Source organism: Zhongshania marina (assembly GCF_002915595.1).
Lineage (GTDB): Bacteria > Pseudomonadota > Gammaproteobacteria > Pseudomonadales > Spongiibacteraceae > Spongiibacter > Spongiibacter marinus_B.
On sequence record NZ_PQGG01000009.1, the window covers coordinates 1 to 115,343 of the forward strand.

99 protein-coding genes and 1 tRNA gene (1 of these 100 running past the window's edge) are annotated in these 115,343 nt (G+C 47.0%); 38 read left to right on the top strand and 62 right to left on the bottom strand.

Features of this window, described 5'->3' with window-relative positions:
* The first annotated feature begins 77 nt into the window (after positions 1–77).
* From tnpA to tnpC, 3 genes are read left to right on the top strand one after another with little or no spacing between them, the layout of a single operon-like run.
* Positions 78–377, top strand: a complete 300-nt coding sequence (gene tnpA, locus C0068_RS03690) for an IS66 family insertion sequence element accessory protein TnpA (protein WP_103682445.1) — start codon at positions 78–80, stop codon at positions 375–377.
* Positions 377–733 (top strand): IS66 family insertion sequence element accessory protein TnpB, encoded by a 357-nt coding sequence (tnpB, locus tag C0068_RS03695; RefSeq protein ID WP_103682444.1) that lies wholly within the window; start codon positions 377–379, stop codon positions 731–733. Before tnpA ends, tnpB begins: the two co-directional genes overlap by 1 nt.
* Before the next feature lie 24 nt (positions 734–757).
* Entirely contained in the window at positions 758–2,305 is a 1,548-nt protein-coding gene (tnpC, locus tag C0068_RS03700) for an IS66 family transposase (protein ID WP_103682443.1), read from the top strand.
* Positions 2,306–2,719: 414 nt separating this feature from the next.
* On the opposite strand, the gene C0068_RS03705 is transcribed toward tnpC, so the two are convergent.
* The 5 genes from C0068_RS03705 to C0068_RS03725 all read right to left on the bottom strand — a co-directional run bounded on the left by C0068_RS03705 (position 2,720) and on the right by C0068_RS03725 (position 10,605).
* On the bottom strand, positions 2,720–3,316 hold the full coding sequence (locus C0068_RS03705; RefSeq protein ID WP_103683155.1) for a TetR/AcrR family transcriptional regulator: 597 nt from the start codon (positions 3,314–3,316) through the stop codon (positions 2,720–2,722).
* 459 nt (positions 3,317–3,775) lie between these two features.
* Positions 3,776–6,097 (bottom strand): TonB-dependent receptor, encoded by a 2,322-nt coding sequence (locus C0068_RS03710; RefSeq protein WP_158249905.1) that lies wholly within the window; start codon positions 6,095–6,097, stop codon positions 3,776–3,778.
* Positions 6,098–6,258: 161 nt separating this feature from the next.
* Positions 6,259–7,035 (bottom strand): hypothetical protein, encoded by a 777-nt coding sequence (locus C0068_RS03715; protein WP_199176102.1) that lies wholly within the window; start codon positions 7,033–7,035, stop codon positions 6,259–6,261.
* A 10-nt stretch (positions 7,036–7,045) separates the two neighbouring features.
* Complete coding sequence (locus C0068_RS03720) at positions 7,046–8,092, bottom strand: phosphotransferase (protein ID WP_103683157.1); 1,047 nt, start codon at positions 8,090–8,092, stop codon at positions 7,046–7,048.
* Positions 8,093–8,367: 275 nt separating this feature from the next.
* Complete coding sequence (locus C0068_RS03725) at positions 8,368–10,605, bottom strand: TonB-dependent receptor (protein ID WP_103683158.1); 2,238 nt, start codon at positions 10,603–10,605, stop codon at positions 8,368–8,370.
* A gap of 551 nt (positions 10,606–11,156) precedes the next feature.
* Here C0068_RS03725 and C0068_RS03730 point away from each other — a divergent pair.
* Positions 11,157–13,475, top strand: a complete 2,319-nt coding sequence (locus C0068_RS03730; protein ID WP_103683159.1) for a TonB-dependent receptor — start codon at positions 11,157–11,159, stop codon at positions 13,473–13,475.
* 265 nt (positions 13,476–13,740) lie between these two features.
* On the opposite strand, the gene C0068_RS03735 is transcribed toward C0068_RS03730, so the two are convergent.
* The 6 genes from C0068_RS03735 to C0068_RS03760 all read right to left on the bottom strand — a co-directional run bounded on the left by C0068_RS03735 (position 13,741) and on the right by C0068_RS03760 (position 19,999).
* Positions 13,741–14,445 carry a hypothetical protein gene (locus C0068_RS03735; RefSeq protein WP_103683160.1) on the bottom strand — a complete coding sequence of 235 codons (705 nt, stop codon included), beginning with the start codon at positions 14,443–14,445 and terminating at the stop codon, positions 13,741–13,743.
* A gap of 43 nt (positions 14,446–14,488) precedes the next feature.
* Positions 14,489–14,821 carry a cytochrome C oxidase subunit IV family protein gene (locus tag C0068_RS19845; RefSeq protein ID WP_103683161.1) on the bottom strand — a complete coding sequence of 111 codons (333 nt, stop codon included), beginning with the start codon at positions 14,819–14,821 and terminating at the stop codon, positions 14,489–14,491.
* Complete coding sequence (locus tag C0068_RS03745; protein WP_103683162.1) at positions 14,776–15,369, bottom strand: cytochrome c oxidase subunit 3; 594 nt, start codon at positions 15,367–15,369, stop codon at positions 14,776–14,778. The genes C0068_RS19845 and C0068_RS03745 overlap by 46 nt, the downstream gene beginning before the upstream one ends.
* Before the next feature lie 113 nt (positions 15,370–15,482).
* Positions 15,483–17,774: a TonB-dependent receptor gene (locus C0068_RS03750; protein ID WP_103683163.1), complete on the bottom strand. Its 2,292-nt coding sequence runs from the start codon at positions 17,772–17,774 to the stop codon at positions 15,483–15,485.
* A 22-nt stretch (positions 17,775–17,796) separates the two neighbouring features.
* Positions 17,797–18,909, bottom strand: a complete 1,113-nt coding sequence (locus C0068_RS03755; RefSeq protein WP_103683164.1) for a phosphotransferase family protein — start codon at positions 18,907–18,909, stop codon at positions 17,797–17,799.
* A 49-nt stretch (positions 18,910–18,958) separates the two neighbouring features.
* Positions 18,959–19,999 carry a DUF7064 domain-containing protein gene (locus C0068_RS03760; protein WP_199176103.1) on the bottom strand — a complete coding sequence of 347 codons (1,041 nt, stop codon included), beginning with the start codon at positions 19,997–19,999 and terminating at the stop codon, positions 18,959–18,961.
* A 122-nt stretch (positions 20,000–20,121) separates the two neighbouring features.
* Between C0068_RS03760 and C0068_RS03765 the strand changes: the two genes are divergently transcribed.
* The gene (locus C0068_RS03765) at positions 20,122–20,727 is read left to right on the top strand and encodes a TetR/AcrR family transcriptional regulator (protein ID WP_103683165.1); all 606 of its coding nucleotides are present in this window, start codon (positions 20,122–20,124) and stop codon (positions 20,725–20,727) included.
* Between the two features lie 115 nt (positions 20,728–20,842).
* On the opposite strand, the gene C0068_RS03770 is transcribed toward C0068_RS03765, so the two are convergent.
* Together C0068_RS03770 and C0068_RS03775 are read right to left on the bottom strand one after the other, a co-directional pair.
* Positions 20,843–22,219 (bottom strand): DEAD/DEAH box helicase, encoded by a 1,377-nt coding sequence (locus C0068_RS03770; RefSeq protein WP_103683166.1) that lies wholly within the window; start codon positions 22,217–22,219, stop codon positions 20,843–20,845.
* A 2-nt stretch (positions 22,220–22,221) separates the two neighbouring features.
* Positions 22,222–22,797, bottom strand: coding sequence for a VspR family transcription factor (locus tag C0068_RS03775; RefSeq protein WP_103683167.1), 576 nt, complete (start codon positions 22,795–22,797; stop codon positions 22,222–22,224).
* A gap of 92 nt (positions 22,798–22,889) precedes the next feature.
* Here C0068_RS03775 and C0068_RS03780 point away from each other — a divergent pair, with 92 nt between their 5' ends.
* The 5 genes from C0068_RS03780 (at position 22,890) to minE (ending at position 26,682) form a co-directional block, all read left to right on the top strand.
* Positions 22,890–23,129 carry a helix-turn-helix domain-containing protein gene (locus C0068_RS03780; RefSeq protein WP_103683168.1) on the top strand — a complete coding sequence of 80 codons (240 nt, stop codon included), beginning with the start codon at positions 22,890–22,892 and terminating at the stop codon, positions 23,127–23,129.
* Positions 23,130–23,871: 742 nt separating this feature from the next.
* The gene (locus tag C0068_RS03785) at positions 23,872–24,603 is read left to right on the top strand and encodes a 4'-phosphopantetheinyl transferase family protein (protein WP_103683169.1); all 732 of its coding nucleotides are present in this window, start codon (positions 23,872–23,874) and stop codon (positions 24,601–24,603) included.
* A 179-nt stretch (positions 24,604–24,782) separates the two neighbouring features.
* Positions 24,783–25,562, top strand: coding sequence for a septum site-determining protein MinC (gene minC / locus C0068_RS03790; RefSeq protein ID WP_103683170.1), 780 nt, complete (start codon positions 24,783–24,785; stop codon positions 25,560–25,562).
* A 53-nt stretch (positions 25,563–25,615) separates the two neighbouring features.
* Entirely contained in the window at positions 25,616–26,431 is an 816-nt protein-coding gene (gene minD, locus C0068_RS03795; RefSeq protein ID WP_103683171.1) for a septum site-determining protein MinD, read from the top strand.
* Complete coding sequence (gene minE / locus C0068_RS03800; protein ID WP_103683172.1) at positions 26,428–26,682, top strand: cell division topological specificity factor MinE; 255 nt, start codon at positions 26,428–26,430, stop codon at positions 26,680–26,682. Before minD ends, minE begins: the two co-directional genes overlap by 4 nt.
* Before the next feature lie 60 nt (positions 26,683–26,742).
* On the opposite strand, the gene C0068_RS03805 is transcribed toward minE, so the two are convergent.
* Positions 26,743–28,761, bottom strand: coding sequence for an alpha/beta hydrolase family protein (locus C0068_RS03805; protein WP_103683173.1), 2,019 nt, complete (start codon positions 28,759–28,761; stop codon positions 26,743–26,745).
* Between the two features lie 210 nt (positions 28,762–28,971).
* Between C0068_RS03805 and C0068_RS03810 the strand changes: the two genes are divergently transcribed.
* A complete protein-coding gene (locus C0068_RS03810) occupies positions 28,972–29,556 on the top strand; it encodes a hypothetical protein (protein ID WP_103683246.1) in 585 nt (194 codons plus the stop codon).
* 74 nt (positions 29,557–29,630) lie between these two features.
* The gene (locus tag C0068_RS03815) at positions 29,631–30,254 is read left to right on the top strand and encodes a hypothetical protein (RefSeq protein ID WP_103683174.1); all 624 of its coding nucleotides are present in this window, start codon (positions 29,631–29,633) and stop codon (positions 30,252–30,254) included.
* A gap of 4 nt (positions 30,255–30,258) precedes the next feature.
* Here the strand turns inward: C0068_RS03815 and C0068_RS03820 are convergent, their stop codons facing one another.
* The gene (locus C0068_RS03820) at positions 30,259–30,705 is read right to left on the bottom strand and encodes a YaiI/YqxD family protein (protein WP_103683175.1); all 447 of its coding nucleotides are present in this window, start codon (positions 30,703–30,705) and stop codon (positions 30,259–30,261) included.
* A 192-nt stretch (positions 30,706–30,897) separates the two neighbouring features.
* On the opposite strand from C0068_RS03820, the gene C0068_RS03825 reads away from it, so the two are divergent.
* The 3 genes from C0068_RS03825 (at position 30,898) to C0068_RS03835 (ending at position 37,267) form a co-directional block, all read left to right on the top strand.
* On the top strand, positions 30,898–34,659 hold the full coding sequence (locus C0068_RS03825; RefSeq protein ID WP_103683176.1) for a response regulator: 3,762 nt from the start codon (positions 30,898–30,900) through the stop codon (positions 34,657–34,659).
* Between the two features lie 82 nt (positions 34,660–34,741).
* Positions 34,742–35,965, top strand: a complete 1,224-nt coding sequence (locus C0068_RS03830; protein WP_103683177.1) for a methyltransferase — start codon at positions 34,742–34,744, stop codon at positions 35,963–35,965.
* Between the two features lie 111 nt (positions 35,966–36,076).
* A complete protein-coding gene (locus C0068_RS03835) occupies positions 36,077–37,267 on the top strand; it encodes a class I SAM-dependent rRNA methyltransferase (protein ID WP_103683178.1) in 1,191 nt (396 codons plus the stop codon).
* A gap of 40 nt (positions 37,268–37,307) precedes the next feature.
* Here the strand turns inward: C0068_RS03835 and C0068_RS03840 are convergent, their stop codons facing one another.
* The 10 genes from C0068_RS03840 to C0068_RS03885 all read right to left on the bottom strand — a co-directional run bounded on the left by C0068_RS03840 (position 37,308) and on the right by C0068_RS03885 (position 47,504).
* Positions 37,308–38,435 (bottom strand): diguanylate cyclase, encoded by a 1,128-nt coding sequence (locus C0068_RS03840; RefSeq protein WP_103683179.1) that lies wholly within the window; start codon positions 38,433–38,435, stop codon positions 37,308–37,310.
* Between the two features lie 212 nt (positions 38,436–38,647).
* Positions 38,648–39,490, bottom strand: coding sequence for a glutathione-dependent disulfide-bond oxidoreductase (gene yghU / locus C0068_RS03845; protein WP_103683180.1), 843 nt, complete (start codon positions 39,488–39,490; stop codon positions 38,648–38,650).
* 143 nt (positions 39,491–39,633) lie between these two features.
* Positions 39,634–40,545: a DMT family transporter gene (locus C0068_RS03850; RefSeq protein WP_103683181.1), complete on the bottom strand. Its 912-nt coding sequence runs from the start codon at positions 40,543–40,545 to the stop codon at positions 39,634–39,636.
* A gap of 355 nt (positions 40,546–40,900) precedes the next feature.
* Positions 40,901–41,359 (bottom strand): hypothetical protein, encoded by a 459-nt coding sequence (locus tag C0068_RS03855; protein WP_103683182.1) that lies wholly within the window; start codon positions 41,357–41,359, stop codon positions 40,901–40,903.
* Between the two features lie 130 nt (positions 41,360–41,489).
* Positions 41,490–42,092: a tRNA-uridine aminocarboxypropyltransferase gene (locus tag C0068_RS03860; RefSeq protein WP_103683183.1), complete on the bottom strand. Its 603-nt coding sequence runs from the start codon at positions 42,090–42,092 to the stop codon at positions 41,490–41,492.
* A 180-nt stretch (positions 42,093–42,272) separates the two neighbouring features.
* Entirely contained in the window at positions 42,273–42,968 is a 696-nt protein-coding gene (locus C0068_RS03865; protein WP_103683184.1) for a DUF2894 domain-containing protein, read from the bottom strand.
* Between the two features lie 3 nt (positions 42,969–42,971).
* Positions 42,972–43,619, bottom strand: a complete 648-nt coding sequence (locus tag C0068_RS03870) for an OmpA family protein (RefSeq protein WP_233208727.1) — start codon at positions 43,617–43,619, stop codon at positions 42,972–42,974.
* Positions 43,616–45,721, bottom strand: a complete 2,106-nt coding sequence (locus C0068_RS03875; protein ID WP_103683185.1) for a DUF802 domain-containing protein — start codon at positions 45,719–45,721, stop codon at positions 43,616–43,618. The genes C0068_RS03870 and C0068_RS03875 overlap by 4 nt, the downstream gene beginning before the upstream one ends.
* On the bottom strand, positions 45,718–46,494 hold the full coding sequence (locus tag C0068_RS03880; RefSeq protein ID WP_103683186.1) for a DUF3348 family protein: 777 nt from the start codon (positions 46,492–46,494) through the stop codon (positions 45,718–45,720). The genes C0068_RS03875 and C0068_RS03880 overlap by 4 nt, the downstream gene beginning before the upstream one ends.
* A 233-nt stretch (positions 46,495–46,727) precedes the next feature.
* Positions 46,728–47,504 carry a glutathione S-transferase N-terminal domain-containing protein gene (locus tag C0068_RS03885; protein WP_199176105.1) on the bottom strand — a complete coding sequence of 259 codons (777 nt, stop codon included), beginning with the start codon at positions 47,502–47,504 and terminating at the stop codon, positions 46,728–46,730.
* 157 nt (positions 47,505–47,661) lie between these two features.
* On the opposite strand from C0068_RS03885, the gene C0068_RS03890 reads away from it, so the two are divergent.
* Complete coding sequence (locus tag C0068_RS03890; RefSeq protein WP_103683187.1) at positions 47,662–48,936, top strand: NADH:flavin oxidoreductase/NADH oxidase family protein; 1,275 nt, start codon at positions 47,662–47,664, stop codon at positions 48,934–48,936.
* Positions 48,937–49,106: 170 nt separating this feature from the next.
* Positions 49,107–49,910, top strand: a complete 804-nt coding sequence (locus tag C0068_RS03895) for a TonB family protein (RefSeq protein ID WP_103683188.1) — start codon at positions 49,107–49,109, stop codon at positions 49,908–49,910.
* Here the strand turns inward: C0068_RS03895 and C0068_RS03900 are convergent, their stop codons facing one another.
* From C0068_RS03900 to C0068_RS03910, 3 genes are all read right to left on the bottom strand, one after another.
* Positions 49,911–50,309: a TonB family protein gene (locus C0068_RS03900; RefSeq protein WP_103683189.1), complete on the bottom strand. Its 399-nt coding sequence runs from the start codon at positions 50,307–50,309 to the stop codon at positions 49,911–49,913.
* 35 nt (positions 50,310–50,344) lie between these two features.
* Complete coding sequence (locus C0068_RS03905; RefSeq protein WP_103683190.1) at positions 50,345–50,923, bottom strand: hypothetical protein; 579 nt, start codon at positions 50,921–50,923, stop codon at positions 50,345–50,347.
* A gap of 87 nt (positions 50,924–51,010) precedes the next feature.
* Entirely contained in the window at positions 51,011–52,042 is a 1,032-nt protein-coding gene (locus C0068_RS03910; RefSeq protein WP_158249907.1) for a helix-turn-helix transcriptional regulator, read from the bottom strand.
* A 123-nt stretch (positions 52,043–52,165) separates the two neighbouring features.
* Between C0068_RS03910 and C0068_RS03915 the strand changes: the two genes are divergently transcribed.
* Genes C0068_RS03915 through C0068_RS03930 form a run of 4 tightly spaced genes read left to right on the top strand, consistent with a single transcriptional unit; the run spans position 52,166 to position 55,402 of the window.
* Entirely contained in the window at positions 52,166–52,672 is a 507-nt protein-coding gene (locus C0068_RS03915) for a 2,4'-dihydroxyacetophenone dioxygenase family protein (RefSeq protein ID WP_103683192.1), read from the top strand.
* 57 nt (positions 52,673–52,729) lie between these two features.
* Positions 52,730–53,662, top strand: coding sequence for an alpha/beta hydrolase (locus C0068_RS03920; RefSeq protein ID WP_103683193.1), 933 nt, complete (start codon positions 52,730–52,732; stop codon positions 53,660–53,662).
* Positions 53,659–54,501: an SDR family NAD(P)-dependent oxidoreductase gene (locus C0068_RS03925; RefSeq protein ID WP_103683194.1), complete on the top strand. Its 843-nt coding sequence runs from the start codon at positions 53,659–53,661 to the stop codon at positions 54,499–54,501. Before C0068_RS03920 ends, C0068_RS03925 begins: the two co-directional genes overlap by 4 nt.
* Before the next feature lie 43 nt (positions 54,502–54,544).
* On the top strand, positions 54,545–55,402 hold the full coding sequence (locus C0068_RS03930; protein WP_103683195.1) for an SDR family NAD(P)-dependent oxidoreductase: 858 nt from the start codon (positions 54,545–54,547) through the stop codon (positions 55,400–55,402).
* A gap of 9 nt (positions 55,403–55,411) precedes the next feature.
* On the opposite strand, the gene C0068_RS03935 is transcribed toward C0068_RS03930, so the two are convergent.
* The 3 genes from C0068_RS03935 to C0068_RS03945 all read right to left on the bottom strand — a co-directional run bounded on the left by C0068_RS03935 (position 55,412) and on the right by C0068_RS03945 (position 58,375).
* Positions 55,412–56,917, bottom strand: a complete 1,506-nt coding sequence (locus C0068_RS03935) for a DUF7133 domain-containing protein (protein ID WP_103683196.1) — start codon at positions 56,915–56,917, stop codon at positions 55,412–55,414.
* A 213-nt stretch (positions 56,918–57,130) separates the two neighbouring features.
* A complete protein-coding gene (locus C0068_RS03940) occupies positions 57,131–57,622 on the bottom strand; it encodes an AP2 domain-containing protein (protein ID WP_103683197.1) in 492 nt (163 codons plus the stop codon).
* A gap of 156 nt (positions 57,623–57,778) precedes the next feature.
* On the bottom strand, positions 57,779–58,375 hold the full coding sequence (locus C0068_RS03945; RefSeq protein WP_103683198.1) for a TetR/AcrR family transcriptional regulator: 597 nt from the start codon (positions 58,373–58,375) through the stop codon (positions 57,779–57,781).
* A 128-nt stretch (positions 58,376–58,503) separates the two neighbouring features.
* On the opposite strand from C0068_RS03945, the gene C0068_RS03950 reads away from it, so the two are divergent.
* Positions 58,504–59,796: an OmpP1/FadL family transporter gene (locus tag C0068_RS03950; RefSeq protein ID WP_103683199.1), complete on the top strand. Its 1,293-nt coding sequence runs from the start codon at positions 58,504–58,506 to the stop codon at positions 59,794–59,796.
* Positions 59,797–59,923: 127 nt separating this feature from the next.
* Here C0068_RS03950 and C0068_RS03955 read toward each other — a convergent pair whose 3' ends face one another.
* Genes C0068_RS03955 through C0068_RS03965 form a run of 3 tightly spaced genes read right to left on the bottom strand, consistent with a single transcriptional unit; the run spans position 59,924 to position 64,394 of the window.
* A complete protein-coding gene (locus C0068_RS03955; protein WP_103683200.1) occupies positions 59,924–60,931 on the bottom strand; it encodes a TIGR03617 family F420-dependent LLM class oxidoreductase in 1,008 nt (335 codons plus the stop codon).
* Positions 60,932–60,970: 39 nt separating this feature from the next.
* Positions 60,971–61,969, bottom strand: a complete 999-nt coding sequence (locus C0068_RS03960) for a DUF7064 domain-containing protein (RefSeq protein ID WP_103683201.1) — start codon at positions 61,967–61,969, stop codon at positions 60,971–60,973.
* Positions 61,970–62,021: 52 nt separating this feature from the next.
* Positions 62,022–64,394 carry a PEP/pyruvate-binding domain-containing protein gene (locus tag C0068_RS03965; RefSeq protein ID WP_233208728.1) on the bottom strand — a complete coding sequence of 791 codons (2,373 nt, stop codon included), beginning with the start codon at positions 64,392–64,394 and terminating at the stop codon, positions 62,022–62,024.
* A gap of 169 nt (positions 64,395–64,563) precedes the next feature.
* Here C0068_RS03965 and C0068_RS03970 point away from each other — a divergent pair, with 169 nt between their 5' ends.
* A complete protein-coding gene (locus C0068_RS03970; protein ID WP_103683203.1) occupies positions 64,564–65,232 on the top strand; it encodes a TetR/AcrR family transcriptional regulator in 669 nt (222 codons plus the stop codon).
* Positions 65,233–65,439: 207 nt separating this feature from the next.
* Entirely contained in the window at positions 65,440–66,438 is a 999-nt protein-coding gene (locus C0068_RS03975) for a formylglycine-generating enzyme family protein (protein WP_199176106.1), read from the top strand.
* Between the two features lie 89 nt (positions 66,439–66,527).
* Here C0068_RS03975 and C0068_RS03980 read toward each other — a convergent pair whose 3' ends face one another.
* Complete coding sequence (locus tag C0068_RS03980; protein WP_158249908.1) at positions 66,528–67,361, bottom strand: FkbM family methyltransferase; 834 nt, start codon at positions 67,359–67,361, stop codon at positions 66,528–66,530.
* A 10-nt stretch (positions 67,362–67,371) separates the two neighbouring features.
* Complete coding sequence (locus C0068_RS03985; protein WP_233208729.1) at positions 67,372–68,241, bottom strand: phytanoyl-CoA dioxygenase family protein; 870 nt, start codon at positions 68,239–68,241, stop codon at positions 67,372–67,374.
* Between the two features lie 215 nt (positions 68,242–68,456).
* Between C0068_RS03985 and pip the strand changes: the two genes are divergently transcribed.
* Positions 68,457–69,419 (top strand): prolyl aminopeptidase, encoded by a 963-nt coding sequence (pip, locus tag C0068_RS03990; RefSeq protein WP_103683206.1) that lies wholly within the window; start codon positions 68,457–68,459, stop codon positions 69,417–69,419.
* A gap of 84 nt (positions 69,420–69,503) precedes the next feature.
* Positions 69,504–70,814 carry an NAD(P)/FAD-dependent oxidoreductase gene (locus tag C0068_RS03995; RefSeq protein WP_103683207.1) on the top strand — a complete coding sequence of 437 codons (1,311 nt, stop codon included), beginning with the start codon at positions 69,504–69,506 and terminating at the stop codon, positions 70,812–70,814.
* A gap of 120 nt (positions 70,815–70,934) precedes the next feature.
* Here the strand turns inward: C0068_RS03995 and C0068_RS04000 are convergent, their stop codons facing one another.
* The 4 genes from C0068_RS04000 to pedF all read right to left on the bottom strand — a co-directional run bounded on the left by C0068_RS04000 (position 70,935) and on the right by pedF (position 75,040).
* A complete protein-coding gene (locus C0068_RS04000) occupies positions 70,935–71,474 on the bottom strand; it encodes a HEPN domain-containing protein (protein ID WP_103683208.1) in 540 nt (179 codons plus the stop codon).
* 173 nt (positions 71,475–71,647) lie between these two features.
* Complete coding sequence (locus tag C0068_RS04005; RefSeq protein ID WP_103683209.1) at positions 71,648–73,408, bottom strand: methanol/ethanol family PQQ-dependent dehydrogenase; 1,761 nt, start codon at positions 73,406–73,408, stop codon at positions 71,648–71,650.
* Between the two features lie 275 nt (positions 73,409–73,683).
* The gene (locus C0068_RS04010; protein ID WP_103683210.1) at positions 73,684–74,577 is read right to left on the bottom strand and encodes a substrate-binding periplasmic protein; all 894 of its coding nucleotides are present in this window, start codon (positions 74,575–74,577) and stop codon (positions 73,684–73,686) included.
* Between the two features lie 10 nt (positions 74,578–74,587).
* Complete coding sequence (pedF, locus tag C0068_RS04015) at positions 74,588–75,040, bottom strand: cytochrome c-550 PedF (protein ID WP_103683211.1); 453 nt, start codon at positions 75,038–75,040, stop codon at positions 74,588–74,590.
* A gap of 425 nt (positions 75,041–75,465) precedes the next feature.
* On the opposite strand from pedF, the gene C0068_RS04020 reads away from it, so the two are divergent.
* The 5 genes from C0068_RS04020 (at position 75,466) to C0068_RS04040 (ending at position 80,017) form a co-directional block, all read left to right on the top strand.
* Complete coding sequence (locus C0068_RS04020) at positions 75,466–76,674, top strand: ABC transporter substrate-binding protein (RefSeq protein WP_103683212.1); 1,209 nt, start codon at positions 75,466–75,468, stop codon at positions 76,672–76,674.
* 7 nt (positions 76,675–76,681) lie between these two features.
* Entirely contained in the window at positions 76,682–77,665 is a 984-nt protein-coding gene (locus C0068_RS04025) for a YVTN family beta-propeller repeat protein (protein ID WP_103683213.1), read from the top strand.
* Positions 77,666–77,675: 10 nt separating this feature from the next.
* Positions 77,676–78,410, top strand: a complete 735-nt coding sequence (locus tag C0068_RS04030; RefSeq protein ID WP_103683214.1) for an ATP-binding cassette domain-containing protein — start codon at positions 77,676–77,678, stop codon at positions 78,408–78,410.
* On the top strand, positions 78,407–79,210 hold the full coding sequence (locus C0068_RS04035; protein WP_103683215.1) for an ABC transporter permease: 804 nt from the start codon (positions 78,407–78,409) through the stop codon (positions 79,208–79,210). Before C0068_RS04030 ends, C0068_RS04035 begins: the two co-directional genes overlap by 4 nt.
* A gap of 135 nt (positions 79,211–79,345) precedes the next feature.
* Positions 79,346–80,017, top strand: a complete 672-nt coding sequence (locus C0068_RS04040; RefSeq protein WP_103683216.1) for a response regulator transcription factor — start codon at positions 79,346–79,348, stop codon at positions 80,015–80,017.
* 38 nt (positions 80,018–80,055) lie between these two features.
* Here C0068_RS04040 and C0068_RS04045 read toward each other — a convergent pair whose 3' ends face one another.
* From C0068_RS04045 to C0068_RS04105, 13 genes are all read right to left on the bottom strand, one after another.
* Complete coding sequence (locus tag C0068_RS04045; protein ID WP_103683217.1) at positions 80,056–82,317, bottom strand: hybrid sensor histidine kinase/response regulator; 2,262 nt, start codon at positions 82,315–82,317, stop codon at positions 80,056–80,058.
* Between the two features lie 34 nt (positions 82,318–82,351).
* Positions 82,352–83,533 carry a nitric oxide-sensing protein NosP gene (nosP, locus tag C0068_RS04050; RefSeq protein WP_103683218.1) on the bottom strand — a complete coding sequence of 394 codons (1,182 nt, stop codon included), beginning with the start codon at positions 83,531–83,533 and terminating at the stop codon, positions 82,352–82,354.
* A 66-nt stretch (positions 83,534–83,599) separates the two neighbouring features.
* On the bottom strand, positions 83,600–84,337 hold the full coding sequence (locus tag C0068_RS04055) for an ABC transporter ATP-binding protein (protein WP_103683219.1): 738 nt from the start codon (positions 84,335–84,337) through the stop codon (positions 83,600–83,602).
* Entirely contained in the window at positions 84,334–85,074 is a 741-nt protein-coding gene (locus C0068_RS04060; RefSeq protein ID WP_103683220.1) for an ABC transporter permease, read from the bottom strand. Before C0068_RS04060 ends, C0068_RS04055 begins: the two co-directional genes overlap by 4 nt.
* 10 nt (positions 85,075–85,084) lie before the next feature.
* Positions 85,085–86,173 (bottom strand): ABC transporter substrate-binding protein, encoded by a 1,089-nt coding sequence (locus C0068_RS04065; RefSeq protein WP_103683221.1) that lies wholly within the window; start codon positions 86,171–86,173, stop codon positions 85,085–85,087.
* Positions 86,173–87,288, bottom strand: a complete 1,116-nt coding sequence (gene pqqE / locus C0068_RS04070) for a pyrroloquinoline quinone biosynthesis protein PqqE (RefSeq protein ID WP_103683222.1) — start codon at positions 87,286–87,288, stop codon at positions 86,173–86,175. The genes C0068_RS04065 and pqqE overlap by 1 nt, the downstream gene beginning before the upstream one ends.
* Entirely contained in the window at positions 87,281–87,565 is a 285-nt protein-coding gene (pqqD, locus tag C0068_RS04075) for a pyrroloquinoline quinone biosynthesis peptide chaperone PqqD (protein WP_103683223.1), read from the bottom strand. Before pqqD ends, pqqE begins: the two co-directional genes overlap by 8 nt.
* Positions 87,562–88,332: a pyrroloquinoline-quinone synthase PqqC gene (pqqC, locus tag C0068_RS04080; RefSeq protein WP_233208730.1), complete on the bottom strand. Its 771-nt coding sequence runs from the start codon at positions 88,330–88,332 to the stop codon at positions 87,562–87,564. Before pqqC ends, pqqD begins: the two co-directional genes overlap by 4 nt.
* On the bottom strand, positions 88,329–89,327 hold the full coding sequence (gene pqqB / locus C0068_RS04085; protein ID WP_103683224.1) for a pyrroloquinoline quinone biosynthesis protein PqqB: 999 nt from the start codon (positions 89,325–89,327) through the stop codon (positions 88,329–88,331). Before pqqB ends, pqqC begins: the two co-directional genes overlap by 4 nt.
* Before the next feature lie 54 nt (positions 89,328–89,381).
* Entirely contained in the window at positions 89,382–89,453 is a 72-nt protein-coding gene (gene pqqA, locus C0068_RS04090) for a pyrroloquinoline quinone precursor peptide PqqA (RefSeq protein ID WP_103683251.1), read from the bottom strand.
* Positions 89,454–89,898: 445 nt separating this feature from the next.
* Positions 89,899–91,419 (bottom strand): acetaldehyde dehydrogenase ExaC, encoded by a 1,521-nt coding sequence (exaC, locus tag C0068_RS04095; protein ID WP_103683225.1) that lies wholly within the window; start codon positions 91,417–91,419, stop codon positions 89,899–89,901.
* A 250-nt stretch (positions 91,420–91,669) separates the two neighbouring features.
* Complete coding sequence (locus tag C0068_RS04100) at positions 91,670–92,851, bottom strand: porin (RefSeq protein WP_103683252.1); 1,182 nt, start codon at positions 92,849–92,851, stop codon at positions 91,670–91,672.
* A gap of 354 nt (positions 92,852–93,205) precedes the next feature.
* Positions 93,206–95,506 (bottom strand): TonB-dependent receptor, encoded by a 2,301-nt coding sequence (locus tag C0068_RS04105; protein WP_103683226.1) that lies wholly within the window; start codon positions 95,504–95,506, stop codon positions 93,206–93,208.
* A gap of 229 nt (positions 95,507–95,735) precedes the next feature.
* Here C0068_RS04105 and C0068_RS04110 point away from each other — a divergent pair, with 229 nt between their 5' ends.
* The 3 genes from C0068_RS04110 (at position 95,736) to C0068_RS04120 (ending at position 101,400) form a co-directional block, all read left to right on the top strand.
* Complete coding sequence (locus C0068_RS04110; RefSeq protein ID WP_103683227.1) at positions 95,736–97,958, top strand: 4Fe-4S binding protein; 2,223 nt, start codon at positions 95,736–95,738, stop codon at positions 97,956–97,958.
* Between the two features lie 144 nt (positions 97,959–98,102).
* Positions 98,103–100,043, top strand: a complete 1,941-nt coding sequence (acs, locus tag C0068_RS04115; protein WP_103683228.1) for an acetate--CoA ligase — start codon at positions 98,103–98,105, stop codon at positions 100,041–100,043.
* 124 nt (positions 100,044–100,167) lie between these two features.
* The gene (locus tag C0068_RS04120; RefSeq protein WP_103683229.1) at positions 100,168–101,400 is read left to right on the top strand and encodes a DUF3047 domain-containing protein; all 1,233 of its coding nucleotides are present in this window, start codon (positions 100,168–100,170) and stop codon (positions 101,398–101,400) included.
* Positions 101,401–101,609: 209 nt separating this feature from the next.
* Here the strand turns inward: C0068_RS04120 and pta are convergent, their stop codons facing one another.
* The 4 genes from pta to C0068_RS04140 all read right to left on the bottom strand — a co-directional run bounded on the left by pta (position 101,610) and on the right by C0068_RS04140 (position 105,240).
* Positions 101,610–102,584, bottom strand: a complete 975-nt coding sequence (gene pta / locus C0068_RS04125; RefSeq protein WP_103683230.1) for a phosphate acetyltransferase — start codon at positions 102,582–102,584, stop codon at positions 101,610–101,612.
* A 108-nt stretch (positions 102,585–102,692) separates the two neighbouring features.
* Positions 102,693–103,025 carry an AtuA-related protein gene (locus tag C0068_RS04130; RefSeq protein ID WP_103683231.1) on the bottom strand — a complete coding sequence of 111 codons (333 nt, stop codon included), beginning with the start codon at positions 103,023–103,025 and terminating at the stop codon, positions 102,693–102,695.
* A gap of 1 nt (position 103,026) precedes the next feature.
* Positions 103,027–104,397 (bottom strand): acyclic terpene utilization AtuA family protein, encoded by a 1,371-nt coding sequence (locus C0068_RS04135; RefSeq protein WP_103683232.1) that lies wholly within the window; start codon positions 104,395–104,397, stop codon positions 103,027–103,029.
* A 54-nt stretch (positions 104,398–104,451) separates the two neighbouring features.
* A complete protein-coding gene (locus tag C0068_RS04140) occupies positions 104,452–105,240 on the bottom strand; it encodes an enoyl-CoA hydratase/isomerase family protein (RefSeq protein WP_103683233.1) in 789 nt (262 codons plus the stop codon).
* A gap of 368 nt (positions 105,241–105,608) precedes the next feature.
* Here C0068_RS04140 and C0068_RS04145 point away from each other — a divergent pair, with 368 nt between their 5' ends.
* From C0068_RS04145 to C0068_RS04155, 3 genes are all read left to right on the top strand, one after another.
* The gene (locus C0068_RS04145) at positions 105,609–105,872 is read left to right on the top strand and encodes a hypothetical protein (RefSeq protein ID WP_199176107.1); all 264 of its coding nucleotides are present in this window, start codon (positions 105,609–105,611) and stop codon (positions 105,870–105,872) included.
* A 183-nt stretch (positions 105,873–106,055) separates the two neighbouring features.
* Positions 106,056–106,132: transfer RNA gene (locus C0068_RS04150), tRNA-Met, on the top strand.
* Between the two features lie 136 nt (positions 106,133–106,268).
* Positions 106,269–108,206, top strand: coding sequence for an acyltransferase family protein (locus tag C0068_RS04155; RefSeq protein ID WP_158249910.1), 1,938 nt, complete (start codon positions 106,269–106,271; stop codon positions 108,204–108,206).
* Positions 108,207–108,274: 68 nt separating this feature from the next.
* Here the strand turns inward: C0068_RS04155 and C0068_RS04160 are convergent, their stop codons facing one another.
* Together C0068_RS04160 and C0068_RS04165 are read right to left on the bottom strand one after the other, a co-directional pair.
* Entirely contained in the window at positions 108,275–109,126 is an 852-nt protein-coding gene (locus C0068_RS04160) for a universal stress protein (RefSeq protein WP_103683235.1), read from the bottom strand.
* Positions 109,126–110,619: a SulP family inorganic anion transporter gene (locus tag C0068_RS04165; protein WP_103683236.1), complete on the bottom strand. Its 1,494-nt coding sequence runs from the start codon at positions 110,617–110,619 to the stop codon at positions 109,126–109,128. Before C0068_RS04165 ends, C0068_RS04160 begins: the two co-directional genes overlap by 1 nt.
* Before the next feature lie 231 nt (positions 110,620–110,850).
* Here C0068_RS04165 and glf point away from each other — a divergent pair, with 231 nt between their 5' ends.
* Positions 110,851–111,945, top strand: coding sequence for a UDP-galactopyranose mutase (glf, locus tag C0068_RS04170; protein WP_103683237.1), 1,095 nt, complete (start codon positions 110,851–110,853; stop codon positions 111,943–111,945).
* A gap of 24 nt (positions 111,946–111,969) precedes the next feature.
* Here the strand turns inward: glf and C0068_RS04175 are convergent, their stop codons facing one another.
* From C0068_RS04175 to C0068_RS04185, 3 genes are all read right to left on the bottom strand, one after another.
* Positions 111,970–113,004 carry a hypothetical protein gene (locus tag C0068_RS04175; protein ID WP_103683238.1) on the bottom strand — a complete coding sequence of 345 codons (1,035 nt, stop codon included), beginning with the start codon at positions 113,002–113,004 and terminating at the stop codon, positions 111,970–111,972.
* Positions 113,005–113,060: 56 nt separating this feature from the next.
* Positions 113,061–115,052 carry an acyltransferase family protein gene (locus tag C0068_RS04180; RefSeq protein WP_103683239.1) on the bottom strand — a complete coding sequence of 664 codons (1,992 nt, stop codon included), beginning with the start codon at positions 115,050–115,052 and terminating at the stop codon, positions 113,061–113,063.
* 168 nt (positions 115,053–115,220) lie between these two features.
* Positions 115,221–115,343, bottom strand: the final stretch of a protein-coding gene (locus C0068_RS04185) for a glycosyltransferase family 2 protein (protein ID WP_103683240.1). Its footprint extends 822 nt past the window's final position; the window shows 123 of its 945 coding nt (coding positions 823–945); its start codon lies off the right edge, out of view — the gene reads right to left on this strand; it ends in the stop codon at positions 115,221–115,223.

A 115,343-nucleotide genomic window follows, 5' to 3' on the forward strand; every position in this document is an offset into this window, starting at 1 on the left:
GTAAGCGCTCAATAAACCCCATCTAATAATTTCGTCGCGGTAGATTTACTCTTCAGTTTTAAGCTGAGGAGTCGTCCATGAACACAATCAACAAAACACAATTCTGGCAAGACCACGTCTCTGCTTGGCAAGGCAGCAACCTATCTCAAGCTGCGTATTGCAAGCAGCATGAGATCAAGTTTCACAACTTTGCTTATTGGCGTAATCGGCTGAGCCCCGCAAAAGAACCGGCTGCGAAATTAATGAAGCTGGGCGGTATGCCGACCTCATCTCGTATGATCATGAATTTGCCGCTGGGCGTTCGATTGGAATTATCCGCCAACGATTTGCCTGTTGTCTTGCCCGTGGTACTACATATCCTGCGGGAGTCGAACTGATGCTGCGGCCGACCTCCCATGTTGAGGTCTATTTGTACATGGCTCCGGTGGATATGCGCAAGTCCATCAACGGATTGGCCGCGCTGGTTGAAACCGAGCTGGCGCTCTCGCCGATGATGGAGGTGCTATTTGTATTTTGTAATCGTGGCCGGGATAAAATCAAACTTCTGTATTGGGAGCGAAACGGTTTTGTGGTCTGGTATAAGCGCCTAGAAAAGCAGCGCTTTAAATGGCCTCGCCAATGCGAATCCGGCTATGAATTACGCGATGGTCGCGACTTAAACTTTTTGCTTGATGGCTTGGATATTTGGCGCAATAAACCGCATGAAACCTTGTATTTTGATTCGGTTAGCTGACTCACTTTTGATATAATACACAGCATGACACCGCCTCCCACCAACACACTTCCCGATGATATTTCTGCACTCAAAGCTTTGCTGTTTGAGAAAGAACTTCGCCTCAATGAGAAGGATAAACGCATCTCGTTACTCGAAGAGCAAGTGCGTTTACTCAGGCATAAACGCTTTGCGGCCAGTAGCGAGAAGTCGGACGAACAGGCCGAGCTGTTTAATGAAGCCGAAGCGGCTGAGCCTGCTTCTGAAGACGACCTTAGCGAAAACACGGATGACGCCGAAACCGAAACGATCCAATACGAGCGTCGCAAATCTCGTGGTCGTAAATCGTTGCCTGCTGACTTGCCTCGCGTCCGTATCGAACATGACCTGTCTGATGTAGAGAAAGTCTGTGACTGCGGTTGTGCGCTAACGCATATTGGCGAAGACACCAGCGAGCAGTTGGATATCATTCCCGCAACCGTCCAAGTCTTAGTACACGCCCGACTGAAATACGCCTGCAAAGCGTGTGAGTCGACAGTATGTACCGCCGCATTACCCGCACAGCCCATTCCAAAGAGCAATGCGAGCCCAGGCCTACTGGCGTATATCGCTACCGCGAAATACCAAGATGCGCTGCCGCTGCACCGCCAAGAAGCCATCTTCAAACGGATGGAAATTGATATCCCCCGCAACACCCTCGCGAATTGGATGATGCGCAGCGGCGAATTGATCGCGCCACTCATCACCCAGCTTGATCACGAGCTTCGCCGAGGCAAAATCATCCAGTGCGACGAAACGCCGCTTCAGGTATTAAACGAACCGGACAGGCCCGCGAGTAGCCAATCGTATATGTGGGTCAGGCGTAGTGGCGCCCCAGATCACCCCATCGTGTTGTATGACTATGCGCCGAGTCGCGCTGGCAGCGTGGCGAAGAACTTACTCACGGGTTTTAGTGGTTATCTGCAAACCGATGACTATGCAGGCTACCATGCCGTCGGCCGCCAAGAAGATATTAGCCATGTGGGGTGCTGGGCACACGCACGCCGTAAATTCATTGATGCCCAAAAGGCGGCTATCTCCAAAGACAAAAAGACTACCCGCACCGGCAAGGCCGATGTGGCCATTAACTATATTGCCAAGCTGTATGCTATCGAAAAGCAGGCGAAGGACGCGAGCAGCGAAGCCCGTCACCAGCTGCGACAAGACAAAAGCGTTCCGATCCTCAATGCCCTTAGGGAGTGGTTGGACAAAACTTTACACAGTACCTTGCCCAAAGGCCTGCTGGGTACCGCACTGGGTTATCTCAATAAAAATTGGGAAAAGTTGATTCGATACACGGAAGATGGTGACGTGAATATTGATAACAACCTTGCCGAGAATGCCATCCGGCCTTTTGTTATAGGTCGCAAGAACTGGCTGTTTAGCGCAACGCCTAGAGGTGCTCATACCAGCGCCGCTATTTATAGTTTAATCGAAACGGCAAAAGCCAATGGCCTTGAGCCTTACGTGTATTTGTGCAAAGTCTTTAATCAATTACCAAGTATGACAACAACCGAAGAATTACAGGCATTGTTGCCGTGGGCAAACGCCTAATACAGAAAAGTAGCAGGAAGGCAGTCGCCTTCTTGGCAACGCCATCCAATCCCTTGCTGCCCCTCATCCTTGAGATTACCTTCCATGCTGTAGACTCATCCAGAGCCTGTAGAAAACTATAGGTGCATTATCTGAGTTTGCAAATAATTAATTGGGCGGGGTTTGTTGAGCGCTTACTTACGAAACACTAAGCAACTATAGACAACATTCCTCTTCTTTCTCGATAAATATATCTTAAGACAAAGAAGATTGTAAAAATAAACTGCAGATAAAAGTCTATCGCCGGCACCCAAAACCCTACCTGCGCTTTTGATGATCACATTACCGTGGATTAGCTGACTAACCACAAGATAAGCTGTTTCTCCCTAGCCAGCAGCTAGGCCGTCTGGCCAACAAGACTCAAGCTTACGAATTCTATTGAGTGTGACGTACTATAGAAGGGATAATAAATTTCTTTAGCAAAAAATCAGCCTCTGCTTGCGTTGTTTTCACACGAACCACCATCATATAATGCACGGCGCTATACCACTTCATCAGCTGCTCATTACTGATTTCGGCATCAATACAACCTTTTAACCTAGCATCGTCGATCAACCCACCCCAAAAACTCAAATTGACTGATAGTGTTTTTTGAAAAATAGGTGACGAATCATCCATCATTTGTTGCTGAAACCAGTATACTCCTCCGCCATACATCAACTCATGCATTAGCGCATCTTTCCGCATCAGCTGGACAGAAAGCTTAAAACCTTGAAATAACGCAGTTTCGAAATCCAGTCCTTCAATACTTTTTTGAACCCTTGCATACTTTTCACTCACGGCATGCCGCTCAAATAATTCGGCGAACATAACATCTTTGCTCGAAAAGTAGCTGTACAAGGTACGTCGAGTGCAACCAGCCCGCTCAGCAATAACATCCATCGAAGCCTTAGCAAAGCCCTTGCTTACAATAATATCTTCTGCTGCACGGAGGATTTCTTCGCGACGTCGTTTTGCAGTTCTACTTAGCATGAATGAATAATCTTCTCTTACAGAAAGCGTACTATTGCCCCCTAGCCAAGGTGACAGAATACATCATTGACTGACATAGATATGTGGCTAGAAATTGATCTAGCCTAAGCAATGCTACCATAGAAATGATTCTGTGTAATTTTCACCCACTTGCACAACGAAAGACCAAGTCAGCCACTACTTCTTACATTTACACCATCAATTTGCTGATACTTTTGGCTAATAGACCCACTGGGAGATAGCGCTCAAAGCGGCAGACGATCCCATGAGGTAATTGCTAATGTTTCGCCCGAGGTTAAGACGCTTCCTGTGAACGCCTCAACAGCAGATGATTACGTCATAACTAAGTTTATGACGAAACAAGCGGATGAGAACGTCTACATGCCGCAGAAAAGACTCTGTCCAGAAGCATAAATTTCGACGTTATATCACCCACTCTTTTAGGAAAAACATTAGGTATCAGTCATAACGATAATCAACGCTAACACCATAAGCCGAGGGCATCCCTGTATACCTACCGACAACATCCGCAATTTGATACACATTAATTGCCTGAAATTCATCGGTAATATTACGACCCCACACACTGAGCATCCAACGCTCATCTGCAGTACCCAACCTAGCACGCAGATTAAAAATACCATAGCTATCAAGCTCATAAAGCGCATTTTCTTCTAGAGTTGCATTAGAATCATCGCTGTAGCTGTAATCTAGAGAAAACCCAGCCACATAAGATTGAGCTATCGGAAAGCTATAGTCCGCAAGTAGGTTATACTGAATTTCCGGCGAATAATTAAATGGCTGCCCTGCAAAATCTGCCGGCTGGCCATTGATATCTAAGCTCTCAAACTCCTTAATTTCAGTCTCTATCCAACTAGCCGCGGCACTTAAAAAAAGACCATCCAACGGCGTTATGCTTAAGCTAAATTCCGCGCCGCGCACTTTAGATTTGGGCGCGTTTTGAAGAATCGGCAATGGACCAAAAAAAGGATCGTCAACACGAGTTAGCAACTGCTTATCAATGTAGGAATAATCAAAAACAGCGCCATTCAATTGCATTGAACCTTCAAGCATTGTCGCTTTCGCACCTAGCTCCCAAGCAGACAACTCTTCCTGGGTCACAGGTTTAAATTGAGATTGATTTGACGCAGGTAACAAAGGGAAGCCACCGGATTTAGTACCCCGCGAGTACGACATGTAGTACAAGACATCATCATTAGGAGTCCAGTTTAAAGTGACGCGACCCGACAAGCTATCCTCCTTAAGCTCACCACGGAAAATGTCGTTACCTCCGTTCTCATCAAGCGTAAAACATTCACCCCGCCCAATGAGGGTTACATTGCCACGAGTCAATGCAACTGCAGTCAACAATGGCGCCAGCCCTGTACCCTCACTAGTAGGCTCATCGAAGGAGCACCCTTGGAACTCGCTCTTCTCATTATTGTAACGAGCACCCGCAATTAACTTAAATGTATCGGAGATATACCACTCAACATTACCAAAAATAGAAGCCTGCTCTGCCTTAGACTCTCCAGCAACGCCAACCTCGGTAAACACCGAAACCAAACCTAAAATTGGAAATGCTGAACTAACATCGCGATCGAAAGCACGATTATGTTGATCCCCCTCGTCAAAAGACAAATTCACACCCGCCATCCAGTCAATACCCTGACCATCCGACACAGACAAGCGCAACTCCTGAGAAATCGTTTGCAAGCTCGCATCAATAATATAGTCACTTACCAGCGCATCTAATCCTGCCGGCAAAACCGAGCCGTCTGACTTTGCCTGAGCAAAAGAACTAATACTAACCAGCTCAGCACTATCACTTAGTGCCCATTTAGCGTGGAGCGTGGTGGAATAAAAGCTATCGTTGAGCCGAAGATCTAACTCTGTCGTCCAGTCTGCAGCCTTGTTATCACTAGTGTTCCGATCCACCAATTCAGCATTCTGTACCCTTGGCGACTGAACTGCACCGCCAGTAAATGGGTTTTGTGGAATCACCGCGATCGCCTGTGGAGACTGGGGCTCGCTTTTATCGGCCCAAGCACTAACAGAAAACATAAATGAGAGATTATCAGTAGCATCCCAATTGAGCATACCGCGCAAAGAGTATTTATCGACCTCTCCTAAAGTATCGCCGGGGCGAGATACACTCTCCTGCCACCCCTCATCTGACTGTATAGTGCGAGCAGCAATGCGCGCACCAAGCGTATCAGTCACCGGCCCTGATACCATACCCTCTAGCTCGTAGGTCGAAAATGAGCCGTATGTCGCGCTAGCAGCTGCCTCTAAACTGTCTCCAGGCTTATTAGATATATAGTTAATAGCTCCACCAGTAGTATTTCTCCCAAATAATGTACCTTGTGGCCCCTTTAACACCTCAACCCGCTCTACATCTACGTTAGGCCCCTTACTCATAAATGAGAATGGCAAAGGCGCCTCGTCTACGTAAACACTAACGGTCGGCGACGCAAAAAAACTCTGATCATTAAAGCCTACGCCCCGCAATGTATAAACCGGCGTACCCACCCCACTCTTAGAAAACGTAAAACCCGGTGTAACCTTCCCTATATCTCTCGTATCAGTAATACCTAGGGTTTTCATTTTCTCACCACTGATCGCAGTAATAGTAATCGGTACATCATTAACTGATTCACTGCGCTTTTGGGCAGTAACAACAACCTCCTCTAAAACCCTTCTATTATCGCCACGATCAGCATGTGTGTAAGAAACTCCAAAACCAATAGATATCACCAAAAATACAAGAAATCTATTCATTACAACCTCCATCAATTTATTGTTATTTATCAAAGAAAAAATTATCTAGGAAAGGCGACCTCCATAATGTCACCCCCAATATTGATTAAAATAGATGCAACTACGATATAAAAAACTCTGCATCTAATGATATACGCTACTACCAAACTGATTTACACAAATCACTTAGAGTCAGGTCGCACAACGAAAGACTTACCAAATAAATTTATGGTACTAGCAATCCCAATTACTACTGTAAGTGCTGCTAGGTGAAGTAATATCGTATCTTGTAACTCCTCGATCTGCCTTACAGAAAGATACACAATTCCGCTACCAAATAACCCCATAGCAAATGCCCCGGGGATAACTGGCACCAAAGACAGCGACTCAATTCGACCCTTCACCTTTGGAAGTACACGATAAATAATAATGCCACCGACCAATGCAGACATCGCGTTGGTAAATCCTAAAAATATGGGATATCCAAACATGACGAATGGCTGATTTCCTTGATATTCATACACTCCCAAAACACTGATATAGGATATTTCGGAAACGATAGCCATCGCCACTATTTGCCAATACATACGCCATACGGTACTCATTGCAGGCTGCGCCTGTAATGCACGAACAACGTAGACAGCGGCTCCCCCATAAAAAGCGAGATATGCAGGAGGAAGCCAAATAGGCTGAGCACTATCAAACGTTGTATATAGGTGCCACTGGCCCTTCTCAAAGAAATATAAGCCATATAAGTTGTCGAACAAAGGCTCCATTAAACACGTAATCAATCCACTTATTAAAACCAACAAAGGCCACGCTACTTTTTCTTTCAAACAAAGCCTTACAACCAAAATAAGAACAATTGCGGCAAGCCCAAACGTTAAGGTGGTGGCAACGAGCTGCCCCATCTCACTCACGGGAATATTTGCACTAGAATTTATAGCTTGTAGCGTCATGTCACGCTCCTTATGTTAAAAGTGTTTCTGGACGATGATCCGCAATAACTTCCAAATAACGACGCGCTAATTCAGTAACCACCGGCTCAGGTTGTAGATTCAATGGAGTGAGCGCCCATACAAACCCATGTAAAGTATGTTTCCGATATTCAAGCCAAGCCATTTCCTCGTCCAACAGAGGTCCGCCGCGCGATGCTAACGTGTCAATATAATGCCGCAGTAAATCCCGCTCATTTTCTCTACGGACTTCTGGTGATAGGGCGCCACCGATGAAATAAGCCACATCAGACGCCCAAGGCGCTAGGCAAACACCTTGCCAATCTAAGAATGCAGGATTTGATTGATTATCAATATATGTTTGCCCAACATGCGCATCGCCATGACTCAACGTCAGTTCAGCCTGATCTGCATCAGCCCAAAGCTGATGGTAAGCAGATCGAACCAACGCGGGGTCTTGAAGACGTTCAGGCAAAGCCGGAATAATATCTCTTCCGGTAAGATCAAAAAACAACTCATCAGTAAGCAAAGTATCTAATGCCTGACGAACCGCGCGGCACCCAACAGGCAACCAATCATATTGAGGGGCTTTCGTTCCCCATGCCGAAGCTTGCCACGAAGCCATGACCTCCAAAGCTTTAGATACCATATCTAAGCCTAGCCCCTCCTGAGCCTCAGGAAAATATACTCCCCTCTCCGTCATATCCTCCAAAATTAGAATACTTTGATCTACTTCGACTTCAGCAGAAAAGCAGCGCGGCAACGGTATGGACAGAGTCGGTGCAATATCCCTAAAAAAATTACCCTCCAACTCATAGGCAGCACCTAAATTAAAATTTCTAGCTCCCTCATCAAACCCACCTTTAATACATAATTTTGATGTTATCTTATGACTGTCCTTTCCCGAATACTCGGCCGTAATAAATACCTTAGTTGCAGTGCCCCAGATAACTCTCGTCTGTTCCAGGCTTTCCACCTTCACACTAATACCCGATCTGTTAAGCGCTCCCTCCAACCACTCAGCTGTAAGACCACTAATATCTCGCGGTAATTCTTTCATTGGCTCATCAATCCTTCACATTAAATAAAAGGCGAACTGGCTTCTGCAAAATATTTTTTACCAACAAAGACTAAGAATTGATTATATTAATAATCTACCTAAACGCTAAATCTCAGCCCCAGATATTAAATACATTGGAAAAATGAAACTTCGCAGAAATATATATTTACTGCCCGCCAAATTAAAATTCACCATGATCCACCTCAAAAAACTGAAGAAGGCCATGGCGAATATCGAGTGTAATTACTACTTTTTCTGTAAACTTCCCCTAACCATCAAAATTCATAGCTAAGTTCTACACCAAAGGTTCTAGGCGGCGCGGGCTCATAGTTATCTGCCACTTCCTGTTCTAAAACAAAGCTAGCGTACTCTTCATCAGTTAAGTTATTCCCGTACAAACGCACACCAATAGTTCTATCCGAGTTATACCACGCAGCGAATGCATTGACTGTTTGATAAGAGTCCTGTTTGATTCTCCCGGAAGGCTCCCAGCTAAAACCGTCATTGTAGTAATAGTTGGCTCCAAGAACGAATGGCCCAATATCATAGGTAGCACCTACATTAGCGGTTACCTCCGGAGATCGAGCCAAATCATTGCCTGACAAATCTGTCACCACCAACTCATTGCCACCTAAACCGGTTGAACTGGGAACATAGACAGGCGCATTTTTAAACTTTGCATACTCGCTCTTTACATACGACAAACCACCCATTACCTGCAGCTGGGAAGACACATTACCCACAAAATCGAACTCTAACCCAGAAACATCAGCCTCCGCTGCATTCACAGTCACTAGCGATCCAGCCTCAATGCGTGAAACCTGCATATCAGTATAATCATACGCAAACGCAGCAAAATTAAACTGCAAACGGTTATCCAAAACCTGAGCCTTAACGCCAAGCTCAAATGAATCAATAAATTCCGGATCAACCGGCACCTGACCAGGAGCAGCACTTACGTTGTAATTACCACTCTTAAACCCGCGTGAAAGACTGGCATATGCCAATGTAGATTCACCAAAATCTTGATCCAATACCACACGCCACGTTGGCTCAGACCAGCTCTCCTCATCTGAGCTAGATAACGCAAATGCGCCACCACTATAAAAGTCTTGAGTGATTCCACGTTCATCCTTGGTAAATCTAGCGCCCAATGTCAACCGTGTACTATCTCTTAAACTATAGACAACCTCACCAAAAGCAGCGTATGAACGAGTATCAATTTCCGCAACAATCCTCTGACTAGGGGAAACAACAGCGCCGGAAATACCTAGACCACGCCCCACCATACCGGAGGTATCATCATACAAATAAAGACCTGCTACCCAATTGAAACGATCACCTAAATATGAAAACTGAAATTCCTGTGACGTTGTATCATAGCCCTGCTTATTAATATCAATATGAATTAATTCTAGAGCCGAAGCAGATTGCTCAAAATCACTAGACACACTTGACTCACGCCAAGCTGTAATACTTTTAAAATCGACATTACCTAAGCTTCGAGTATATGTAGCAGTAAAACCTCGGGTTGTAGATAAACTCTCCCCCAAATACGCACTATAGCTATCCTGCCAATCATCCGGCGCTTTTGTAGCCTGATCTTGGGCAATAGGTACACAGGTACCCGCTTGATTTGCCGTCGGCGCAGCTGGATCACCACCCATGCCAGCAACACAACCTGCAAAAATCACTTGACCATCAAAAGCAACCGAGCCTGGATAAACTGCGTTATACATACCCACACTGCTTGAACGCTTGGCGTAATCACCAGCTAAAAGTAACGAAGAATCCTCTGATAGATCAAAGAGCAAACTTACCCGCGCGCCTTTTTCGGTAGACTTATTAACATCGGTATTCAATGTTAGGTTTTCGCCATATCCGTCATTCTGATCTGAGTACACAAGTGCAATATCACCTGCGACACCGTCAAAAAGGCCGTTAGTTGCGTAAAGTTTAGAACCAAAGGTTTGATAATTCTCAGCCTTAACCGACCCCTTTATATAAGGTGTATCACTAGGTGTTTTCGATATAATTTGAAGCAAACCACCTGTGGCGTTACGGCCAAATAAAGTACCTTGAGGCCCTTTCAAAACCTCAACGCGCTCAATGTTGTTGAACGAAAATGCCGTAACATTTGGGTTTGCCTGATATACACCATCTATATATACGGCAACATTAGACTCTTGACCAACAGATGCATCTGGCGAACCTACACCGCGAATGTAGGGTGTAACAGCTTGCAACTGTCCCGTCATATTTAGCCCTGGCGTCACAGAGCCCAAATTCTGAATATTATCAACACCAGAGTCCTTCAACGTATTCTCGGAAAACGCCTGAATAGAAATAGGAACGTCTTGTAAGTTTTGCTCTCGCCTTTGCGCCGATACAACAACCTCCTCTATTGCAAGCGACTTATTATCCTGCGCAAATGCCACACTTGGCAGCATAGTAAACGTTGCCGCTATCGGCAGCATTAACGCACTCTTACTGCTCTTATTTAAGTACCACATATAATCTATTCTCTCGTTATATTATCTTAAAAATATTACTCACAAAATTTGCAAATAACTCATCGACAAAACATACAAATGACAACGTACAACCTAAAAAACACAACCGTCTCGTCTATTCAGACGATATTAGAAACATAAACAGGAAGGACTTTTTGCAACATCACCAATCATAAACTTTATTAAAATTATTTAGTAAAAATAGTTATTCAATAAAACACTCACCTTACCCGATCAGGTAATACAAAATTGAGATTAAAAATCATATAACCTCACTAAAAACGAGTAAATTCGAATAGCCCTACAATACTTTCGAATTACGTATCCCCCCTTTTGATAAGCCAAACGGGAAATCTCAATTCAAAATATCGTCCATTACGACGATCCCCTTACTTAGCACAAGAACAACAATAGGCTCAAATATTTCACAATAGGATGATTTGTGCAACTAAATTATGAATTCGAACTGCAAAAACACAGATCACAGGCTCCCCACCTCTATACTCTATAGATGGCGTAATCGTAAAATTTAGACAGAGGAACACTTACAAATGAAAATAAAAGACACTAAATTGATATATTGCGCATTAGCGGCTGGCGCATTAAGCGGCCAACTTTACGCCGCACCCGTGCTAGAAGAAATAGTAGTCACAGCCCAAAAGCGTTCAGAATCCGTTAACGATGTCCCAATAGCCATTAGCGCTTTTACAGGCAATCGCCTAAATGAACTCGGCGTAACTGACACCCGCGATTTAGGGAATTTGATTCCTGGATTAACCTATTCAGATAGCGGCTACTCAACTCCAATCTATACACTCCGCGGCATCGGATTCAATGACGCCACATATAACGCCACCTCCACTGTGGGTATATATGTTGATGAAGTTAACCTGCCCTACGCGGTAATGTCTAAAGGCGCGAATCTGGATATCGAGCGAGTTGAAGTCTTAAAAGGACCACAAGGGATACTATATGGCCGCAATACCACAGGCGGCCTAATTAACTACGTATCAAACAAACCTAGCCAAGAGTTTGAGGCGGGAATTAGCGCGGGCTATTCATCTTATAATACCTATGAATCGGAAGGGTATATTAGTGGCCCACTCACTGATAACTTAGCTGGACGACTAGCGGTACGCGGCATTTATTCAGACGAGGGGTGGCAGTACAGCCTCACAAGACCTAACGATGAATTGGGTGAAAAGAACAAATTTTCATACCGTGGCGCACTCGAATGGAGCCCAGCAGAAACATTAGAAATGCGCTTAGTGGCGGAAGGCTGGCGCGACAAAAGTGACCCACAGGCACCCCAACCCATCGGCGTAGTACCTCAAAACGCAACAATTGGAGCAGCGGCAATTTCACCAAGCATTAGCAGTCATCCACTTGTTGATGCAGATACCGACGACAACCGAGTTGCCGACTGGGATCCCGCATTCGAATGGCAACTCAATCAATACTTTGACCAAGTTTCATTAAAAACAAGATGGGACTTCTCTGCGGATTCTGCGCTGACCCTTATCCTCTCCCACGGCGAAGTAGGTGACGACAGCTCCTACCTTCCACAATCTGGTTATTCGGTATCTAATGCAGAGCAAATCCTAGACGCAAGTATTAAAACTACTGCATTAGAGGCACGCATCGACGGTATTTGGGGAAATGACATTGACTGGATGATTGGCGGCAACATCAGCCACGATGAAGGTTTCGAGGGACACACCTTGTTCGTCGATACCAATAGCGCGCTCTACCCTGTATTAGGCAACAACTTAATAGGAAGCCGGATTTACACATACGGTGATTTCAACGCTGATCAATATGCTATTTTCGCAAATACCAGCTGGCAGCTCAGTTCAACGTTTAAACTAGATGCAGGTGCGCGCTATACCATTGACGAACGCAGCTTCGAAGGATGCTCAACAGAACCCAATGACTCAACCGGGGTTGGAATTACCGCGCTCTTTAGTGCAGTTGCTGCAACGCGAGGAAGTATCAATCTCATCCAAAAAAATGAATGCGTTACTTTGGATGAAAACGGCGGGAATGATGTCGTTAAAAACAGCCTAAACGAAAATAATGTGTCATCTCGTATTGCGCTAAACTGGACACCAGCAGATGATATCTTAATTTATCTCTCAGCAAGTCGCGGTTTTAAATCCGGAGGCTTTCCAGTACTTAGCTCATCAGACCAGGCTCAATACGCTGCAGTAAAACAAGAAGAGCTGCTTGCCTACGAATTAGGTGCAAAGAATACCTTATGGGATAAACGCATCCAGCTAAACAGCGCCCTGTTTTACTACGACTACAGAGACAAGCAACTGCTGACTCGTATTCTTGATCCTATTTTTGGGCCTCTTCCAGTGTTACAAAACGCACCTAAATCTAAGGTACAGGGTGTAGAAATGGATATGACAGTTACGCCATTTGAAGGCTTACTCATGTCTCTAGCAGCTTCGTATATCGAGACAGAAATAGAAGAATTTGAAAGCACAGGCTTTGACGGACAACCAACAAATTTTGCCGGTCTACCTTTCAACTTTTCTCCAGAACTGGAATATACATTCTTAGTAGATTACTCATTTCCAATTAGCAGCAACATAGAACTAGGCTTTGCAGCCGACTATAGCTATACCGGCGAAACAAACTCAACTTTAGATCAAAACCCCTTGTTTGCCCATGACAGTTACAACTTAATCAATGCCCGCATTCGATTGGCATCACTAGATGAGCGCTGGAAAATCACACTCTTTGGACAAAACTTAACAGATGAGCTTAGTACTGTAAGTATTATTCAAGCTGGTGACGGTGCTGCTCGCTACACCGGTATGACGCGAGTATATGGCGTGTCTGCCAACTACAACTTCTTTTAATACCCTACCCAGGGCAAACCCTTAGCGCGAGAACGATAGTTCCGCGCTTTTTTAAGGCCTAACTAAGATTACGTTAAAATCGACCTGCTGAGTAATCGCAACACTGAAGTAACACGGGATTATTTTATCGAGAATACATTCAGAACATTTACACCAGTAGAGATAAAATATAGGGTCATCTAAAACAAGGACGTAATATCTCACCAATATGGGGACTCACACCGGAGCTCATCTCCACATATTTAGAAACACTAAGCAACTATAATTATATCTCTCTTCTTTCTCGATAAATATATCTTAAGACAAAGAAGATTGTAAAAATAAACTGCAAATAAAAGTCTATCGCCGGCACCCAAAATCCTACCATGCCATCCCAAGAAAATGGGCCCTCGTTGAAAAAGAAAATCACCTGTCCCGGTATAAACATAGTTACACCCCACAAACAGAAACATCCAAACCATCGGGGAAACAAAGGATCCTTACTTTTGTCTACAAAAGACACGACAGCGGTTACAGACATAAGCATGAGAGTGGGAGTAACAAACCCCAAAAACTCTAACCAAGACATATCGTTAAGAAACTGAACAACATAGGAAGGAGTGTCAGCCCTAAATACCGCAGTAATCCACCAAATCGCTGGGAAGGAAAAAGCAATTAAATTGAACCCCCCAGATGAGGCATAGGTTAAGGTTAATACTCCAACCTCGCCTTCCACCTTAGATATTAATTTGGCGGTAATTACTGTAAACAAAAAGTAGAACATCGCCGCGAACATAGTAAGCATCATCGCAAACTTAATAGCAGCCGAATTTCCAGATAGAATTTCCGCTATCTCATTTGCGGGAAGGCTTGCGGATGGGGGTGGAAAAAAACCCGCCACAACTATAAACGCAAATGACAGAATAACTACAAATGCAACCCCACTCCACCCATAAAATAGATGTATATTATTCTTCGTTATTTCGTTCATTTTCACCACCTGAAATTAATATTCGAAAATAAATTTGCAAAAATTAAATATAAGACAACAATACCGAAGAAGTCAGCACACACGAACCAACCATCCATACTCCACACATACCTAAAAGCTCTGGCTTCGAAGACTTAACTTCCATGAAGAACAATATAACCAAGCCTGTCTTCAAAAATGAAAGGAATATCATTACCACGCTATCTGCATCTGACTTAAGACTCTCATCCCCAGACAAACCTACATACCAAGACAATAATGTTAGGATTACCAAAAATAGCAATACGACTGTATTCTTACTGTAAATGTAATTTTTCATTTCCCTAGCCCTCAACTTAGCGGAAGCAAATACAATAGCGGGAACAGTATGATCCATAGTAAATCTACCATATGCCAATATGTGACAGCATTTTCAATGCCAACCGAGCCGATACCTTCGCCACCAACTACTTTTAATCTTATCCACGCGAATCCGACCACAAATATGCCTATTATTACATGCAGCAAGTGAATACCTGTCAGCACATAATAAAACATGAAGAATTCATTCGAGTACGGGGTAATCCCATAAGACAATTTCTCTGAATATTCAAAACCCTTCAACACTAAAAAGCTCAAACCACATAACATAGTCAAAAGCATAAAGCGTTTACACGCACGCAAACTGGATTTGTGCATTGCCATAGCTGCATTAGCTGCGAACCATGAGCTAAAAAGGAGAATTACGGTATTAATCATGCCGTAATGTAGATTAAGCTTCTTCATTGATTCATTAAACGAAAATACATCTTCATTTCTGTAATGCAAAAAAAGGCAGAACAGCATTGTAAAAACGAACATATCTGCCAGGACGAAAACCCAAACTCCTAGTTCTCCGGGGTTCCTTCTTTGTTCTTGTTTCAAAAATGTCGCTTGCGCTAACATACCTTATCCATCTTAAATAAATTGACCATCTATTAATTAGTAGAATTAATATATTTGTCTGATATATACCAAGTTATAAGGGGCTATATCAGCCCCTAATTCAGCATACGATATCAATACTGCCACTCTAAACGCAGCCCATACTGTTTAGGCGCACCTAAAGTTTGGTTTACACCAAAGTCAGTTTGGAATTTTGCGTAATGATACTCAGTCTCTAGAATATTCTTTGCATATCCAGTTAATCGCAAATTTAATGGGGTATACAAGAAACTAACCCGACCATTAGTAAGAGTGTACTCAGGCTCTTCGACAGTATTTTGCGGAGAATAGTAGAAGCCCGAGTTATAATAGTGGTCCACCGCAATCTCTAACTCACCAAAATCACCGATTTCCAGAACCTGAGCGATAGTAATGTTTGCAGTTAGGTCTGGCGTACGCCCTATACGATTTCCTGAGAAATCTAAGTTGCTTGAAAACAAGCCAGTTGCTTCATCATATCCACTACCGTTTTTGTATTCCTCATAAATAGCATCTAAGTATCCCGCTCCACCAGCAAGAACTAGCCCAGGGTTCAAAACAGGCGTTGGCGAATAGACAAAATCAAACTCAACCCCTTGTATTTTCGCAGCACCCGCATTTTCCAACGTAACAGCTCCACCAGCAAGCAGTGATACAAAGCCCGATTGAAGGTTATCAATTTCTATATCAAATACCGCAGCGTTAATTCTAAGATTTTTATCTAGCCAATCAGACTTAATACCAAGCTCAATATTAGTCACCTCCTCTGGCTCAACATAATCTGGTGGCGTGTAAATACTGATTATATTGTATGTCGCACTCTTATATCCCTGCGACCACGACGCATACACCATAACATCTTCTGCTGGATAGAAAGATGCAACAGCTTTAGGTGAGAAATTCGTAGATTTCTGACTATCCAGATCAAAATCAAACAAGTTCACTTTGGTAAGATCTGTTAGAACTATTGCAGAATTAGCAGCTAGTAAAAAGCGATCCTCTTCTTGGTAGCGCCCACCTACCGTAAAATCAAACCATGATGTCGGAGACCAAGTAGTTTGGAAGTATACAGAGTGGCTTTCGGTTCCAAGCAAACCTTCTAATTGCAGGTCAATCCCGTCTTCTCCAAGCGGTGTATTTGACACTACCGGTAATCCACCGACAATATCTAACACCGAGTCTAATACTTCGTACAATGGATCAAGCGCTGGTGAACGATTTTCTAGTAAAATATTCTTGACGAGGTTAGGTCCTACGAAAAGACTAACGTCTGGGTAGCCAGCCTCACTTTCGTAATAGTAGTAACCCATAACCCATTCAAACGAATCACCCATCCAACCTTCTGGATTAGACGTAACTTGCAACTCAAACGTCCGGTAATCAGAGAATTGATCTCGGGAATCGAATCGCGCAATCCCCTGATTCGATCCATCAAAGTCAATTGCTGAATAGTCAGATGGTACAAACACATCAGATGCCATAGCTTTGATATCAGCCCAAGACAATGACAAGGTCGCATCGACGTAATAAATTTCTTGGTGCGACTCAAGCCCACCTTGGAAATCAGTCTCGGAGTTATAGTCAACTTCTCCAGCTGGTATCCCTAACAGACCTCCCAAGGCACTTGGCTGGTTATTTTCAGCAACCGCTGAATTTGCCTCACCTTGATGTGATTTAAAGTATGTAAAACCAAAATCAAGATTCTCAGTCGGGAACCATGCAATTTTTACTCGTCCCGCATCAGTAAATTTCTCTGGGAGTTTATTTCCATTCTGCGTGTAAAATTCATCTCGGCGATCACTTAGAGCAGATATAGAGAAAGCCAAAGTTTCAGTAACAGGCAAACTCAAGTGAGCTTTATACGTCTCTTGATTATAATTTCCAAAATCCGCACTAAGTTCGGCCACGATCTCATTTGGATCAGGATCTTTTGTAACCACGCTGATAGCACCACCAGTCGAGTTACGACCAAACAAAGTTCCCTGGGGGCCTTTCAGCACCTCTACGCGCTCTACTCCCGCAAATGATTGTAAAACCCCGTGTGCCGCAGGCAAATACACCCCATCTATATATGTAGCAACACTAGGGTCGGATGACAACGCAAAAGCATCTGTGCCAACGCCGCGAAGATATATAAGGTTATATCCAGCCGAGCTTGTAAACTGAAGATTCGGAACAATTTGCGCTAATTGTGTAGTGTCTTCAATACCAAAAGCTTCCAGCTTTTCGCCACCGTATGCTTGTATCGAAATTGGAACTTCTTGCTGTGATTGCTCACGCTTTTGAGCAGTAACGACAACCTCTTCTAAAAAACGATTCCCAGCAGCCTGTGCTGCAGACGACACCGCACTCAACATCATTACGTGAAATACTAATCTGCCTTTCATATTGCATACCTGTATTATTATATTATGTTCGACTTCCAATATAGTAATCTGACTCACCTACTGGCGCAGGCAAGCCAAGCAACTCTGCCAGCAAATTGGTTGCAGGGTTAATTAACGCCATAGGAGAATCTTTCGGAATATAGCCAGCGGACTTTAACAGTGATGCCGCACGCGCTACCAAGATTGCCATACGCAAACCAGCGAACACTTCAAAGTAGTGAAGATTTCTGACCTTATGACCACTCAATTCTTCGTAGCGAGCTATTTCCTCATCACGCGTTTTAAACCCGCTTGGCAATTCTGCACCCACACCCACGCTATGATGCTTCAGCAGGAACAACCACCAACCTAGATCTAGCTCTCGCGGCCCACAGCTAAGCATCTCCCAATCAATAATTGCTGCTACAGACTGATCCTTAGCTATGATCATATTGCCGAGTCGAGCATCGCCCCAACTCAAAACATTTGAGTCAGTATCATCCGGCTTATTCTCAAACACCCATTCCAGCGCAGCACTAATAGTTGGATTTTTTTCTTCTAAAACCCACTCAGATTTTTTAGCCCAATAATCAATCAACCGATCAAATCCACTAAGCTCTGGATTACCATGGCCTATATTATCCAAACCAAGCTCAACGATATTTTGATTATGAAGATCAACCATTGCTTTTAGACTATTATCAGCCAATAAAGCGCGCTGTTCTTCCGGTAAATCCAACACCCAGCCTTCAACGGTAAAAGGAGGATCATCCGCAGCTATATCCCCATCTACCCGCTCCATTACCAGAAACGGAGCGCCAAGGAAGCTGGTATCGGTTTCAACAAACAATACAGCAGGTACAGGCACAGAGGTTGTAGACAAAGCGTGCATGACTTTGAACTCTGCTTCCAAATCATAATCCATAAATAAGGCTGGTCCAGAAGGCTGAACTCGCGCCACAAAATCACGATCAACCGTGACTCCAGCACGTTGCCATGACGCACTAAACATTACCGTTTCTGCAGAAAGACCACTGGACTGCGGAACACTAATATTAGAAACCACCACATTTTCTGCGTCACTGATATTACGCTTAATGGTTTTAGGAAGCGCTTCTAATAAAACGTCTTCCGTTAGAGTATTTTTCATTGCCATGCTTTAGAGCTCTTCCTACCCGACTTAACATTACCTGCCTGCAGGTTGATCATTTATTGATATTAGCCTGCATCATTTTATGTGGTGTATCATCGAGCCACATTTCCTGATAAGAGTCGTAGGCGACACGCCCCTGCTCATCTTCCCAGCGATACACGCCAACCCGTAGCGCAGCGTTTGGCCAAGCCGGCATATTACTCATGGCAATCGCTTCACCTTTAAATTTGTATACAACGCCCCGATCATCTTCGGCTTCGATCTCTTGCTTCATGGCACACAATAGACGAGAGTGATATTCAGTAACATTGCGATGCACACGAACTATGTCGCGCTTCTCTCCATCCACCATAACCCAAGCAAAATGCGTCGTAGGCTTACCCTCGAGCATTGGCTTATATAAGTCTAACCAAGGCGGGTTTGTGTCGAGGTTTTCATAGCCAACCTGCCCAAAAATAAACTCTTTGCTAAACGTCATTGGCGACCAGCCTACTGGCGGTGCCACAACAGCCTGCTTAACCTCTGTGCGAACCTGACCCCAAGACCGATCCCGCGCATTAAAACAATCAACCTTGTACGGCTTACCATTTAAGACCAGTTCACCAGTAACATGCATGACCTGCTCCATACCGCCAGTAGTCATACCCGAGCTGTGATTTAGCTCCTCGCCTGGCACAACATGACCTCTGGCGTACATCGGTGTAATCGCTTCTTGAACTATATCTAGGGTCGTCTGGCCATCAGGGCTTGAATACGTAATACGTATTTTCTTTCCTAACTCAAGAAAGGTAAGCTTGAGTCCATTAGCGTAAGTAATGGTATCTTTACCCACCTCCGGCCAAGGCATAGTATTTCTGTAGTCGATATAAGCCATATCAAGAGGCTCAATATTGTCATTCCCCTGGAAGATAGCCACTCCGCCCTGAGATAAAGGAAAAGCTGGCTGACACCGACAGTATAGAAAGGCACCAATATTTTCTTCAGGAATTGAAAATCCGAAATAGTGAGTAAGAATTACATATGGATCGATCGCTTCTCCTTCGGCGAACAGAGGCATATAAAGGTCAACTTCGGGTGGCTGTACTGCTGTCACTGCATTTCTCCCTTATCATTATTACTAGTACCAGCGTTATCAGAACGCTACACTTTCGCATATCATGCAAAAACTGAAAGTCACTGTCAAGTGACTCTGAATGCCAGAAGGTCTCACCCACTATGAAAGCAGCATCACCATTACGAAATAAAAAACGACAGCGCACCTATCTAGAACTGGTATCAACCGCACTGCAACTATTCAGAGAGCAAGGCTACGAACAGACAACAGTAGAACAAATAGCCGAGACTGCGGATTATTCCGCCAGCACGTTTTTTCGGTATTTCGGGTCAAAGGAAGACGTCGCTTTTTACGGAATCCAAAGCCTCTTCCATGAATTTGGTGAAGACATAATGTCACTACCAGAGGGCACCAGCCCTTGGAGCCATATTTCTCAGAATATGGTCAAAGCCTGCCAAAAACTGTCCGCGCTTACTGAACAACTCGGACATAATCAAATTGAACTCTGGATTAAAGAACCAACGTTGGATCGCCGATTTCGCGGTTTAAGTAGCGAATGGGAAACACAAATTGCAAAAGCGTATGCGCTACATACAAACACCTCCCCTGAAACCAACCTTACCGCAAACTTGATCTCTAAAGCTGTCATAGCTGCCGCACACACCGGTTTCCAGCTGCATATTGCCACCGGAGAAGAGCTTTCAATTATCGTAGCTGATTCTCTAAAATTACTTGAGATAGGGTTCGGAAAGGAAGGACCACTATAGCGAAGTGAATAGCTCGGCCAACATTAGATTCTATAAACTATCATTGCGCTCAAAATGCTTAGGTTGAAATAGAGCTAAATACGATGTTGAAAAAAATGAAGCGAGCCCATTAAACTCAAAAAATAGCAAGTAACTGATGGCGAAAATGCTCTGAAAATGCCAGCTCGCGCTCGACCCTCTGGAAGTAGAATTCAGTTTCATTAGATTCGGACTCCCCTGACAAAAGGAGATGCGCCATTTCCTCCTCGACAAGGCTATCGCTACCACTAATTTCTATAGGTGACCCCACACTAATTATTGATGCTGGCTCAACTGCCGGCAAAACAGCAAGATCGTGAGGAAGGTCTTCTGCTACCCTCTTTGCAAACTCTGACAAAGAGGACTCTGCAAAGATATACATCCATGCATATTTGTCGACACCACCGATACGACGCAGAATTCTGCCTAAAACCTGTCTAAAATGAAGCTCCGTGCGAATGCGACTTACATGGCAACATACTTGTAGGCGCGGAATATCGGTGCCTTCGGCCACCATCCCAACAGCAACAATCCATCGCTGGCCGCCTTCTCGGAAGTGCTGAATTCGCTTGCGAGCATCTAAGCTATCGCTAGCTACAACCATCGCCGTTTCACCGAGCGCATTTAATATCTCTGCCACCAGGTAAGCATGGCCAATAGTACTGGCAACTACCAGACCGGCAGCATTCGCTATGTCTCCACGCAATTCACTTAACTTGTTATTTGCCAATTGCAGCATGTGTCGCAGCGCCGGCTCATTAACCAATAGATCTTGGTAACTTACTACTGGGTCTTTAAGCAAGCTCGATATGCTTTCGAACGTTTTTACCTGACAGTCACCAGAGTTTGAGACCGTGAGCTGCACATCGCCATTGTCGACCAGCATTATCCGAGGTGACCGACATACTTTCTCAACAACAGCATTTGCCAAACTATAGCGAAAGTCGCAAATCAGCCGTCCTTCTGGCGTGGAATACCTAGCTAGAGCGATACCCATTTCGTCAGATCGCCAAGGAGTTCCTGAAAGACCAACAGTATACGCTGCACTTTCTTGAATCCGCTTTACAATCAGCTGCCCCCAAAGATTAGATACGCCAGACTCTTGCACCGCGCAGTGGTGAATTTCATCAAAGATTGCTAAGACTCGATAATTACAGAACAGCGACCAAAAATCTTCGCTCAAATAGTCCATAGCTTGATAAGTGAGCGCTGTACCGCAGGCACCTAACAGTCCATCAAACTTACCGCCAACAACACTCTCTAGCGTCGCTCTAAAGCCCTGCGCAACTTCCCTCGACGGCGCAAAACAGACTACCAGGTCGATCATGCCCGTTTCGAGCATCCTTTTTGATAACTCTGCGGACATTCTAGTCTTTCCGGCTGCTGGCGTTGCCTGGCAAAAAAAATGACGCTGTCCGCCTTTAAAATGATCCAATGCCTTGCCAACGCACTCAGATTGCCAATGCCTCAACATTGTTAAGTAGCCCTGAGAATTTGTAACGTATTTTCAACAGCCCTGAAGTGCCCAATAAGTTTTGAGCTGCGCTCTCTAGCTGACTCAAGTGGCTCTTTCAATTTCGTCCGTAACTCGGGAATCTCAGTCATTAATAGATTATATCGTTCGACCTCACCCATACTGGCATGCATATCTAGCTCTAGCTCCTTTAGCTGACCGTGGAGCGCATCGACATGGCTAGAACTATTATTCCGATGTAGATTTACCGCCAGGTCAGCTTTACACGCTGGAAGCTGCCGATGAAATTTACCTACTATTAACTCAAGCTCCAGATCACTCGGCAAGCCACCTAGGCGATATACCTGTCCACGCTTTTTTTTCTCTCCGTAGAGAGTAACCCAGCCGGATTTCAGCATTCTTCGGATATATTCATATACATAAAGCCGCACCTCCGCGAGTGGAACCTCTTTTATTCCGTCCTCAATCAGCTGCGACGCGTACATATCCCTTAAGGCTTCAGTCGTAAAGCTTACACCGTGAAAGGTATTTATAACTTTATATAGCGACTGATCAATCACGAATCTACGCTTTGCCATCTTAATCCTGCAAATAAAATAGCGGATTATAGTCCGTGGCCATATAGGCGGCAACAGAAGATAGTCAGGCCTGAATTATTACTGAGGCCTGTATGCCGTCTTTATCAATATCTTTGGGCGTCAAAATTAGAGCCATGAGGAACCGGAAAGGCTTCTCACAGGACGGCTTAGCGCTTCAATGTGGCCTGGATCGCAGCTATATGGGTAGAGTTGAGCGCGGTGAAGTGAATATAACTGTGGACAAACTATATCAAATATCAGAGTTATTGGGCTGCGAGCCAGCTGAGTTGCTGCCAAGAATCAATGAAGTAGATCGGGGCATTAAACGCTAAAGATTACATGCACGACTATCCTTCTCAGTAAACATCAGATAATTCTAAGCTTTTAAACCTAGAATTTCCGGCTCCGTATTTGATCTTTACGTCGAAATGTTCTGATGGAGTACATGTATAATAGTTCGATAACAGCACATATACGGGCATTTCAATAGCAAATTAGAGCAAGATTACCTGGGTCCCGCACCCGACCAAGTTTCCTTGAACGCCCAAGTAAATCCCAGTTTTTGCTTTCTTAGAGTGTCTATCTATTTTCATAGTAACTCGGTGGGGATCTTCAGCAAAGCCTATCCATGTTGCCTGAAAGCTAAGCAATTCCGTACTTTTCCACTTCAAGACTTGCTTACTTTCAAAAATCTAAACACATCGAATAGAGAAAAGTGTAGTACTTGCACGAAGTCAGCCTATTTGTAATTTCGTGAAATAACACAACTCCCCCGCTAAATAAGGAGCCACTTTGCGGCAATCTTCCTTTTTAGAGTTTAAATTTCAAAAATAAGCCTCAAATGTCTTACTAATTATTTTCCCTTTAAAATCAAATATATAAACAAAAGTAAGACTTACCAATCACACTAAATCCGTGTTCGCATTCTGAATCAAGGTCAACATGGGGTCAAACCAACAAAGCCAAAGATGTGATCCAGCAAACATTGCGACACACATTGCCCTAAGGCACACTTAGCCGCGTTTAGCTGCGCCTAGCACTGCGCAAATTCATCCGTATAGCGGTAGAGAAAGTATGACCGACACCACACCAGCGGCCAGCATTGACGATTTTATACACGCCGATCACGACAACCATACTTATGCACCCGCTGTATTGGTAAGCGCAAACTTCAACAACAAGCAGTTTGCAGCCGCATTTTACGAGCAATATTCGGTGTACTGCCCACCGGCAATGATTAAGGCCAGCAGCAAGCGTCAGGCCGAATACTTTGCTGGACGTTATTTAGCAGCCGAAGCAATGGCCAGCTACGACATGCACAATTTCAAACTTATTGCCGATGCCAACCGCTGCCCATTATGGCCAAGCAGTTTGGTGGGAAGCATTACCCACACCAATAACTACGCAGCCTGTATTGCTGCAAATAAAGCTGACATTGCCGCCATAGGTATCGACGCCCAAGACATTCTTAGCGACGAGCGAGCTGAGCGCCTGCAATCGCGGATTATCGACAGCGCCGAAACGCGGATAATTTCCCAAAGTGAACTGTCAGCAGCATTGGGCCTAAGCCTATGTTTTTCTGCCAAAGAGGCGATTTACAAAGCGCTCTACCCCCGCATACAGCAATATTTTGGTTTTAACGCCGCAAAGCTGCACAGCATCGACACCGCCGCCAACACATTTAGCTTTCGTTTCGACCCTGCGTTAATGGTCTTACACACGGATAGAAATCTGCTAACGCTGCGCTACCAGATCAATGAACAGCGGGTGCAAACCTGCCTAATATTGCCGGCGACGCGAAAATAAGTCTGCAATTGCCCAATATGCTCAATCAGAGCACGAAGAAAGTGAAAAACAGTTGAACAATCGTGGCGATCCCTTACTCTAAGCCCCAATAGTTTTTACTTCTGATTTTCAGCGACTAGCCGCGCAGAATAATCGAAATTCAGCGTGATCTGTCACCACCTCAATGTTAGGAAAGTAGCTTGCCACTTTTAAAATCCCTAGACAGTAAATCCTCAGCAGTATCCGCCGCTTTTCGTCTGAAGGGTGGCTTATTCCCCCTCACACTATTAGAAATCGCCCATTACAATTGCGCGGAATTTGAACAGCAGCTACAAAGCAAAGCCGCCGAGGCGCCGGTCTTTTTCCAGCAAACACCGGTTGTACTCAGTTTTGAGGAATTTAATGGCGATTTAAACGCACTGCCACTGAGCGAGCTAGTAGCAATTTGCAAAGCAAACGGTCTACTGCCGGTCGCCCTGCGCAATAGCAATCCAGAATTACAAGCCCAGGCCAAACTTCTCGATTTAGCGATTATGCCCGTGGGCCGCGTGAAGGCCGCAGCGGAAGAACAAGCTCCGGCAGTTGAAACAAAAGCGCCTGCAGCAGAACCAAGCGCAGCAGAAACAGAACAGACCACCGAGTTTAGCCATAGCCCCAGCCGCATAGTGACCACGCCGATTCGCTCCGGTCAGCAGGTTTATGCCCCCGGCGGCGACTTAATTATAATGGCCTCGGTATCTGCCGGCGCCGAAGTACTCGCCGATGGCAATATCCATATTTACGGCGCACTGCGCGGTCGCGCCCTAGCCGGTGTTCGCGGCGACACCTCAGCCCGTATTTTTTGCCAGAGTTTAGAGGCCGAACTGGTCTCTATCGCTGGAAATTTTAAAGTAGATGAAGACCTACGTAACAACCATTGGAAAGCCGCTGTTCAGGCCAGCCTCGACGAGCAATCTCTCTGCATTACGCCGCTCGTATAAGGCAGACTGACGCACATTTTTAACACGCACCACGACCAAAAAGGATTAGAGCCTTGGCCAAAATAATTGTAGTCACCTCAGGAAAAGGCGGTGTGGGTAAAACCACAACCAGCGCCGCCATCAGTAGCGGTATCGCCATGCGCGGCCACAAAACCGTTGTTATCGATTTTGATATTGGTCTGCGCAACCTCGACATCATCATGAACTGCGAACGCCGCGTGGTGTATGACTTTGTTAACGTCATAAATGGCGAAGCCAATCTCCGTCAGGCCTTAATTAAAGACAAGCGGGTAGAAAACCTTTACATCTTGCCTGCCTCACAAACCCGCGATAAAGATGCCCTTACCGTAGACGGTGTAGAGCGAATCTTAAATGAACTCGCGGCTGATGGTTTTGAGTACATTATTTGCGACTCACCGGCCGGTATTGAACACGGCGCCTTTATGGCCATGTATTTTGCGGATTTGGCCATTGTGGTTGCCAACCCAGAGGTATCGTCGGTTCGCGACTCAGACCGTATTCTGGGCATACTCCAAAGCAAGTCGCGCCGCGCCGAAAAAGGCGAGCGCGTTGAAGAATGCTTGCTACTTACCCGCTACAATCCCGAGCGCGTTGCCAAAGGTGAAATGCTGGGCGTTACCGACGTAGAAGAAATTCTTGCCACGAAACTGCTTGGTGTTATCCCTGAGTCAGAAACGGTACTCAAGGCATCAAACCAGGGTATTCCAGTTATTCACGATACCGAAAGCCCCGCTGGCCAAGCCTACTCAGATGCCGTTGGCCGCCTCTTAGGCGAAGAAGTAGAACACCGCTTTATGAGCGTTGAACAAAAAGGCCTCTTCCAACGTCTGTTTCGGAGGAGCGCATGAGCATATTCGATTATTTCCGCAGTGCGAAAAAAGATACCGCATCCATTGCCAAAGAACGTCTGCAAATTATTGTGGCGCATGAGCGTAATCAACGGAATAAACCCGACTACTTGCCAAAATTACAGCAAGAACTGCTAGAGGTAATTCGGAAATACGTTGATGTCGATCAAGACCAAGTTGAAGTACAGCTCGACAATAATGGCAACTGTTCGGTGCTGGAACTAAACATTACCCTACCCGAGCGCGCCTGATTTGGCAGAGGCCGAAGACAAGGTCTTCGGCCTTTATAGCGCCTACGACATAGACGCGACTCAGTCGCGTTTTACGCCGATTTCCGGCGGATTATTCTCCAGTACAAATCGCATCGACTCTGCCAATACACGCTGACGGGTACTCTCCCGCGACAAAAAGTGATCGGCGCCATCAATTTCTATAAATTCATAGGGCTTTTTCGCTGAGCGCAATTTTTTCGCCATGCGTTCACTTTGCACAATTTCAACGACGGTATCGTCACTGCCGTGAATTAACATAATGGGAGCATCCGCGCGCTTGGCCAACACATAAGGTGCGATTTCGTCCAAGCTGTCGTCACCCGTTCCCTCTACCCCCATGAACTCCTTCCAGTAGCGCAATGAATTACGCTTTCTATCAAATTCTTTGTCGCGTAAAAACAGGTTTAGATCCGTCACCGGCGCGATCGCCACCGCGCAGCGATAAATACCCTGCTGTACCGTCACCCCAGCGAGTGCGGCGTAGCCACCGTAGCTGCCCCCCACAATACAAGCTCGGCTTGGATCAATCACGCCCTCTGCCGCCAAGGCGGCTAAGCCATCTGAAAGGTCGGTTTGCATTTTACGGCCCCACTCGCCAAAACCCGCATTGCGGAATTGGTTTCCATAACCTTTCGACCCCCTGAAGTTTGGCTGCAAAACAGCATAGCCACGGCTGGCAAAGGCCTGTGCCAACCAATCAAACTGGGGGTAGTCCCGCGCTTCTGGGCCGCCGTGGGGCAACACCACCACGGGTAAGTTCTTGGCGTCACGATGGGGCGGCAAGGTCAGTACAGCGGGAATTTCTAAGCCATCCGCAGCCTTGTAATGCCACATTTTCACCGGCCCTATTTGATCCGCTTTAATGCCAGGATAACGCCAACCAATTTCCACCGCCTCGCCTGAGGCGATATCAACCAGCCACCAGGTACCGGCATCCCCTGCACCGTCGGTCCGCACAATCATGCGACCGAGGTCGTCGGTCATAGATTCAAAATGCACATTCAAATTAGGAAACGCCTTGCGCGTTCCCCTTACCCGCGCCTCTAGAGAATCATCTATCATTTGTAATTCGGGCTGGTCACCGCTAACAACAAAGCCAGACAGCAATCCTGTTTTGCTATTAAAGATATAGCGCTCAATCCCCAAATCAGGATACAACTCAACCGGCTCAGCGCTGCCATCTAGCGGCATTTCCAGCAAGTGGCCAAGCCCATTTTTGTCGTGGCTCACAAACAGTATTGTTCCCTCGGTTCTTCCCTGACCGATAATGCTATTTCGCCCAAATGGATCTTTAGATTTATATAGACGGTCACCCCGCTTACCCGTGTATAACTCCCAATCGGTACGCACATTGTCGTGGGTTTCCCGCGCGATAATCTTCGGTCCGGCACCCAGAGCCCAGCCACTGCCATCTTTCCGCCCCGCCACTAATAACTTCAACTTACGGGAGTCGAGGTTTACACAGCGCACTTCTATGTCAAATCCAGATATCCATACCGAACCTGAGCGCGTACTTTTATTCAGCGGTAGCGTATTAACACACTGCTGCCAGCCATCATCTGATTTCATCGGCATATATACGCCAAATGCCGCATTTAGCACCTTGCTAGACTTTGCCAAGGGCCAGAACACGTCTTTGGTTTTGGTATCGAGAACGGCGATATTCTGAAACTCGTATTTGTAACCGTAAACCATCCCCAAATTCTGAGTGGAACTGGTAATCAATATGACGTAACGCTCTCCTGCCCAATACAGGTCTCGCGCCTTAATATCGCCCAAACCGATTTTTAAGGTGAGCTGCTTCCCAGCGTCACCTACCACCAGCAAACGCCGGTCATCGACCGACACGACCATAGCCAACTGCCGGCCAGACTCGGAGAGCGCGGTGATGTCGATCGCGGGCAAATGACCGTAAAGGCGCAGCTCTGGCACTTGATATGGTGCTCTGGCGGCGGCCGCTGAGCTGACATCGTCAGCTGCATATACCGCAGAGGATAAAATGAACAATAAGCTGGCAAATAAACATTTATTTATCGTCATCCATGAATCTAAAAACACGTCCCAACACCTCTTCGCTGCTCGAAAAACCGATGGCTAGACACCACTATTCGAGGATACACTTTATGACCACGCAGCCAAAGTTGATACTCAAATGGCTCTATATAAAATAAGACTTCACCTAAGCAAAATGGTCATTTTGGGCAGGATGTTAGCTTGCGATGATGGCAATATTAATACGCGGATAAACCTAGATCCATGATCCATGCCATGTCGATTAAAGACCTATTCAGCCTGCTAGCCGTCGCACTCACTTTTATCGGTTTTGCGCCTTATATTCGCGCCATTCACAAGGGAACAACAAAGCCACATGTCTTCTCTTGGATTATTTGGGGTCTGACAACGAGTGTGGTTTTCTTCGCCCAGCTAAGTGCAGACGGTGGGCGCGGGGTAATTGCTATTGGGGTATCTGGCGCGATTACCCTATATATCGCAGCACTTGCCTATCGCCATAAGGCAGATGTCTCCATCACCCAAAGCGACTGGCTATTTTTATTACTCGCGCTATCGTCATTACCGGCCTGGTATTTTGCAGCAGATCCGAGTATTGCCGTGCTTATTCTCACCACGGTAGATTTGCTCGGCTTTGGGCCTACCCTACGCAAAGCGTATCTGCACCCCTTTGAAGAAAATCTCAGTTTCTTCGCTCTATTCGCGCTGCGCAATGGCTTAGTAATTGCTGCATTAAGCCACTACTCCCTCGCCACCTTGCTATTCCCACTTGCGGTTGGGATAAGCTGCCTATTATTGATAGTATTGCTGCTGATACGGCGACGTAGCCTTGCGATGACATAAGACATAGCCGTTGAGCATAAATGAAAATCTGCTGTCCAAAATTGCCATGTAACATCTTAATCAAAGAGCCCAATATGTATCTTCGTTTTATTGTCTGCCTATTCTTGATTCTGCCTACACTCAGCCTCGCCGCCGACTGCGAAGACAGCGATATTTTTGATGAGAAGCTTCTCAGCACCGCCGTTATGCAGCTGGTTAACAGCTACGGAGCGGAAGCCAGCAAACAAACCATTGCCAGCTGCGAGAGCGCGCCCGGAACCCGCAGCATAAAATTAAATGCCCACGAACAGGACGAACACTACACCTACTACCGCATGGTTAATTGCGTCACGGGAAATGAAGCGAGCGAAATCAGCTGCGAAAGCGCTGAGGGAAGACGTATTAAATACCGTGACACAACGATTGATACCGACAAAGCCAGCGACGACAAAGAGTTTAATGAGCAACAAACTAGCAACTACATAGCGGCCTTGGACTGCTTTCATCAGGGCTTGCAGGCTGGCACAGTGAAAGTTCGCAAATACAATCGCCTGCTAGACACCACCTTAGATATTCCACTAGCGACAAATAGCGAGATAAACTCCATCAAAATTCTGCCAGGCTTTAAGCGCTATATCGTAAACGCGACGCCAGAGCGCTCGCGGTTTAGTGTTGAATTAGACAGGGAATACGGCTGTTTTATAGAGCCATTAAAGTAAGATTTTAACGCTGCCGCGCAAGGTAGCGATCTAGCTGATTTGCAAATGCCTGCTTGTCTGCCGAGCTATACGCCGCCGCGCCGCCACTATGCACACCAGAGGAGCGCATGGTATCCATAAAATCACGCATCATCAGCCGTCCTTTCACATTATCCGCCGTCAGTAACTCTCCCCGCGGACTCAGGGCCAATGCGCCCTTCTCGATCACTTCAGCGGCCAAGGGGATGTCGCTGGTAATCACCAAATCACCCTGCATTGCCCTGCGCACAATCTCGTTATCTGCGACATCGAAACCACTGCTCACCTGTACCGCCGTGATATTCGGCAGAGGCGGCACCCGCAGCATTTGATTTGCGATGAGGGTCAACGTCACCTTGGTACGTGTTGCCGCCTTAAACAAAATATCCCTTACCACCACCGGACACGCGTCCGCATCTACCCAAATTGTCACCGCCGTCCACCATTGCCGCCAAATTCTAAGCCTCTATTGTATCTGCAAGAGGCGCTAAATACTTGGCACCGCGCCTAATCGCTCCGTGCCCGCCCTAGGGAAAGTACGAATATCAGCCACCCCATCAACTCACCTAGGATAGTGAACTTAAAAGGAAAGTTGCGAGCGCATTCAAATGCAAAGAGTAAGTGCATGAACCACTTAATTGCGCGTTTAAAAAAGAGAGAGGCACACAATGAGTTGGTCGAAGACCAACACAAGGCATCCTTTCGCCCCGACTTCAGCAAAATACAGTGGCTGCAAAAATCCATTTTACTCGCTTCCGCAATCATTATTATCGCTGGCAGTGTCTATATCGACCAAGTCAACAATCGCAACTTCAAAACCCACGCCCGCGACCAAGCCGACAATGCCCTAAAAATTATTGCCGCACGTCTTGAGGGAAATATATTAGGCAATTTACAAACCGCTAAGGCGATGGTCTCAGCGATATATTCAAATCCCGTCATTGATCAAGCAGGCTTTGAAAAATTTGCCAAACCATTATTCGATGGCAGCGCCCAGCTGCGAAACATCAGTGCCACGCAAAACCTAACCCTGCAATATATGTATCCCGTCAAGGGCAATGAAAGCGCCATCGGCTTTGATTACCATAAGCGTCCGGATCAATTAAAAGATCTACTTCGGTCCCTGCAAACTCAAGAAACCATTATCTCCGGCCCCTTTGAGCTCATTCAAGGTGGGCAGGGGCTCATCGCTCGCATTCCCGTTACAATCGAAAATCCTACCAATAGGAAAGCGGAAGTATGGGGAACCGTATCTGCCGTCATTGACTTGCAGCGTTTATATGAAGCCAGCGGCCTACTCAAAGCCGGAGAAAATTTAAACATTGCCATCCGTAAAATTAGCGCAGACTCATCGAATGTTTTCTTTGGCAATACAAATTCATTTTCCAAAGCAAGTAATCCCGTCACAAGCAAGATCGCCATGCCATCGGGCGAAGAATGGCAGCTCGCCGCCGTCCCTCAAGACGGCTGGCCCGCACTAGCCGGTAACGCCAGCACCATTCGGCTCTATTTGTGCTTAGCTGGACTAATAATTTACTCGATGATTATTGTCATTTCTCAGCAAATAAACCGCCGTCAGCGCAATACGCTGCTTTTGCAAAGTTTGTTTGATCTATCTCCTATCGGCATTGCGCTAAGTGACTTTAATAGCGGAAATTTCCTTAAAGTAAACGATACCTTACTAGCCAGCACCGGATATAGCCGGGAGGAATTCACCTCGCTAAATTACTGGCAGCTTGGGGCAAGAAGCCAAGATGAAGCCGAGCAATACCAGCTTCGAGCACTGCAAAAAACGGGGCGTTACGGCCCCTATGAAAGACACTATATACGTAAGGATGGTAGCGAATTCCCTGTCAGGCTTAGCGGATTACTGATTAAAGATGGATCTGGAAAATCCTTCGTATGGTCCATCATTGAAGATATTTCCGCGCAGAGAAAAACCGCAGAAATCATGCAGCGTCAACAATCGCTTATGCGCTCTATGGGTGCCCAAGCGCGTGTTGGTGCATGGGAATATATTGTTAGCGCCGACAAAATGTACTGGTCAGAAATGACGCGAAAGATATTCAAGGTAAATGACAACTTCACCCCAACAAACGAAAGTATTAAAGAATTTTATTACACCAGCGATTCTCAGCAACGACTGGACAAAGCCATCACAGAAGCTAGGGAAGACGGCGTACCCTTTAGTGAAGAAATTAGAATCAGAACGGCTAATGGTCGCGAGACTTGGATACACATTACAGGGCAGGCTGAATTTAATCAGGGGCGCTGCGTTAGAGTCTACGGCTCTGTGCAAGATATCGACAGCAGGCGAAAAGTACGCGACGAACTAATCGTAGCCAAAGAAACCGCCGAAGCTGCCGTACACGCTAAAAGCGAATTTTTAGCCGTAATGAGTCATGAAATCCGCACACCAATGAACGGTGTGCTAGGCATGCTCAATTTACTCGATGGCTCTCCTCTGAATGAAGATCAGGCAAGAAAAGTTAATATCGCCAAAACTAGTGCGCAGTCCCTGCTTAGTTTAATCAACGATATTCTCGACTTTTCAAAAGTCGACGCCGGCAAACTTGAGCTCGAAAATATTGTCTTTAATATCCGAAAATTATTCGATGACATTGCCGCCAGCCAAGCCCTTCACGCCCACGAAAAAGGTCTTGAACTCATCGTTGATCAAACGGCGATCAAACAAACATGGGTATCCGGTGACCCTGCTCGACTACGGCAGATTGTGACTAACTTACTCGCAAACGCCATCAAGTTTACCTTTGAAGGAAATATCATTCTTCGTGCAGGTTTACGCGCAAAGAACGGTCAACTCATATTAAGCTGCGCAATTACCGATACCGGCATCGGCATTCCCAATAGCGATATAAAACAATTGTTTTCTCCCTTTACCCAGATTGATGCCAGCACCACACGAAAATACGGTGGCTCAGGCTTAGGCTTGTCTATATGCAAAAACCTCTGCGAACTGATGGGTGGCAATATTTCTGTGGCGAGTACCTATCATGAAGGGAGTACATTTACCTTTACTATCTGCCTGCAAGATGTAAACAGCCTTGATCACAGAGAACAGTTAGTACCCAATGCCAATCATCGGCAGATATTTATTGTCGATCAAAATGCGGAATTCAGAGCCTCACTAAGCAATCAATTACAACTTTGGGGAGCCAAGGTCAGCGCCATTATAGAGCCCAACGATCTTTTTGATGAATCGCTCATTACCAGCGACGAAAAGGGTTCCCAATCTACTCTCATTATTCTTGACATAAGCCATCAAGACTCACACAACACAAACGAGCTATGTAATCGTCTTCGTCAACATGGCTACTTTAAAGACGCCGTCATCGTTTTATGCAGCAGCAATCACCTCGCCTCTAACGACGATTTAAATCTGAGCGATGTGAACGGTTTCTTCTTAAAGCCACTATCTCACAGCGATATTATTTCCATACTCAATCTGCAAGCTCAGGACATCGCTGCAAGGAAAGTAAGGGAAAGCAGTATTAGCAAACCGGAGAATAATTCGTATCTCAGCGTTGAAAATGCTTTTAACAAATGCAAAGTCCTACTCGTAGAAGACAACCCCGTTAACCAAGAAGTTGGCCGCTGCACACTCAACGAAATAGGGCTGAAAAACGACGTCGCTATCAACGGAAAGATAGCCTTAGAAATGCTAAAAGCCGAAAACAATGAGCAATACACGCTTATATTATTGGATTGCCAAATGCCGGAAATGGACGGCTATCAAGTGTGTAGAAGTATTAGAAGTGGTAAAGCTGGCGAAATTTACCGCAACATTCCCATCATTGCCCTTACCGCAAACGCCATGACGGGAGATAAAGAAAAATGTATTAGCGCGGGTATGAACGACTACCTTCCCAAACCGTTCACCCCAAGTGATTTAATAACTAAACTTCAACGCTGGTTGCAATTTGAGTCAAAACCAAGCATCGCTCCAACTCCCAGCGCCCCTCAAAAAGCAGCGAAAGATAGTAGTGAAACAGAAGTGCCAATGTGGCTAAGCGCCAAGGCGCTAGACAGTGCGATGGGGCGTCCCGAAGTGCTCAAAAAATTACTTCAACTATTCTGCCAGCAAATCGGCGATCAAATGACGGCTCTTGAGCGCGCTTACACAATGTCTAACATCCCAGACCTCACCTCAGTAGCGCATGCGGTAAAAGGCAGCGCGGGGCAGCTACACGGCATGCAATTACATCGCTGCGCTGCGAAGCTTGAGCAGGCAGGAAAAGCCAATGACCCTATTGCAATTCAACAGCTCTACAAAGAGTTTAAAGTTCATAGCGAAAACCTAAAAAACTGCTTTGAAAATTACCTACTTGAGCATGGCCAGTCGGCAAGCAATGCCGAACTGGTATAATAATAGGCCGTTAAATTACAATTCGCGCCAATGGCGGCGCTAAAGATTTATACTGTCCCAATACGCCGCCATATTTGCCGATATGAATTTCTCAATCAGAGCACAGCAGCTCAATACCTTACTAAACCAGCATCAGTCACTTTGGCGACATAACGCCTATAACGAAGTCTCGCCCCGCTCGTTTAGAGACTTCCCCAATCTACTCGCGTTTTTACTGAATCTAAGTGATGAGGAGCTACAACACTTACAGGCAAACGACCGCCATCTACTCACGGCTTTGGCGCCCTATTTCCCACCCGCAGCCGAATTACTAAGCCTCATAACGCTAGCTGCGCCACCGCCACACCAAAATACTGAACCTCCACGGGGCATCCCCGGCCGCAAGTGGCTGCAAATCCAAGCATTTATTGACGCCCACCCGCGATCCGACGCTGCATCTCATTCGGGAGAATCGCTACCAGAAGTGCGCTTAGACAACACCGCGATTATCGAATGGTGTAGCGGCAAGGGATATTTAAGCGAGGCGCTAACAAAACGCTATGAACTCGATGCAATTGGCCTTGAAATCGACCCCAGCCTCGTTGCCGCTGGAAATTTACGCGCTAGCACGGCCAAGCACCATCGCAGAGTTATTGCCTGCGACGTGCTGAGTGATCAGGTTTTCCAGCACGTAGATTCATCAAGACAATTACTGGCACTGCATGCCTGCGGCGGTCTTCATCAGCGCTTGCTTAACACCGCGGCCGTGCAAAAAAATCCACGTCTAAGCATATCGCCCTGCTGCTACCATCGTTTTAATCAAGGTGAATACCGCTACCTGTCAGCACAAATGCAAGGTAGTGAGCTACGTTTTAGCAATGACGATTTGCGCACCGCCGTAAGGCAAACAAAGACCGCACGCTCCGGAGAAACCCAAGCCAGACGACAGTTGCAAGCATGGTATTTAGGCCTGCGACTAATATTAGAGGAGCACCGCATTGCCACCAACACGCCGCTGCCCTCAACACCGCAACACTGGAGCAAAACGAGTTTTAGAGATTGGTTAAACGCCGTGCTAACACTAAAACCGCTAGAGCTCTCCCTTCCCGCAAATTTAACCCAATATGAAAAAGCGGGATGGCAATGCCTGCGCGAAGCCGAGCGCATTGATCTTGTTCGCATGGCCTTTCGGCGCGCCATCGAACTACACTGCGTATTAGATAGCGTATTATTTCTTGAAGAACATCACTACCACTGCACACTCAGTGAGTTTTGCGCTAGCTCACTCACCCCAAGAAACCTGCTTATTCAAGCAGAGAAAGTCTGAGCACATTCAGCAAACCACGTAATTAGTGTGGCTAGGCCTTTAATGTATTTCACCCCATGCGCCAATCGGGGATAATGCTCACTTTTAGCGCCACGCCATCAGGAATCCAATATGACTCTGCAACGCCTCCGCCTCGCAAAAAATGAAGACAAACGTCTGCGCAGCGGTCATTTATGGATTTACAGCAACGAGGTAGACGCAAATGCCACGCCGCTGCGCAATTTTGCCGCTGGCGAGCACGTTGTTGTAGAAAATCAGCAAGGGAAAGCCCTCGGCGTCGCCTATGTAAACCCGCAGTCACTCATCTGCGCCCGCATGTTAAGCAGTGACGAGCGCGCCATCGATGTGAACTTTTTTAAAAAGCGCATCAAGTCGGCACTCGCGCTGCGGGAGGCGCTTTATGAACATCCCTGCTACCGCTTAATTTACGGCGAAAGCGATTTACTACCCGGTCTTGTCGTTGACCGCTTTGGCGACCACTTATCTGTGCAGCTCAACACCGCCGGCATGGACGTCATGCGCGACATCATTATTGAAGCCTTGGTACGCATGGTGCAGCCGCAATCTATTCTCCTGCGCAACGATTCCCCCGTTCGCAAATTAGAAGGATTGGAGTTAGAAGTTGTTAGCGCTTATGGCGAAGTGCCTGAGGAAGTTGAGCTGATAGAAAATGGCGTGCGCTTTTTAGCTCCCCTAGCCGCAGGTCAAAAAACCGGCTGGTTTTACGACCAACGCCCCAACCGCGAATGGCTGCGCGCACTGGCACCAGGGAAGCGCGTACTAGACGTTTTTAGCTATGTGGGCAGCTTTGGCGTGCAGGCCGCCGTCTTTGGTGCCAGCGATGTCTGGTGTGCCGACATATCAGAAACAGCCTTAGATATGGTGCACAAAAATGCTGAACTCAATGGTGTGGCCGACAAGCTGTGTACAGTGCAAGGCGACGCATTCACCACACTGAAATCCTTAAAAGAAGCCGACGAACGTTTCGATATTATTATCGTAGATCCACCAGCATTTATTAAGCGCAAAAAAGATCAGAAGGAAGGTATTCTGGCTTACCGCCGTATAAATGAAATGGCAATGCGCCTGCTAAACCACGACGGCTTTCTTATCTCCGGCTCGTGTTCTATGCACATGCCACGGGAAGAGATGCTAGATTTAGTGCGCGCCTCTGCCCGCCACATAGATCGTCATGCGCAAATTCTAGCCGAAGGAATGCAGGGAGCAGACCACCCGGTACACGCCGCAATTCCAGAAACCCGCTACCTAAAAGCGGTACTAAGTCGAATTACCCGGGTGTAATTGCAAGCGATACATCTGGAGAGCCGCTTGCGGTGAAAGCCTAATTGCGGCCTTCTTTCTTACGGCGCTTAACTTCGTACATCTGCTGATCAGCATGTTTCAGTAGCGCCTCGTGATCTTTACCGTGCTCAGGGTATATCGACCAGCCAATGCTCGCCTTCAAAGTGTAACTCCCTTCGTTTAGCGACATCGGCTCCTGCAGAATAGCTTCAAAACGCCGCTCACCGCACTTAGCATCGTCTTCCGATTTCATGTCGCGACTAATAACACAAAATTCATCGCCGCCAATACGAGCGACCGTATCAGAAGCCCTCGTACGATGACGAAGCCTACGGGCAAACACTTCTAAAATTTGATCACCAAAGTGGTGGCCATATTCATCATTGGCTTTTTTAAAGTCGTTGAGATCAATATAAAAAAGACAAAATGAATCTGCGCTTTTTTCGCATCTCGCAATTTCAGACTGTAATATTTCTAAAAAATGACGACGATTAATTGCACCCGTATGTGCATCATGATTGGCCAAGTAATGAAACTCTCGCTTTTCCTTCAGCAAATTTAAACGCAGTCTTTTAGATGTGCCTTCATAATAAAGCGCCACAAAAGCAATAAAAGTATGACTAGTTAAAATACTGACATAAAACGCGAGACTGTCATCCACATCAGGCATGCTCTTCTTTACATCAAAACCCAGTTGCGGCGCAAAATATAATAATGACCATGTCACAACCGCTAAAACGCCCCAGATTTTTCCTGCAGTGGAATCAATACTCAATGTTGCGATAGCAGGAATAATAATCAAACATATCGACGCCGGCGATAAGATGCCACCGGTCATCACCGCCAAGTAAATCAGCGCCAAGCCTAAAACCGCAATGAAGAAATTCGTAGCGATAACACGTTGATCTAAGGCCCGCAGAATATAAATTGACAGCAATGCACCAAAACCGACAAAAACAAACAAGAGCCGAACGATGTCTAAGCCTTTATCATCAAGAGGAAGAAAATAGCTGGCAACAAACAAAACTATAGAGAGATAAAACATCGCACTGAGGATTAGTCCCGCAGTGAAGCGATGCCGGTACAAGCGCGCATCCCCCTCACTGTAGGTCTTAGAGTGCAGGGGGTCTATTAGCGAAAATAGATTGAAGCGCCGAAATTTAGTCATCCTAAGCCTAGTGTTCCTTTTCTACAGCCGCGGGTAATGCAATATGTGCATGCACATAACATACCTAGCTGTCACTCAACATCCTTGGCTTTTATACCTGAGTGTAAATTAGTTTCATCTGCTGTTTTATTGCCGCGCAAATTATGAAACAGCGGCGGTACACACTCAATAAATTCGAATGTTAATAAGGCAGACTATTCCACTACCGCCAATTATTTGAAATCAGCCGCACTATGCCTCTCTAGTACGCGCTCATTTTCCGGCCCCCACGCCCTATTCACCCGTCGGCCGCGCTTAACTGCTGGCCGCTCAGCAATCTGATTCGCCCAGCGCAATACGTGGGTGTAGGAGGCAACATCCAGAAACTCAGCGGCATCGTAAAGCTGCCCCTGTACGAGCGCGCCATACCAAGGAAAAGTCGCTATGTCAGCAATACTATAATCGTCACCACAGAGATAGGTGTTTTGCGACAAATGTTTATCTAAGACGTCTAATTGCCGCTTTACTTCCATACTATAACGGTCAATGGGGTACTGATATTTTTCTGGCGCATAGGCGTAAAAATGCCCGAAGCCGCCGCCCAAAAACGGCGCGCTGCCCTGCTGCCACATCAGCCATGATTGGCAGGCGGCACGAGCGGAGGGGTCTTTAGGGTAGTAAGCGTCAAATTTCTCGGCTAAGTACAAAATTATCGCCGCTGACTCAAATACGCGAATAGACGGGTTAACGCTACGATCCTGCAATGCTGGTATCTTGGAATTGGGGTTTATATCCACAAAGCCACTGCCGAATTGCTCGCCCTCACCAATATTAATGGTGTAGGCATCATACTCAGCCGCGCTAATACCCAGCTCTAATAACTCTTCCAACATCACGGTGACTTTTACACCATTGGGCGTCGCCAATGAATACAATTGTAGAGCGTGATCACCCACAGGCAGCACCTTGTCGTGGGTCGCACCAGATATCGGCCGGTTAATATTACTGAATTTACCCCCGCTTTGATTATCCCACTTCCACACCGCCGGCGGGGTATAACTATTCGAGTCTGACATGGATAAACACTCCTAATATTTCAATTCATACCAGCAAGCCTACTACAGCTACGCAATATTTAGACGCTACTTGCCAATCACTGTTACATATCCCATAAAAATCTATACTAAGGCTTGCGCCACAGACATAGCACAAAAGCCCTTCAATCCGCGGCTCGTGCAGCAGGCAACACATCACGCGTCTTACTTGGCCGCCAAAAACCCTGATGAATTGCCAATGCCAATAATATAAGCCCTGCCCCCAACAACATTGCCACAGAAACAACTTCATCCGCCAGCATAACGCCCAAGAGTATTGCCATAATTGGGGTTATAAACGGAATCAAGGAAACCGTCTCAACTGCCATATGCTTCAATATGGAATAGTAGGCGACAAAGCCAACCAAGGAAGCAAAGAGCGACAGGTATAGCAACGACGCCAGCGACAGCGGACTAATATGGACAGGCTCAAGCCCAAATATAAATACCCAGCTCAAACCCAGCCCCGGCAAGGCGAATGCCATAGCCCCCAAGGCCTGTTCTAGCGGATCTACCGCCATCGTCGCATTGAGCTTTTTCACCCACAGCGCACTCGCCGAGAACAATGTATTTGATAGCAACATGAGGCCAATACCAATATAACTCTCCTCACTGACCGTCACGTCGTCCAGCACAATACAAACTAGACCCAAGCTAGCCAGCGCAATCGCAAATATCTTGCGCGGCTGTAATAGGTTCTCCCCCAGAATAGGCTTGGCAAGCACCGCAGTAAAAAACGGGGTCAACCCAAATAGCAGCGCAATCAAGCCCGAGGACAAATACCCCGCCGCAAAATAAACCAATGCCATATTGGGAAATAGGCTGATCGACGCCGCAAAATATAATTTCCAATGACGACGAATCGACAAGCCAGCAAAACCGCCAAGGGTGCAAATAACGCTACCTACCGCAAATGCCAGCGCAATTCGCAGCGATAGCCCCGCAATAGGCGCAAGAGAATCACCACCCAGCTTAATCGCCAGCGGCGTGGTGGCCCAAATAAATATGACCAAAACATAGGTCAACCGTACAAGCATGATCGTCTACCTAAATACTTGCCGAGACAGTTATCTGTGGTCTTTAACGAAAAAGGCCGCAGAGGGTGGGTCTGCGGCCTTTGAGAAATTTTGCGTTTTTACATCAATGCATCATTTTTCCGCCGCACGCCACACCACCCAGCGCAATGCAATATTGCGTTTGGCTGCGGCAAGCATGACAGGACAAATAAAATGCATGGGAATTAGTCGTTCATCTTGAAAATTGAGTACCACCCGACTATAGGAGAAGAACAAGTCACTGCGCAAGCCTTTCTTGCGCAAAAAATTTGGTATAAGTCGGCAGAGCTAAAATTTCAGCATCGGGATCAACAAGACTCAGCTCACAGAATCATCCTTAAAGGTCTTCTAGACGATTTGCGGAATGTGCCATCAACATTAATTGATGCTCCTCCACGTCAAGCAATTGTTCCAACATATCCGCTGCAGGGGTTGCGGCGCTGCGGCTCAATAGGTGGCTAAACAGCGCCATCAATTGCTGATGTATTCCGCGCACTTCATCCATAAGTTCATTTGCAGAAAAGTGCGCCCAGCGCTCATCTTTAATCGCTGTATCCGGCAACGGCTGCTTATTCAAAAATTCTGTACACCACGTCCCCAAGGCATTGTCGCTCTCAACCACTTCAAAAGCCGCAACGGTTTTAGCAAGTTGACGCTCATGGTCAGCAATATAACTACTCAGCATTTTTAAGCGTTCGTCCTTAGATTGGGCGACACTAGCCTCGATAAAATCAGCCAAATTACTATGGAAGCCACTTGACCACCTTATAACATCACCCATTGTTTCAATATGCATAGCCACTTTTCTCCTGATCGCTAATAATTCCTCGTTCGATGAGTATTCCTGCTAATTGTGACAGACGAATATGCTCAGATACTCACGAGAAATATTTCAAGGAGGCGAGGATTCGATAATACACAGAGGATTAGCGACGTTCAGGCGGATAATTCTTTCGATAGGTCGCAGACCCCATAGCGTCAATCTGCAGATCAATCATTTTGTAAAATGCCGGCAGAATGGCTGAATAATCCTGTTCCGACGACAAAGCATTAAGCGCCGCTACCGCCGCTTCAATCGTCGACAAACCATCATCTCTTGGCGATTTCCTGATTTTATATTGAGAAGCTACATCTGGCTGAATCGCCAAACGCCGCAGTTCACTCAGCCACGGGTTCAAGTGCATCAGACGAGCAACCTTGCGCCAGGTGCCATCCAATAAAATAATATTTTTGAAATTTGTACTTACTGCTTGCTCTGCGGTGAGCGCGCCGTCCGAAGGGAATACCAGCAAAGTCTCTTCTCGCCAAGCCGAGCCGAAAATCTCATCGGGGTCAAAATGTTCACCCACAAAACGAGCTGCCCCCTCAATCGACTTTTCTAATAACGGCGCAGATGAAAGTGCGTGTTTGGCCTCTTTCACATCTTGTAAAATGACGATTCGATAAGGACTGGCCATTGTCACCATTACATCGCATAAGCAAGTTTTTAAAGGTCGCTCACAATCGACACAAACAGCGCGCTTTATCATATGGATACCAGCAAAATAACAATTAAGACAAGGTAGAACACTTTAGCGACGGCTACTGGTAACTAGCTGACGATCGAAGATCCAGAACAAGATGAAATGAATTAGCCTGAACTGAAAATCCGCTTTTGCAAAACACCATCGATCTTTCAAATAATTTCCAAGCCTACAAAACAATTTGCGCTATTTTTTTCGCACAGCTTTTTTGGCTTTCTTTGCAGGCTTGGCTGGCTCTGGCCGCTCCGCTGCGCGCTCAATCCAGAATAAGGCATCTAAATAATTAACATAGCGATTTAAATATTGCGGTGATAAATCCCGCATTGCGGTCAGCGATTTTAATGCCAGCATCTGCGGGTTTAGCGGCCCCGGACTTTCTGGCCCTTGCTGAATCGCTATTTCAACCCGCCGTTCTATAGAGCGGCGCTGCTGAAATACCTGCATTTTCTGACTCGCTTTTAGTGGCTTTTGAGCTGTTGCAGTCACTTCATTTTGCGATTCAAGCAAAGCCTCTGCAGCATACTGCGCGCCCGCCAAGCTCTGGTTTTCTTGCTCTTGTAACTGTCGCTCTAAGGCCGATGCCGTCGCATTGAGAGGCGCTTGTTTTTGATCTAACACCTGCCGCAATTCAATAATCTTGGTTATGGTATTTGCATATGCTGCGCTCGGTTTACAGGCCACTTTCTCAGCGGAAGATTGTTGATCAGCACGGTAAGCGCTTAAAGCGGTAAAAGCTTTATTTTGCAATATAACTTGCACCGGCGCGCGAGCATGGACAGCCCGCTCAAGTAGCGATTCAATAAAACGAAAACGAGTGGGATCAAAGCGATCCCCGTTGGCTTCTCGCAGAGTGCTTAACTCTTGTTGCAGCTCAGAAAGCATTGCCTAGGGCACCTGTGATTCTGAATTTTGCACCCTCGGCACCGGCGCCATCTCTACTCGGCGGTTTTGCGAACGGCTTTCGCTATTGCTGTTCTCTACTACCGGCTGCTGTGCGCCGAAGGCGGCGGCAAACACCATATCCGCAGGCATGCCCTCTTCGATAAGCGCGCGGGTAACGGTAAGGGCGCGCTGAGCTGACAGCTCCCAGTTATCTCGGAAGTGTAAATTGCCTTTTTGAATAGGCAAGTCATCGGTAAACCCGCTCACCATCAGCAGTTGTTCATTCTCGCCTAAATACACCTGCAGCGGCGCCCTTAAGGTATGTAATAATTCGCGGCCTTCTTCTTGCAACTCCGCAGAATTCAATGAAAATAAAACACTGCCGCTAATACCGATTTTGCCGTCGCGCAACGTGACTCTGCCGGCAGCTAATGGATCGGCAAGTGCTTCTTCTAAAGCCTGACGACGCTGCTCCGCCACCTCACGTTTTTGTATTTCTTTTTCTAAGCTTTGCGACAACTCGAGCTGAAAACCCAAGGCCCATACCAGCAACAAAACAAATACGCCAACGAGGCCTGTCATCAGGTCGCCGAAGATGGCCCAAATAGGCGGTTCTTGGTCTAAGCCATTATCTAATTCAGAGATGCTCACGCCTGCGCTTCCTCACGACTAGTCGCCGCGCCACTGCTTAAGCTCTGCAGCTGATTGATGATCTCTTGGTGCGCGAGCATATTGTGGTCAATAATTTCCCGCGCCTGCGCAACGTAGTAGGCCATTTGTTCGTCGCTGCGCTCACCGCTGCCCTGCAAGCCCGCCTCTACTTTTAAGAGTGTGTCGATCAGCCCGCCGTTGGCCTCGCTAAACTGGGTCACTGCTGATGCGAATGCATCACCCAAACTCGCCAGCTCGGCACTACTGCCTTCAAAATGTGCCACGATATCCGACAATTTACTGGATTCTTTTTCAACATTTTCGCCAAAGCGCTGACTGATATCGGCCAGCAAACCTGATGAATTGCTTAGAATCGTTTCAACCGCTTCGCGCTGCCCCGCCGCCGAACTTTGCAGTGACTCAGACAAGCCATTCAGCTGCTCCATCAGCACACGACGCTCATCCAGCAAACTATTGTCGCGCTCAATATTCTCGTTCATTTCTGCGCGCAATTTAGTCATTATTTCCGCTGCGATACGCGGCGTTTCAGAAGCGGATTCAATCAAGCGCCCCATTGGCTCTTCAAGTGCATTCGCCAAGCTCGCTAAATGTTCAGCAACCGCCGCTTGCAGCTCGTCTAAACGATTCACCGCCGCCTCGCCGCGCTGTGTCTCTAGCATTTGAAGACTTTGCAACTCACCTTTTATAGTCGCAGTCATATCACTCATGCGCTGCTGGTAACTTGCCAGCCAATCACTTTCACCCTGGGTGCGCGCCGCCACCAATTCTTCAGAGCTCGACAGCAATTTAGTAAATTCTGCCATCAACTCTTGGCTGCCAGCACGGGCATTTTCGCTCAAGGTCTCGGCATTGCTGCGCAATAAATCTGCACTTTGATCAAACACCGCCGACCAATTCGCCAAACGCTCCTGCTCCGCAGATTGCTGTCTCGCCACCCAATCTTCACTGACGGTATTAAAACTCTTCAGCAAGGATTGCGAGCTGTTTTCAAACTGTTCAGCAAGCTTTGCGAAGCGTTGATCCATGATCGCTAATAAAGATTCACTGCCCGCCTGCTGAGTGCTGACTGCCTGCTGCCAAGCCTGCTTGAAATCCTCTGAGGTATTTGCGTAACGCTCACCTAAATTCTGCAAATGATTTTCGGCAGTGCATTGCATGTGCTCTTGACTGCGCTTTAAATCATGGCGAATATCATTTACAAACGTCGAAATAACCGGCGCGATATTTTCCCCCGCAATGCGCCCGCTATCGGCAAGGCTTTGTTTAAGCGAGACGCCCACAGAGTTGGCAAGTTCTGTATATTGGCTTTGAGCAGCCGCGTGAAATTGTTCTTGCTGGCGCGTTAACGTCGCCGCCAAGTCATCGCCCATTTTTGCTAAGCGATCAGCTAGAACCGTCAGTTGCTGCGCTACCGCTGGCAAGGCATCTGCCTGCGACTGCATGGCCGCATAACTTTGGCGACGCTGCTGACTCAATGAAAACGGTTTAAATACCGTGCTCATACTGGTGTCTAATTGCCGCGACACCTGCAGGCGTTCACGACGGCTTAGTGTCGAGATCAAACCCAACATCGCCGACGCACACACCCCCGCCACCGAGGTCGCAAATGCCATGCCTAAGCCTTTAATCGGCGCAGCTAAACCAGCGCGAACGGCTTCTAGTTCATTGGTGCCCTCAAGGGCCACCACGGCGCCTTTTAAGGTGGCAACCATACCAATAAAGGTGCCTAGCAAACCGAGCATCACCAGCAGGCCGATAATATAAGGGCTCAGCACTGGCGCCGGTAAACCGACATACTCCCCTTGAACCCGCTGACGCACCGCATTGCGCAATGAGTCAGGAATTTTCGCCAACCACGCCTCTAAATCTTGCAGAGAATCATCAACACTCGACAAGGCCCCACTCAAGGCTGCACTCGCCTGTTGATAGCGCACTAATTCTGCAAAGCCAACGGCGTAAGCCGCCGCTATCAATATGGTCACACCCAGTGCCAGCGCATTGCTACCGACAAATGCCGATGCCATCCAAACCACTACTACAGCGCCTATGGCAAACGCAGCTATCGAAATCATTCTTGTCATTGTGTCTTCTCTACTTCAAATTCTAATGCTTCTAACATGCCTATCACCGGCATCAGTCGCAATTCTAGTTCGGCGAGTAAAACCGCCTGCATCTCACGGATAAAACGGTCTAGCCAGCCATCTTTTTTCAGCCAAAGGCTGGCGTCATCGGCAACCGAACTTGTCGCCCCGTCGTTAAGCCGCTCTTGGCGATATTGCTGGTTTAAAGAATAAAAGCGCTTTGCCAGTAAATGTGGAATACCGGCAAAAGCGCGACGGCTAAAGTCCGCCATCGTATCTGCCATACTGCTGTCTAAGGCAGCCAACTGGGCAAGCTCAGGGGTGCGCCCCGCCATAATGTGCTGCAACTGACGCCGCAACGTCACTACGCGATGATCCATCTCACTTTGGTGCAGCGAATAAAAACGCTGATAGGCGACAAAGCCCGCATTCGGATCGTCTAGGGTGTCACGATTTGGCCTTGGCAAAATAAAAGACGATGCCCCGCCAGCGGGAGCTTCATCGCCCTCAAGCACAAAGCTATTAACAATAAACCCCAGCATCTCAGCGCGGGCTTGCAAAAACACGGTATTCGCATTGTCACTGCTCTCTGCTGCCGTAAACGGCTTTTTCTTTAAACCCCGCAAGGACTCAGCCAAGACAATGGCATCAGACAAGCTAATCAACTCACCCAGCTTGTCGGCAAACTGGATTTGACTCAGCTCGCCATCCACCACCGCCAACTCAAGCAAGACGCGCTGTAGCCGAGAACTTGTGACTGGAATGGGCTTCATAACATCCTTAACGAAGGCAAAACCACGCTGCCAACGCGGCGAAAGAGTAGATCAACGTGAATCTTTGCACTGCCAGATGGGAAAATCTGATAAGCGGAAATGACTACGGCCGATTCGAGGTTTTGCCAAAGTACTGTGACGCACCTACTTTTTGCGACCAATTATCGCTATTTTACCAGCAACTTCAAGGATTAGCGGCCAGACAGCGACGCCGAGCGCCGCCCCACCTTAACTCACTTCCTCCCGTAGACATCTTTTAAATACGCCATAATATCCACGGACTCAAACATGCTCACGCCGGTATTGGGGTCAATTAAATACGGAACCTGCGAGCGGCCGGTTAACTCCCGCAGGCGCTGACGATTTGGACTGGTGATGGGCGCATCAGGAAACCAGCGCGAACGCACCAGCGGCGGGCCCATCTCCTGCCAGCGGGATTTTGCAAAATTACGCAAGATATAAGGGATTTCCAGCTCTGTCATCAGCTCTCGCACCGGCCGCGAATAGGGGCTAGATTCAAAACTAAATAACTCTAATGGCTGCTTCGCTGCATAAGACGGCGCCGCCTTCAATCCGCGAACACCGCCAACGGAACGGGCAGCGCTTGCGGCCATAGATCCCGTCACCGCCAATTGCCGCCGTAATCCCCGTGGCGAACGACGCCGCGCATTTCCATAGTGCTTGTAAAGATGATCGATAATATCGGCAGACTCTAAAATTTGGTCGCCGGTATTGGGGTCTAGTAGCAAGGGAAACTGACTGACGCCACTGATATCCAGTGCATCTGGCCTAAAGCGCATACCACCGACTGGACAGGGATATATCACGGCATCTAAATCTAACTCACACAGCACCTCTCTCACCAAGCGGCAGTAGGGACAGGCTTCAATGTCGTAGAGCACCAACATTTTTTCAGGCTGCCTGGTCTTTTCACCACCAAACGCAGCGGTACCGCGCCAAGCCCGCGCTGAACTCGCCACCACCGAACTGAGTAAATCAAACATTGCCATACATCCTCTTCATTAAAACTGTGTATATATCGGCAGCATACGCAAATTATGGCGCAGTAGGGCAATATAAATTGCGCAATACTCGCTACAGTGCGCCGACGCGCTACCCATCCAATACATGGCCTGAAAATAACAATCCCTAGGATAAACGCTTCCAATGCCAAGCCTAAACGACCCACTAACACTACCCTGCGGTGTGGTATTGCCAAATCGCCTATTAAAATCTGCAATGACCGAAGGCCTCGCTAATCTCAACGACCAAACCACTTCGCGGCTGTCTGCACTGTACAAACGCTGGGCGGAAGGCGGCACCGGCACCTTAATCACCGGCAATGTAATGGTAGATCGCCGCTTTCTTGAGCGCCCCGGCAATGTGGTGATCGACGGCAACGGCGGCGAAGCGGCCCTACAAGATTGGGCCAAGGCCGGCACCTGCGCAAACAACCAACTGTGGATGCAAATAAATCATCCTGGGCGCCAGTGCCAGCGGCAGGTCTCTTCCAGACCACTAGCCCCCTCAGACGTTGGTATCGACCTAATCGGTATGTTCGGCAGGCCACAGCCAATGACCGACATCGATATAAAGCAAACCATCACTCGCTACGCCAAAGTCGCGGCCAGTGCCAAAGCCGCTGGATTTACCGGTGTTCAAATACACGCCGCCCACGGCTATCTCATCAGTCAATTTTTATCACCGTTGGCCAATACCCGCAGTGACCAATGGGGTGGCAGTCTTGAAAACCGTGCACGCTTTCTTCTAGAAACCGTCGCAGCGGTGCGCGAAGCCGTAGGCCCAAACCTTGCGATCTCAGTAAAACTGAATTCGGCGGATTTCTCTAAGGGCGGATTCAGTCATGACGACAGCTTACAAGTCGCCCAATGGTTATCAGAGGCGGACATAGATTTATTAGAAATATCCGGCGGCACCTACGAAAAGCTAGCGCTAATGGGCGACGAAACCGAAAAAGCAGGCGCTGAATCTAGCCAACATCGCGAAGCGTATTTTCTTAAATACGCCGAGGGCATCCGCAAGGTCACTCGTATACCCTTAGCCATTACCGGCGGTTTTCGCAGTCGCGCAACTATGCAAGCTGCGCTAGATAGTGGCGCATTAGATGTCATCGGTCTCGGTCGACCACTGTGTTCACAGCCAGATATACGAGCGCTGCTCAACGGCCGGCAAACGACCTTGCCAAACTGGGAAGGTGAGTTACGACTTGGCTCGGGATGGCTTGGCCCCAAAAGCAGCAATCAAAAAATCCGCACACTTAATTTTGGTGCCGCCACCCAATGGTATTACCGACAGATAATTGATCTTGCAGAAGGACGTGAACCAAACACCCACACCGGGCTAATACGCGTTATGTTTAAGCACATGGCGACGGAGCGGCGAATGGCTACGCGGCGGGCGAAGTTACAAAATAAAAAGTAATCCGCATATCAAGCAGCATCCGCAATGCTGATATTAAAAAGCAGCGCCACCACCATCACCTGAAAAACAGCAAGGAATACGACACAGGCTCGCACATCTGATAATCTCCCTTAAGAAAATAGCGGGAACGAAAAGTGAATTTTTCTCCCCCAGCTTACAGGAGTCTGTGCATGGACAAATGGACCAGTGGCGAGCAAGTACATAGCAGCTCCCCGATACCGGCGAGAAAACTGCTAAATATTTATGCCGCGTTTATTGCCTATACCGCCTACCTACAAATCGACACGATCATCACATTTGGGGAAGTGCGCAGCGCAGACTTTAATTCATTACTCTACGTCCTCACCTTAATTTTTACGGCAGCGGGAATATTCTGTTTTTCAAATTCATTTAAAGTCTTCACTCAGACTTTTTGGAAATTATTTTCAATATGGTTCGCTATCGCCGGCGCATATTGGCTATTTGATACCTACGCCGACTGTCAGTGTGCCTTAGAAAGTGTTTTTACCCTAGCTATCAATATATTCGTCGGCTATCTCGGTGTCTTATGTGTTCTGTACTTTTATATAAATGCAAAAGATATTTGGCAGCAAAATGCGAATATTAATAAGCCCGTAGTCGTCGACTCAAAATTTATTGCTATTGCCTTATCCTGCATTGGCCTACTAGCCCTATTACGCGCAGTCGACAACAGCGGCATTTTTATTCACGATCAAATATTAACGGTGAAAGCCTCTTGGATGCAGGAACCCGTTACTATTAGTTACCCCGCCAGCGCCAGACAAAAAAGAATCGAAGGCTCGTCTATATTTGATCTGCAGTTTGATGAAGGTGGCCAACTTGTAAAGTGGGAGATTATACAATCGTCAGCAGACATATTAGATAATGCCGCGCTAGAAGGTTTGAAAAGAGCCACATTATCAGAGGGAAAAGAAAGCAATCAAAAGATCAAGATCACCTTCAAACTAGAGTAGTCACAATTGCGGCATAACTGACAGCATTTCTAGCTTAAAGGTAACCTTCCACTGCTGAATCAGCTCCTTATTAGCTAACAATTTTGCATTTTCAACCGCCTTTAAAACCGACTTATCAAACAATTTTTCGCCGGAAGACTGTAACAAGCATGCGCTGGAAAATTCGCAATTTTTATTAAATGAAATTTCAACAATGACCGAAGCTTCCACCCCCTTGCGTTTAAGCTCCCCTGGGTATTTCATCGTAATCGGAGCGGCCATCCACGAAGCTTGAACTTCGAGGAACTCGTCTCGGCTATTAAACTGTTTAACTTTTCGATATCTTTTTACAGCCGGCGCAATAAGCAAGACCAATAAAATCGCAAACCACAGAACGAGCAGTAATTTCTCAGTATTCAAATAAGCCTCAAACTAAATAGATCAAGATAAAACGACTAATCCGAAAAATCTGGGGTCAAGGTGTAAGGCTTGTACTCAGCGCCGCTGTCCACATTATTCTGAGGCGCTGGCTCGACTGCCGCAGGGGCAGGGCTTGGTGCGACAACTTGCCGTGCACCCACTGCTGCCGCTTTTTGTCTATCGGCATTAATAGCGAGGACGACTGATCTAAAGACGATCATAAAAACATCTTCGCGATCACCCTTGTCAAATAAATCACCTTTTTCGCTTGTTCCCATACTCGCCACCGTGCGCCCGCTGAGGTAGTCCTGAAAAGCGATTCCCATCACAATCCGGTCACTATCACCACTGACAGAAACTCGTGCACCTAAGACTTGTTTCTTTTGGGCATAGGGGAGATTGTCGTACTCCTTAGAGCCCACCACCGCTAGATGATAGTCTGCAATGGCATTGCCAAATCGTATATCCAAGCCATAGGCGGCACTATTGTCGTCGCGGTCAATGACCACATATTTATAATTTGCAAAGCTAAACCCATTGGAATACACCACTGTCTCATTGCCCGCACAGGCAAGTAACAACACAGATAGCATGATCAAAAACACTGACTTCATCGCCTACTCCATAGCCTTAATAATAATCTAGCACTCAAAAATTGCCGCTCAAGCAGCATATATTGCTCAGCTTTCCAATTTACAGGATTACGCGCCTACGTCTACCCCGCTTGGCCCGCCTACTTTATATTGCTGCTGCCATAGTCGCGGTGATAGACCAGTCCACTGTTTAAAATGACGACTAAATACCGCGACTTCGGCATAGCCAAGATTCAAGGCTAAATCGGTTATCGACATCGCATTGTGCGCCAAATACTGCTGAGCAATTTGCTGCCTCGTTTCGCGCAATAATTGAGCGTAAGTAGAATTCTGCGCCGCCAATCGCTTTTGCAGTACCCGTGCTTGCACTCCCATCACCGCAGCCACCCTCGCCAAACTGCAGTCGCCACTTCGCAATAATTGTCCGATAACGCTCTTAATTCTGTCCCGAATACTGTCTGGATAGTTTTTTTCGAGCTGACTGACATAGTCGCGAAAATGTGCCTCCAGCGAGGCAGTATCAACACGCGGTTTGCGCGTAGCCCAGCGCAGCGGCATGCTCATACCATTATTTGCCGCGTTAAAAACTAATCTTGCGGCGTAGCGCGGCAACAGCGATTTAAGATCTGATTCATCCGTAGATTGATGCAAATAAAATTGTAATTCTCGGCTATCCACCCCAACTAATTCATCAATGAAGTTACACAAATGCCCGTAACTTAGCTGAATGAGTTGCTGTATGCCGAGCGCACTCGCCAGCGTAAAAGAAAACTCAAAACGCATTACCTCGCCTTCAATATTCTGATGTAACTCTAAGCCCCGCACATGCAAATAAAGTTGCTGACTCGCCTTGTCTATCGCATCTTGAAGCGTGGGCTGCTGCGACCAGCCTAAGGCGATATCACCCAGCACCGACGAGCTTTGACGCTGGGCGAGCAATAGGCCAAACAAGGGCTGCTGACAGGCTTCTGCGCTTATTTCTAAGAGCTCCGCCACTTGACGATAGGCAATATAATTATTGGGGTCACGGAGTTGGGCACTGCTCAAGCCTACCTGCGCTAGCAAGGCGACCGGATTCTCGCCGCAGCGACTCACCAGCTCAGCAAAGCCCGCTATTGCACCACTGCGAATTAATGACATTGCCATCCATCCAAAACCTTGATTCGTAAAATATCAAGTTATGTTCGTATAAAGTCAAGTTATCGCTAGGATTAAGCCCTATATTCTTGGATTAAATCACCACGATAATAATGAGGATGTCCAATGAGCCTACCAGACTGCCTTAATCACCAAGATGCCCTGCTGACGATTAATACCAATACGCAGCCCCCTGTGAATGAGGCTATACCGGGGCTAAGCATCAATCCGCTCTTTTTAGATGGCGAAAATGGTCTATGGGTATTACGCGTTAAATTTGCGCCCGGCACGACGCTGCCCATGCACTTTCACACTGGCACCGTGCATTTTTATACCCTCGCAGGTTGCTGGCATTACCTAGAATACCCAGAACAAAAGCAAACCGCCGGCAGCTATTTATATGAGCCCGGTGGCTCTATACACACCTTTCATTGCCCCGAAGACGGCGGTGGTGCAGATGGCTTTATGGTAGTGGCAGGGGCTAATATCAATTTTGACGACGGCGGTAACTTTCTGAATATTATGGATGCGGCTTGGATTGAAAAAACCTTACATGACGCCAGCGCCGCACAGGGAATAAAACCACCGCGCTATATAAAACCAATGCGCGGTGCGGGATACTCAAACGACTAAGCGCGCACAACATTGCGGCCCCAGATAAGAAGCTACAATAATAATTGGAGAAACCTTATGGCCAGCCAAACTAGTACGATTCGCTATGAGCTCGATTTTTTCAGTGCCGGCACCCGCTGCAGCGCTTGGCATTACCCTTGCCAGCTTGAACAGCAATCAAGCCCCTGCATTGTGATGGCACACGGCTTAGGCGGTACGCGGGAATGCGGACTTGCGCCCTATGCTGAGCGCTTCGCCGCAGAGGGCTTCCATGTTTTGGTATTTGATTATCGGCACTTTGGTGACAGCGACGGCCAGCCTCGTCAACTCCTAAAGGTGCCCTATCAACTTGATGACTGGCGCGCCGCCATCGATTTTGCACGCCAATTAAAGGGCGTTAACCCCGAGCAGATTATTTTATGGGGGACTTCTTTCTCAGGCGGTCACGTGCTCAGTATCGCGGCAGAAGATAAGCGTCTACTCGCGGTGTCTGCCCAAGGGCCAATGGTTGATGGCCGCGCCGCCAGCCTAGAAATTTTAAAATACGCGGGGCCGATCCATTTAAGCAAACTCACTAGCTGTGGTCTTATTGATCAAGCGCGCGCCAATATAGGGCTGAGCCCGCTTTATATTCCCCTTATTGCCAAACCTGGCAAACTCGCTGCCATGACAAGCCACGACTCGCTCAGCGGCTATCAGGCCATTACCAACCCCGGCTGGCGCAATGAAATGAGTGCCCGTACAGTGTTGGTTTTGTCCTTATATCGGCCTATTAGAAAAGCTAAAAAAATTCGCTGCCCCGCATTGATCCAAGCCTGTAATAAAGACACCGTCGCACCGGCAAAGTCTGCAGTCAAAATGGCTAAGCGCATGCCCGGCATTGCCAACCTAAAGCAATACGACATCGGCCACTTTGATATTTACACCGGCCACGATTTTGACGTCGCCATCGCCGATCAACTGGCGTTTTATCGAACGGCACTGCAAAACTCATTAGGTTTAAAATTATGAAGCCGAGCCCCTTACATAATAAAGTTGTCGCTATTACCGGCGCCTGCGGTGGCTTTGGCGCCGCCCTATGCAGGGCGCTTTACGAACGCGGTGCGAATATCGCAATGTTTGATATCGACAACGCGGCATTAGCAAAGCAACTTCAACACTACTCCGATACCACGAGAGTAAAAACCTGGCACGCCAATGTATGCGAGCTAGACAGTTTGCGAAACGCAATGAATTCAGCTGCCAGTCATTTCGGCGGTATTGATGTCGTCATTGCCAATGCGGGCATTGATCTCATAGAAGCGCTTAGCGCCGACGGCGACGATAATTTCGATAGGGTCATTGATATAAATTTGAATGGGGTATGGCGCACTTTTCGTGCGGCGCTACCACATGTGCAAGCAAGCAAAGGCTATTTATTGGCTGTTTCATCAATGGCCGCTTTTGTGCATTCACCATTACAAGCATCTTACGCCGCTAGCAAGGCCGGTGTTTGGGCGCTGAGTAATAGTATTCGTCTGGAACTTCGCCAGCACGGCGTAGCGGTTGGCAGTTTGCATCCCACGTTTTTTAAAACGCCCTTGCTTCACAATATTTCAGGCAATGCAGCGGGAAATGCACTGTGGGGAGGCCACCAAAAATTTCCATTTAAAACAGTCAGCATTGACGACGTTGTTTTAGCCGCTATCAAGGCCATCGAGATCCGCGCCAATATCACTACCGTACCGCGTATCAACGGAATCATAGCAAATATGCCTGGCCTACTTAGAAGATTTGTCGAAGGCATTGGCTTTAAAGATCAAACCATTCGCAGCGCGATGGCATTCGCAAATCAAAAAACCAAACCTTAATTTTAAGAATAAAAAATTATCGCACTGCGATGGAAAGTTTCTTATGAAAAACAAATTCAATCTCAATCAAAAAGTCATATTGATTACTGGCGCAGCGGGCGGCATCGGTGCGGCCTGCGCGAAGGAATTTTACCGCCAAGGCGCACAACTTGTTTTAAGCGATGTAAGTGCCGAGGCGCTTGAGCGTAGCGCCGCTGCCTTCGATCCAGCGCGTGTGCTAATTCAAGTATTAGATGTTAGTGATATGGCCGCAACAAAAGTCGCGGTCGCCAATAGCATAGAAAAATTTGGACGGCTCGACATTGTCTTTGCGAATGCGGGTGTGGCGTGGCAGACACCCAAAACCATCGCCACAGCGAGCGAGGAGGAATTTGAAAAAATAATAGAAATCGACTTACTCGGGGTCTGGCGAACGGTGGGCGCGGCGCTGCCAGAAATTGTGAAATCGCAGGGGCAGGTATTAGTCACCTCATCAATTTATGCTTTTGCGAATGGCGTACTCAATGCACCGTACGCGATGTCTAAATCAGGGGTAGAAAGTTTTGGTCGCAGTCTGCGGGCGGAATTAGCAGGAACAGGGGCCAGTGCCAGCGTACTCTATCCTGGATGGATACAAACACCGATGACCACCGTTGCCTTTGGTGCCAACGCCACCGCCTCGACATTAATTGAAAAGGCCTTTCCTGCCGCGCTCAGGCAACTCATTACGCCTGAAATCGTCGCGACTGCGGTAGCGCAGGGTTTAAGTCGCCGCGCGGCGCGGATCATCGTTCCTCGCCGCTGGTCGCCGATGTCGGCTTTACGCGGCCTGCTAAACATCTACACCGACCGCATGTTTGATAAGCGCGAAGACCTGCAAAAACTAATCAAACGCGCCGAGAATGAAGCACAAAATACATAGGCTATTCGCTTACTTCGTCGCTTTTAGCTCTCGATCAAACAGGTATACCGCCAGCGCCTCGCGCTGCTCAGTACTTAAAGGAAAGGCAGGCATTGGCGGCGTTGGCGCACTAAAAAAATCAGCCAAGCTCGCCGCATTGTAATTCTTTGCCAGTGCTTTTAAGGGGCGCCCTGTTTGCTGATTATGGCAGCTGGCACAATTAAATTGCTGATATAAGTCCTCGCCCTTGGCACTTAAACTAGCGCGTTTGTCTTCGGTATAGCCGTCTAACACGCCAATATTTGCATCAGTACTCGACACTGTTGCGGCCAATACTAAAGATTGCGCATTGCCATCCGCCACTATGCGATAAATCGACCCCGAATAATCATCTGAAATATAAATGCTACCGTCACTGGCCTCAGTGACATCGACTGGACGCCCGAGTAATTTATCGCCTTGCAAAAAGCCGCTAACAAAATCACTTTCGACTATTGAGCCGTCAGCCTGCCATTGCAGAGCTATCACTTTATAGCCATCTGGAACACTGCGATTCCAAGAGCCATGCAATGCCACTAAAGCAGTGCGCTCGAATCCGGATTTGGGCGTATGCTGTAAAAACCGGATGCCCAAAGGCGCATTGTGGGCTTTAAATTCAAAGACTGGCGGACGGTTTGCCGGCAGATTACTCGGCAATTTGGCACCATAATCTGGATCCGGTGTGGCGGCGTTAATATAGGGCCAACCGTAAAATCCGCCCTCCACAACCTTATTTAACTCGCAGGGCGGAAAATCATCGCCGAGCAAGTCTCTGCCATTGTCGGTGGCGAATAACTCATTACTCCATGGCGCCCAATCCATGCCAACGCTATTACGTAATCCGCTTGCATAAACCGTCAACTCACTGCCATCTGGCTTAAAACGCATGATCGTTGCGCGCTGCGAATCACTCTCTTCACATACATTGCAGGTCGAGCCGGAACTTAAATACAGCCAACCATCCGCACCGGCCCGCAGGGTTTTCGTCCAGTGATTGCCCTTGTCACCCAGCCCGTCTACAAGCCGCGTGTATTCACCGCGAATCTCGCCAGATGCTACGTCAAACGCCACCAGACCAACTCCATTCGATTCGGCGATATAAAGCCATCCGTCCAAAATATCTATGCCGTGGGGTCGCGTTAATCCGCTCAGAAGTACGCTGGTCTGGTCTGGCAACCCGTCCCTGTCTGCATCGCGCCGTAACAACAATATCTCACCTGAACGGGGACGGCTCACTAAAATATCACCAGCTTCAGTTGCCCGCATAAACCGAATTTTACCCAGCCCCGTCGCATACAAGCTCATGCTGAAACCGTCAGCAACGCTTAATTGCTCACGCACCAGCTCGGCATCGGGCTCACCGCCACCGTAGCCAACGAGGGCATGCAAGGCAACTTTTGAGGTCGTCGCCACACCAGGCGGCCCGTAATGCACCAGCAAAAAAGGCGTCACTAGCAACAAAATCAGTACATAGATAAAGAAACGTAGAATTTTCATTGCAACATTGCACCCGCCCGCTGATTTAAGGGCATAGACTAGCGTGATATGGCGGCAATTTATAGCACGGCAATATGCGCCACATTGCCTGTGTAGTGTTGAATATCGGAATAGACAACAGCGGGCTGCGCGGTGTTAAGAGGTGATGAAGTTATGGCGCAATACTGCACAAAGAAACTAGTACCGCGCACCAAGACTGAACTTACTTAGGGGTTATTTCTGCTTTTCACCACGCTCACTGGCCCAAAACACACCTTTTAACTTAGCAACGCCAGCTTTACGTGCATCAATGGCCAGCTTGCGCGCCTTCTTTTCACCGTATTCTTGAAAAGAGAATGTCGCCTTGCCAAAACTACCAGGCTTCTCACCAGGCCAGTGCGCCTCCCAGTACCACAGCTCTTTTATACTGTTATTCTTTAGTTTGTATCGCTTCGCATAGCTGTAAACGCCGGTAATGCCGGATTTGTTATTACTGCGCCGGATACTACACATCGCCTGACGGGTGGTTGGCGGGTACTTATCAATAATCTCATCACGATAGCTCTTAGCCGCAGCAAGTGCCTTGCGCTTTCCCTGATAGGTTTTATCTGGGAAGTTTTTAACGTGCATTTTGTTCTGACGACGAAGACTAACACGCCACGCATGTGTGCGATGGAGGTCATCATCAATTCGAGTTATGCCATACATGGCTTTACTTTTGGGCATGGATGTCTGTGTTACGCAATTTATCAATATCGACTTGAATTATACCAAAGAAAATGCGGCGAAATTAGTAAGTTAGCCATATAAACCTCTTTAAATTTGCGATTGTGAGCATTAATCTCAGTTTCAGACCAGCAAAGCGATATGGCACCGCTCATACTAACGAATCACGCCTCTAAAATGCTCAAGCATCGCCTGTGTTGCAGGTATACCTTTAAACTCTGGTGACAGCAGATCTGCTATCGCTCGCAAGTCTTCCCCCATGATGGCTGAACAAAAAAACGAGTAAATATGGGTTTTCGCATTGATGCTGGGTTTGTATTGGCTCAATAAATCGACAACATAGGAAAAAGGCCTTAGCAAGGCGAACTCTGAGACCGCTGCAAGATCCACGCCTTTTGCGTCAATTAATAAGCGCTGTAACAGTCGACGCAGTACAACGTCATCCTGCAAGCGGGTAAGGAAGTTCTCTAAAAAGCTAAATAACTTTGCCTCTGCGCTACGATCATCATCAGTCAAGCTTTGGCTAAAAATATCGCTAATTGCCCCTTTCACATAGTGCGCTACGCACTGGGTATATACATCTTCTTTACCATTAAAGTGGTCGTACAAAGCGCCCTTGGTTAAGCGGCAAGCCTTACCTAAACCGTCCATGCTGACACCACTGTACCCCGATTCTGCAAAGAGTGTCGCCGCTGCCTGCAAAATCTGCGCTCGGGTGCGCTCTCGTTTTGTTATTCCGTTCTCTTCCGACATAAGCCTCTCTAGCGTCTCTAATACCCAAATCTACCATGAGCTAAATTATCGCCATACTACCTTGTAAAACAACATACCAATCAGTATATTAAAAAATATACCAATTGGTATGGTTTTAGAGGTCACCCATGAGAATAAAGATCCATAACTACAGCTTGCTTGTTCTAGCCTGCTTAATCGGCTTTGTGAACAGCCCAACAAATAAGGCATTTGCAGGAAATGCCATAGTGCCACTAGGGTTTGGAGCCGAATCAAATGCTATGGGCGGCACTGATATGGCGTACTCAAGCACACCCTCTGGCATCAATAACAATCCCGCCGGTATTGCTCGAGTTCCTCATTCCGAAATTGAATTCGCAATCGAGCCCCATGTGCTTGTTGGCATACGCCACAAAGATTCTCTTGGTAATGACCGGCGATCTGATCACGACCGCGCCTACCTTTTTAGCGGTGGCTGGTTGTCGCCACTCGCCAATCATCCCAATGTTGTCGTAGGTGTGGGTGTATTTGCCCAGGGTGGCGTCGGCTTTAAATATGTAGACCTATTAACGGACTACGGCACCCGCGATGATATCTCAGCCTTATTTGGTGTTTTCCGCATCGCTCCTGCCATCGCCTACTCGGTTAGCGACAAGCTCCGCCTTGGACTCTCAGTGTCTATTAATTATGCGGAAGCGGAACAAGAACTTTTCCCAAATATCTCAGATGCCGCGACCGGCTTTTTTGGCACCAAAATCACTGATGTAAATGGCTATTCTTACTCCTGGCGCGCAGGCCTACAGTATGATGTTAGTCCCACAATAACCATCGGTTTAGCCTACGGTGCACCAACAGAATTAAAACTTGAAGGCGGCAAAGCCACGGTCAATTTTGAAGATATAGGACTTGGTCGAGTAAATTATGCGAACGCAAAAATAGACGGTCTTTCGATCCCCCAAGAAATTGGTTTGGGCTTCTCATGGCAAGTAACGCCGCAATTAAACCTCGGGGCAGACATTAATTGGTACGAGTGGTCGGAGGCGTTAGGCAAAGTCAAAACTAGCTTATCGCAACCTCAACAAACGGCGCCCATGGATAGAATAAACGCGGTCGGTGACTTTGGCGGCCAGAACAACTTTTCTAAATCTGTCGCCGCGATTTACCGAATCAACGACACAAGTACCGTTTACTCTGGCGTATCTCATATCAATAATGCCATCGATGGCAGTGCCCTTTCACCTGTCAATAATCTAACCGGAAAATGGCATTTTAATCTGGGTTACCGGCACAATTTTAGCAGTAACTGGACTGGCGTCGTTTCATATACTTATGCACCTGATAGTTCACGCAGCTACACTAACTCACAGCTTCCGCTTGGCGATGAGTCAGAAGCCGCCTTTAAAATTTACTCCATGTTATTCACGGTGCGCTATAACTGGTAATGCCATAAGATTTTGACGTTCCCTTAAAATAAAAACTTATACTAAAAATGGCCGATGAAACTCACATAATGTCATCGGCCATGTTAATCACGCTCAAATTCTATCTCGTACATCAAGGGAATGCGCACTAACTCTTTAGTTCTCTAATTATTTTAGCCCACATATCGTCTGACGCAGCATACGGGGCATATATAGCCAATCTATCAGCATAGCTTCCGTACTGCTCTTTTAGTTTTGCCGCGATGTCTTCTGGCTTACCTCGAACACAAAACGCGTCGAGAAATTCATCATTAATGTAATTCCCCAATTGTTCCCATTTGCCTTCTTTTGAGAGCGCATTGAGCTTAGGTTGTAAATCACCCAAGCCGACGGCATCCATTGGCGGGCGATACGCTGGCGTCGAAGAATAAAACCCCAGCAATCCTTTCACACTTTGCTCTGCAGCGTGATAAGCCTCATCGGTCTCGCCGGTGATCACAATGGCGTTAACTTGAATAATAAAATCATCTTCACTGCGAGCAGACTTGTCTAAGCCTTTACGCACAGCTGGAAGCGCATTTTCCTGCACAAAAGGCACGCTATTAAAGGGATGAATTATCAAACCATCGGCAACTTCACCGGCAACCTGTGTCATCAATGGGCCAAGCGCCCCAAGTAATATTGGCGGAACACCATAAGGGTTTGGCCCCGGGTTGAACATCGGTGTCATTAAGGTGTGGCGATAATATTCGCCCTGAAAATCTAATTTAGTCCCATTTTGCCAGCAATCAAAAAATGCCTTTACCGCCAAAATATACTCGCGCATACGGGCTGCTGGCGGGCCAAATGGCAAGCCGAAACGCTTCTCGATATGGGCCTTTATTTGCGAACCTATTCCAAGCATAAACTTACCTTGAGAAAACTTCTGCAAGTCCCAAGCTTGGTAGGCTATATGCGAAGGATTGCGCGGAAAGGCAACCGCAATTCCCGTCGCAATGTCTAAATCCCGCGCATGTTCAGAGGCGAGTGCAAGTGGCAGGAAGGGATCCCAGCTACCTTCAAGGGTATAAACACCATCATAGCCAATTCCCGCAAGACGCTTGGCTTCAGCGGCAGATCCTGCCATATCGGCATAAAATGGACCGTCAATTTTCATAGTTAAACCCTTAAATATTTTATTTATAAAAACCAAAAATTATTTATTGTCTGGTTTGGGGCGGTTGTATTCTAACCAGCCCACACTCTCTTCGCCGGAATCAAAGTAGCAACGAATCAATGTGCGACGATACTCGGTACGCTTTGGTGGCGTGAATGCATGGGTAATATCTATTTCACTACCCGCAATCGATTCCATACGCCCAGCGATTAAGCGGCCACTTTCGCAAAGCAGAGAAAAGCGCCCACTAACTGCCGCAAAGGGCTGATCACTCGCAAACTCTAGTTCAAACTTGGTTTCTGACAAATGCTCCATGCCCTGCCCAAACTCATGAAAATAGCCGATCTGTATTAATGGCCATTCAGGAATTTCTACCTGTGTAGCTTGCAAGCTAAACTTTTCATTATTCACGACAAAAAATTGCCAATTCATATCCCAAGGTCTAGGCCCCCAGGAGTGATCGCGCTCGCCACGCACAGTGAGTTCGGTAGCGCACCCGTCAATCGCCATTTGTCCAAACGCTTGAATCGGCTGTTCATAACGATTGGTGCTAAAACCTTGCGCGCTATGACCTTCGACGCTTCCCGCCCCCCGCGAGTACGCCGCACCGAGCGCCTTTACCTCAAGGGCAAGATTTACTGGGAGTATCATTCCTTGCCGAGGGCCGTACGCAACGCGGGCAAACCCTTCTATTTGTAAGCGTCCAGATTGAAGTGGAGCAAGGCAGTCGTAGCTAAATTTCAAGCCCCATTGATCATAAGAAAATACATTTTCAGCGCCTAATTTTAAGGCTGAAAATGGCAGACGATTTTCTTCTATAAGCAACCACTCCGAACCATTCCAAAGGTGTAGCCAGAACAAAATACGCTGCTGAACAGGGTGCCAGCCAATTCGGCAATGACCCGCCGCACTGCCATCGTCGGTATACCAATCAAAAAAATAGGATTCATTCCAATCATCGTGATTTTGACTATAGGGATGACTAAACTCATCCTTGAGCTCAACACCAAATTGCGTTAGTTCTTGTTCAGAAAGCATACGTGCTCCTACTATTTTTATTGCGTTTGCACTGCACATTGCCCTAAAGCAACTACAAGATGGTAACAACACCGGTGTCGGCATTGAGCCTTAGCATATCTCCGGTTTTTATTATCTTGGTGCCACTGCGGGTATTCACTATCGCAGGTAATCCATACTCTCTTGCGATAACCGCACCGTGTGAAACCGCGCTCCCAACATCGGTGACCAGACCCGCAATCATGCTGAAATAGGGCGTCCAGCCGACATCTGTTATTGGCGCAACCAGTATTTCACCTGGCTGTATGGCTGCGGCCTCTGCAACACTAAATGCCACCCTCGCCCGCGCCTCAACGATGCCTTTAGATACAGGACGCCCTATAATCTGCGCGTCCGTATCATGAATTTTGTTTCTAATATAGATAGGCTCAGGAGCACCGACACATACCTCTTCAAAATCTAATCTATTCTGAAAATCCAAGGCTCGCCGGCGCATTTTAGTGTGTTGATTCCAATGCCGTCGAACCTCCGGCGCGGCAGCATCCCGAACAAATGCCATTAGCTCGTCATGCAAAAAAAAGAATACTAAATCGGCATCATCAAGTTTGTTTTCAGCAACTAATTGCTCACCCAATGCTCGATAGCCGCGCTTGAGTCGATTTGTTATATCAACCAACAAGGATTTGGTTGCTTCTCTACGGCGCACGGCATTATGCGCCTTAGGTACAATCCAACGCAGACCTCGATTTAATGATGAGATATCTGCAGCTTCTGGACGCACACTGCTTGAGTTGCCCATCAAACGCGCGGTCACGGAGACCTGCATGGTTGTTACCAGCGTTTCTGGCGCGTCTGACCAACATACTTCTCGGACACAAAGCTCACGATATGAACGGTGACCGTGACGTTTTAAAAACGTAGAAAACTTATGACTGATACCTGAACCCTCTCCGCGCAGCCAATGCAAAGCTAGCTCCGGGCTCACCTCGACAAAACACGATTTTGCATCGGGATGGCGGGAAATCTCGTCAACTATTTCATCCAGCTGATCAACAAGTACCGCAGACTCGACGTCCCGCGCACCGGCCATCAACCTGCCCGCCTCAGCCTCTTCTTCTGGACTACTTTCCTGCCCACCAGAAATCATCGCCTGCAGTATATTGCTGGCAAACCCCGAGGTCGTAGACGACTGTAAATGAACCGCAAATGCTTCATAGAAAAAGTCCTTACTTTCATCTAAGACCTTTGCTAAATCCGCACTACTGCCTTGAACTGGAATCTGAAATACGGCGGCGCGTCGTTTAAAATCACCTATTACCGCATCTGCTGTTTGCAAATACCTAAGCATCTTTACCATGCCAAATAGACGGATAAAGATTGAGCGTTTAGCTGGTGGCTTTAGCTCTTCTACAATGCGCCCGCACAAACTCAAGCCCATAGATTTTACGTCGATACCCAGTACGGTAGCACCGGCTGCGGCGGACCCGCTCATATTAAGAAACATTTTACCGCTGCACATTGCCACCTGCGTCCAGTCATCTGTAATAGCTGGCCGACCTGCGTAGCTCACATGCATATGCTGCATGCCGTATTCGATAGCACGCCCCGTTGTTGAAAAAGTAAGTGGGCAACTGGCGCCGGGCATCATCTCACCGATATTACAGCGAGTCAGAACATCGCTAGGATGTATTGGCGTATCTAGTTCTTTTAGATCAGAACCAACGGTGGTTATTGGCCGAGCTTGCAACCAGTAAAGCGTTCCCTCTTTATCAAACGCCCATTCCATGTCCAAGGCTTCGCCTGCTGCCGTTACTGCGGCTCGGGCCTGCTGAACAAGTTGTAATCTCTGCTGTTCCGTCAAAATCGCTGCGCTATTGACAAGTTCTTCATAACAGTGGGAATTATCTATACCGTATTCATAATGGTCTGGTGTTTCGTCTCCGCTCACCAGTGCCTCGCCTAAGCCAGCAACAGCATCAATCACCAAACGGTCATGCCGACCAGACACTGGGTCGACACTAAACAGTACCCCTGCAGCCTGGGCATCCACCATCCTCTGCACCACTACACACATTGAACTCTCATCGCTGTCTTGGTGTTGCCGGTATTCGCTCGCTCTATGGCTATTCAGTGATTCAACACAGCGATTTACCGCCTCAAAAAGTGCATCTTCACCCTCAACATCGAGCACAGTTTCATAAAGTCCGGCAAAGGAATGGTCACTGCCATCTTCTCCCAAAGCAGAGGAACGCACTGCAACCTTGCCGCTCCCCATAGATTGGTAATACTTAGCGATAGCAGCGGCATCAGCGTCTTTTTTGGCATCGACAATAACAAAACCCGCCGGTATCGCTAAACCCCACTCAATGAGCTTGCTTAGCCCAGCAGCCTTGCCCCCAACCTCATCAACTCGGAGGTCGATATCTTGTATCCACCGAATACTCATTCCCATCTGTATCGTCGCCGTTATTTTATTGTTATTTCCTTAGATGACTATACGATCGTATCTTTTTATGTAAAAGTCAATCATCCAAACCTAACATCTACGTAACTAACGGTATAATCCAAACGCAATCCGATAAACTTGCGAACATCACAAGACACAGACCTTAAACATGAAAACAGCTGATCAAAAAATGCCCACCACACACGGCGAAGACGAATCGTCATCGCGGCGCAGCAAAATACTCGCTGCAGCGGCAGACGTATTTGCTCAACAGGGCTTTGATGGCACATCTTTTGGCACCATTGCCCAAGCAGCGGACGTAAAGAAATCGCTGGTGCAATATCACTTTAAAAGTAAAGAAAAGCTTTGGCAGGAGAGCATTCACTGGGTTTGGAAGCAGCGTGACCAAGCGCTGCCGAAATATTTACAAAGAACCTCGCTTAATGACGGTAACAATAACGCTCAAATGGTGCGCGAGCTATGCAAGCAAATTTTGCAATTCACCTTTGATCACCCCCAGTGGGTAAAACTCATGTTTCAAGAAGCATCCACACCCAGCCCCAGACTAGACTGGATGGTAGAAACATTTTTTAAAAAGGATTTTGCAAACGGTAAAGCCGTTATCGAGCTTGCGCAGCAACAAAATCTGCTACCCAAAGTAGATGCGATGGATCTGCTCCACATACTATCAGGAGCCTTGATCTATTTAGTCAATGTTGCGCCAATTAGCCAAAGAGTCTTAGGAGAAAACCCCAATAGCGAACAATACATAGATAGGCACATCAATACACTCGTGTGCCTGCTTCAAGGGGCACCAAGCATTACTGCCAATAGTTAATTTCATTAAGGGCGAAAGCACTCCCGCTGGGAGCACAGAGAAAACCACATTTCTGTGGCTTAACGACTCTATTAGCACCAGCCTTTGCCAGACTCAATTTTTCTACCCGAGTCTTCCGCCAATTGCTACACTCAACACAATTCCTAAATTCTAAAATCAATAAAGTAACAAACTATGTGGAATAAACCCCAATGTGCTACCGCTTTCATGCTAATTTTACTTTCTCTGCAGGGCGCATATTCAAGCGCACTCGCTGAAGAAAATAATAACTCAGCAACAAATAATAAGACCCCACCCGAAGGTATGCGCTGGATTCCGGCGGGTAGCTTTATAATGGGGTCTAAGCACGAGGTCATGCGCGACGCCCGCCCCGCCCATAGGGTCACCTTACACGGCTTTTTCATTGATCAAACCGAAGTTAGCAATGCTGAATTTAGTCGCTTTGTAGAAGCTACCGGCTATGTCACGCTAGCGGAGCGCCCATTAAACGCTGCAGATTTTCCCGCGCTCCCCCCCGAGGCCCTCAAACCAGGCTCATTGGTATTTAGCTCACCCAAGCACCCACTCCCACTCAATCAAGCCCAGCGCTGGTGGCGATTTCAGCTTGGTGCAAATTGGCGCCACCCTGAAGGCCCAAATAGCGATATCAGCGATCGCATGGATCACCCCGTAGTACATATTGCTTGGCAAGATGCCGCCGCCTATGCGGCATGGGCTGGCAAACGGCTGCCCACCGAAGCCGAGTGGGAATACGCTGCCCGCGGCGGCCTAGACGGAAAAGATTATATCTGGGGGGACGACTTTAAACCCGAGGATCACTTTATGGCCAATACCTTTCAAGGCCACTTTCCCAGCAATAACACTGGCGCCGACGGTTATATCGCCACCTCGCCAATCAAAAGCTACCCCGCCAACGGTTATGGACTTTATGATATGGCGGGCAATGTCTGGGAGTGGACGGCCGATTGGTACGACGCCAATGCCTATAAAAAGCGTACCGCCAATGGTGGGGAAATTATCAATCCAGTCTCAAAAACCGCCTTTGACCCCAGCGAACCAAACCTAGACAAACGCGTACAAAAAGGCGGCTCGTTTCTGTGCACCGACCAATACTGCAGCCGCTACATGCCGGGCAGTCGCGGCCGTGGCGACCCAAATACCAGCAGCAACCATGTTGGATTTCGCTTAGCAAAAGATGCGGATTAATCGAGGTTGAGAGGGCGTCGTTCACTTGACGACGCCATTCGCTGCCACAAAAAATTGACGTATTTCATCTCCCGTACAGTAGCGGCAGATCAGACAGCATAGCCCCGTGGCGTCACGAGCAAATTTATAAACCCCTCGTTCTCTGGTTCATTATCCAGCTCAGCAACCCAATCACTTAAATGTTGAGCTTGCGCGGGAATCAATTGATGCTCGATATGATCAATAATGTGGTATTGCATATCGAAACTCTCGAGCAATTCAATAAGCTGATGAGCATCGGCTCCCGAATGCCGAATACCGTAGGGACAAAATTCCAAAATAATACACAGATGGGCGCTATTGGCGGCAATAAGTTTTCGTAGGCCATTAACTACATAAAACTCAGCGCCTTGAGTATCTATTTTTAAAAAATCAATACGCTGGGTTTGAGCTTCAAGGTGCTGGTCGCCGTGCACCAATTGAATTGGGTAACTTGCGCGCTCGCCACTATCGGCATAAATTCGGTGATCACCAAAGTTATCACTCGAAAGAAACAAGTTGCCAACTTCATCCCTATCACTTATAGCCACCGGATGGAGCGTCACATTGTTCAGCTCATTTAGCCTGACATTTTCCTGCAGTAACTCAAAGTTATTTACGTCTGGCTCATAAGCTAGAACCCTGCCGCTGGAACCGGCAATATCACTTGCCAGCAGCGTGTAGTAACCGATATTTGCGCCAACATCAACGAACACCCCGCCGCTCTTAAAATGTTTGATGAGCAACTGCGTTTCGTAAGGCTCCCAGCATTGCTCGATGCGTAATTTTTCAGAAATAATCGTGTCGCTTGATCCGTGAACACGCATTTTAAGACGCTGAGGCAAACCCGCTATATTAAGTTCGACAGTCTGCGCGGAGGCTGAATTCTCTTTAATTTGCACCATATCCCGCTGCCTAAGTGAAGTTCGGGTAATCAGACCAATAGTATTGCAGGTCTGCTTTCTGCCAATTTTCATATATTTGCGACCAGCTTAACTTGTCTATGCGCCAACCGTGGTGCGGCTCAAGATTACTTGAAAACACCGGCGCACCATAATCGCAAAAGCGGGTATCGACACTCATTCGTACAACAGAGTCACTAATGTTTGCTTGAGCGGCATGTACGGTAAATGCGTTGAAGATAATGACATCACCCTGAGCCACATCTGAGACATGCCAACTGACTTCATCTGGATAAATTTCGCATTGAACATTGCCAACACCGGCGGACTGCATTACTTCCCGCATGCCGCGTTTATGCGACGCTGGCAGTATTTTAAGCCGCCCCATCTCGCTTGAAACATCATGTAAGGCCACCCAGATTCCCGCCATCGAACTTGGGGCAACATGAGAACGCGCATCTTGATGGGGTGGTGTTTCATAACCAAGCTTTTTTGGTGTTGATATGCGTGCCATCTTCATGGGGTACACAAATACCTCACTATTACTGACGGTACGCATCAGTTGGAGCAGCTCGGCGTCGTGGAAAAACCCATGAAAGGACTCTAGAGCTTGAATTTTCGGATAAACCTCATCCCAAATAGCATCGGTTTCGACAAAGCCCTCCCCAGTTAAAATGGGTAATTGCCGAGATTCATCCATACTGACATAAGGCGACAAACGCGAAAGAATATCTTTTAATAGGCTTGCGCATTTTTCAGGGGCAACATATTGCTTAAAATAAAGATAACCCCACTCCTGAAAACGACTGCGAAGAATATCTGGGGCCTCATTGGCATCCGAAGGAATAAGAGCTTGATCACCGAGCATAGAGATAAATGCCAAATTAGAGTCTGAGTAAAATTGCGTAAACGAATCCAAGCGATTTTACGCAAGACAAAATCGAAACGCCAATATTTGCCCAAAGATGCGCTACTGAGTGACTTTAATGTCATACGCACATAACAATATTACATGAATAAATTAAGCTACTCGTTCTGCCTTGTAATTTTCAGCCAGAACCGTCACTGTTGCTAGGTAGCTTACTATTTTCGGTCTCGATGAAAAGCATATTATATCCACAATCTTCCAGCACCAAGTTAAGGCTGCATGTAGATACACTTCACCAGTTATACATTGAAGTAAGCGGCAATCCCTTGGGCATTCCCGTTGTGTTTTTACACGGCGGCCCCGGCTCTAGCTGCAACGAAAATCATCGCCGCTACTTCAACCCCAATTATTACTACATTATCACCTTTGATCAGCGCGGCTGCGGCATGTCCACACCCAAGGGCGAACTCGCCGATAACACCAGCCAACATCTAGTAAACGATCTGGAGCGAATAAGAGAACATTTTAATATTGATCAGTGGTTGATATTTGGCGGTTCTTGGGGCGCATGTTTGGGCCTACTTTATGCGCAGGCTTTTCCTAAAAGAGTGAGCGGCATAATCCTGCGCGGTTGCTTTTTAGCTAGAGAGAAAGATTTACTCTGGTTTACCCAGCATGGTGCTAGTGAGGTATTCCCAGAAGAATGGCAGTTATTTATTCAGGACATTCCAGAAAGCGAAAGAAGTGATCTTGTAGCCGCCTTTTATACACGCCTTCATCATGGCGATCATGCAACTCAACTCAAATATGCAGCAATCTGGGCAGACTGGTCCAGTAAAGTCGCCACCCACAATTTAAGCGCCAGTTCGTCGAAACACAAACCTGACGACGCACTAATTTTAAAAGTTAAAATTGAAACTCACTACGCCTTTCATCGCTACTTCATTGAAGAAAACCAAATTCTCAATCGTATTGCTGCATTGCCTCCAGTCCCTGTCACCATCATTCACGGTGAATTAGACCAAACCTGCCTGCTAAGCGCATCGCGGCAACTTGCGGCCAACATCCCAAATTGCAATCTATTAGTGCTCCCCGATACCGGCCACCTAATCGAAGAATTGAAAATGATTGAGGCACTCGTTGCCGCCACCGATCAATTCATCACCACATATAAAGACAGCACTACTAAATGACAGTAAGGCCACGACGTTTGACGAATATACCGTCGCACTATGCATTGATAAGCTTCGCGCAAAAATTTAAGCGAGATGCCCAATATGGAAAATATCGTTATTGTCGGCGGTGGTGCAGGTGGCTTGGCGCTTGCCACTCAGCTAGGAAATAAATTCAAGCGCAGCAAAAAAACCCAAATTATATTAGTCGATAAAAATCCTAGTCATATATGGAAGCCCCTGCTCCACGAAGTCGCAGCAGGATCAATCGACTCAGCATTCGACGAGCTCAACTACCGCTATCACGGCAAGAAGAAGCACTTCAATTTCATTCTCGGCAGCTTAGAAACCATTGATCGCGAACAGCAGATATTAGTTTTAGCTGAGCGTCGAGACGACGCTGGAGAGCTCATTACACCTCAGCAACACCTACATTATGACTACGCTGTTATTGCCATCGGCGGTGTAAGCAACGACTTCGGCGTGCCCGGCGCGAAAGAGCACTGCTACTTCTTAGACGACAAAGATCAAGCCGAACGCTTCCATCAACACTTACTAAACCAGACAGATCGTCTCAGCTGTGAATCATTGCACTCTGAGCCCAATAATAAGTCCCATCCTGTGTTACGCATTGGTATTGTCGGCGGTGGAGCCACCGGTGTAGAACTGGCCGCCGAACTACAACACACGGCACAAGGTTTGTCAGGCTACCAAAGAAACGTGGCAGCTAAAGTTGATTATAAAATCACTTTAATTGAAGCTGGCCCGCGCATACTTCCAGCGCTTTCAGAAAAGCTATCTAAAGCAGCGCAGCTCACCTTAGAAAAAATTGGCATCGACGTGCACTGCAACACCGGCGTTAAATCATGTTCCTCCGAAGGCTTTATTACACCCGACAGCGTCATAGAATGTAATATTCGCGTTTGGGCGGCAGGGATAAAAGCACCACCACAACTCGCCAGTATTACCGGATTAGAATGCAATAATCGCAATCAATTAATCGTTAAACCAAGTCTGCAATCAAGTAAAGACAAAAGGATTTTTGTCATAGGAGACTGTGCCAGCTGCGCATTACCAGACGGTGGCTTTGTTCCACCGCGAGCGCAGGCAGCACATCAAATGGCGAGCTTGGTGTACAAAAACATTCTTCGCAGCAAGCGCAATAAGGCACTAAAGGACTTTCGCTATCGCGACTACGGCTCACTGGTATCACTCAGCAATTTTAATACGGTGGGAGGCTTAATGAGCGGCTTTGTCGGCAGTGAAATGCGCATAGGCGGCCCCATTGCCCGTCTTGCCTACCTATCGCTATACCGCATGCATTTGTTTGCAATACACGGCCTGTACAACTCTCTCCTTATTGCTCTTGCAGGTAGAATACATCGGGCGATTAAGCCTAAATTAAAGCTGCATTAAGAATAGAGCGGGGTTAGAAAGTAAGCGAGTGAATAATTTTTACTTTGACCACGAATCTTTCTGCCCCTGAATCTTTGACGAATTTTAAAAGTGCCGCATAACACTTCTATCTACTAGCCATCATTTAGTTATTTTCACTTTTTCGGTCGCGGCAACCAACCCTCTGAGGAAGCGAATTCCTTTTTCTAGCTCCTCGCGCTTTACTTGATGAGGCTCAGCACTTCGGTGCTCAGATGTATTGGCTTGATGAGCAGCATCACCACGCTTTGCAATTAGCGTATCAAGCGTTTTCTTAGCCGAGGCAGCGTCAAAATTTTGCCAAGCCCATTCCTTGGTAATATCTATTTCAAAATAGTCTATAAATAACCGGCGGGTTCTTTCTGAGTTTGGGCTAAAAAACCGCTTAAGATCTTGCTCAAGCCGCTTACGCACAAATTTCCCGATAGGACTCCCTTCTACCGACTGGAGCCATATATCGAACTCATCTGCGACGCGATCCTTAACGTATGTTTCCCAAGCTGCTAACGCCATTACGAGTCCGGCACGCTTAAGAACTTCACCACTTTTTCCATTCGATGAGGTCTTCTCAGCATCAAAACGAGCAAGAAGGTCTTCTGCATCAAGAATGGATCGATCAAATGCGTCAGCTGCTTTAGTCATTTTCCCTTACGTCCATTTAATACAAGCCCATATCCGTACAAACCAGAGCATTACGATAATTTAAAAAATGGAGCATGGAAAGCGTCTTTTACTCACTCACGAAAAAAGCCCCGCTTGAATGCCAAGCGGGGCTTTTATTTCACCGCCGTCTATAACCGGCGGTATTCTCTTACTTAGCTTTTAGGGATTTTAAAGGTCCACACGCTGCCACCTTGGTTCAGGTTTTTAATGCGTTTGGCCACTTCGCCTCCCCACAATGGAATTGCACCGCCCCAACCAGATACGATGGTGACGTATTGCTCGCCATCTTTATCCCAAGTTATGGGTGAACTTACAATGCCAGAGCCGGTATTGAATTTATAAAGTAATTCACCGGTTTTAGCATCGAAGGCCATTAGGTAACCTTCTGGGTTCCCCATAAATACCAGGTTACCAGCAGTTGCAAGAACACCACCCCATAGCGGAGCGTTGTTTTTAAACTCCCATTTAATCGTACCCGATACTGGATCAATGGCTTTCAAAGAACCAATGTGATCGTCAAAAATGGGTTTAATAGTAAAGCCAGAGCCAAGATAGGCCGCTCCTTTTTTATAGCTGACGGGTTCATTCCAGATATCCATACCCCACTCGTTTGATGGAACATAGAAGTAGCCCGTGTCTTGGCTATACGCCATAGGCATCCAGTTTTTACCGCCAAGGAATGAAGGCACAGCAAAGACTGATTTACCTTTCGTACCATCAGTACCCGTCGTTGCAGGATTACCAGGGCGCATATCTTCGTCGTAAATCGGGGTGCCATCTTTATTCAAACCCTTCGCCCACGTCATTTGTTTAATGAAGGGAAGACCGCGAATAAACTTACCGTTGGTACGATCAAGTACGTAGAAGAAGCCATTTCGGTCGGCGGTTGCCGCAGCCTGAATGGTTTTTCCACCCTGCTTATAGTTAAAAGAAACCAGCTCATTTACACCGTCAAAATCCCAGCCATCATGCGGGGTAGTTTGGAAATGCCAAACGATTTTTCCGGTATCTGGATCGATAGCAAGACGAGACGCACTGTAAAGGTTGTCACCTGGACGAAGATGCGAATTCCACGGCGCTGGGTTACCGGTACCAAAGAAGAGTAAATCCACTTCCGGATCATAAGTGCCGCCTAACCATGTAGCTGCACCGCCGGTCTTCCACATATCGCCAGGCCAAGTTTTTCCTGCTTTGCCGCCGGTAATGCCATTTTCTTTACCACGCAGATAGCCCATATGCCCTTCAACGGTTGGACGACTCCAAATCATCTCACCGGTTTTAGCGTCACGCGCCTCTACCTTACCGACAATACCAAATTCACCACCAGACACGCCGGTAATAACCATGCCTTTCACAACCAGAGGTGCAGCGGTCATTGAATATCCCGCCTGATAATCTCCGACGGTTTTGCGCCAGACTGGCTTGCCCGTCTTGATATCTAAAGCAACTAGCTTGGCATCTAATGTGCCAAAAATAACAAGATCGCCATAAAGTGCGGCACCACGGTTTACTACGTCACAGCAAGGCATAATGCCATCTGGCAGTCGTGCATCGTACTGCCAAAGCTCCTCGCCACTGGCGATGTCTACGGCATATATACGTGAATACGAGGCTGTAACATACATTACGCCATCTTTAATTAAAGGCTGTGATTCTTGCCCGCGCTGTTTTTCACCGCCAAACGAGAACGACCATATTGGCGATAATGATTTTACGTTTTTGGTGTTTACAATTTTCAACGGGCTATAACGTTGTCCCTGCGGTCCCAAACCGTAAGAAACGACATCACCAGTAGTCGTTGCATCATTTAAAATATCTTTATCAGTAACACCGGCATTAAGTAGCGAACTGAAACTAATAGCAGCCACTGCAGCTGCTAAAGAAACAGATCTTGCCATGCACGTTATTTTCATTGGAACTCTCCTTCCTAACACTTAGATTTTATTTTCAAACACCCAGTATTTTCTGTTCTATCGCATAAGCCTGTACGCGAAAAATTCAAAATAATTCACGATCATGTTAGTGCGATCTGAGTCTGAGTATGTGACGACCGCTACACGCTCACAATTGATCTAGAGGCCTGCAGTTACTATCCATTGGTATTGGTTTGGTAGTAAAAAATATGAAATTTTAGCGGGGCATTAAAAGAGAGGATTTATGTTACACGTCTGTTGTTAACAGCTGCCTTCTAAGATTCAACGTCATACATAGATGGGCGCTCGTAGGAAACGCGGTAACGCGAGAATATGGCTTCCATTTCGCCGTTTGTAACCATATCCGAAATAACGGCATCGACGGCATACCCAAGCTGGCGATAGCTATGTTTTATGGCAATACCGATATCCCAACTTTTACGCCCAAGCGACTCGAGGCCGTCGTTATCAATATCGAAATTATGTGGCTTGCTATCTAGGCCCCACTCTAATTGACTGCGCATACCAGCAACAGCGCTTAATTTGCCAGTCTTAAAATCAGCAAGGGCAGCAAATACTGATGGGTAGTGATGTACATTCTCACGCAGACGCCCCTGATAGGTTCCGACGAGAAAAAAATCTGGCAGGCTGTCTAATTCAACACCGATAGGCTGATATTGGAAGATAGCGAGATTTCTAACTTTACCGGTTTTATTTAAATCCCTAAGCAACTGCCAAGACTCTTTGTGATAGGGCGCTAACATGACCACCATATCATTGCGGGGCAGGCCATAGCCGTCTTGCGCATAGGAAAACTCACGATCATAGGGGACACGCATCATGACGTCTGCCACTTTGCGCCCTATAACACTGCCCTTCCAGACCGCATTACGCAGATCGTCATCCACGGTTTCATCGGCGGTCAGCCAAAACCAACGCGGCTCTACGCCCATTTCGCTTGCAATACGTTTACCAATGTCTATATCGATGCCCGCTGGCTGCCCGTCTTTTAAAAATGAGTAAGGTGGAAAATCCCGATATACGGCAAACTCAATAAACTGAGATTTGATAACGTCATCATATTTACGCGCATGCGCCGTGCTAGCAATGGCAAAAGCCAGCAACAAACACAGCGCGTGCAACCACAATGACATGCGTATAAGGCCCATTACTCAGCACTCATTCGCCTAGCTTTCTGGTATCTAAATATGAGCGAATCGCCCACATAGCTTCTTGACTTAAAATTCCTTCAAATGGAGGCATATATACACGTCCGTCGATAACCGCACCGTGACGAACCCTGGTCATGAACCACTGATCAGACTCTTCAATATCGACATATTCGTCCGGATCATTAAGCTTTCTTAGGTCTGGCGTCATGCCACCCGAAATTGCCTCTAGACCGTGACAGCGAGCACAATTTTGGTTGTAGGCCGAATCGCCCACCCGTATTGCCTCGGCGTCACCGCGATAGGGGTTAACATCACGCCACTCCTCACCCAGCTTGGGCAAGGTATCAGTATTTACCGCCTGCGGGGTGACATCACCGTGGGCTAAAACCCAAGCAGCTTGTGCCCCTAAAATCAAAATTACGCTGCTACGCAGAGCACGCTTAACCGTTAAATTACCCATAATATTCCTCAACCAATCTAACATTATTTTCTAACTTGACGGCACCGCGCTCAGCCAAATCGTATTGTGCTGATAGCCTAACAAACACCTAATTCCTGACAATTGTGCTTTGGTGTGAGGAAGTGCCGCGCAGACTACACCCTAAGTAGTAGTCGCCAGATATTGGATCAAGGGGAAATGTAAATAGAAGTCGCACGACAAATAATCTACTACTTTAGTCGCATATCATTACTACCTTCTTCATATATCAATACGCATGCGCTCCACATAGCATGAACGATAGACCAATTCAGTAGTAAGCGATAAACGCCAGAACCACCACTATAAAAATAGAGAGCCAAGGCTATGGTATTTAATATCCTATTCACTGCAGCTAAGCATATGTCGCTTAATACGCAGCTAAATTTTTTTAGCTTCTTAGGCTAATGAAAACACGTATCCCCACTCCCCTTAGCCTGATAATCACTGTTGTTTATTTGGTGCTCTATTCGCTGTCGGCTACGGCACTGACCAAGCAACAACGCGATATTCCGATACTATTCATCGAACAAAAACACGTTGAAACCCCAGTCTTATCAAATATACGTAGAACACCGGAAACATCGGGATTAGATGGCACGCAACTCGGCATCAACGATAACAATACAAGTGGGCGCTTTACTGGCGACAACTACCAACTTAAGGCGACATTAGTAAATGACGACAGCGAGGCCGCAGCCGCAGCTCGCGCGTGGATAAAAGACGGCAATGCATTTATAGTCGCGAAGCTACCCGCCGCCGCATTGCTCAAGCTAAGTCGCGACGAGGACATTGCCAAGCATGCCATCCTCTTTAATATTTTGACGAAGGACGATGCGCTTCGTCGTAGTCAGTGTCGCCCGCGTTTACTTCACACCATTCCAAGCCGAGCGATGCTCACAGACGGGCTTGCACAGTTTTTAATGTCAAAACGTTGGAAAAAATGGCTATTACTACGCGGCCAGCGAGTTGAAGATAAGTTATTTAGTGCCGCTCTTAAACGCTCCGCTCATAGATTTGGTGCAAACATTATTGAAGAGCGTGAATGGCAATTTAACGCGGACCTGCGTCGCTCTGCACAAAATGAAATCCGTTTATTTAGCCAAGCCAAAGATTACGACGTTACCTTAATCGCGGATGAAATCGGTGATATAGGTGAATATATTCCCTATAACACCTGGCTAGCTAGGCCCGCCGCAGGCACACAGGGCTTAACGCCAACAGGGTGGCACTGGAGTATTGAGCAATGGGGCGCGGCCCAGCTTCAAAATCGATTCAGCGATTACGCTAAGCGCGACATGAATGATATAGATTACGCAGGGTGGTTGGCGGTGCGCGCTATTGGCGAGGCCGTAACACGAAGCAATTCCATTCGCGGTGACGAGGTATACCAGTATTTAATGAGCGATGATTTTCAGCTCAGCGCGTTTAAAGGTCGCAGCTTAAGTTTTAGAAAATGGAACGGTCAACTTCGCCAGCCGATTCCCCTAGTTCACCCAAACGCACTGATCAGTCAATCGCCTCAAGAGGGTTATCTTCACCCCCACTCAGAAATGGATACGCTGGGCTACGACCGGCCTGAGGTGAACTGTGCATTTGAGGCATCAATACTGTGAGAGCACTATGAAAAATCACCGCAGCTTCCGCATTGTCCGCGCCAGTGCATTACTAAGTTTATTGGGCCTAGCAATACCAAGTATGGCTGAGCAAGTGTATATCTCTAATGAGAAGGACAATACCCTGTCGGTAATTGATTTAGACAGCCTTAAGCTTATCTCAACAATAGCGGTTGGCCAGCGTCCCCGAGGCATCACGTTCAATAAAGACTTTAGCCAGCTTTATATTTGCGCCAGCGACTCCGACAGCGTGCAGGTGATGGATGTTAAAAGCCAAGAGATTATTGCGAACCTACCCTCTGGCGAAGACCCCGAGCAATTTGCCCTGCACCCTAACAATAAGCACCTCTATATTTCCAATGAAGACAACGCAGTAGTCACCGTAGTTGATACCGAAAAACGCGAGGTGATTAGCCAAATAGATGTTGGTCTGGAACCGGAGGGAATGGCTGTTAGCCCTGACGGAAAATGGGTGGTCAATACCTCCGAAACCAGTAACATGCTCCACTGGATAGACAGCGGCACCCACAAGCTAATCGACAATACCCTGGTTGGCCAACGACCAAGACATGTAGAGTTTAGCGACGACGGCAAAACATTGTGGGCGTCTTCTGAAATTGGCGGCACCGTCAGCGTAATAGATGTGGCAACTAGAACCATTAACCGCGAATATTCATTTCATATACCCGGCGTATATAAAGACAAAATACAGCCCGTAGGCATTACCCTCACCCACGACAATCGGCTTGCTTTTGTTGCACTCGGCCCCGCCAACCATGTTGCTGTTATCGACATAGCCCAGCAAAAGGTCATCAAGTATTTACTCGTTGGACGCCGAGTCTGGCATTTAGCACTTAATTCCGATGAAACGCGACTAATCAGCAGCAATGGTATTAGCGGCGACGTATCGGTAATCGATGTTAAATCCCTTGCCGTATTAAAAAGCATTAAAGTCGGCCGTTTCCCTTGGGGGGTTGCGGTAAAACCGTGACAGCAAGACCATGAGTAATATTGCACTGCACATTGAAAATCTCAGCTACCGCTACGGCGAACGCTACGCCCTGAGAAATCTCAGTTTAGATATTAAAGAGGGCGTATTCTTTGGATTGCTCGGCCCTAACGGGGCGGGAAAAACCACACTCATGTCCTTGCTCACCCGACTGCTGAAACCAGCCAGCGGTGAAATTGGCGTCTTTGGCTATTCCTTAAGCAAGCACGCTAATGAGGCAATGCGTCACATTGGTGTGGTTTTTCAGCAGAGCACTCTCGATCTCGACTTGAGCGTAGCGCAAAACCTTGAATATCACGGTGCACTGCACGGCATTGCGCCACGGGAAGTGCGCTGCCGTATACAGCAGGAGCTGTCACGCTTTGAGCTTTTAGATCGTCTACACGACCGTGTCCGAGATCTAAACGGTGGCCACCGCCGCCGAGTGGAGTTAGCTCGCGCCCTGCTCCACCGTCCCAAATTACTGCTGCTAGACGAAGCCTCCGCTGGCTTAGACATAGACACAAGAGCCAATCTTAATAAGCACGTTAGAACACTGTGCACACTAGATGGTATCGCTGCACTGTGGACAAGCCATTTAATTGAAGAGTTGCACAGTGAGGACCAAATATTAATTTTAAATAATGGCCAATGCCTTGCCCAAGGCCAAGCTAGAATCCTACAAAACAAACACAAAGCAAAAGATTTACCCGCATTGTTTTCACAATTAACAAGGCCAGCAGAATGAATGCCCTCGCTTATTACTACTGCTTTGTGGGTATACTCAAAAGGGAGACGTACCGATTTCTACAGCAGCGCTCTCGGTTTTTGTCATCACTTGTACGACCTCTTCTATGGCTAGCAGTTTTTGCTGCAGGGTTTCGATCCGCCCTCGGCATTGCCATTATTCCACCGTATGAGACCTATATAAGTTACGAGGTCTACATCGCACCAGGTCTAATTGGCATAATTTTGCTGTTTAATGGCATGCAAAGCTCACTGTCTATGGTCTACGACCGCGAAATGGGAAGTATGCGTGTGCTACTTACCAGCCCGATTGCGCGCGCCTACTTACTGGTCTGTAAATTACTGGCTACCTCCTTGGTATCGCTGTTTCAAGTGTATGCCTTTATCGCTATCGCCCGACTCTTCGAGATTACGCCACCGCTGATGGGCTACGTCTACCTGCTACCTGCAGCTCTATTACCCGCGTTGATGTTAAGTGCATTGGGTTTGTTCTTATCGTCGATAATACGGCAGCTTGAGAACTTCGCGGGGGTAATGAATTTTATTGTATTTCCCATGTTCTTTTTATCATCTGCGCTTTATCCGCTCTGGAAAATGCGCGAGTCGAATGAAATTACTTATCAAATCTGCGCATTTAATCCTTTTACTCACGGAATTGAATTAATTCGCTTTGCACTTTATGGACAGTTTAATCTATTAGCCTTTTCAGTTTGTTCCATAACAACCTTGGTCTTTTTAGCACTGGCAATAATTGGCTACGATCCAAAGCATGGATTGCTAAAACGAAAATCCGGAGGCTAATAATTATATGAATATGCCTAACAACAAGAGATATCGCAGATTAAGCATCAACAAACAGCTCGCATTGCGTTATATTAACGCTACGTGCGCTTCCATAACGATAATTATTCTATCTCAGCACGAGGTATAGAAATCATGATTCACATTATTATTGCCGATGACCACCCCCTATTTCGCGAGGCCATTCGCAATGCCGCCCAGCAACGCTTCCCCGACGCGTTAATTACTGAGACGGCATCTCTGGACGAAACCTTGGCGTATATCGAACAGCATTCCGATGTCGACTTAGTGCTACTTGATTTAAATATGCCTGGAATGGACGGCTTAAACGGCATAGTGAATCTACGCAGCACTTATCCAGACGTGCCGGTCGTAATACTGTCGGCGGAAGAAGACAAAAATATTGTTTTACAGTCAATGACCTATGGCGCAGTGGGCTTTATTACGAAATCTATGCCCCGGGAAAAAATTATCGCCGCGATTGAACAAATACTCGACGGCCAAGCGTTTCTTCCCCCAGACATCATTCGCCGTGCCGCGAGTAATAGCCACAGTCGCCGACAAGATAATACCGGCATACCAACAGAAATTATTTCATCTCTCACTCGTCGCCAATTACTGGTATTTGAACGCATGGCGAAAGGCGAATCGAATAAGCAGATTGGCTATGAATTAAATATCGCAGAAACCACCGTTAAAGCCCATGTATCTGCCATTTTGAGGAAGCTAAAAGTTCAGAATCGTATGAAGGCGGTACTGTGTGCATCTGCAGTAGATTTTGATCACTACCTGCATCGTTCACACTAGGTATTTGTGTTGCGTGTTAATTTTAAATATTAAGAAAATTATTTTTCTGACAACAAATAAACCAAAACTGATTTTAACTTTAAGGGCTTAATAGGTTTATTCAAAAGATGAAAGCCCAGCTCCTTAACCTGCTGACGCAATTCATTACTATAATTCGCCGTAATCATCACCGTCGGTAATGATGTAGACAACTGCTCTCTTATAATAACTTCGGCTTCAAGCCCCGTGGTATCGTCATCAAGATGATAGTCTAAGACTAAGGCATCAGGGCGCGGGCTTAGTAGTTCAGATTTATTCCGCAAGTCATCCAAAGACTGAGCACAGACGACCTCACAACCCCAATTTGCCAACACCAGTGCCATTCCCTCACAGATGGCCCAGTCATTATCAACGACCAAGATACGCTTTCCGGTAAGTGGATCCTGCCGTGACTCTGGGCGCACGTCTTCCTCGACAAAAATGTACTCAGATTCTCCCGCATATGGCACGCAAACTGAAAATACCGATCCCTTACCAAGAGTGGATTGCAATTTAATTTCGTGATTTAAAACCGTAGACAATTTATCGACAATCGCTAGCCCTAGACCTAAGCCTTTGTCTTCCCGCTGTTTTTTGGCATTGACGCGCTTAAACTCTAAAAATATTTCTTCTAGCTGATCGCTAGGCACACCCACGCCGGTATCCCAAACTTGAATTTCAAGATAATCCGCTCGCCGACGACAACCCAGAAGTATCCGCCCTTTGTCGGTGTAACGAATAGCATTACTCAAAAAATTACGCAAAATACGCGCGAGTAGCTGGCTATCGGAGTAAACAGATATATTGCAGGGCACAAAACTAAATTCTAAATCTGCCCTCGCCGCCTGTTTTTCAAATTCATTTGCGAGATTTCGCATTAATTCATTTACAGGGAAATAATCTAGAATTGGCTCGACAATCCCCGCTTCCAACTTAGAAATATCTACCAAGGTCCCAAGCAAAGACTCTACATCGCTGAGTGAATAGCTCAGTGAATTTACCAACTTCACTACACTATCTGGCAAATCGTAGTCCATTAAAGCAGTGGCAAAAAGTCTTGCCGCATTTAAGGGCTGCAATAAATCGTGGCTCGCCGCCGTCATAAATTTTGTTTTGGAAATATTGGCATCTTCCGCTTCACGCTTGGCTTCCAATAATGACTGTTCTACCGACGCCCGCTCGTCAATTTCGATACGCAGTTGATGATTTAATGCCGACAACTCAACCGTGCGCTCATGAACACGCTGCTCCATATGTTTATAAGCATTCTTTAGGGCCTCAGCAGTACGGCGTTGCTCGGTGACATCTTGGTAGGTGTTTACATTTCCACCACCGGGAATCAGATGGCTTTTAATTGCTATAACCCGGCCATCGTCCAGTAATTGCTCTGCCTCAAACAAGGCGCGCTGGCCACGATTAATATTAGCGTCGAGGGAATAGTTAAAGCCCTTCAGTGGAGAGTCCGCGAGCAGGGCATCAAAATCCGTACCACGAGACACATTCGCTGGCTCTATACTAACTAAGTTAGTAAAGCGATCATTCCAAGCTTCTACACTTCGCTCACCATTAACCAGCACCACACCTAGCGGTAAGTTGGCGATTAGTGATTGTAAAATGCGGTTTTGCTCTGCTAGTACTTTTTCTTGCCTAGCAATTTCACTTTCCTTTACTTGGGTAATATCGCTATAGGCTACCACCAGACCGTCGTCTGCAGTCGGTCTTTCAGACACCTGCAGCCAGCGACCATCGGCGAGTCGAATTACCGTATCTCGGAAAATATCTCCTCGCTGCACTAACTTCTCAAATGGCTTGCCTTCTGGATCGTAAATACCATGCTCAAGCGCCATTGGCGTGAGCTCTTTAAACGTTGTAACCCCCACTTCAATTTTTGCATTAGTATGGCGCCAAAATTCATAGAAATGGCTATTTGCCAATACTAGGCGGCGGTTTTTATCAAATAGCACTATCGCATCAGAAATACTTTCTATTGTATCGAGCAGACGCTGCTGAGAGTGCGCCGACTCCAATCGGGTTTCAGATAGGCTTTGATTTGCTTCTTCGAGTTTATAAAGGGTTCTACGCAGCTTTATGGTGCGATCTTTGACCTTGTCTGCCAATAGAGCCGCGTTTTGAAAAGAGCGATACGCATCTCCATAATTTGCCCAGCCCTGTTCAACTCTTTCTATAAGAACTTGGTTAGTTTTTTTTAATTTTTCGTTTTCATAACGCAAGGCTTCCAGCACACTTTCAACGCCTTTACTTTGCGCTACATTGCTATCCATTTTCCGCTACCCGCTTACTGTAAATTACAATGCCTTAGGAAGAAAAAGCACTCGCTTCGCCAATCACTACACCGGTGAAAGTATGGTTCACGTGCATAGCGTCGCAGTGTTCGCCGTAGGTGTTAAATCCCACCACTTTATAGCGCTGATATAGCGCCGACAATTCTTCGTAAATACCTTTTCCTTCAGCCTCTATCCTACGGTGAATGCAATCGTAACCAACAACCAGCTGTGGCTCACCAATCTCTGCAACTACCTCTTCCATACGTCGCTCAAACTCGGCTACTAAGCCACCGTCACGCATTTTGGTTAGCACAATGCCTGTGTCAATCGCGCAGAAGAAGGTCAAACTCATGTCATCATTAACTTGCTGAATAGAGCGAGCAAAGAAATTTTCACCAACCTGTACAGATAAAGGATGAAGGGCATAAGATTCGGAATTCAGTTCATCTAATGAAATATCCATCACTCGGCAATATTCCAAAGCAGCGGGCTCTGCATTTAATTCATGGGCAATACGCTTGGCGGGGTCAGCCTTTGTCACTACCATTTTTTCCTTTTCAGCAACAAGGTGGTGACCACTTAACACCGAAAATGGACAGGTGGTATTCACTAATATTATGGCCGCCGCATTACTAAAAAACTGCTTGTCATAGTACACATGGGTATCACGAAAATGGAGATTATCACCAGCTGAACCGCCTACCAACGGAATACCCGACAAGGCTTCGTTTAAGGCGCTTAACACCAACTCTTCGCGAATCGACATGCCATCTAACAGAGATAACGCAAAACTGTTGTAGGCCATAGGAGCGATGGCGCGGCTCTCTATGCGCTGCATCATTTCTTTCACAGTATCGTAGGCGCCGCGTTCTGAAAATGTAGCTAAATTTTTCAAAAGCGTTGTTTCAACAACAAAGTGATCTGCGGATAAACAAAATCCGGTAATGGAGCCTGGAGACAAGCCCATAGGTGATATTTCACCAGCAGTGGTGCAGCCTAAAACCGGAACCTCACCAAATAGTTCAGCCAAGGTGTCACCCAACTCCTCTCGGTCGTAATCAACGCAGCAGAAAAACACAACACAGGCAGGTCGCTCCATCGCCAAAGATTGATAAAGTTCTTGTGCGGCCTTTATTGCATTTGAGTTGTCAGAACCGCCATAGGTTACGGCGGGACCACATTCATTTAATCGCTGCTTTTCTACTGCGGTCATGTAATCACCCTTGTGCGTATCGTTATTCTTATATAGCTTTATTTTTTATATCGAAACTAAATTAAATCAGCCCAAACGGCCACTCAACAAACCTTCTCTGTCGCACAAACTTATTCGCAATGCGTCAACGTCCAATAATTGACGCGGACGCGGCAAGTCGATGCACTCTTCCCTGATAATTTTAGTTGGCGTGGCAGACAAAAACAAAATCCGGTCTGCCAATGTGATCGCTTCTTCTAACTGATGAGTCACGTAAACAATTGTAAACTTGTGCTTTTGCCACACCGTAAGTAGTAACTGCCGCAACTCCATTGCCGCAGGCTGATCTAATGACACCAATGGCTCGTCTAGCAGCAAAACATCAGGCTCAGACATTAGCGCTCTAGCTAGCGCGACTCTGCGTTGCATACCGCCAGAAAGCTGGCTGGGGTACTGCGCAGAAGAAGCGGCGATACCCACGGTATTCAACATGGCCTCTGCCCTTACCGCTGTCAGTGTACTATTTGGTGAATCCGACACCAAGCATACATTTTCTAGCAGCGTAAGCCACGGCATCAAACGCGGTTCTTGAAACATGATTCCGAGCTTGGGAGACCCCGTATTACTATTACTGTGGCTTATGCGGCCGTCAAACTTTGTATCCACACCAGCAATTAGGTTAAGCATGGTGCTCTTACCTGCGCCAGAGGGACCGACAATAGCCAAAAATTCCCCGGTTTTCACTTCAAATGCAAGATCCTGAATAACCGCCGCCGCTGCCCCATCCCTGTAGTAGCTCTTATTTGCAATATTCACCGTCATCATGTCCGCCACCGCATGACTGAGCTTTCCCAGCGCCGAATAAGCCCAGCCTCCGAAATTAAAACAATGCCGACAAAGGCAAAGGTGTAAGCCAAAATGCCCGCTATATCGAAATATTGAAAATAAATGCCCAATTGAAATCCCACACCATTACTGCACCCGATAAGCTCTGCCACCAATACAATTTTCCAGACCAAAGCCAATCCGGCACGGGTTGCTGCCAATAAATAGGGGTATAGCTGTGGAAAGTAAACATCGATAAGCGTTCTTCGGCGGGATAGATTAAACGCTCTAGCCACCGCCATTAGTTTAAAATCAATCGCTTTACCACCCTCGCGCATGGTTACCACAATAACGGGGATTTTATTGATCACCACCGCCGCCACCGCCGCTTTCTCGTTTAAGCCAAGCCATAAAAAGCAGAGAATAATGACGACCAAGGCTGGGATATTCATAAATATCGTATTAATTCCGTCCAGCAACAGGTCTGCTCTGCGTGAATAAGCCATCCACAAGCCGAGAGGAACACCAAGTAACATCGCAAATAAAAAGCTCAAGCCCACTCTTTGCATGGTAGCTAGCAGATTCGCTAACAAGCTCCCGCTAACGCCTTCCAGCCAGACCCGCTCAGCAATATCGACAGGGCTTGGCAGCAGCTGCGGCTGCCAAAAAATAACAACGACCTGCCAGCACGCTAGCAAGCTTACAAAGGATAGTAATCGCCACGTTGCCGCTGCCAATTAGCTCACATTAGGACTCCTGGGGCCGCAAAAACTGCCACCAGAACATCCCCTCGTCGAACTTATTATTGTTGTTACGCTTGCTGGGTTCTGAATTCTTTGCACGCAACATGACAGGCGTATCAGACTCCGCTGCCACCCCCTGATTCAGTGGCGGATATAAAATATCGTAGATTTTGCGTATCGCCTGAGCATCTTCCTGGCTCAGCGCATCTGGAATACCTGATCGATACGCATCTCTAAGTGCAACAAAAACCTGATCATTGGTGGCTTTTAAAAGCGGCCGAATAGTATCCCACTCCTCATCTGAACGTGCTAGCAGCGCCTTCGCCTCAAAGGAGGCCGCAAAAAACGCGTTCATTAGTCCTCGGCGACTCTCTGCCTGAGCGCGATCAAATACCCAGCCGAGCATAGGTACTTTTTTATCAAAACCTAAGGCGTTTAAAAGTTGTTCTGTACTTACTAAGCTGCGCATTCCCTCGCCCAATAAGCGGGCGTTGTAATGCCAATAATTGATAACCGCATCTAGCTGACCGTTTAATAGGAGATGATTTAGTAAAGGCGGAGCCGCATATTTCACCTTGCTGATTTCTGCCAGATCGACACCAAGCTTTTCTTTGGAATAGGCGCGAAATAGCAACCATCCCTTATCTACCGGACCACCTGCCACGCCAATACGTTTACCACGTAAATCAGCGAAAGAATGTATTCCTGAATCAGCCGCAACTACCATGCCGCCAATCTCCGTTGAATACGGCGAGTAACCATAATCACGCTGGGTATTCTTCTGTTTATTTACCCACACCCAGTCATTCACAATTAGGTCAACGCGACCACCTTGTAGGGCCACGACTGTGGCGTGTGGCGAACCCAGCTCAAGTACCTCCAATTGGAAACCGTGCTTTTTATCTAGACCATGACGCTTGATAACATCAAGCTCCCAATTCACGGTGCCGTATTTAAGCGCCCCTACCCGCAATACCTCTGCCGCACCAAAGCTGGAAAAGCTAACTAAGCTCAAGCTGAGCAGCAATACAGCAAAATTTATACCTACAATCCGATGCGTCATTGCCTTGCAGAAGCGGAAATATATCAACATCACCGCCTCGCCAATTGATTCGAGTGCGTCGTATTTCTAAACAATAGAGGTCGAACATCGCGTTCACGATTCTGCGCCTGCATCACCGCCGTTTGAATTACATGGTGATGCGGCGATTTATCACATACCGGGTCTGCATTTTCAGCCTGCCCCGTCAGTAAATACGCCTGGCACCGACAGCCACCAAAGTCCTTTTCTTTTTCTGGACAAGTCCGACAGGGCTCAGCCATCCATTCATCGCCACGGTAGTGATTAAACCCATCTGCGCCATACCAAATATCTTTTAGAGCCGTGGTTTTTACATTAGGGAAGCTAATAGGTAGATCTCTGGCGCTGTGACAGGGAAGCGCCAAACCATCCGGCGCTACGGTCAGGAATACGGAACCCCAACCATTCATGCAAGCTTTTGGCCGCGTCTCATAATAATCCGGCACAACAAATATAAGCTGCATTTTATTTTGATACTGCGTGCGATAACGCTGAGTGACTTCCTCCGCATAACGAAGTTGATCCGCAGACGGCATTAAATCGTCTCGGTTATGTAAACCCCAGCCATAATATTGCACATTGGCCAGTTCGACGTAGTCGGCACCAAGTTGCAAGCAGAGATCCAGTATTGATTCTATATGGTCGATATTGTGTCGATGCAAAACAAAATTAATGACCATGGGGTAATCAAATTCTTTTACCACCTGCGCCATTTTTAATTTTTTATCAAAGGCTTTATGACTTCCGGCAATTTGGTCGTTAAGTTCTTTTTCACTGTCTTGAAAACTTAACTGAATATGATCTAGACCAGCTGATTTTAGGGCACTAACGCGCTCATAATTTAAGCCCATTCCCGAGGTAATCAAATTGCTGTAATAGCCCAAACCGCGAGCTTCACGGGCTAGGTCCTCCAAATCTTGCCGTAATAGTGGTTCGCCACCAGAAAACCCCAACTGCGCGGCCCCAAGTTCTCGACCTTGACGCAATACCTGCAGCCACTCTTCGGTACTTAATTCGTCTTTAATCTGCGCGAACTCAAGGGGGTTAGAGCAATATGGGCACTGCAGCGGGCAACGATAGGTTAGCTCGGCAAGCAGCCACAGCGGTGGTCCTATCCGGCTAGACAAAATGCGTCCAACCTTTATCTTCTGCCGCTGAGAAAAATTCTATTACGTCGCCGAAAATGCCCTCGGCATCGGGGTATTTATTTTCTAGATATTCACTTATTTCAGCTACTGATTTCTTGCCATCACAGGCATTTAAAATTTCGCCGGCGCTGGCATTTAGCTTTACCATGCCCTCAGGATAAAGCAGCACAAAGCTGTCTTGCACAGGCTCCCACTGCAAACGAAAATGACGGCTCAATACCGGTACTACACTAGCAACGCTATCTGCGTGCATCATACGCTACTCCATAAAATCTGCTCGTTTTTGAGATGATGATAGGGTGGGCGATCGTAGACATAAGCCATGCTGATGGCATCGAGCAAGCACCACAGTATGTCTAATTTAAATTGCAAAATATTCAGTGCATGCTGCTGCTGCGCCGCACTGCGAAAGTAATCCAAGGTCACACTTAGACCGTGATCAACATCCCGACGCGCCTCACTCAAGCGCTTACGAAAATAGCTTAGGGCTTTAGTATCAATCCACGGGTAGTGCTCGGGCCAAGTGTCTAAGCGTCGCTGATGAATTTCTGGCGCAAACATTTCCGTTAGTGACGAGCACGCCGCCTCTTGCCAACTCGCGCGGCGCGCGAAGTTCACGTAGGCATCCACAGCAAAACGAACACCGGGTAGCACATGACGATGGTTCAATAAATCTTCACGACTTAGACCACAGGCCTCACCTAGGTACAACCACGCCTCTATACCGCCAAGATCGTCACCGCGGCCATCGTGATCAATTATTCGCTGTACCCACTCGCGGCGCGTCGCCTGATCAGGACAGTTAGCTAGCACTGCAGCGTCTTTAATAGGAATATTGCTTTGATAGTAAAAGCGGTTAGCAACCCAAGCACGAATTTGAGTCTTGCTGCACAGGCCCTGATGCATGGCAACGTGAAAAGGGTGATGGATATGATATAAGCGCCCCTTGTCACGCAGCTTCTTTTCAAACTCTGTTAGCGACAGTGCCTCAGCAACAGTGCTTTCTTGCCTAGCAGCTATCACTGCCCTGCCCTCTGATTATCAATCTGAGCAGTAATATCAGCGGCTAGTCTATTGGTTTTACCAATTACGCTTTCGCTAGCATCTAAGGCTATCTCCATACCGTCATATGCTACTTCGATGTTTTCCTTGTTCAGCAGCGCGCGTTCAGGTGAATCTTCATCGAGTATGGGGTTGGTGTTATTTATGTGAATAAGAATTTTTCGCTGCTCCGGAAAGCAGCGCAACATATCAATCATACCGCCTCGACCAGACTGCGGCAGATGCCCCATCTCTCTAGCTAGCTTTGTCCCTACGCCGGCAAAGATCATTTCGTCTTCTCGCCAAAACGTACCATCTACTAATAAGCAGTCACTGCGAATCATATAGTCGATTACCGGCTCATCTAAACCACCTAGACCAGGCGCATAAAACACACTTTTTCCTGAACGGATATCTTGGATATACAAGGCCACATTATCGCCTGGGTGCGGGTCATTACGATGGGGAGAATACGGTGGCGCTTTGCCACAAATAGGTACCGCAGTGATCTGCAAGCCGTCAAATCCGGTGGGGGTAATTGCACTGCCGTCGATGGCTAGCTCGCAATAGTTAATACCGCCATTCCAACTTTCAAGCATGGTAAAAATTGGAAATCCGCTACTTAAATCTTGATGCACCATGCGGCTAGCGTAAACGTCAAATGGGCAGCCTTCGCGCAACATTAGCAATCCACTGCTGTGGTCAATTTGGCTGTCTACTAAGACTACCGCGCCAATACCGGTATCCCGCAAGCCGCGCTTAGGCTGCAAAGCCACGCTGGCCTCTAGCTGCGCTCGGATATCAGGTGAGGCGTTAATTAATAGCCACCGAATACCGTCTAAGCTAACTGCAATCGATGACTGGGTTCGCGGCACTGCTCGTATCTTGCCATTGCGAACGCCATAACAATTCTGGCAATTGCAGTTCCATTGTGGAAATCCGCCACCTGCGGCAGAACCTAATACATGAACTCTCATTGCGACCTACTTCTCTGATGCGGCCACCCAAACACCGTTCGGGCAGCCAGCAATTTAACGGTTAGCGAAATACATAGTGACTTCAAAGCCCAACCTCAGATCTTGGTATGCTGGTTTTATCCACATAAGACTTTCCTCTTTTATTCAACTAATTATTGAGTTTGCCGTGCAAAGCGGTAGCTAACGGTCAAACCGCCCCTACTACACTCAAATAGTAAGCACCACACACCGATGCTAATACTGTACTTTAGACCTATACCGAGCCCCCTTTTGGTGTTGGGTCATAGGTAAGAAATACAAAGAAAAACGTGATAAAAGCCACGCCAAAACACTGCGCAAAAAAAAGCCGCGACCCGAGGCCGCGGCAAACACAACGTTCTACTAACAATTGGTACACCCCACTGACTTAGGTTGCACCAACCCAAACACACTCATCGACACAGAGACGTACTGCAGCCTTCACTTCCGCAGCGGCCTAAACTAGAGCATGTAATAGCTTGTGTACTCGCACCGGGGACAGGCGGCACACAAGCTACTTGGGTTATTTAAACCGCGTAATGCGGCCCGAGACTCAGAAGAATCCCAGCGGGCTGGTGCTATAGCTCACCAACAGGTTTTTGGTTTGCTGGTAATGATCCAGCATCATTTTGTGGTTTTCACGGCCAATACCCGATTTTTTATAACCTCCGAAGGCTGAGTGGGCTGGATAGGCGTGGTAGCAGTTTGTCCAGACCCGACCCGCTTGAATACTGCGACCCATGCGGTAGGCACGATTCATATCGCGGGTCCAAACACCGGCACCCAAACCGTACTCAGTATCATTCGCGATGCTCAAAGCCTCTGCTTCGTCTTTAAAGCTGGTCACACCCAATGTTGGCCCAAAAATCTCTTCTTGGAAAACTCGCATTTTATTGTGACCGCGCATCAAAGTAGGTTGCATATAGTAGCCGCCGGCCAAATTACCCTCTAGGACATTGCGGCTACCACCAATCAACATCTCTACGCCTTCTGCACGACCAATATCCATATAGCTAAGAATTTTTTCTAGCTGCTGCAATGACGCTTGCGCCCCCACCATGGTGTCGGTATCCAGTGGATTCCCCTGCTTAATCTGAGCTGCGCGCACCATTACGCGCTCCATAAACTCTTCGTAAATACTCTCATGTATTAAGGCACGAGACGGACAGGTACACACTTCCCCTTGGTTAAAGAAGCCCAGCAATAGACCTTCAACACATTTACTGATGTAGTCTTCTTCGTAATTCATCACATCTTCAAAGATAATATTAGGCGACTTACCGCCTAATTCGACCGTTGATGGAATCATGCTATCAGCGGCATTCTTCAAAATCTGCGCACCGACGGCGGTAGAGCCGGTAAAGGCAATTTTGGCAATGCGGGAACTAGTTGCCAATGCCGAGCCAACATCTTTGCCGAAACCATTAACAATATTAATCACACCGGCAGGTACAACATCTGCAATCACTTCCATTAACACCAAAATGCTGGCTGGGGTTTGCTCGGCTGGCTTCATTACCACGCAGTTACCAGCAGCTAGTGCAGGCGCTAATTTCCATGCCGCCATTAACAGCGGAAAATTCCAAGGAATGATTTGACCCACAACACCAAGAGGTTCGTGAAAATGATAAGTTGCAGTAGTGTCATCTAACTCTGCTGCCGTACCTTCTTGGGTACGAATACAACCCGCAAAATAGCGAAAATGGTCAACGACCAAAGGTAAGTCAGCATTTAAGGTTTCACGTACACTTTTACCGTTTTCCCAGCTTTCTGCGACCGCCAACATTTCCAAGTTGCGCTCAACGCAATCTGCAATTTTAAGTAGCACATTGGCGCGATCACCGGGCGATGTTCTGCCCCATGCATCCTTGGCCTTATGCGCCGCATCCAAAGCCAACTCAATATCAGCCGGCGATGATTGCGGCACTTCGCAAAATGCCATCCCAGTTACTGGGGTAATATTAGAGAAATACTTTCCATCAATGGGAGCCACCCATTCACCGCCGATAAAGTTCTCATACCGTGGCTTAAATGTGATTACTGAGCCGGCGTCACCTGGTTGCGCGTATATCATTTTTCCAACCTCGCTTTATTGTATTAACACGATCAAATTTATAAATAGCCCAATCCATGATCAGAGCTCTTAAACATCATGCTAGGTGTATTAGTAAAAATAATTAACTGTACTTTGGTCTCTCAAAACTTAATCACTTAGTCGTAAATGCGGTAAAAGATAGGCCTTTAAGCGCACATAAAAAATCCGGATTCTCCCCACCTCTAGCAGAGAGAATCCGGAAAGCTACGACCTAAGGGGAGATGCGTGATTAAAAGTTTGCGATAAGCCCTAGCGCAATAGTGCTGGTTTCTTCTTCAGCGCTACCAATTTCCAAGGTATTTACGTTGTACTCCACTACGGTGCGCAGCACCGAGTTAATGTCGTGGAACCAAGCAACTTGGCTGGTACTGTTATTCCACTCTGTCGAGGTTTCGACAGTGGTTTCACCGTAGGAAACTACAAAGCGTTCCGCACCCATGGTGTAAGAGGCTTGTGCGACATAGCCGTCGCTGTCTACTTCTTTGCCATTTTCGGAAATTAAATTTTGCAAACCTAGCGCCGAGTCAGTTGCTGGTCCAAGCAACAAACCCAATCCTTCACCAGAAAATCCTGAAAGGTTTAATGCAAAGCCGCCGGTTTTAAATTTAGCGCCGTAGGAAAAGCCTTGTGAATCGACATCGTCAACACCTGCCGCATCGCTCTCCGAACTTTGTTGTAAAAAGCCCAACCAAGCGGTAACTGAATTCCCGTCGCCAAATGAAGTGTTGTACGTCAGCTCACCCTCAAAACGTGGCAAACTTTCTTCACTGCTTCGCCCCGCACCGGTATCCGTTGTTGTGTTACCTGGGTCAATCAAACCAAGTGCTAGCTTGAAGCCACCACCAAAGTCTGGTGTACGGTATGTAATCTGCGCATGAGGGAATGGATAGTGATAGCCGCTACCAATATGTCCAAAAGAAACACCCTGTCCATCGACCAAGCCCAAGGTGTCGTTTACTGCACCATAGCCCTGCAACATTTCATCTAAGAAGATATTAGAACGGCTAAACAAGGTAAAATCTTTACCGAATAGCACTTGCCCCCAGTCAGCATCAATCGTCGCGTAGAACTGGCGAACATCAATACCCGTGGATGTCACTCCGGTGTCGCTGTCATTAATCGTTACCCAAAACGATGAACGCCCACCCACTTTCAGATCACCAACCTGTTTACTGAAGTTGAATCCTACCCAGTTAGGCAACAAACCCATTTTGATTCTCGACTGTGTACGATCCACACCGCTAAGCTCATTATCAGTGTCGCTTCGAACAAAGAAGGTATTGAAAGATGCATCAATCGAAACCGTCGTGTCGTCTTGATTGTAAACTTCTACAGCCGCCATCGCCGGAATACTAAATGCCAGCGCGGTAGCGCCAGAAACCATGTGCCGTATTATTAATTTCTTATTCATGAGTTCCCCCAAAATTATTGGCTTTTGTAGCCATCTTTTGCGTCGCAATATTTTGCACGCTGCCATTAACTCCATCGCAACGCCTGCTGCGACGGACTTAATATGCGCAAATTCTGCGCATTTCCCCATACCACCTTGCGGCACAATGAAACGTCTTATGGATATAAGACCTAATGAATAAAGTGCTACTTCTAAAGGATGAGATGATAACTAAAGTAAATCAGCCATACGAAATATGGGGCAAACTGGGGGGAATAGTCGTTATATTTTAAGAAGGGAATGTACTTTAAGCTATAGCATGATTAGAGCTCCCCACCCCAAAAATTTTCACACCAGGGCGGGGAGTAGTACAGCCTACCAACTGTATTTTATGCCGATCGCAAGACTACGCGGTGCAGCCGGACTAAGAAATCGGGGGCTTTCGTTTTCTAAATCATCTATAACTTCATCAGGCTCACCATAAAGGCCAAAGCGCTCATACTCTTCATCAAAAATATTCTTTGCTTGAAGGTTTAATCCAATATTCTTTGTTGGCTTATATTCAAGATTAGCATTTACAACAATATACGACCCTGTCTTATTGTCTTGATTCGCTTCATCACCGCGCAAATACGCCCCACTACTGGTGTTAATTGCAATATTGCTATTCACGCTCTCAGTCCACTGATAGCCAAGAGAAAACTTTGCACTATGTTCGGGTATGGACGGAATTTTACTGCCCTTTTCTACCGCCAATGCACCGTCGACACTATTAGGATGATTCGGCGAAAACGAAATAAACGAAGTTTCATAATATGCATCGAGATAGGTATAACTTATATCCAAAAGCCATTTCCCACTAGTTAGCGAGCCACTTACCTCAATACCTTGGTGCCGTGTATCACCAATATTCGTAAAAAACCCTTCATTGGATGAAACACCACCCACCGTTTGAAAATGGATATCGTCTTGATTAACGGTAGCAAATAAGGCGATATTCCACGCCAACACCGCTCTATAGCTAGCGGACTTACCACGCAAACCCCATTCAACACTTCGCGCCACCACGTCTTTCAGTGGCGGATCGGCTAGGAAGGTATTGGGTAAGATGCACGGCGCATCCGGATGCGAGCACGCCAACTCCACTGGTGTTGGCGCCCTAGATGACTGATAAACACCGGCGTAAACACTGAGAGCGTCGGTCAATACCCAGCGCGCACCAAGCCCTCCGTTTAAGCTCTTGTAACTATGCTTGGCCGTTAATTCTGGCCGGTCTCCGCTCAAGTCCTTTGCGCCAACGTCTACTACGTTATAGCGCATAATGGCCGTTAGACTGAGTCGATCGCTAAGCTCGACCGTATCAGAAAAATACAGTGCAGCCATATCAGTACTGGCGCGCAAGGAAGTGAAACCCTCAGCGTCATAAAGACCAGATCGTGTGGTCGACCTAACATCGGTCAAACTTGCAAATTCGACCTGAGAATCAAAATCAGTAATGCCCGCCAAATAATCTGCGCCCAACGTGATGTGATGATTCACTGAGCCGGTATCAAGATGCCAATAAATCTGCGCACTAGCACCCCAGCTTCGCTGCCGCCTGCGGCTGATATTATTGACCGCATCAAATTCGCCACTAACGGCATTATCAAACTGGTCTCGCGCTAGCTCATCGCTGTCGTCTTCACACAAAAAATCATCATTTGGTGCATCACACTCTTCAAATTCAGTGCCATCACCATTAAAACTTCGGGTATCCACCTGGCGATAAAAGCCATTAACGGAAAGCTTTAGCTCATCGGACAACCAGCGGGAGTAAACTATACTCGTCATACTCATCTGATTTTCTGTTAAATCGGGATGTGTGAAAACTGCTTCTCTATCTGTCTCCAACAAACCAACGGGAATGGCACCGTTGCCTTTTAAATAGGTATCAGAGAAATTAAAAAATACATCGAGCTCACTGCTATCATCGTGCCGACTTAGCGACGCATATAAATTTCTCGCCTCCGTCGGTGAATAATCTCGCCAGCCGTCTTCCTCATATTTTTCTAAGGCTAGGAACCCACCCCAATTTTCTCCGTGCACGCCCTTCGATACTGAAATTGCGCGCTGACCAAACGAGCCCGCGCTCACCTCTATAGCGCCTTGAGACGAGCTAAATCCTGTTTTACTTTTAATAACAATGGCGCCGCCCAGCGCATTTTGTCCAAAGATGGGATTCACTCCCGCAATCAAGGCCATCTCTTGCACACTGCTAGCCGGTAATAAATCCCAATTCACCGTGTCGCCAAATAGCTCATTTACACGAACTCCGTTGTAATACACCACCAAACCCTGCGAAGAGCCCAATAGCGGCGATGCCGCATAGCCACGAAAGCGAATATCTGGCTGCAGAGGATTATTCTGCGCGTCGTTAACGGAGATTCCGCCGCCATGCTGGTTTAAAAATTCTGCTACGGAGTAAGCCTTGTCTTTGTCGATATCTTCTGCCGAGAAAATTTGTACTTGAAATGGCGAAAGCTCGGTAAGTGAACCGACACCCATTGGCGACATGCCGACTACCCTGACATTTTCAACGAGCTTGTATTCCGTTTCAGCGACCGACAATGACGGCAAAAACAGGCTTAATACCAGGCCACGAAAAGGCCACTTATGACTGACCGGTAAGCTAATCATTATTATTCTCCACAACGCAGTATCTAAATGACCTAGCCTACGCTGTGAGCACTACGCGACAATTAAACCAAAGTGGTTAATCAAATTCTGCAAGCTACTACTTTCGTCTTATTCTCACCTAAAGTAGTAGGCAACTGCACGTTAAGTGCTATTCATTGACATCACTACCTGATAGACACTGCCCCAGCGCCCGACCTCTAATTAGCAGATAATATTAACTGGTGCCGTCATGTTTATATCAGGCAAGGACTTATCTCCACGGTCAAAATTCGTCTTCGCCAATCTAACGATTTTTAGCCACCCTTCTTTCCAAAATTTCCGCGTGCGTCCAGATTTAAAGCTATTGCTCGTCATTATATTTTTATACTTATATGCCGGCTCTCTAAATATCGCCTATGCGAATCTAAATGAGCCACATAGTATAGAAAATGAGATACTCACACTCTTCCCCCGCGCCACACGCCCACCAGAACTCGACCCTGAATCCCAAATTTGGTCGGTATATCAACTCAATGAAATCATTGGCTATGCCTATGAATCTAATCATTTTGTAGACTTTAAGGGATTTTCTGGAGAACGAATTAATATTCTGATTGGCCTAGATATCGACGGCAGATTTTCAGATCTCAAAATACTTCATCATCATGAGCCTATTTTTCTTCACGGTCTTGGACCAAAGCCCTTAAGAGCCTTTCTCGACCAATATCCACAACACACTTTATCTGAACGCATTATGTTTGGCGGCCGTAAAACCGGACAGATGGAAGACAGGCACAATACTTACTTCGACGGTGTTACCAAAGCTACTGTATCAATTATTGTCATTAACGACACGATACTCTCTTCTGCCCGCGAGGTTGCCAGACGCGTACTGCCCGCCTTTGCGCAACAAGCTCCCGCCTCGGTGCGTACAGAACTGTTTAAGGAACTAAACTGGCAAGAATTATTAAACCTAGAATTTGTAAAACACTGGTCTTTGGGTATAAGTGATTTTGAAGATCAACTCGGTCAGTCACTGTCTAGCTACCCCTCAGAGCAGCTAGATTTAAGCTACGACCACACCCAGATCTATTACGCCTATTTAAACGCACCGAGCATTGGCAGAAACCTTCTCGGCGACGCCGACTATGCCAAGCTGATGGCTAAACTTAGTGATGGCGAGCAAGCCATTTTGATAATGTCTGAGGGATTTTACGATTACTTAGGTGAGGAATTTCGTCCTGGCACTATCCCCGAGCGTATCAGTCTTGAGCAGCATAATTTGCCGATTACACTGCGCGATATTAATTTCTTTGATAGCAGCATGGCTACATTGCCGAAAGGCGCTCCAGATTTAGACAATTTACGTATATTTAAAATACGACCACAGGCCGGATTCGACCCCAGCGCCGCAATGCAAATGGTGTTAAGTATTAAGCTAGACCGCAATCATTTAGTTCACGACAATATTATTGTTAAGAGTGAGTACCAGCTGCCAAGTGAGCTATTCAATAAGATCGACACCGCAAACATCAGCAAACCAGAGGCAATGTGGGTCAAGATTTGGAAGGGCCGCCTCACAGACATAGCCATTCTCACACTAAGCTTAATCATACTCAGCATCGCGTTTATTATGCAGCGCAGGCTGGTCATGAATAGTCGGCGTTTTCTGTGGTTTCGACGAGGCTTCTTATTATTCACGCTTATGTATATTGGCTTCTACGCCCAAGGCCAGCTCTCAATCGTGAATCTCATCGCACTACTCGTAGGCGCATTAAACGGCTTCGATATTCACGTTTTTCTGCTAGACCCCATTATTTTTATTCTATTGAGCTACACCGCCCTTTCACTGATTTTATGGGGTCGGGGCCTATTCTGTGGTTGGCTATGTCCCTTTGGCGTCATGCAAGAGTTTCTTGCCAATATAGCGGCTAAGCTCAACATCACACAATGGAATATCAGGTCAAATACCCATCAACGCATGCTGAAATTTAAATATTTTATTCTGATTACCTTGCTGGTACTTGCGCCCTATTCACTGACCGCTGCTGAAAAAATGGCAGAAATTGAACCCTTCAAAACAGCGGTCACACTGGCGTTTATCCGCGAATGGCCATTTGTTATCTATGCCGTAATTATTCTTGGCTTAGGCCTGTTCGTTCATAAATTTTACTGCCGCTATCTCTGTCCACTAGGCGCAGCACTGGCCATTATGGGTAAGTTTCACCGCTTCAAGTGGCTCGATAGACGGCAGGAATGCGGCACCCCCTGTCAGCTTTGCAAACACCGCTGCGGTGTTGATGCCATTAAAAAAACTGGCGACATTGATTACGAAGAGTGTATTCAATGCTTAGAATGCGTAGTTATCTTGCAGGACCCGCAACAATGCGCGGCAACGATGTCTGCCAACAAAAAAGCAAAACGGCATACACCAGAAGTTATCGAACCTGTCAGAATCGTACAGGGGAAATAGTTTTTCCCCTGAGCTGTCAGCTGATCACATCACTAGGCTACAAATTCAACTAATTTCGCATAGTGCTTACGACTTTAGTTGAATTGTTATCCGCAGCTCGCACAGTAACACTTAGCAGCATAATTTTTAAATGGAACGCCCACCATGTCTAAAGTCCCCGTATACAAAGTGCCCGCAAATTTTTGCGACGCACACATCACGCCACAAAGATATCAAGAAATGTATAAGCGCTCGATTGATGATCCAAGCGGCTTCTGGGCAGATATGGCAACTGAATTTCTTGATTGGAATCAAACATGGGATCGCGTGGTTGACTACAATTTTTGCAAGGGCCAAGCCCAATGGTTTAGCGGCGCCGAACTGAATGTTAGCTACAACTGCATTGACCGTCATCTAGCTGAACGAGCAAACCAAACTGCTCTAATATGGGAAGGCGACAACCCCGATGAAAGTATCGATATCAGTTACGCAACGCTAAAAGACGAGGTCTGCAAATTAGCCAACACCCTTAAATCTCGCGGCATAAAAAAGGGCGACCGCGTATGTATTTATTTGCCGATGATTCCCCAAGCCGCCTACGCGATGCTGGCCTGCGCGCGTATTGGTGCGGTGCACTCGGTGGTCTTTGGTGGCTTCTCTCCTGAGGCGCTTAAAGATCGCATAATAGATTCTGATTGCCAGTTAATTATTACCGCCGACGAAAGCACCCGTGGTGGCAAGAATACCTCTCTAAAGGCCAATGTCGATAAGGCGCTTCTTAGCTGCCCAGACGTTCACAGCTGCCTCGTTGTAAAGTGCAGCAATAAAGATATTCCTTGGGTCGACGGCCGCGATCTCGATTACCATGAGACCGTCAACAGTATGAGTACTGACTGTCCGCCAGAGTCCATGGCCGCAGAAGATCCGCTATTTATTTTGTATACCTCTGGCTCGACAGGGAAACCCAAGGGTGTACTGCATACCACCGCTGGCTATTTATTGCAGGCGGCGATGACCTTTAAATACACCTTCGATTACCGTGACGGCGAGGTTTATTGGTGTACCGCCGATGTAGGCTGGGTGACAGGGCATACTTATATTGTTTACGGTCCGCTCTGTAATGGCGCCACCAGTTTGATGTTTGAAGGTGTACCTACCTACCCCGATGCAGGCCGCTGCTGGGAAATTATCGACAAGCATAAAGTAAATATTTTTTACACGGCTCCCACCGCGATTCGCGCACTGCAAGCACAGGGCGATGACTACGTTAGTCGCAACGATAGAAGCAGCTTGCGTTTGCTGGGCACCGTAGGCGAGCCTATAAACCCAGAAGCATGGGAATGGTACCACCGCGTGGTGGGCGACTCGCGCTGCCCCATTGTGGACACGTGGTGGCAGACGGAAACCGGCACACACATGATCACCGCCTTGCCGGGGGCAACAGACCTAAAACCAGGCTCGGCAAGCTTTCCCTTTTTTGGTGTTCAACTCGCCTTACTTAATGAAGACGGCAGTGAAGTGCAGGGTGCGGGATCAGGTTACTTAGTAGTTAAGTCGTCTTGGCCCAGTCAAATACGAACGATTTACGGTGATCATCAAAGGCTTATCGATACCTATTTCAGCACTTACAAAGGCTATTATTTCACCGGCGACGGCGCCACCCGCGATGCGGATGGCTATTATTGGATTACCGGACGCGTAGATGATGTGCTCAATGTATCGGGCCACCGTATGGGCACCGCAGAAGTGGAAAGCGCCTTAGTATTACACCCCAAAGTAGCAGAAGCCGCTGTGGTTGGCTTTCCCCATGACATCAAAGGTCAGGGTATTTATTGCTACGTCACCTTGATGGACAATGCCGAGGTTGACGATAATTTGCGCGCTGAACTTGTTGCCTTATGTAGCCAAGAGATCGGTCCCATCGCCAAGCCTGATGTTATTCAATGGGCAGCTGGGTTACCGAAAACCCGTTCTGGAAAAATTATGCGACGCATTCTACGCAAGATAGCGGAATCCGAAATAGATTCGCTAGGTGATATTTCCACGCTCGCAGACCCGACCGTGGTTGATACCTTAATTAAAGATCGATTAGCGATCACCGCTTAACTGCAAGGCAGCAATGCAAAGTAAATATATACGGTGGGAAGCTATACCATCGCCGGCTGAGGTTCTTATTACAGCCCAGTAGTTCAGCCGGCATTTACTTAAATCAGAAATTGGGGCTAGTAATATGTCTAATAAAAACCAGCACGAACTCACAAGCAATAACGCGCCTAAGCCGAATCGAGAGCGCCGTCAATTTGTCAAATATCTTGCAGCGTCCCCACTTATTGCTGGTCCCTGCGCGATGGCGCAAGCGCAACAGTCATCGCTACCGCCATACCAGGCCGAAGCAAAGGATTTGCACACACAATTTGATGCACTGGCCAAAAAAAGTAGTGCCAATATTCAAAGCATCGAAGCCTTTACCATTACGCCAAACAACTTACCTTGGACACAAAAACTTGGGCCAATAAAAGCAGGCCAACAAGTCACCTTCTTCCTTACTGGAATCTGGTGGTTTAGCAAAGAGCACAATCGCTGGCTTGAACCGGGCTTTGTGTTTTTTGCACGAGTTGCGGGTAAATCACACGCAAGCCCAATTTATAACACCATGCAAAATACCGGCACCTTAAGCTCAGATCGCGACGGCAGGCTAGAAATCGCTAGAGCCGTTGGCGAGTTTGCAAGCCCTGATGGAGACCTTTGGGTTCCTGAAGAACACTACCTAACTGGGCAAGGCCAAATTACCGGCATTGCCATTATCTGGAACGAAAGCGCGTCCAGTGGCTTAAGTAAATTGTTCGCAGCCGGCGACGTTAACAATTTACTTAAACTAGAAATTCAGCGCCAAGAGACTGAAAAGCTGATGCCTGAAGGCTGGAACAACTATTTCGCCTTTGGAGATGGCAGTATTTACACCAGCTCACCCAAAGGTCACATCCAATGCTGTGCGCAAAAAAACGTCGGCATTATTCAATACCCCGTGGCCAATCAGCACCTTGAATCTGGCCTCAAACTCAATTGGCGTTGGGTGGTAGAGAAACTACCGTCTATGCTTGGTGAAGACCAATTACTCAATCACGATTATTTATCAATTGCCGTTGAGTTTGACGACGGCAAAGACCTCACTTATATGTGGAGCAGCCAATTACCCGTAGGAAAGGTATTCGCCTGCCCAATTCCAGGTTGGAACGCGGTAGAAACCCACGTAGTACAACGTAGCGGAATAGAACAATTAGGAAAGGCACTAGACGAAGAACGCGACATATACAGCGACTACAAAAGCATCATCAACGGCCCAGCTACACGCGTCGTTAATGTATGGCTTATCGCCACTACGATATTTATGCGCGGCCAAGGTCGCTGTTCCTATCGCGAAATCTCTATTGGTAAACGCGGCCACCAACAAAAAATTCTATAAGCCCGATTTAAATTATGAATACTAAAGAGCACCGCGTCGCGAGGTATGTGAAGGCATTTATATCGCGGATATTTAAATCAAGGCCGCTTAGTGAGTTCAAGCTAAGCGGTAAATAGGAAAAGCAAATCACACAGAAAGAGCTGCATTTTTAGTTTAGTTAGATGGCGCCGACTTATGCCTTAGCACAAGCCGGCAAATACCTAGGCTGATTACGATGCTTTGGTTGCCGCTAATACCGCCGCGATGACGGCGACATCAACGATGTCCTCCGCCGTGCAGCCGCGAGACAAATCCATCCACGGTTTTGCCGGGCCCTGAAGTACGGGGCCAATGGCTTTTGCACCACCAATACGTTCGGTAATTTTATAAGCGATATTCCCCGCTTCTAAGCTCGGAAATACAAATACATTTGCCTGGCCCGCCACGCTTGAATCTGGCGCTTTGCGCTGGCCAATGGCGGGGACAAACGCTGCGTCGAACTGTAGTTCACCATCAATATCGAGTTCTGGTGCTCGCTCTTTAGCGAGGGCTAACGCCGCAGTGACTTTGTCAACGCGCGGGTGGCTGGCAGAGCCTTTGGTCGAGAAAGACAACATGGCAACTTTGGGCTGATCTTTAGTTAGGCGGTGATAGCTCGCTGCACTGCTGATGGCAATGTCGGCTAACTCTTCGCTGCTTGGCTCCGGTATAACGGCGCAGTCGGCGTAGCTTACTACTCTGCCGTCGCTCAATTCCATCAGGAAAAAGCTGGACACTAGTTTAGCGTTTGCTTCTAAACCCAAACCCTGAATACCCGCCCGCAAAACATCGGCGGTGGTGGCCGTTGAGCCAGCAACACCCGCATCGGCGTAACCGATTTTGATAAGTACGGCGGCAAGCAAGACTGGATTTTGCAGCGCGTCTCTCGCCTTCTCTATAGTCATGCCCTTGGCGGCGCGGGCGGTGGTGAATGCCTCAATGGCTTTGCTGCGCCAATGTTCGGCGTCAGGAAGCTGCTCAAAAACTTCAACGCCTGCTGGCGCGTCGCCGCCCTCAACCACGTTGATTAAAATCGGTGTAAGGAGTTTTTCTGCAGCTAGCGTGGTAGCGGCATCAATGACCCGAGGGTCGTAATGCTCAGGCAAAATAACCCGCATTGGCGTTTGTTTGGCTTGCTGATGTAAGGCGCTGAGTATTCCGCTCATAGTGGTCACTTTATTGGTTAGTGATGGCTTGGGCCGTCTTTGGATAGGTAGACAGCATTCAGGCCGGAAAACCGGCCTGAATGAAGTTACCCTGTGTGGTGTTCGCGTTTAGGCGAGCAGCGCGTCAGGAATATCCATTTCCATGTGCAGCAGCGCCAAGCTATGTACTTTACCCTGTGCATCCATGATTAAGGTTTCTGTACCGCCGCCGCCTAGCGAATCTTCAAGAATGAAGTTCAATACTTGGAGGTTTGGCAGTTCGTAACGCTTCACGTCGCCAAAGCAAATTTCCTTGAAGTGATCTTTAACAACAGCAGTTGTTAAATTCTCGCGAAGGAATTCATATAGCTCTGGCGTGCGAGCTTTAATACCAACATTCGAGCCATCACCTTTGTCGCCTGAACGAGCAATTGCTACATCAAATAATTGTACACGGGCCATTTTATACTTCCTCCACAATTACGCGGGTGGTGACTTTAGTTTTGTCGATCAACGCAGGCCAGTAGCCCACAATCTCTGTTGGGCGTGGACGACCAGCAGCAAAGCCAGTAACCCCAACAGGGCCGCTAGTAATGAGCGGCGCTAGTTCGCGAGCCAAAATGTTAAGCAGTTTTTTGTCGTGGCTTTTGGCGCCAACGCGCAGCAGTACTTCGCTGGGCTCTTGCTCTTGTTTCACAATACCCTTGTAACAAACATTGGTGCCGAACAATTCTACAAAGCGGTCTGCTTCTGGAATGGGTTTTCCGTACATGCCCACGCGCTCGAACAGGATTGAAGCGCCAAGATTGGCTTTCTCAATAGCGTCTGGACCGGTGTAAGTCAGCTGGCCGACAATCTTGTAGCCGTCTTCATATGACATAGACACTTTATACGTTGGGGTTGGTGCAGAACCCTTCACGCCACTAACACGAACACGGTTTTCACCATCTTGCTCAAGCTTGATCGTGGTGAAGTCAGAGGTGCAGTCAGGCCCTAAATAGTTAACTGGGTCGCCCAGTTCATACATCAGCTGTGACGTAACCGTATCAACATTCACTAGGCCGCCGGTGCCTTCGTGCTTAGTCACAACAAAAGTGCCGTCTGCCTTGGCTTCTACTACTGGGTAGCCGATGCGAGCGAAATCAGGCACGTTGCGCCAGTCGTTATAGTTACCGCCTGTACACTGGGCGCCACACTCTAGAATGTGCCCCATCACCGTACCTGCAGCTAGCTTGTCAAAGTCTTCCATTGACCAGCCAAACTCATGAATAAGCGGCGCAACAACCAGCGACGGATCGGTTGAACGACCAGTAACAACAATGTCAGCACCCTGAGCCAATGCATCAACAATAGGCTTGGCACCGATGTAAACATTGGCGCTAGACATTTTATCGAGAATGGAATCAACTGCGGCGCCGTTATCGAGGTTTTTAAATTTCTCGCCCGATGCCATTAGCTCAGGGATTTGATCAAGAATATCGTCGCCTTCAACAATACCAATTTTAATACCGGTCATGCCAAGTTCTTTCACGACGCTTTGAATCGCTTCTAAACAACCTTTGGGGTTAACACCACCAGCGTTAGCAATGACTTTAATGCCTTTCTTTTGGCAGGTAGGCAGGATTTGACGCAGCATTTCCACAAAGTCAGTGGCGTAGCCTGCAGAGGGATTACGCAACTTTTGCTTTTGCATAATACTCATGGTGACTTCAGCTAAATAATCCAAAGTCAGGTAATCCAGCGGGCCTTCTTCTACCAGGCGCAGCGGACCTAAGAGGCTGTCACCCCAAAAGCCTTGGCCATTGGCGATAAGCACGGTTTTATCTTGGCTCATAATACGTTCCTGTTTGCGTGTTAATCGGGTTAAATGTTGATGGCTTTATAGTGACTACTTAATCCAAGCCGGTTTGCGTTTTTCTAAAAAGGCGGTCAGCCCCTCACGGCCCTCATCTGAACCACGGGTCTCAGCTATGCGCTGACTAGTGTCGGCAATCATGTCGGCATCGATTTCGCCGTCAGCAACATCCAGCACTAAGCGCTTAGCCTCGCCCACGCCACGCGGACCATTACGGAGTAGGCTTTTGGTAATACCTGCAATGCAATTATCTAACTCATCACTAGCGACCACTTCTGATACCAAGCCCAGCGTAAATGCCTTGTCAGCACTGATTAATTCAGCGGTAGTGAAGTAACGGCGCGAGGCGCGTTGGCCTATAGCGCGCACAACGTAGGGCGCAATTGTGGCGGGAATCATGCCGACCTTAACCTCGCTCAAGCAAAATGCCGCCTCAGGTGATGCTACCGCCATATCGCAGCAGGCGACCAAACCAACGCCACCGCCGTATGCTGCGCCCTGCACCCGCGCAATGGTCGGCTTGGGCAGGTAATTTAAGGTACGGAGCATCTCGGCTAATAAATTTGAGTCGCGTAAATTCTCTTCAAACGTGTAGGTCGCCATACGGCGCATCCAATTCAGATCGCCACCGGCGCAAAAGCTCTTACCGGTTGAAGCCAGTACCACAACGCGTACAGCAGGGTCATCGCCAGCTTGCTTAAAAGCCGCCGTTAATGCTGCAACAACGGTATCGTCAAAGGCATTATGGATGTCTGGCCGGTTGAGAGTGATGTTGGCAATTCCGCCCTCGCTCACATCATACTGAATTACACTGTCGCTCATGCCCTGTCCTTTAAATGCGTGGCCAATCTAAAGATCGCTACTATTGATGTTCATTGAGATTATAGTAATGCTCTCTATATCTAATTAATAGAGCATATCACAAGAGTTTGCCAAATTGCTATTGAGCATAACTCAATAGAGCCTGATATGTACTTTGCTAGTATACAGTAAGCATGCTATATATTTGAAGACCTGTTGCGCAACATACCTAAACACCAATCTACAAGCACTGCGATGCACAACAGGTTCGACTGACACAAACGTTAACCCCTTCCGCAACGAGGAATTACTATCATGACTAAAAATCTTGCTATAATTGCGGCTTATTTTTTGATCGCGGCCAATACTAAAAATTAGGAGTCAACATCATGATGAATATGAGTAGCAAGGGTGGCGATAAATGCCCCTTTGACCTGAATTTTGAACCAGATACATTTAAAGTCGGCGACCTTGTCAGTTACCGAGTTGACGGCGGAATGATGGACATGCCATTTGTAGGCGTTCTGGTAGAAGTACATGACGACCACGTCATGCTCGCTCACTACGATGGCAACCCCACACCCGAAGGCAATATTATGCGCGGCACAAAGACTGATCGCCCAGTGGTAAGCGAAGCAGACGCTCTAAGGTAAACCGCCGCGCGGCTTAATAACTAAAACCGCAGGGAGGAACGCACTAGCGGATATCGAAGGATATTTAAGCGAACATCAGGAAACGCCAGCTATTTTAGGTTTCTCTTTGAGAAGCGGTTGCAATGCCGATAATCCCTCCCTATAATGCGCGCCCTGTCTTAGAGAAAAAGACAAAAGATCAGTTGCGGGGTGGAGCAGTCTGGTAGCTCGTCGGGCTCATAACCCGAAGGTCGTAGGTTCGAATCCTGCCCCCGCTACCAAATAAAGAAACGGCAAATCAGTAACTTACTGGCTTGCCGTTTTTTTTGTCTGTTGTATCTGGTCTTTGTGACGACTATGACAATTGGCCCCTTTCTTGATGAGCAATCGCGACGATTCAATAAAAGGAATGCTATTTTGAAATATCGCGCAGAAATAGACGGCTTGCGCGCCCTCGCCGTTATCCCTGTCATTCTATTCCATGCTGGGTTTGAGCAGTTCAGCGGTGGATTTGTTGGCGTTGACATTTTCTTTGTAATTAGCGGCTACCTTATTACGACCCTCCTCATTGAGGATATTGAAAACCAGCAATTTAGTCTCTTTGACTTTTACGAGCGTCGCGCTCGGCGAATATTACCCGCATTGCTTTTGGTAATGCTGTGCTGCATCCCTTTTGCTTGGGCATGGTTGCCACCACAAGCGATGAAAGACTTTAGCCAAAGTTTATTAGCAACTAGTAGTTTTAGTTCCAATATTCTATTCTGGCTCAAAAGCGGCTATTTCGATTCCGCAAATGAACTAAAGCCCCTGCTGCATACTTGGAGCCTCGCTGTTGAAGAACAGTACTACGTGCTGTTTCCGCTGTTTTTATTATCGCTATGGCGATTTGGCAAAGCTCGCCTATTTTGGATTATTGCAACACTCGCGACCCTAAGCCTATTGCTAAGCGAATGGGGGTCGCGACATAGCCCCACAGCCAATTTCTATCTTACCCCTACACGGGTATGGGAGCTGTTTGCCGGCGCACTCACTGCATTTATTGTTCAAGGTAAGGGGAGCAAAAGCAATAACGCATTGGCCCTCAGCGGCCTAGCCGCAGTCGTCGTGTCAATTTTCGCCTTTGATGAAAACACGCCCTTCCCTAGTCTTTACGCACTAGCACCGATATTAGGGACCGTTCTGATTCTAATCTATGCGAATAAAGATACCTATGTAGCAAAACTGCTCCGCACACGCGTATTTGTCGGCCTCGGCCTGGTAAGTTATAGCGCCTATCTATGGCACCAACCAATATTGGCTTTTTACCGGCATGCAACGGTAGAGCAAAACACGGTCACCTATATTGTCTTAATTTGCGTAACAATAATCCTAGCTTATTTATCGTGGCGGTACGTTGAACAGCCATTTCGATCGAGAACCCGAATCAATCGAAGTAGGTTTTTTTGGCTGACAAGTGTCGCGATCATCAGCGTATGCACTTTTGGAATTATGGGTAATGCATCTGATGGTTTTGCGAAAAAGCGCAATAAGACGTTATTTAAAGATTTAGCCTACAACAGCAGTCGCCTTGGCTATATAGAATGCCCCGAGGCACTAAGCAAAACCACCCCAACCCTCGACTATTGTCATGGCACAAGTGACAAACCTAACGCTCTGCTGATTGGTGATAGCCATGCAGATGATAAATTTTATGGCATTGCCAAAGCACTAAATCAATATCAATGGCGCTTGATCGGAAACCCAGCTTGTCCGCCCATTATCGGGGTAAACTTCGAGGCGGCCAATGGGATAACATGCACCGAGCGATTAAAGAAAATATTCGCTTATCTAGAAAGCCAAACACAGATAGAGCTTGTAGTACTGTCTTTTTCTCACGCCTACCCCTTAGACAGCTTTGTAGCTGCAGACCATGTTCAAAGCAAACATAGCCCTTTAGACGCAGTAATCGAGGACATCGACGACCCACTATTGAGTAGAGTAGATACATTCTATGCAGGCTTAGAAAGAACGCTTAAATTCCTGCAAAAACTGGACATAAAGACGGTTATTACAATTGACACACCCGAGCTAACTTTCTTCCCAGTTGACTGCATAACAGGAAGAATTAGCTGCAATTTTTTAGAAAAAGATGTACTGACAAGACAACTCATTCACCGCGACCAATTGGAAAAATTGGCCGCCCGTTATACGAATATCCGTATTTACGACCCGATTGGTCTTTTTTGCAAAAATAAGCAGTGCAGCATTTTACGCGACGGACACACGCTATACCGCGATTCAGATCACCTCAGCCTTTATGGTAGTGAGTATTACGGGATAGATTTTGCATTTTGGCTCGATCAACAAGGGCAGTAATCAGACTGCCCTAGCACCACACATAAGCCACTAACAAATGAGCTAAGGAAAAGCGCCGCAATATAATTCTAGCGCAGTAGCAGCAGTGGCCGCGCAGTCTTATGCAGCATCTTGGCAGTTAAACTCCCTAGCAACATGCCGCGCAAAGGATGGTGGCTGTAAGCGCCCATGACAGTTAGGTCGATATCATTCTCTGCCTGATACTGGCAAAGCTGTTCGTCACTTTTACCCTTAGGTAAATTAACTAGCTCATGAGAAATACCCGCCACCGCCAAGACCGTCGCCGCCTCATTCAGCACACCAGACGCGACTGCCTCGTCACCAACATAAACCAAATGACAGGGAATATCTTTGAATACAGGGCTTGAAGCCACCATATCCAAGGCCTTTCGTGAGGCATCGTGGCCATCATAGGCCAGCATAACTTTCTTAGGCACAGCAAACGGTGAGTTCACCACTAGAACTGGTTTGTGCAGCGCGCGAATAACCGTTTCTAAATGCGCTCCCAATTGCCCCTCGCGATGCTCTTCGCCACGCACCCCCATCACCAGCACGCGGATATTCTCTTCCAACTCAACAAGCGACTCCTGCAAGCTACCGTGTTGCTGCCAAACTTCGGCGCCGGCAACACCGGCTTGCACAGCGCGTTGCTGGGCGGCTTCAAGCATTAATTTACCCTTCTGCATTAGCAATCGATTGCGCTGCTGCTCTACTCGGGTCAATTCTTCTAGCAAGTCTTCCTGACTTCCCAAGCCAATACTACCGCTCAGATCAGCAACCGCCGCCTGAGGACGATGCTCAATATTATGGAGTAACTTTAGCGCTGCGCCCGTTCTTTGCGACACCCAGGCTGCATAATCACACACCGCAGTGCTAAGACTCGCGCCATCAATACATGCCAACACGTAATTATTATTCATTAGTGGCCTCCCAGTACTTTTTCAATCTCTTCGGGTTTATCGTGAATGCCAAAGCGATCAACTATTGTTTCGCTAGCGTCATTCAAACCAATCAGCTCAACGTCGGCACCTTCGCGCCTAAATTTAATAACGACCTTATCCAAAGCACCCACTGCGGAAATATCCCAAAAATGCGCGCGACTTAAATCAATCACAACCTTATCAACCGCTTCTTTAAAATCGAAGCCCGCATTGAAGCGCTCCGCCGAATTAAAGAACACCTGCCCCACCACATGATAGGTGCGTGTATTTCCGTCGGCACTGAGTTCTTTGCTCACATACATAAAGTGACTCACCTTATTGGCAAAGAATAAGGAGCCCAGCAACACCCCTACAAACACACCATAGGCGAGGTTATGCGTCCACACCACAACCGCCACTGTCGCTAACATAATGATATTTGCAGACAAGGGATTGCTCTTCAGCCCAGTTACGGAACTCCAATTAAAAGTTCCGATAGATACCATAATCATCACCGCAACCAAGGCTGCCATCGGAATAAGCGACACCCAGTCACTCAAAAACACGACCATTGTGAGCAGCATGGCACCGGCGAAGAAGGTAGACAAGCGACCCCTACCACCTGATTTCACATTAATAACAGACTGGCCAATCATCGCGCAGCCCGCCATACCACCCAGCAATCCAGAGAAGATATTGGCGATACCCTGCCCCTTGCACTCTCTGTTCTTGTCGCTTCCGGTATCAGTTAAGTCATCGACGATAGTTGCCGTCATCAAAGATTCTAATAAACCAACAACCGCCATAGCCGCAGCATAGGGGAAAATAATACTCAGGGTTTCAAAATTGAGCGGCACATCCGGCCACAAGAAAATCGGTAATGTATCGGGTAGTTCGCCCATATCCCCTACGGTGCGAATATCAAGCCCAATCATTAAACTCACCGCTGTGAGGGTAAGAATACATACAAGCGGCGACGGAATGATTTTGCCCACCACCGGCAGTAGCGGGAATAAATAAATCACACCCAAACCCGCCGCTGTCATAGCATAAACATGCCAAGTAACATTGGTTAACTCTGGCAACTGCGCCATAAATATCAATATCGCCAAAGCGTTTACAAAGCCCGTGACCACCGAGCGCGACACAAAGCTCATCAATTGCCCCAGCTTTAAATAGCCCGCCACAATCTGCAAGGCACCGGTCAGCAAGGTCGCCGCCAACAAATACTGCAGACCATGATCCTTTACTAAGGTCACCATCAACAGGGCCATGGCGCCAGTCGCCGCTGAGATCATCCCAGGGCGACCACCAACAATGGCCGTCACTACGGCAATACAAAATGAGGCGTACAAACCGATTTTAGGATCAACACCTGCGATAATCGAAAAGGCAATTGCCTCCGGTATTAAAGCCAGAGCAACAACCAAACCCGCAAGAATATCCCCTCGGATATTTCCCAACCAATCTTCTTTCTTTGAAAGCAAAAGCATAGATAACCTGAAATGTATGAGTAAACACAAACGGTTTTGTGTAAAAGGCGGCATTATACACCCTATAACTCCCCCCTCCATCCATAGCCAAATACACCGAGCTCTGCGCACTTATAGAAAATAAGACTTAATAAATGCCACCGCACTGCAGGCTAAGCCGACAAAATGCTATATTACGCCCATAAAATTTGCGCCAATTAAGAAGCAAATGGCAATAATGCGAGATCCCATATGTACGATTATCTTATTGTAGGTAGCGGCCTCTATGGCTCAACCTGCGCTCACGAGCTTAAAAAACGCGGCAAAAAGGTCCTCGTCGTCGAAAAGCGCGCGCATATTGGCGGAAACATCTTCACGGAATGCCAGCACAAAATCCATGTTCACAAATATGGCGCACACATTTTTCACACCAATAATAAGCCCATCTGGGACTATATAAATCAATTTGCCGAGTTTAATCGCTACACCAATAGTCCCGTAGCGAATTACCAGGGAAGGCTTTTCAACCTTCCTTTTAATATGAATACCTTCTATCAACTGTGGGGCACAAGAACTCCTGCCGAGGCGGAAAGAAAAATAGCGGAACAGCAGGCAATATTAAACGGCAAAACCCCGAGTAATTTAGAAGAGCAGGCCATCAGTCTAGTCGGTGAAGATATTTACAATATCTTGATCAAGGGATACACCGAAAAGCAGTGGGGTCGCCCCGCCAAGGAACTTCCCGCATTCATCATTAAGCGATTACCAGTCCGCTTCACCTACGACAACAACTACTTTAATGATCGCTATCAAGGCATCCCCATTGGCGGCTACACGCAAATTATCGACAAAATGCTAGACGGCATAGATGTGCGCTTAAATACCGATTACTTCGAACACAAATTGGAATTAGATAAGCTCGCTAAATACCACATATACACCGGCGCCATTGATCAATACTACGGCTACCGATTTGGAAAGCTGGAGTACCGCAGCCTTCGCTTTGAATCTGAGCTTGTTGAGACCGCAAACTTCCAAGGCAATGCCGTTATTAACTACACCGGAAATGAGGTTCCTTACACGAGAATTATTGAACACAAACATTTTGATCCTGTGGACACAGCCGTTTCCATTATTACAAAGGAATATCCGGCGGAGTGGACGGAGGGCATGGAACCCTATTACCCGATCAATGATGAGAAAAACGACAGCTTATATCGGCAGTACAAAGCCCTAACAAAAAATGAAGACAAGATATTCTTTGGCGGAAGACTCGCCGAATATCGCTACTATGATATGCATCAAATATTAGGGGCGGCCCTAAAAGACCTTAAAGAAATGCCGTAAACCACTGCCCAAAGAATTTGGCAGCTAGGAAAATATCGCCTCAACATCCCGATAAAAACGAGCTTCCTCGGCTCTAATTTTTTCACGATAGTCATCGAACAATGCCGTCTTCTCTTCATACATAGCGAAGCAACGACGAATCTCTTCGCTAATCACAGGCAAATTTGACGGATCGCGGGCAAATTTAAAACCTGCAGGTATAGGAAGATCCACCGCGTTCCCAGCCGAGCCGTTTAAGCCGCTAATAATGCAGGCGCCTGAAATACATGCCTCTCTAGGAATTCGGTCTTTACCCGGATGTTCACCAAAATCGATGTAGACCTTAGCCTTCCGCAGCAACTCAACAACCTCTGCGCGGCTCATATTTTCTAATGGAATAAATTCAATATCTGAACAATACGCAATGAGCTGCGACGTAAATTCAAAGCCCTTTTTTGGGTTATATATAACGATATCTTTTTTATCTTCTGCGACCGCCGTCAATCCAGAAGTAACAAAATCAGCATTTAAATAATCGCTAAGATAAAACACACAATCTTTATCAACATTTTTAGCTCTTAAATGTTCTGCCGCATATTCGCTTTGGACGAAATGGTAATAGTCATGATATCTCTTATCTCGAAAGAAAAAGTTTTTCTTCTTTCTACTCGACTTACCAAACAGAATCATTTTTCTTAACAAGGGAATCGATAGCGGGCCATGCTTAGAAATAGAAAACCCCATAGCATCGTAATAAAAATCGATGCTCAGCCACCAAACGACTTTTTTAATATTAGAATAGTCGTGCAAAATATCCGTTTTGGTCTCAGGAACAATAAGCACATTCTGGCGCTGATCATCCACCACATCGACATAAGGATTTTCATACTGAGCAAACTCAGCATGCACCGGATCTGCTCCCTCAACTCGGCGATAATAATACATATATGCGTCGACCCCGCGCTTACGAAGCGCGGAAACCAGTTGCTGCAAAAGCTCTGGCCCACCGGAGGCCTGCCCAGCTGGTGCAGCAACAAACACCTTCACATTGCCACTATCGCCGATCAACATGCCCGTCATTTCCAAACTCCTTGTTCAGGCATGCAGCCGAATCATTAATCAAACTCATACTGTAATTAGCGATTTTCCGCAGACTGCAAACCTAAATAAGCCAGTAAATTTGTAGCAATGTGCGTCGCAAAATATTCAGACCCCGCCTTAGAAATATGTCCGTAATCAATCGCAGTAAAGTCCGTAGGCTTATCCCCTACCCGCGCTAAGCACTCGCCTTGTTCATTGCAGAATACATCTAATGCCGACATAAAACCGATCGACTGCTCTAGAGCCACATTCTTAATTGTTGCCTCATAATCTCTGAGCATAGTTGCTGGCTGCATTTCTGACACCTTACCGCTCAACCTATCGAGATTGATAAATGACTCTCGCTGCGGACTAATCTGCCAACGGGGCACCGGCCCAATAAGTAAAAGTTTGCTTTCCGGAAGAGTGGCTTTCAGCCGGTCTACCGTATTCTCCAATGACGCCCTGAGCTCTTCAGGGGTCAAGGGGTAATCATCGTGCTTCCACGAGGAATGCAGAATAATCAGGTCCGGCTTCGCCTGCGATAGCTCTCGTAATACTTGCTCAGCATTTTCAGGACAATCCTTTCTATAGCCCGATGTCACACCGAATAAAGAGGGACATGCCGCGTGAGTAAGCTGGATCAACTCGAAATTATGCTGCTCCGACAATGCCTTCAGCCCCGGATACAAAGCTGCACCGTGAGAGTCGCCCCAAAGCGCAACTTTTACCCCCTCACCCCGCCCTTGGTAGCAAGAGGGATCATGAAGCAGTAATTCAGCTTCTTCTAAATAACAGGTATTTCCCTGCACGTAGGATGACCACTTAAAATCTACATTGTCTGTAAATTGGCGAACATTGGCAGGAAAGCGAAACTCCAAGCCGTCAAACTTATAGTTCACCCAACCGAAACCGCCCAAAAGCACTAAACCAAGACATAGCGCCTGTATCTTTTGCTTTTTATACGCACCAAACCGAAAGGGATTTTCAACAAAATGATAGGTGAACCACGCGAGAAATATTGACAGAAGAACAGCGCTCACCCTAAAAACAACGGAAGCTCTCTCTGCGTTAGCGAGATTTCCATATGACAGCAAAGGCCAGTGCCACAAATACAAAGGATAACTGACTGCCCCAAACCACAGTGCAACTTTATTAGAAAGTACAACTCGGCTAAGCAAAGGTTCTGCTCCGCCGGCAATGACGAATGCCGATCCTAATACGGGTATCAATGCCCAAATGCCAGGATAAACGATGCCTTCTGGAAGAAATAATACACCTCCAAAAAGCAAAGCTATTCCCGTAAAACTGAGTACATTATAAGCACCGGTATTGGCAAGCGAAGGGGTATAGCGAAACAGGGTGCTCGCCAAAATGCGATCTATTTTTTGTCTGCTAGATTCCAAAAACTCTTTGCGAAAAATACTCATCCACGCCATAACCGCGCCGAGCAATAATTCCCAAAATCGACCAATAGGCCAGAAAAAAACCGCCTCCGTCTCACCACTGACAAAGGCGATATTTAATATAAATGAGAATACCGCAACGCCAATCATTAGTTTCAATATACTGGCGTTTTTCTGCCACACAAACCAAAGGGCTAGAGGCCATAAAAGGTAATATTGTTCTTCAACGGCCAAACTCCACAGATGCAGTAACAGCTTTGTTTCACCTGAGGGGTCAAAATAACCGGACTCGCTCCAAAACACAAAGTTCTGAATAAATACTGCGCTCGCCGCAGTATGCTTGCCAAGCTGACTGTACTCCGCTGGCAGCATAAAAAACCAGCCAAAGATACTCGTCATCGCCAAAACAAAAACTAGAGAGGGGAAAATACGCCTAACGCGACGACCAAAGAATTCACTAAAACTGAACTTTTCCGCCTGTAACTCAGATATTAGGATACTGGTAATTAAATACCCCGATATGACGAAGAATACGTCGACGCCAATATATCCACCCGATAAGGCGCCGGGAAAGGCGTGATATATAACAGCGGATATGACGGCAAATGCTCGCAAACCATCGATTTCTGGGCGGAATTTCATCCCCTGTCCTTATATAGAGCAAAATTTATACAGCCGGCGATTTTACAGCCCCACAAACCAACAATAAAGGAACAAACTCGCAAAACTGTTTAGCAGTTAACAAGGTAGGCAACTAACGCGCTCAGGCAGGATAAATTCGAGGAATCCACTAAGAAAATCTAGGCGGCGTCACCAAAATGCCACAAGTATGAAATACCATTTGCCGCGACAAATTCTGCGCCGATATTTTTCCTGCTGCGGAAACAAGGCAAGAAAAGTATTACCGTGTCGCTTAAGAAAGCGGCGCAGCTT

Coding starts and splice junctions, on each gene's coding strand:
- C0068_RS03850 (WP_103683181.1), bottom strand. CDS start 40,545: ATGCTTGTACGGTTGACCTATGTTTTGGTCATATTTATTTGGGCCACC.
- C0068_RS03935 (WP_103683196.1), bottom strand. CDS start 56,917: ATGAAAATTCTACGTTTCTTTATCTATGTACTGATTTTGTTGCTAGTG.
- C0068_RS03920 (WP_103683193.1), top strand. CDS start 52,730: ATGGCCAGCCAAACTAGTACGATTCGCTATGAGCTCGATTTTTTCAGT.
- C0068_RS04025 (WP_103683213.1), top strand. CDS start 76,682: ATGAAAAATCACCGCAGCTTCCGCATTGTCCGCGCCAGTGCATTACTA.
- C0068_RS03715 (WP_199176102.1), bottom strand. CDS start 7,035: ATGACGCTACAAGCTATAAATTCTAGTGCAAATATTCCCGTGAGTGAG.
- pedF (WP_103683211.1), bottom strand. CDS start 75,040: ATGGGTAATTTAACGGTTAAGCGTGCTCTGCGTAGCAGCGTAATTTTG.
- C0068_RS03745 (WP_103683162.1), bottom strand. CDS start 15,369: ATGTTAGCGCAAGCGACATTTTTGAAACAAGAACAAAGAAGGAACCCC.
- C0068_RS04140 (WP_103683233.1), bottom strand. CDS start 105,240: ATGAGCGACAGTGTAATTCAGTATGATGTGAGCGAGGGCGGAATTGCC.
- C0068_RS04160 (WP_103683235.1), bottom strand. CDS start 109,126: ATGAATAATAATTACGTGTTGGCATGTATTGATGGCGCGAGTCTTAGC.
- C0068_RS03995 (WP_103683207.1), top strand. CDS start 69,504: ATGGAAAATATCGTTATTGTCGGCGGTGGTGCAGGTGGCTTGGCGCTT.
- C0068_RS04175 (WP_103683238.1), bottom strand. CDS start 113,004: ATGACGGGCATGTTGATCGGCGATAGTGGCAATGTGAAGGTGTTTGTT.
- C0068_RS04105 (WP_103683226.1), bottom strand. CDS start 95,506: ATGATTAGCTTACCGGTCAGTCATAAGTGGCCTTTTCGTGGCCTGGTA.
- C0068_RS03975 (WP_199176106.1), top strand. CDS start 65,440: ATGCTAATTTTACTTTCTCTGCAGGGCGCATATTCAAGCGCACTCGCT.
- C0068_RS04000 (WP_103683208.1), bottom strand. CDS start 71,474: ATGACTAAAGCAGCTGACGCATTTGATCGATCCATTCTTGATGCAGAA.
- C0068_RS03825 (WP_103683176.1), top strand. CDS start 30,898: ATGAACCACTTAATTGCGCGTTTAAAAAAGAGAGAGGCACACAATGAG.
- nosP (WP_103683218.1), bottom strand. CDS start 83,533: ATGACCGCAGTAGAAAAGCAGCGATTAAATGAATGTGGTCCCGCCGTA.
- C0068_RS03710 (WP_158249905.1), bottom strand. CDS start 6,097: ATGAATAGATTTCTTGTATTTTTGGTGATATCTATTGGTTTTGGAGTT.
- minE (WP_103683172.1), top strand. CDS start 26,428: ATGAGCATATTCGATTATTTCCGCAGTGCGAAAAAAGATACCGCATCC.
- C0068_RS03720 (WP_103683157.1), bottom strand. CDS start 8,092: ATGAAAGAATTACCGCGAGATATTAGTGGTCTTACAGCTGAGTGGTTG.
- C0068_RS03835 (WP_103683178.1), top strand. CDS start 36,077: ATGACTCTGCAACGCCTCCGCCTCGCAAAAAATGAAGACAAACGTCTG.
- C0068_RS04100 (WP_103683252.1), bottom strand. CDS start 92,851: ATGAATAAGAAATTAATAATACGGCACATGGTTTCTGGCGCTACCGCG.
- C0068_RS04005 (WP_103683209.1), bottom strand. CDS start 73,408: ATGAAAATAACGTGCATGGCAAGATCTGTTTCTTTAGCAGCTGCAGTG.
- C0068_RS04110 (WP_103683227.1), top strand. CDS start 95,736: ATGTTTATATCAGGCAAGGACTTATCTCCACGGTCAAAATTCGTCTTC.
- C0068_RS03770 (WP_103683166.1), bottom strand. CDS start 22,219: ATGTTGAGGCATTGGCAATCTGAGTGCGTTGGCAAGGCATTGGATCAT.
- C0068_RS03880 (WP_103683186.1), bottom strand. CDS start 46,494: ATGAAGCCCATTCCAGTCACAAGTTCTCGGCTACAGCGCGTCTTGCTT.
- C0068_RS04065 (WP_103683221.1), bottom strand. CDS start 86,173: ATGTTGATATATTTCCGCTTCTGCAAGGCAATGACGCATCGGATTGTA.
- C0068_RS04045 (WP_103683217.1), bottom strand. CDS start 82,317: ATGGATAGCAATGTAGCGCAAAGTAAAGGCGTTGAAAGTGTGCTGGAA.
- C0068_RS03890 (WP_103683187.1), top strand. CDS start 47,662: ATGCCAAGCCTAAACGACCCACTAACACTACCCTGCGGTGTGGTATTG.
- C0068_RS03930 (WP_103683195.1), top strand. CDS start 54,545: ATGAAAAACAAATTCAATCTCAATCAAAAAGTCATATTGATTACTGGC.
- C0068_RS03780 (WP_103683168.1), top strand. CDS start 22,890: ATGCCGTCTTTATCAATATCTTTGGGCGTCAAAATTAGAGCCATGAGG.
- C0068_RS04020 (WP_103683212.1), top strand. CDS start 75,466: ATGAAAACACGTATCCCCACTCCCCTTAGCCTGATAATCACTGTTGTT.
- C0068_RS03965 (WP_233208728.1), bottom strand. CDS start 64,394: ATGAGTATTCGGTGGATACAAGATATCGACCTCCGAGTTGATGAGGTT.
- C0068_RS03755 (WP_103683164.1), bottom strand. CDS start 18,909: ATGGCAATGAAAAATACTCTAACGGAAGACGTTTTATTAGAAGCGCTT.
- C0068_RS03810 (WP_103683246.1), top strand. CDS start 28,972: ATGTCGATTAAAGACCTATTCAGCCTGCTAGCCGTCGCACTCACTTTT.
- C0068_RS04055 (WP_103683219.1), bottom strand. CDS start 84,337: ATGATGACGGTGAATATTGCAAATAAGAGCTACTACAGGGATGGGGCA.
- pqqD (WP_103683223.1), bottom strand. CDS start 87,565: ATGATGCACGCAGATAGCGTTGCTAGTGTAGTACCGGTATTGAGCCGT.
- pqqB (WP_103683224.1), bottom strand. CDS start 89,327: ATGAGAGTTCATGTATTAGGTTCTGCCGCAGGTGGCGGATTTCCACAA.
- C0068_RS03945 (WP_103683198.1), bottom strand. CDS start 58,375: ATGTCGGAAGAGAACGGAATAACAAAACGAGAGCGCACCCGAGCGCAG.
- C0068_RS03785 (WP_103683169.1), top strand. CDS start 23,872: ATGACCGACACCACACCAGCGGCCAGCATTGACGATTTTATACACGCC.
- C0068_RS03840 (WP_103683179.1), bottom strand. CDS start 38,435: ATGACTAAATTTCGGCGCTTCAATCTATTTTCGCTAATAGACCCCCTG.
- C0068_RS04135 (WP_103683232.1), bottom strand. CDS start 104,397: ATGAGCCAAGATAAAACCGTGCTTATCGCCAATGGCCAAGGCTTTTGG.
- C0068_RS03855 (WP_103683182.1), bottom strand. CDS start 41,359: ATGCATATTGAAACAATGGGTGATGTTATAAGGTGGTCAAGTGGCTTC.
- C0068_RS03950 (WP_103683199.1), top strand. CDS start 58,504: ATGAGAATAAAGATCCATAACTACAGCTTGCTTGTTCTAGCCTGCTTA.
- C0068_RS03910 (WP_158249907.1), bottom strand. CDS start 52,042: ATGTCATTAATTCGCAGTGGTGCAATAGCGGGCTTTGCTGAGCTGGTG.
- C0068_RS03895 (WP_103683188.1), top strand. CDS start 49,107: ATGGACAAATGGACCAGTGGCGAGCAAGTACATAGCAGCTCCCCGATA.
- acs (WP_103683228.1), top strand. CDS start 98,103: ATGTCTAAAGTCCCCGTATACAAAGTGCCCGCAAATTTTTGCGACGCA.
- C0068_RS03915 (WP_103683192.1), top strand. CDS start 52,166: ATGAGCCTACCAGACTGCCTTAATCACCAAGATGCCCTGCTGACGATT.
- C0068_RS04010 (WP_103683210.1), bottom strand. CDS start 74,577: ATGGGCCTTATACGCATGTCATTGTGGTTGCACGCGCTGTGTTTGTTG.
- C0068_RS04130 (WP_103683231.1), bottom strand. CDS start 103,025: ATGGCCCGTGTACAATTATTTGATGTAGCAATTGCTCGTTCAGGCGAC.
- tnpB (WP_103682444.1), top strand. CDS start 377: ATGCTGCGGCCGACCTCCCATGTTGAGGTCTATTTGTACATGGCTCCG.
- C0068_RS04040 (WP_103683216.1), top strand. CDS start 79,346: ATGATTCACATTATTATTGCCGATGACCACCCCCTATTTCGCGAGGCC.
- exaC (WP_103683225.1), bottom strand. CDS start 91,419: ATGATATACGCGCAACCAGGTGACGCCGGCTCAGTAATCACATTTAAG.
- pip (WP_103683206.1), top strand. CDS start 68,457: ATGAAAAGCATATTATATCCACAATCTTCCAGCACCAAGTTAAGGCTG.
- C0068_RS04035 (WP_103683215.1), top strand. CDS start 78,407: ATGAATGCCCTCGCTTATTACTACTGCTTTGTGGGTATACTCAAAAGG.
- C0068_RS19845 (WP_103683161.1), bottom strand. CDS start 14,821: ATGGATCATACTGTTCCCGCTATTGTATTTGCTTCCGCTAAGTTGAGG.
- glf (WP_103683237.1), top strand. CDS start 110,851: ATGTACGATTATCTTATTGTAGGTAGCGGCCTCTATGGCTCAACCTGC.
- C0068_RS03775 (WP_103683167.1), bottom strand. CDS start 22,797: ATGGCAAAGCGTAGATTCGTGATTGATCAGTCGCTATATAAAGTTATA.
- C0068_RS03955 (WP_103683200.1), bottom strand. CDS start 60,931: ATGAAAATTGACGGTCCATTTTATGCCGATATGGCAGGATCTGCCGCT.
- C0068_RS03960 (WP_103683201.1), bottom strand. CDS start 61,969: ATGCTTTCTGAACAAGAACTAACGCAATTTGGTGTTGAGCTCAAGGAT.
- C0068_RS03730 (WP_103683159.1), top strand. CDS start 11,157: ATGAAAATAAAAGACACTAAATTGATATATTGCGCATTAGCGGCTGGC.
- C0068_RS03875 (WP_103683185.1), bottom strand. CDS start 45,721: ATGACAAGAATGATTTCGATAGCTGCGTTTGCCATAGGCGCTGTAGTA.
- pta (WP_103683230.1), bottom strand. CDS start 102,584: ATGAGCGGAATACTCAGCGCCTTACATCAGCAAGCCAAACAAACGCCA.
- C0068_RS03925 (WP_103683194.1), top strand. CDS start 53,659: ATGAAGCCGAGCCCCTTACATAATAAAGTTGTCGCTATTACCGGCGCC.
- C0068_RS03750 (WP_103683163.1), bottom strand. CDS start 17,774: ATGAAAGGCAGATTAGTATTTCACGTAATGATGTTGAGTGCGGTGTCG.
- C0068_RS03725 (WP_103683158.1), bottom strand. CDS start 10,605: ATGTGGTACTTAAATAAGAGCAGTAAGAGTGCGTTAATGCTGCCGATA.
- C0068_RS04145 (WP_199176107.1), top strand. CDS start 105,609: ATGATGAATATGAGTAGCAAGGGTGGCGATAAATGCCCCTTTGACCTG.
- tnpA (WP_103682445.1), top strand. CDS start 78: ATGAACACAATCAACAAAACACAATTCTGGCAAGACCACGTCTCTGCT.
- tnpC (WP_103682443.1), top strand. CDS start 758: ATGACACCGCCTCCCACCAACACACTTCCCGATGATATTTCTGCACTC.
- C0068_RS03705 (WP_103683155.1), bottom strand. CDS start 3,316: ATGCTAAGTAGAACTGCAAAACGACGTCGCGAAGAAATCCTCCGTGCA.
- yghU (WP_103683180.1), bottom strand. CDS start 39,490: ATGTCAGACTCGAATAGTTATACCCCGCCGGCGGTGTGGAAGTGGGAT.
- C0068_RS03830 (WP_103683177.1), top strand. CDS start 34,742: ATGAATTTCTCAATCAGAGCACAGCAGCTCAATACCTTACTAAACCAG.
- C0068_RS03980 (WP_158249908.1), bottom strand. CDS start 67,361: ATGGTGCAAATTAAAGAGAATTCAGCCTCCGCGCAGACTGTCGAACTT.
- C0068_RS04165 (WP_103683236.1), bottom strand. CDS start 110,619: ATGCTTTTGCTTTCAAAGAAAGAAGATTGGTTGGGAAATATCCGAGGG.
- C0068_RS03735 (WP_103683160.1), bottom strand. CDS start 14,445: ATGAACGAAATAACGAAGAATAATATACATCTATTTTATGGGTGGAGT.
- C0068_RS03865 (WP_103683184.1), bottom strand. CDS start 42,968: ATGCTTTCTGAGCTGCAACAAGAGTTAAGCACTCTGCGAGAAGCCAAC.
- C0068_RS04120 (WP_103683229.1), top strand. CDS start 100,168: ATGTCTAATAAAAACCAGCACGAACTCACAAGCAATAACGCGCCTAAG.
- C0068_RS04180 (WP_103683239.1), bottom strand. CDS start 115,052: ATGAAATTCCGCCCAGAAATCGATGGTTTGCGAGCATTTGCCGTCATA.
- C0068_RS03940 (WP_103683197.1), bottom strand. CDS start 57,622: ATGCCCAAAAGTAAAGCCATGTATGGCATAACTCGAATTGATGATGAC.
- C0068_RS03905 (WP_103683190.1), bottom strand. CDS start 50,923: ATGAAGTCAGTGTTTTTGATCATGCTATCTGTGTTGTTACTTGCCTGT.
- C0068_RS03970 (WP_103683203.1), top strand. CDS start 64,564: ATGAAAACAGCTGATCAAAAAATGCCCACCACACACGGCGAAGACGAA.
- C0068_RS03765 (WP_103683165.1), top strand. CDS start 20,122: ATGAAAGCAGCATCACCATTACGAAATAAAAAACGACAGCGCACCTAT.
- C0068_RS03815 (WP_103683174.1), top strand. CDS start 29,631: ATGTATCTTCGTTTTATTGTCTGCCTATTCTTGATTCTGCCTACACTC.
- C0068_RS04030 (WP_103683214.1), top strand. CDS start 77,676: ATGAGTAATATTGCACTGCACATTGAAAATCTCAGCTACCGCTACGGC.
- C0068_RS03860 (WP_103683183.1), bottom strand. CDS start 42,092: ATGATAAAGCGCGCTGTTTGTGTCGATTGTGAGCGACCTTTAAAAACT.
- C0068_RS03885 (WP_199176105.1), bottom strand. CDS start 47,504: ATGGCAATGTTTGATTTACTCAGTTCGGTGGTGGCGAGTTCAGCGCGG.